The following is a 115,343-nucleotide window of genomic DNA, read 5'->3' as shown; positions in this document are numbered from 1 at the left end:
GACAGTGCCTGGCTGGTGCTGGAGGATCAGACGCTGTCGCTGGAAGGGGAGTGTGAATATGTCAAAGGCTTCGGCCATCACTACCTGGCCGCACCCGCCGTCCGCATTCCTGCCGACCAGCCCCGGCTGACGATCGAGATGACAGTTACTAATCTGGCTGGCGCGCCGATGCCGCTGCAGTATATGTGTCACCTCAACAGTGCGTGGATCGATCAGGGCCGCTTCCGGCAGTCGATCCCCGAACAGGCATTCCAGCTGCGTCGTTCGATCCCGGCGCATCTGCGACCGACGCCCGCCTGGCGGGATTACACCGATCGGCTGGCGCGCGATCCGCAGGCGTTACAGCAGCTCGATCAGCCGCAGCTCTGCGATCCGGAGATCGTCTTTTTCGCGGACGATCTGCCGCAGTATGGCGATGAGGTGCAGTTTGAGCTGCATGCGCCGCAGGGCTATGCGCTGATGACGCGCTTCTCTACCGCGCAGTTCCCGCACGCCACTCGCTGGCTGCTGCATAACCACGATCAGCAGGTGGCGGCCTATATTCTACCCGCCACCTGTCGGCCAGAGGGCTTTCTTGCCGCGCAGCAGGCTGGCACGCTGATCACCCTGGCGCACGGTGAACAGCGCCACTTTTCTGTCGAGACCGGCTTACTCTGAGCCGGGTTTAAATCGCCACCAGGCCGCGCACACCCTCTGCTTCCATGGTGTCGCCGCGGCCACGCTGCACAATTTCTCCACGCGACATCACCAGATAGCTGTCCGCCAGCTCCGCCGCGAAGTCATAAAACTGCTCTACCAGCAGGATCGCCATATCTCCCCGCTGTGCCAGCTGGCGTATAACCGCGCCGATCTCTTTGATCACCGAAGGCTGGATCCCTTCGGTCGGCTCATCAAGGATCAACAGCTGTGGCCGACAGGCCAGCGCCCGGCCAATCGCCAGCTGCTGCTGCTGACCGCCAGAGAGGTCGCCGCCCCGGCGTGACTTCATCGCCAGCAGCACCGGAAAGAGCTGGTAGATCTCCTCCGGCACTTCACGTGCCTGGGCAGCCGGAAAGCGTGACAGCCCCATCAGCAGATTCTCTTCCACCGTCAGACGCGGAAAGATTTCCCGCCCCTGGGGCACCCAGGCGATGCCAGCCTGCACCCGCTGGTGCGGCTTGCGGCCATTCATGCGCTGCTGCTGCCAGTGAATCTCGCCCGATTTCGCCGGGATCAGCCCCATCAGGCATTTCAGTAGCGTGGTCTTCCCAACGCCATTGCGCCCCAGCAGACAGGTGATTTCGCCAATCTTTACCTCAAACGACAGGCCGCGCAGAATATGACTGCCGCCATAATATTGATTCAGTTCAGTAACCTGTAACATTTCAGCGCCCCAGATAAACGTCGATAACCTGCTCATTGGCCTGCACGTCGCGCAGCGAACCCTCGGCCAGCACCTGACCCTGATGCAGCACCGTCACGTGGTCGGCAATGGTTTCGACAAAGCCCATGTCATGCTCTACCACCATCAGCGAATGCTTGCCCGCCAGGCTGCGGAACAGCTCGGCGGTGTAGTCCGTTTCGGCATCAGTCATGCCCGCGGCCGGTTCATCCAGCAGCAGCAGATGCGGCTCCTGCACCAGCAGCATGCCGATCTCCAGAAACTGCTTCTGGCCATGCGACAGCAGGCCCGCGCGACGCTGGCGTTCGCCGCCCAGCCGCAGCAGTTTCAGCACCTCATCAATGCGATCACGCTGTTCACCGCTGAGGCGGGCGCGCAGGCTGGCCCAGACCGATTTATCGGCTTTGAGCGCGATCTCCAGATTTTCGAACACGGTTAACGCCTCAAACACCGTGGGCTTCTGGAACTTGCGGCCGATCCCGGCGCGGGCGATCTCCACCGGTGAGAGACGGGTCAGATCGCTGTCCTGGTCGTAGATCACCCGGCCGGTATCGGGCCGGGTTTTGCCGGTGATCACATCCATCAGCGTGGTTTTGCCCGCGCCGTTGGGGCCGATCACGCAGCGCAGTTCCCCGACGCCAATCTGCAGCGAAAGATCGGTCAGCGCCCGGAAGCCTTCAAACGACACGCTGATCTTCTCCAGTTGCAGCACCGGATCGCGCTGCACCCGATGGCGATCCGCCAGCTGAGTTTGGGTAAACAGGACATCACTCATTTTTTCCTCCGGCGCAACAGGCCAATCACGCCGTGCGGCAGAAACAGCGTGACCAGGATAAACATCAGCCCCAGGAAAAAGAGCCAGTATTCGGGAAAGGCGACGGTGAAGAAGCTGCGTGCGCCGTTAACAATCGCCGCGCCCAGCAGCGGGCCAATCAGCGTGCCGCGTCCGCCCAGCGCCACCCAGATCGCCGCTTCAATCGAGTTGGCCGGTGACATCTCACCCGGATTGATAATGCCGACCTGCGGCACATAGAGCGCCCCGGCCAGGCCGCACAGCACGGCGGAGAGCGTCCAGACAAACAGCTTGAAACCGCGCGGGTCGTAACCACAGAACATCAGGCGGTTCTCCGCATCCCGCACCGCAGTCAGCACACGGCCAAATTTGCTGCGCGCCAGGGCGAAGCCGATCGCCAGGCTCAGCAGCAGCAGCAGCACCGTGGCGATAAACAGCCCGATACGGGTGGTGGTTGCCGTCACCGAAAAGCCGAGCAGGGTGGTAAAGCCGGTAAAGCCATTGTTGCCGCCAAAACCGGTTTCGTTACGGAAGAACAGCAGCATCCCGGCGTAGGTCAGCGCCTGGGTCATGATGGAGAAGTAGACGCCTTTGATCTTCGAGCGAAAGGCAAAAAAGCCAAAAATCAGCGCCAGCAGGCCCGGCACCAGCATGCTCAGGCAGAGCGCCCAGACGAAATAGTCGGTGCCGGTCCAGAACCAGGGCAGTTCACGCCAGGAGAGAAAGGACATAAAGGCGGGTAAACCCTCGCCTGCGGCCTGGCGCATCAGATACATGCCCATGGCATATCCACCCAGGGCGAAAAAGAGGCCGTGGCCCAGCGACAGCAGTCCGGCGTAGCCCCACACCAGATCCAGCGCCACCGCGACCACCGCGTAGCAGAGGATTTTGCCGACCAGCGTCAGGGTATAGGTGGAGATCGCCAGCGGATGCGTGGCGGGCAGCAGCGCCAGAAACGGCATCACCAGGAGCGCCACGGTAATTGCCAGGCCAATGCTGATGGTCAGGCGCGGCGCGGTGCGCGCCACGCGAAGCGTGATGGGTTGCGTCATCAGTCAGTCACCCTTCCTTTTACCGCAAACAGCCCCTGCGGACGTTTCTGAATAAACAGTACGATAATCACCAGAATCAGGATCTTGCCCAGCACGGCGCCAATCTGCGGCTCCAGCACTTTGTTGAGAATGCCCAGGCTGAACGCGGCAACCACGGTGCCCGCCAGCTGACCGACGCCACCCAGCACCACTACCAGGAACGAGTCGATAATGTAGCCCTGGCCCAGCTCCGGTCCGACGTTACCGAGCTGCGACAGCGCCACGCCGCCCAGCCCGGCAATGCCCGAGCCGAGTCCAAACGCCAGCATATCGACGCGGCCGGTCGGTACGCCGCAGCAATCCGCCATGGCGCGGTTCTGGGTCACGGCGCGCACGTTCATGCCAAGGCGGGTCCGGTTAAGCAGCAGCCAGGTGAGCGCCAGCACAAACACCACAAACAGGATCACCGCAATGCGGTTCCACGGCAGCACCAGATTGGGCAGCAGCTGCAAGCCACCCGAAAGCCACGCCGGATTCGCCACCTCCAGGTTTTGCGCCCCGAACAGCACCCGCACCAGCTGGATCAACATCAGGCTGATCCCCCAGGTGGCGAGCAGCGTCTCCAGCGGACGGCCATAGAGATGGCGGATCACCGTGCGTTCCAGCGCCATGCCGATGGCGGCGGTAACCAGAAAGGCGACCGGCAGTGCCAGCAGCGGATACCAGGCTAAATAGTGCGGCGCAAACTGCTGAAACAGGCTCTGTACCCACCAGGTGGCGTAAGCGCCGAGCATCAGCATTTCACCGTGCGCCATGTTGATCACCCCAAGCAGGCCATAGGTGATCGCCAGGCCCAGCGCGGCCAGCAGCAGGATGGAACCCAGCGACAGGCCGCTGAAGGCCTGCCCCAGCAGATCGCCCCACATCAGCCGTTTCTGAATCTGTTGCAGACTTTCCGCCGCGGCGGCCCGCACCGTGGCGTCCGGTTCATTCGCGGGCTGAGTCAGGCGTTGCAGGCTGGCCTGCGTATTGGGATCGCTGGACTCACCCAGCAGTTTCACCGCCCGCAGACGCACCATCGGCTCGCCATCTGCCAGTTGCAGGTTCGCCAGCGCCAGCGCCAGTGCGGCATGGACCCGGCTGTCCTGCTCGGCGGCAAAACGCTGCTCCAGCAGCGGCAGCTGGTCGGCAACGCCCTCACTTTGCAGCTGCTGCGCTGCGCGCAGACGCAGGGTCGTATCAGTGCTGACAAGCTGGTGGGCGGCCAGCGCATTGTTAACCAGCACGCGCAGGCGATTGTTCATAAACAGCTTTTTCAGGTTTCCCGTGGGCTGCGCCACCGCATCCAGCGGCTGCAGCGTGGATCCCTGCTGGCTGAACGGCTGTTTATTCTGGTCGATGACCACCGTTTCGGCATGCAGCGCTTCCAGCAGCGGCAGGCGATGGCTGTCCGGTGCGGCGGCCCACTGTTGCAGCAGCGTGGCCTGCTGACTGCGGCTGGCGGCGGCAAAGTCAGCCGCCGGTCCGGCACTGGCCAACAGCGGCATCAGCAGCAGCAGGCTGAAAAAGCAGCGACATAGATTCATAAAAGGAGCCTCGTCAGGGGAGGGCAGCACGGCCGGGTGCCGTGCTGCCGCTTCACAGCGGGTGACGCTGCGTATCTATCAGCAACCCGCGATTACTGCGCGGTTTTCACCGGGTGATCGGGTTTTTTGTCGTTACCGGCAATGTACGGGCTCCACGGCTGCGCACGTACCGGCTGATCGGTCTGCCACACCACGCTGAACTGGCCGTTCTCTTCCACTTCGCCAATCATGACCGGCTTATGCAGATGATGGTTGGTCTGATCCATGGTCAGGGTAAAGCCGTCCGGCGCTTTAAAGGTCTGACCGGCCATCGCCGCCCGCACTTTGTCCACATCCGTGGTGCCCGCTTTTTCCACCGCCTGCGCCCACATATGAATGCCAACATAGGTCGCTTCCATCGGGTCATTGGTGACGACGGTGGCGGCGTTCGGCAGGTTATGTGCTTTGGCATATGCGCGGTAGTCGGCGACAAACTTCGCGTTGGTCGGATTATCGATCGACTCGAAATAGTTCCAGGCGGCTAACTGACCCACCAGCGGTTTAGTGTCGATGCCGCGCAGCTCCTCTTCGCCCACCGAGAAGGCGACCACCGGAATGTCAGTGGCTTTGATCCCCTGGTTCGCCAGCTCTTTGTAGAACGGCACGTTGGAGTCGCCGTTGATCGTGGAAACCACTGCCGTTTTGCCGCCAGCCGCAAACTTTTTGATGTTGGAGACAATGGTCTGGTAGTCGCTGTAACCAAACGGCGTGTAGACCTCTTCGATATCTTTATCCGCCACGCCTTTGCTGTGCAGGAAGGCGCGCAGGATCTTGTTAGTGGTGCGCGGATAGACATAGTCGGTGCCGAGCAGGAAGAAGCGTTTCGCGCTGCCGCCATCTTCGCTCATGAGATACTCCACGGCCGGAATCGCCTGCTGGTTAGGCGCAGCGCCGGTATAGAAGACGTTGGGGGACATCTCTTCCCCTTCATACTGCACCGGGTAGAACAGCAGGCCGTTCAGCTCTTCAAATACCGGCAGCACCGATTTGCGCGACACCGAGGTCCAGCAGCCAAACACCACCGCCGCCTTATCCTGAGTCAGCAGCTGCCGCGCCTTCTCGGCAAACAGCGGCCAGTTAGAGGCAGGATCGACCACCACCGGCTCCAGCTTTTTCCCCAGCACGCCCCCTTTGGCGTTGATCTCATCGATGGTCATCAGCGCCACATCCTTCAGCGGCGTTTCTGAAATCGCCATAGTGCCGGAGAGCGAATGCATGATCCCCACTTTGATGGTGTCAGCCGCCTGCGCACTCCAGGCGAACCCCATGCTGACAACGGTGGCGGAGAGGGCGAAAGCCTTGATCAACGAACGTCTTTTCATCATCTGAAACCCCTGAGTAGTTGTTGTGTTATTCGGTGAGCTGGAGCCGGGCCTGCTGAAGGCGGTGCAGCGTGATCTTTCTGACCTCCGCCTTACTCACGGCGATGTGATCGGTCAGGATGCGTTGCGCCTCGGCGGTCTGCTGCTGAAAAATCGCCTGTAAAATCTGTGCATGTTCCTGCCAGGTGGCAAAGATGCGATCGTCACGAGTGAAGTCGAGCCGGCGGATAATGCGGATCTTCTCGGTGAGTTCGGCGTGAATGCGTGCCATCTCCGGATTACCTGCTGCTGCCACCAGCGTCATGTGAAACGCTTCGTCATGCTGCGACACCACCAGCCCTTCGGTAAGCGGCTCCGCCTCGCACCAGAACTGGTTCAGTTCGTTTAACAGCGCGGCACACTGCGGCGCAGGCAGGGCGCAGAGGCGTTTGACCGCCTCGCACTCCAGCACGGTGCGCAGGTCATACAGCGATTCGAACCAGGCGAAATCGAAGTTCTTAATCTGCCAGCCGCTGCGAAACCAGACTTCGACAAAGCCTTCGCGTTCCAGCCGGAACAGCGCCTGACGGACCGGGGTGCGGCTGACCGCCATCCGTCCGGCGATTTCGCTTTCGCTGAAGCGATCGCCGGGCATCAGGCGAAAGGCGAAGATATCGTCCTTCAGTGCCTGATAAACCCGTTCCGCCAGCGCTTCCGGGCGGGCTTTAGGGGAGTGGGGTTGCGTTGTCATTACCGCTCCTTATTCCAGCCACAGCAGGTTATCGCCAGGACTGACCGGACGGCCCGCCTGGCAGGCAATCCGCGTCACACGACCGGCCTGCGGGGCTACTATCGCCAGCTCCATCTTCATCGCCTCTACGATAATCAGCGTCTGCCCGGCGCTGACCTCGTCGCCCGGCTGCACCAGCACTTTCCAGATGTTGCCATTGAGATCCGCCTGCACCGCCAGCCCGTTCTCCTCCTCTTCGCTGACGCTGGCGCGCGTTTCATCCTCCGGCGGCGCGTTCTGCTCCTCCTGCGCCCATAGCTGCACTTCCTGTTCAAAGGCGGCGGCCTGGCGCTGGCGGAACGCTGCAATTTCAGCGGCGTGGTCGGCGAGGAACTGCTGGTGGGCGGCAAAATCAAACTGCGTCTCTTCAATACGCAGGCTGGCGCGGCCTTCGCGGAAATCTTCGCGCAGCTGGGTCAGTTCGGTTTCACTCACCGGATAGAAGCGCACCTGATCGAAGAAGCGCAGCAGCCACGGCGCATCGGTAGCGAACTGCGGGTTTTTCAGGAAGGTATTCCAGATGGGCAGCGTGCGGCCCACCAGCTGATAGCCGCCGGGCGAATCCATGCCGTAGATGCACATGTACATGCCGCCGATCCCTACGGTGCCTTCGGCGGTGAAGGTGCGCGCCGGACTGTATTTGGAACTCAGCAGGCGATGACGTGGATCGATCGGAACGGCACAGGGTGCGCCAAGGTAGACGTCGCCCAGCCCCAGCACCAGATAGCTGGCGTTAAACAGAGTGTCGCGCACCTCATCGCGGCTGCTTAAGCCATTAATCCGCTGGATAAAGTCCACGTTGTCAGGCAGCCAGGGGGCGCTGGCACGCACCGTCTCCTGATAGCGGCTGACGGCACCCAGCGTGGCGCTGTCTTCAAATGCCATCGGCATCCACACCACGCGGGAGGGCACTTTCAGCGTGCTGACGTCGCCCAGCGTCGCTTCCAGCGCCAGCAGCAGCGACATCAGCCCGGACTGGTGAATGATACGGCTGTCGTAGCGCACCTGCAGCGAACGCACGCCAGGCGACAGCTCTTCTACGCCAGGCTCCGCCTGCGCCGTCAGCGCATTCATCAGCAGATGGACACGCAGACGCAGCGCCAGATCCAGTACGTTGTCGCCATACTCAATCAGCACATATTTGTCGCCCGCCTGGCGATAGACCACTTTCGGCGTGCTGGCGGTGGCCTCCAGAGCGGCCAGAATCGTGGCGGAGCCGTGGGCAGTTTCGGCCAGTGACGGCACGGCAAACGTGGGCGGATGCTCAGGCCGCAATGTCTCAATCAGATGCATCTGCGCTTTTTCCCGCGCCAGCGCATCGTCTGCGGTGATGGGGTGGAAGCGGATGGTGTCGCCAGGTTTAACCTGGCCCACTTTCCACAGCTCGGCTTTGGCGATAGTCACCGGACAGACAAAGCCGCCGAGGCTTGGGCCGTCGTGCGTCAGGATCACCGGGAAGTCGCCGGTAAAATTGACCGCGCCAATGGCATATTCACAGTCGTGAACGTTGGAGGGATGCAGGCCCGCTTCGCCGCCGTTGGCGCGGGTCCAGGTCGGTTTCGGGCCGACCAGCCGCACGCCGAGGCGGTTGGAGTTGTAGTGCACCTGCCAGTCACTGGCAAAAAACGCATCGATGGCGGCCTGGGTGAAGAAATCCGGTGCGCCGTGCGGGCCGTAAAGCACGCCGATGCGCCACTCGCTGCCGTAGTGCGGAATCAGCGCCGCATCGAGCGGCTGCGGATCGCTGACCGGGGCAGGCGTGGTGCAGGCTGCCCGCTCAGGCTGGGAGATCGCCAGCATATCGGCAACCCGCAGGGTGCGTCCGGCGTGACCGCCAAACTGGCCCAGCGAAAAGGTGCTGCGGCTGCCAAGATACTCCGGCACGTCGAAGCCGTTACGCACTGCCAGATAGCTGCGGCAGCCCGTCCGGGCGCGTCCCAGCGCCAGAGTCTGTCCCGCTTTCACCGCCAGCGGCTGCCAGTAGCTGACCGGTTCGCCCTCCAGCGTGGCATCGCAGTCAGCACCGGTCAGCGCCACGATGGCATCACAATGGAAACGCAGCGTCGGCCCCTGCAGGGTAAATTCCAGCCCCGCCGCCGCGTCATGATTACCGGCGATGCGGTTAGCCAGCCGGAAAGCGAAGTCATCCATCGGGCCGGAAGGCGGCACGCCGATATCCCAGTAGCCGAGGCGGCCAGGATAGTCCTGAACAGAACTGAAGGTACCGGGTTGCAACACTTCCACCACGGAGGAGGCAGGCACCACGCTGTCAAGGTAACGCGTCCAGACGTTGCCGCTGCGAAACGCGTCGCTGGCGGTAATCTGGCGCAGATAGTCGAGGTTGGTGGCGATACCGTGCAGCTGAGTGGCATCCAGCGCATGGTGAAGTTTTTCCAGAGCAGCATCGCGGGTGTCGGCATGCACGATCAGTTTGGCGATCATCGGATCGTAGAAGCTGGAGACCTCGCTGCCGGTTTCGATGCCGCTGTCGACCCGCACGCCGTCAGGGAAAGTTACGCCGGTTAGCAGGCCGGGGCTGGGCTGAAAGTTCTTCAGTGGATCTTCCGCATAGAGCCGCACTTCAATGGCTGCGCCCTGCGGCGACTGCTGCAGACGTGACCAGTCAACCGCATCGCCCGCAGCCACCTGCAACATGCACTCCACCAGATCGAGTCCGGTGACGCACTCAGTGACCGGATGCTCCACCTGCAGGCGGGTGTTCACTTCCAGAAAGTAAAAGGCCTGCTGGTCAACGTCGTAGATATACTCCACGGTGCCTGCGCTGCGGTAGTTCACCCGCTCGCCGAGCCGCACGGCCGAGGCGAGCAGGGCATCACGCGTCGCCGGAGACAGACCGGGCGCGGGCGTCTCTTCCACCACCTTTTGATTGCGGCGCTGCAGTGAGCAGTCGCGTTCACCCAGTGCGACCACAGTGCCGTTACCGTCACCAAAAATCTGCACTTCTACGTGGCGGGCGCGATCGATGCAGCGCTCCAGAAACACGCCCGCATCACTGAAGAACTGCTCGCCAAGACGGCGTACGCTCTCCCAGGCGCTGGCGAGCGCACCGGCGTCGGCGCAGCGCGTCAGGCCAATACCGCCGCCGCCCGCCGTGCTTTTCAGCATCACCGGATAGCCGATCTTATCGGCCGCCTGCATCGCCTCCTCCAGCGACGCAAGCAGCGGTGTACCTGGCGTCATCGGTACACCCGCACTGGCTGCCAGCTCACGGGCACGGTGTTTAAGGCCGAACTCACCAATCTGCTGCGCGGTGGGGCCGACAAAGGCGATGCCCGCCGCTTCGCAGGCTTCGGCAAACGGCTGGCTTTCTGAAAGAAAACCGTAGCCCGGCCAGATAGCCTGCGCGCCGCTCTGCTGAGCCGCCGCCAGAATTTTGTCGATGCGCAGATAGCTGTCGCTGGCCTTATCGCCGCCCAGCGCAATAGCGATATCCGCCTGCTTAACGTGCTGCGCGTTGCGGTCAGCATCTGAATAGACCGCGACACTTCTGACGCCCAGGCGCTTCAGGGTCCGAATGGCGCGACAGGCAATTTCGCCGCGGTTGGCAATCAGTAAGGTGGTGAACATAATCAGTGACTCCCCTGTGATGCCAGCCAGTTGCGCCAGCCGCCCGTCTCAGTAATCTCCAGCGCGTTGTTCAGCGCCGCACCTTCGCAGATAAAGCCTTTCACCACCCGGCCATCCGCCAGCGTCAGGCTGCCGATGCCCAGCGGTGCGGGAATCTCCGCCACAAACTCACCAAAGCGCGCCAGCGGGATATCCCACAGCTCCACGGTGATAGCGGCGCCCTGTTCGTCACGCATCAGGCCGGGTTTTTTGATCGCGCCCTCCAGCAGGGCAAACAGGCGATAGTGTGGCGCGGTCTTCGTCTCTTCCACCCAGACGGCATGGCGATCGGTGAGCTGGAAATTAAGCGGCATTCCGGTGAGATGCGCGCCCACTACCGCCAGCCGGACATGGTCGGCGGAGGCGGGCAGGCTGGTACGCCAGGCAGGGCAGGGCTGGCCGGTCGCGCCCAGCGGCAGGGCGAGCTGCTGCTGCCAGCGAATGCCAAATTCAGCCAGCGCCCGATCGTGCCAGGCGGGCGCAATCAGCGTGATGCCTGCCGGGAGATCGTCATTGCGAAACGGTGCGGGCAGCGCCAGCGCGGCGAGGTCGGCAAGGTTGGTAAAGTTGGTATAGGTGCCGAACTGCGAGTTGTAGTGAATCGGCTCCTGCTTCATCTCCTCCAGGGTATGAATCGTGGGCGAGGTCGGCACCACCAGCGCGTCAAACTGTGCCAGCGTCTGCTGAATCTGGCGCGTCAGTTCGGCTCGCAGATACTCCGCCTTATAGGCATCGACTGCGCTGTATTTCAGGCCGCTGGCGATAATCTCGTGTACCACCGGATCCATCTCCGCCGGGCGATCAAGCATCCCGCCCACCGCCGCCGTGCGTTCAGCGACCCAGGCACCGTAGTAAAGCTGTTCAGCCAGCTTCCGGAACGGGGTGAAGTCGATGGGGTGCAGCGTCACGCCACCCGCCTGCAACGCCTCCAGCGCCTGGTCCCAGGCGGCTTCGGCGGCGGCATCATCAAAAAACTCCGGGTTCAAAGGTACAGCAAAATGGGGATGGACGGGCAGGCTGGCCGGGGCGGTGCGCGGATTAATGCGCGAATAGGCGTCACCGGCATCATAGCCACCCATGACGCTGGCAACGCTAAAGGCATCTTCTGCCGTCAGCGCAAACACGGAAATCGTGTCGTTGAGGCGGCAGGCGGGCACCACGCCGCGTGCAGAGAACCAGCCCTTGGTCGGTTTCAGTCCGACAATATTGTTAAAGCCCGCCGGAACGCGGCCCGATCCCGCAGTATCGGTGCCCAGTGAAAAGGCGACCAGCCCGCGCGCCAGCACCGACGCGGAGCCGGAGCTGGAGCCGCCACTGACGTAATCGGCATCAAAGGTGTTACTGACCGCGCCAAACGGGGAGCGGGTGCCCACCAGGCCGGTAGCGAACTGATCGAGGTTAGTTTTGCCGATGACTATCGCGCCGGCGGCTTTTAGCCGGGCGACCGCTACCGCGTCTTCGCTGGCGGTATAGGTAAAGGCGGGGCAGGCGGCGCTGGTCGGCCAGCCCGCCACATCAATGTTGTCTTTGACGGCGAAGGGAACACCAAACAGCGGCAGCGAGCCGGGATCGCGCTGATAGTGCGCCAGCAGGGGCTCAATCTGTGCCGCTAACTGCTCCGGTGTCGCCAGATAAATCCAGGCATTATCCTGAGGATCGAGTGCCGCCAGGTGTGCGCTCAGCAGCGAAGTAATCTGTTGCGGCGCCTGCTGATAGCGCTGCTGCCAGGCGTGAAGCGTCAGGCCAAAGGTTGAAGTCATACGAAGAATTCCAGCTGGTATACAAGATGGAATTCAACAGAGCAAAGGCTGTGCCACTTTTTTAACGCAATGATTCAACAGTTTAATGCGTGCAGTGATAAGATTTTCTGATGATAATTTGCACAATTACGGCGCGCACGCTGAGCGATGACGGTGCGTTTACCTTTCGTGTGCGTAAATTTTGTGAAGAACATGGCAAGAGTACGGTGGCCTGGTTAGCATGAAGACTGTCTGGCAACTCGCCGGCCCCAGCAACAGAGGAGATTTACGTGGTGAAGTGGCGTAACTGGATAATAGGGATCTGCATGGCCGGCACGGCCAGCAGCGCATGGGCCGATTCGCTTGATCAACAACGGCAACGTTATCAACAAATTAAACAGGCCTGGGACAGCAATCAGATGGCCACCGTGGATCAGCTGTTGCCCACGCTACAGGATTATCCGCTCTATCCTTATCTGCAATATCGCCTGCTGGCACAGGATCTCGATCAGGAGACCACCCTGGCGGTACAGAACTTTATTCGCCAGTATCCAACGTTGCCACCCGCGCGTTCGCTCAGCACACGCTTTATTAATGTGCTGGCTTACCGACAGGACTGGCAGGGTGTGCTGAACTTCAGTCCGACCGAACCTAAGCCGGTGCAGGCACGCTGTAACTGGTATTACGCCAAATGGGCTACCGGTCAGCAGCAGGCCGCGTTTGACGGCGCGAAGCAGATCTGGCTGCGCGGCACGGCGCTGCCCGCGGACTGCGATAAGCTCTTTTCGGTCTGGCAGGCGTCCGGTCAGATTTCGCCGATTACGATCCTGGAGCGTATCCGGCTGGCGATGAAAGCAGGCAACGACAGCCTGGTGAGCTATCTGGCGAAAACGTTGCCTACTGACTATCAGACCATGTCTGACGCGATACAGGCTCTGCAGCAGGATCCGTTAACGGTCAGCACCTTCGCCAGCGCCGTCGGGCCAACCGACTTTACCCGCCAGGCGACGATTTACGCCTTTACGCGTGTGGCGCGGCAGGACATGGAAAATGCCCGCAGCCTGATTCCGATCCTGGTCCGGGCGCAGAAGATGGGACCGGAAGATGAGCAGGCGCTGAAAGAGATTGTGGTCTGGCGCATGATGGGCAGCGATCTCACGTCTGAGCAGGCACGCTGGCGCGATGCGGTGGTGATGAACAGCGAGTCCACCGCGCTGGTAGAACGCCGGGTACGACTGGCACTCTCTCAGCATGACCGACGCGGCCTCAACACCTGGATCGCCCGTCTGCCGCTGGAAGCCAAAGAGAAAGATGAGTGGCAGTACTGGCAGGCCGATCTGCTGTTTGAGAAAGATCGCAAAGAGGAAGCGGAAGAGATCCTGCGCAAACTGATGCAGGCGCGTGGCTTCTATCCAATGGTGGCCGCGCAGCGGCTGGGCGTTGACTACCCGTTGCAGGTGGATGAAGCGCCGAAGCCTGACAGTGCCACGGTGCAGGGACCGGAGCTGGCCCGCGTTCGCGAGCTGATGTACTGGGGTCTGGATAACCTGGCGCGCAGCGAGTGGAGCAACCTGATCGGCAGCCGCACGCACACGCAGCAGCAGATGCTGGCGCGCTACGCCAATGAGCAGGACTGGTGGGATCTCAGCGTACAGGCGACCATCACTGCCAAAATGTGGGACAGCCTGAAAGAGCGTTTCCCGCTGGCGTGGCAGAGCGTCTATGAGCGCAACACCGCGGTGAAGCAGATCCCGCCGAGCTATGCGATGGCGATTTCGCGTCAGGAGAGCGCCTGGAATCCGAAAGCGCGTTCACCGGTCGGCGCCAGCGGTCTGATGCAGATTATGCCTGCCACGGCGGCGCATACCGTGAAGATGTACAACATCCCTGGCTACAGCAACACCAGCCAGCTGCTCGATCCGGAAACCAATATTCAGATCGGCACCCAGTATCTGGAATATGTCTATCAGCAGTTCAACCAGAACCGGATATTCGCCTCGGCGGCCTACAATGCCGGGCCGGGCCGGGTGCGAAGCTGGCAGAAAACCAGTGCAGGCAATCTTGATGCCGTCGCGTTTATCGAGACCATCCCGTTCTCTGAAACGCGTGGCTATGTGAAGAATGTGCTGGCGTACGACGCCTACTATCGTCACTTCATGGGCAAGCCTGACAAGATCCTGTCAGATGCTGAGTGGAATCGCCGTTACTAGCTGTGCTAAGCTTCCGTACTCTTTAGCGAGTACGGAAGCCTCTTCATGACCCATTCTGATTCCCCCTCTACCGATGCGCATCCGGCAGAAGATAGCTGGCAGCGCTTTGTTGTGCTGATGCAGCAGGCCTTTGCTGATGGTCATGCGCTGCCACTGATGCAACTGATGATGACGCCCGACGAGCGGGAAGCGTTCGGCACCCGTCTGCGGATTATCGAAGAGTTAATGAACGGCAAGATGAGCCAGCGCGAGCTGAAAAATGAGCTCGGCGTTGGCATCGCGACCATTACCCGTGGCTCGAACAGCCTGAAAGAGGCGCCGCCGGAGCTGAAACGCTGGCTGGAAGCGCGTCTGGGACGCGCCTGATCACTGCTGGTAAAGCGGATGGATGAACGGGCAGAGCGCCAGAATCAGTGCCTGATGATAGACACTGGAGCGGCTGAGCAGGCCGTTTGTGAACGCCCCGATAGCGCCACCCTGGTGTTTGATATTTTCGATGCCGGTTAACCGCGCCATCTCGTCGCCCAGCTCCCGCCCTTCACGCAGACCCGCCAGCACCACCGGCGGCAGGGTGAAACTGGCCGAGCGCGATTCGCCGCGCTGCTTCTGATTTTCTACCACCATCCAGGCAAACGCGCTGTCATCTTCGATACCCGCCTCAATCGCTACCCAGAACGCCGCTTCTGGCCGGACCTGCCGGGCATTCATTACGCGCTGACGTGCGCCAGTTCGCGTTTCGAGATGAGTTAACGGTTGTGCTGCTACGCCGCTATCGACCTCGACCCCTTCAATATGGCAGGATCCCTCGCCGAAAACGTCGTTGAATGCCTGAGCAATCGCATGAATTTTCGCTGGATTGGTGGTGGCTGCGACAACATGGTACATAATTGGTTGAACCCTCAGGTGATTAAGCGCCTGGCCTATCGGGCTGTTTGATTTGTCATTCTGAACCCGGGCAGTGCTCACAATCCTCACGTACTTCCTGTACGCGCCGGATGTTTCGCGCTCTCCGTGTGCAGACTGACTGCAACAATGACGCCTGATGGGGTAAGCTCTAAAGCGATTTTTGTCGCAGTATAACGGAAACTAACATGCTACAGGTCTATCTTGTTCGTCACGGTGAAACGGTATGGAATGCGGAGCGTCGCATTCAGGGTCAGTCCGACAGTCCGCTGACGGAAAAAGGTGAGCAGCAAGCCTGGCAGGTGGGTGAGCGCGTGAAACATCTGGGCATTACGCACATTATTGCCAGCGATCTGGGGCGTACGCGCCGCACTGCAGAGATTATTGCGGATGCCTGCGGCTGCTCAGTAACGCTTGATCCGCGGTTGCGTGAGCTGAATATGGGGGTGCTGGAGAAGCGTCCGCTGGATGGCTTAACCGCGGAAGAAGAGCAGTGGCGTGCCACGCTGGTCAACGGCACCGAAGGGGGCCGTATTCCTGAAGGGGAGTCGATGACTGAGATGGCGACGCGCATGCATGCCGCGCTGAATGCCTGTCTTGATCTTCCAGCCGGAAGCCGTCCACTGCTCGTCAGTCACGGTATGGCGCTGGGGGCGCTGGTCAGCACGATTCTCGGTCTGCCCGCCTATGCGGAACGTCGTCTGCGTCTGCGCAACTGCTCACTCTCACGTGTCGATTATCAGCAGAGCGCCTGGCTGGCAGAAGGCTGGATTGTCGAGACGGCGGGGGATATTTCCCATCTGGATGCGCCTGCACTCGACGAGCTTCAACGCTGATTTAACTGAGGCTGCCGTCGCGATGACGGCAGCCTTAACGTCAGCTGGCTACGGTCTGGCGGCGAATGGGAATCAGATATTCGCAACGGATCTCGGTCGGTGGCTCAGCGCGTTTTTTACCGCCATCGGTATAAAACCGTTCGATGTCCTGTCCCTGACGACGGGTCAGCCCCAGCGTTGGCATGCAGGTGCCATAGAGCAGCAGAATAAACTCCTGCAGATTAACGCGTGGGCCGGTATAGGTGAACTGCACGTAGTCGCCCGCTTCCAGAATCACGCTCTGGCCGGAGTGCAGATTGACCGCGCTGTCAGCAGGCACCGCCGTGGTGTAGAGGATCTCCTGCTCGTCATCTTTTTCCTGGCTGGCTCGCACCTGATGCAGGCCATACAGCACCGGCGGCACCGTGTCGGTTTCCAGCAGGAACTGCTTCCAGAAGTGCATACGCATCTCGTCGCGGTAGCTGGAAATCTGCTCCAGAATACAGGTATAACTTTGGGTTTGTCCCACCAGCACCGTTTCCGGCAGGGTGACGTAAGCCGGTTCCGGCTGCGTCTCATCGTCCAGTCGAATAGGGGGACGGATACCGAACGAGTTCCATTCGGAAGAGCGGCGATACCACGCTGGTGTCTGAGCAAACTGTTTTTTGAATGCGCGAGTAAAAGTCTGTTGTGAATCAAAACGATACTGCAGTGCGATGTCCAGAATCGGGCGGCTGGTCAGGCGCAGCGCCACGGCGGCTTTAGACAGACGACGCGCACGAATATAGGCACCTATTGCGTGTCCGGTTACGTCTTTAAACATCCTCTGTAAATGCCATTTAGAGTAACCGGCTTTCTGGGCAACATTGTCCAGTGAAAGGGGTTGATCCAGATGGCTCTCCAGCCAGACAAGCAAATCGCGAATGATACCGGCTTGGTCCATAAAACATCCTCATACTCTGGTGGTGCAGCTAAACGCATTCGAAGAATATTAGCACTCATTGCTCAAAAGACGTGGGCCGTTTTCCGGGGAAGGTTGTGCTAAATCAGTACGGGCTTCAACCCGTTTTGGTTTGGTCATTAACTCGATTAACAGTACATTACATTCTCATCTATTCCATTTGCAATGGTAACTCCATGACAATATTCCGACTTATGATCGCTGCGCTGACCACGCTGACCTTTTCCAGCCCGCTGTTTGCCGAACAGATTGGCTCTGTTGATACGGTATTCAAGATATTCGGGCCTGACCACAAGATTGTCGTTGAGGCTTTCGATGACCCGGACGTTAAAAATGTAACCTGTTATATCAGCCGGGCGAAAACCGGGGGTATTAAAGGCGGACTGGGTCTGGCAGAAGATACCTCTGATGCCGCGATTTCCTGTCAGCAGGTGGGTCCGGTCGAACTGAGTGATAAAATCGCGCAGGGCAAAGCAGAAGGTGAAGTGGTATTCCGCCAGCGCACCTCATTGATCTTCAAGAAGCTGCAGGTTGTACGCTTCTTCGACAAAAAGCGCAACGCCCTGGTCTATCTGACCTATTCCGATAAAGTGGTTGATGGCTCACCGAAAAATGCGATCAGCGCCGTGCCGATTATGCCGTGGCACTGATTATGCCGTCACACTAAGGACAAAAAAAACGCCCGCAGGGGCGTTTTTTATTTGCCGCGTCTGACAGGGGCTTAATCCTGCAGGTCACCGCAGAAGCGATAACCTTCACCATGAATGGTGGCGATGATCTCTGGCGTGTCCGGCGTTGATTCGAAATGCTTACGAATACGACGGATGGTGACATCGACGGTGCGATCGTGTGGCTTGAGGTCGCGGCCGGTCATTTTTTTCAGCAGATCGGCACGGGTCTGAATTTTGCCCGGGTTTTCGCAGAAGTGCAGCATGGCGCGGAACTCACTGCGTGGCAGTTTGTAGTGCTCGCCGTTCGGGTTGATCAGTGAACGGCTGTTGATATCCAGCTCCCAACCGTTGAACTTGTAGCTCTCCACCTGACGACGCTCTTCGCCTGGCATGGCCAGATTCATGGTGCGCGACAGCAGGTTGCGGGCACGAATAGTCAGCTCACGTGGATTAAACGGTTTGGTGATGTAGTCGTCAGCGCCAATTTCCAGACCAAGAATTTTATCGACTTCGTTGTCACGGCCGGTCAGGAACATCAGGGCGACATTGGCCTGCTCACGCAGTTCACGGGCCAGCAACAGGCCGTTTTTACCGGGCAGGTTGATGTCCATGATGACCAGGTTAACGTCATTGTCGGTCAGCACCTGATGCATTTCAGCACCATCAGTCGCCTCATACACCACATAACCTTCCGCCTCAAAAATACTCTTGAGGGTATTACGCGTGACCAGTTCGTCTTCAACGATAAGAATGTGCGGGGTCTGCATGTTTAGCTACCTAAAATTTGCCAACAAATTGAAAACAGGGCGTACAGCGGTATGGCGTTCTCCATCATCGAGAGCGGCGGGCCGCGCTGAACCGTTGTACGAAATCATATTTTGATAAGCCATCTATCAACGTCAACAACAGTATTAGCTCAGCCAGTCAGGATGAAAATTGCATGCCCCGGGCGTTAATGATAATGGCGCATATCCTAACTGTATTAACAGCAACCTAACAGCACCAACTACAACCGATAAGCATAAAAACAACGCTTCGTTGACTTATATCAAATGCAATTGTAGCACGTTAACACTTTTGTGAAAAACTTCTCGCAGATTGCCTGTTTAGCTCACAAAAAGCATCATTTTCGTTACATTTTTTACGCAGCAGGACCAAAATAAAACCCGCCGGAAATCACATTCTATCTCTTTGAAGTTAAATGGATTAATAATGTTTTCTTTAATAAGGCTGGTTTCAGTGATAAAAAGATTCAGGCCATCACTTTTAACCAGTTTTAACATGGTTAACACTGGATTTTCTTATTACCTTCTGGCGACTGAATCATTAACAGCCATGTTAATATGGCGTTATGTTAATGGACCAATGGAATAAATATGCTTTTTCCCCTGATTCTCGTCTCGCCCGCGCGGCCAGAAAATATCGGCGCTGCGGCGCGTGCCATGAAAACCATGGGATTCAGCCAGCTGCGCATCGTTGCCAGTGACGCCTGGCAGGATCCCGCCGCGCGCCGGGTGGCACATGGTGCCGGCGAAATTCTCGACAACGTTCAGACCTTTGCAACCCTGGCCGACGCGTTAGCGGACATCGATTTTTCGGTCGCGACCACCGCGCGCAGCCGGGCAAAGTTTCGTTATTACGCCACACCGGAGCAGGTTGAAACGCAGCTGCTGGAGAAACGCCAGTGGGTAAACAGTATGGCGCTGGTGTTTGGCCGCGAAGATAGCGGGCTGACCAACGAGGAGCTGGAGCAGGTAGACCTGCTGACCGGCATCCCGATGGCGAATGACTATCCTTCACTCAATCTCGGACAGGCGGTGATGGTCTACTGCTATCAGCTGTCGAAGCTGAATCAGGTTGAGGCACCAAAAGCCTCTGCGGCGGATGGGCAGCAGTTGCAGGCGCTGCGTCAGCGTTTCCATCAGCTGCTGGCGCAACTGGAGGTCAGTGATGATGAGAAGCTGTCAGACTGGATCGATCAGCGGGTGGGTCTGCTGGAACAGCGCGACAGTGCGATGCTGCATCGTCTGCTGCACGATATTGAAAAAAAACTCACAGATAAATCCTCGGCAAAAAGCTGATTTTACAGCAACAGATCGCAGAGAATTTCTGCATCGCAAACGATCGAACAGCGTTTTACGGTTTCACCGGTGGCTGTGCGCAGTGGTGGAAATCTGTCCGCCGGACAAATCGGGTTGACTTAATGTGCGCTTTGCTTTACTTCTGGAAGCAAGACGGACAGACAAAAACAGACAGAAAATAAATCTAAATGCGTAAAATCAGCCTGAACACCACAATTATTACCACCACCATTACCACAGGTAACGGTGCGGGCTGACGCATACAGGAAAAACAGAAAATAAGCCCGCACCTAAACAGTGCGGGCTTTTTTTTCGGCTTAAATTCAGGAGAGTTTATATTATGCGAGTGCTGAAATTCGGCGGGACCTCGGTAGCGAATGCGGAGCGGTTTCTTCGCGTCGCTGACATTCTGGAAAGTAATGCGCAACAAGGACAGGTTGCAACCGTGCTCTCTGCGCCAGCAAAGATCACTAACCATCTGGTGGCGATGATTGAAAAAACCATCAGTGGTCAGGATGCTTTGCCGAATATCAGCGACGCCGAACGCATCTTCAGCGAGCTGTTGCTGGGACTGGCTGACGCGCAGCCGGGCTTTGAGTACGATCGACTGAAAACCCGCGTTGACCTGGAGTTTGCGCAGCTGAAGCAGGTTCTGCACGGTATCAGCCTGCTGGGACAGTGCCCGGACAGCGTCAACGCGGCGATTATCTGCCGCGGTGAAAAACTCTCGATTGCGATCATGGAAGCGCTGCTGCAGGCGCGCGGCCATGAGGTCAGCGTGATCGATCCGGTAGAGAAATTGCTGGCGGTTGGCCACTACCTTGAATCTACTGTCGATATCGCTGAATCAACCCGCCGTATTGAAGCGAGTCAGATTCCGCCGCAGAACATGATCCTGATGGCGGGCTTCACGGCCGGTAACGAGCGAGGCGAGCTGGTCGTACTGGGCCGTAACGGTTCTGACTATTCAGCCGCTGTGCTGGCCGCCTGTCTGCGCGCCGACTGCTGTGAAATCTGGACTGATGTGGATGGCGTCTATACCTGCGATCCGCGTCAGGTGCCGGATGCGCGCCTGCTGAAGTCGATGTCCTATCAGGAGGCGATGGAGCTCTCCTATTTTGGCGCCAAAGTGCTGCATCCCCGCACCATCGCGCCCATTGCCCAGTTCCAGATCCCCTGTCTGATCAAAAACACGGCCAATCCGCAGGCACCCGGCACTCTGATTGGAGCAGAAGGCGAACAGGATGAGAACCCGGTAAAAGGCATCACCAACCTGAATAATATGGCGATGGTCAACGTCTCCGGTCCTGGCATGAAAGGGATGGTCGGGATGGCGGCCAGAGTCTTTGCGGCGATGTCGCGCACCGGCATCTCGGTAGTGCTGATTACCCAATCCTCTTCCGAATACAGCATCAGTTTCTGCGTGCCGCAGAGCGAGCTGGCGCGCGCGCGTCAGGTGCTGGAGGAGGAGTTCTATCTGGAGCTGAAAGATGGCCTGCTGGATCCGCTGGATATCATTGAAAACCTGGCGGTGATTTCGGTGGTGGGCGATGGCATGCGCACGCTGCGCGGCATTTCAGCCAAATTCTTCTCGGCGCTGGCGCGCGCCAATATCAATATTGTGGCGATTGCTCAGGGCTCCTCCGAGCGTTCAATCTCGGTGGTGGTGAACAATGATGAAGTGATCACCGGGGTTCGCGTGGTGCATCAGATGCTGTTCGCCACCGATCAGGTGATCGAAGTGTTTGTGGTTGGCGTTGGCGGCGTCGGCGGCGCGCTGCTGGATCAGTTACATCGCCAGCAGGCGTGGCTGAAGAAAAAGCATATCGACCTGCGCGTCTGCGGCATCGCTAACTCCCGTGCGCTGTTAACCCACGTCCACGGCATCGATTTAAGCAACTGGCAGGCGGCATTAGGCGAAGCGAAAGAGCCGTTCAATCTAGGTCGTCTGACCCGTCTGGTGAAAGAGTATCACCTGCTCAATCCGGTGATTGTGGATTGTACTTCCAGCCAGGCGGTCGCCGATCAGTATGCTGATTTTCTCAGCGAAGGTTTCCATGTGGTGACGCCAAACAAAAAGGCCAACACCTCATCCTGGAATTACTATCAGCAGATGCGTGCCGCCGCTGCCAAATCGCGGCGTAAATTCCTTTATGATACCAACGTCGGCGCCGGACTGCCGGTGATCGAAAACCTGCAGAACCTGATGAACGCCGGTGATGAGCTGCTGCGCTTCTCCGGCATCCTCTCTGGCTCGCTGTCCTACATCTTCGGCCAGCTGGATGACGGAATGTCACTGTCGCAGGCGACAACCATGGCGCGTGAAATGGGCTTTACCGAGCCTGATCCGCGTGACGATCTCTCCGGCACCGATGTGGCGCGTAAACTGCTGATCCTGGCCCGTGAAGCGGGTCATCAGCTGGAGCTGAGCGACATTGAGATTGAGCCGCTGCTGCCCGCCAGCCTGACTGAAATCCAGGACATTGAGCAGTTTATGCAGCGTCTGCCTGAGCTGGATAACTCCTTTGCCGCCCGGGTTGCGCAGGCGCAGGATGAAGGCAAAGTATTGCGCTACGTTGGCGTAATTGAAGAGGGTGGCATCTGCAAAGTGAAGATCGACGCCGTCGACGGCAACGATCCACTCTTTAAGGTGAAAAACGGCGAGAATGCGCTGGCGTTTTACAGCCGCTACTATCAACCGATTCCGCTGGTGCTGCGCGGATACGGTGCAGGAAATGATGTCACAGCGGCTGGTGTTTTTGCCGACCTGCTGCGGACGCTGTCATGGAAGTTGGGAGTTTAATCATGGTAAAAATTTACGCACCGGCCTCGATTGGTAACGTCAGCGTCGGCTTCGATGTGCTGGGCGCGGCGGTTTCGCCGGTAGATGGCTCTCTGCTGGGTGACTGCGTCTCCGTGGAAGCGGCAGAGCAGTTTTCACTGACCAACGCCGGACGTTTTGTCAGTAAGCTGCCCGCCGATCCAAAAGAGAATATTGTTTACCAGTGCTGGCAGCGTTTCTGCGAGGAACTGGGCAAAGAGATCCCGGTGGCGATGACGCTGGAGAAGAACATGCCCATCGGCTCCGGGCTGGGTTCCAGCGCCTGCTCGGTGGTGGCCGGTTTAATGGCGATGAACGAGTTTTGCGGCAAGCCACTCAGCGACAGCACGTTACTGACCCTGATGGGCGAGCTGGAAGGGCGAATCTCCGGCAGCGTGCACTATGATAATGTCGCCCCTTGCTTCCTCGGCGGCATTCAGCTGATGCTGCAGGAGAATGACATTATCAGCCAGGCGGTGCCGGGCTTTGATGACTGGCTGTGGGTAATGGCCTATCCGGGCATTAAAGTCTCAACCGCAGAAGCGCGCGCCATTTTACCGGCACAGTACCGCAAAGAGGACTGCATCAGGCATGGCCGTTTGCTGGCCGGTTTCATTCACGCCTGCCATACGCGTCAGCCGCAGCTGGCAGCTAAACTTATGCAGGATGTGATTGCCGAACCTTACCGGACCCGGCTGCTGCCAGGCTTCACCGAGGCGCGGCAGGCCGCGAAAGATATTGGCGCACTGGCGTGCGGTATCTCAGGCTCTGGTCCGACACTTTTCGCCGTTTGCAATCAGATGGAAACGGCACAGCGGATGGCTGACTGGCTGAGCCAGCACTATCTGCAGAATGATGAAGGCTTCGTCCATATCTGCCGTCTCGACACGGCTGGCGCACGACAATTGGGATAACGCATGAAACTCTATAATCTTAAGGATCACAACGAGCAGGTCAGCTTCGCCCAGGCGGTGAAACAGGGTCTGGGTTCGCAGCAGGGTCTGTTCTTTCCGCTGGAACTGCCGGAGTTTGAACTGACCGACATCGATGCGATGCTGGAGATGGATTTTGTCAGCCGCAGCAGCAAAATTCTCTCGGCTTTCATTGGTGACGAGATTCCGGCCCAGCAGCTGCATGAGCGTGTTAAAGCCGCTTTTGCTTTTCCGGCCCCGGTGAAAGCCGTCAGCGAAGATATCGCCTGTCTGGAGCTGTTCCACGGCCCGACGCTGGCGTTTAAAGATTTCGGCGGCCGTTTTATGGCGCAGATGCTGTCGTATGTCTCAGGCTCAGATGAGCAGATCACGATCCTCACCGCCACCTCCGGTGATACCGGTGCGGCCGTGGCGCATGCCTTTTACGGCATGAAGAACGTGCGCGTGGTGATCCTCTATCCGCAGGGCAAAATCAGTCCGCTGCAGGAGAAACTCTTCTGTACCCTGGGCGGCAACATCGAAACCATCGCTATCGACGGCGATTTCGATGCCTGCCAGTCGCTGGTGAAACAGGCGTTTGATGATGAAGAGCTGAAGCGGGCGATTGGCCTGAACTCGGCTAACTCCATCAACATCAGCCGCCTGCTGGCGCAGATCTGCTACTACTTTGAAGCAGTCGCACAGTTGCCACAGGAAAAACGTAATCAGCTGGTGGTGTCAGTGCCGAGCGGCAACTTTGGTGATTTGACCGCCGGTCTGCTGGCGAAATCGCTGGGCCTGCCGATCAAACGCTTTATCGCCGCCACCAACGCCAACGACACGGTGCCGCGCTTCCTGGGCAACGGCGAGTGGCAGCCCAACCAGACGGTCTCTACGCTGTCGAATGCCATGGATGTCAGCCAGCCTAATAACTGGCCGCGTGTGGAAGAGCTGTTCCGCCGTAAAACCTGGCGCTTAACCGATCTGGCCTGTGGTGCGGTCTCGGATGAGACCACGCGCGCCGCCATGCGTGAACTGGCTGAGATGGGCTATATTTCCGAGCCGCATGCCGCCATCGCCTGGCGTCTGCTGCGCGATCAGCTGCAGGAAGGGGAGTATGGTGTGTTCCTGGGAACCGCGCATCCGGCGAAATTCCGCGAAAGCGTGGAAGCGATCCTTGAGCAGACCCTGACGCTGCCGCCGGAGTTAGCGGAGCGCGCCGACCTGCCGCTGCTGTCGCATCAGATGAAGGGTGATTTCGCCTCGCTGCGGGCGTTCCTGCTGAAGTAAAGCTGTGAAAGGCTTCCCGGTTGCGGGAAGCCTGTTTGTGGAAAGCAGAGGGCGCGGGGTGTTACTGCTCCGCGCGCTTAAAGACCAGCTCGCTCTCGCTGCTGCTGGCTGCATCAAAACGATAGCCATCCAGATCAAACGCCTTAAGCTGTTCCGGCTTTGTCAGGCGCTGCTGAATCACATAGCGACTCATTAATCCACGCGCCTTTTTGGCATAGAAGCTAATCACTTTGTAACTGCCATTCTTCTCATCGAGGAACACCGGCTTAATCATCTGTGCCTGCAGCGTCTTCGGCTTAACCGCCCGGAAATATTCGTCCGAGGCGAGATTGATCAGCACCTCATCACCCTGTTCCGCCAGCGCAGCATTCAGCGTTTCAGTGATGAGATCGCCCCAGAAGGTGTAGAGATCTTTGCCCGCCGGATTCGCCAGGCGAATGCCCATCTCCAGACGGTAAGGCTGCATTAAATCGAGTGGACGCAGCACGCCATACAGGCCCGATAACATACGCAGATGCTGCTGAGCAAAATCGAAATCCTGATCGCTGAAGGTCTCTGCCTGTAAACCGGTGTAGACATCACCTTTGAACGCCAGAATTGCCTGACGGGCATTCTGAGGGGAAAAATCGGGCTGCCAGCTGTTAAAACGCTCGGCATTCAGGTGCGCCAGTTTGTCGCTGATGCCCATTAACGAGGCGATGCTGGCGGGTGACAGCTCGCGCGCAATTTCAATCAGCTGTTGTGACTTTTCTAACAGCGCAGGCTGGGTGAAACGCGATGTCGCCAGCGGGCTTTCATAATCCAGCGTCTTGGCGGGAGAGATCACCATCAACATAGTTGCTTCCTCGGTTAATGCCTGGTTTAACAGGGCATTGGCTGCTTATCAGGCTTCGCAGTGTATCAAAAAAGCCGCAAAGAATGACGAATCACACCTATTTGTTCGCGCTATCGTAAACGGCATTCCCTGACCTTGCGCCACCGTTGCCGCGTGATATTATCGCAACAGCCTTTTTTCACACTGACAGTTAACTAAGAGAAAAGAACATGACGGACAAACTTACCTCCCTGCGTCAGCTCACCACCGTAGTAGCCGACACCGGTGATATTGCAGCCATGAAGCTGTATCAGCCACAAGACGCCACCACCAACCCTTCTCTGATTCTCAACGCCGCGCAAATTCCTGAATACCGTAAACTGATCGATGAAGCGATCGGCTGGGCGCGTGAGCAGAGCAGCAACAAAGAAGAGCAGCTGCAGCTGGTTTCTGACAAGCTGGCCGTGAACATTGGTCTGGAAATTCTCAAACTGATCCCAGGCCGCATCTCGACGGAAGTGGATGCGCGTCTCTCTTACGACACTGAAGGCAGCATCGCCAAAGCCCGCAGCCTGATCAAACTCTACAATGATGCCGGTATCAGCAACGACCGCATCCTGATCAAACTGGCCTCTACCTGGCAGGGCATCCGTGCTGCAGAGCAGCTGGAAAAAGAGGGTATCAACTGTAACCTGACGCTGCTGTTCTCCTTTGCTCAGGCGCGTGCCTGTGCTGAAGCGGGCGTGTTCCTGATCTCTCCGTTTGTTGGCCGTATCCTCGACTGGTACAAAGCCAACACCGACAAGAAAGAGTATGCCGCGCACGAAGATCCAGGCGTGGTTTCAGTTTCTGAAATCTACAACTACTACAAGCAGCACGGCTATGAAACCGTGGTGATGGGCGCCAGCTTCCGTAACGTCGGCGAAATCATCGAGCTGGCTGGCTGTGACCGTCTGACCATTTCTCCTGCGCTGCTGAAAGAGCTGGCGGAGAGCGAAGGCACCCTGGAGCGTAAACTGAGCTACAGCGGCGAAGTGAAAGCGCGTCCGGCCCGCATGACCGAGTCTGAGTTCCTGTGGCAGCACAACCAGGATCCGATGGCGGTTGCGAAGCTGGCAGAAGGTATCCGCAATTTTGCCGTTGATCAGGGCAAACTTGAGAAGATGCTGGCAGAACTGCTGTAATCCGTTGACCGTGGCGGCGCAGGCTGCCACGGTTTTCCCTTTTCCGACCCTTTCACTTTATATTATCCTCTCGGCTATTCCTCTTTTACTCCAACCGCACCGCGGTAAATCACAGCGAAGCTAATCATGAATACATTACGCATTGGCCTGCTCTCGGTCTCCGATCGCGCCGCGAACGGCATTTATCAGGATCAGGGTATTCCCGCGCTGGAGAGCTGGCTCGGCAGCGCAATCAGCAGCCCGTTTGAGATTGAGTCCCGACTGGTGCCCGACGAGCAGCCGATGATTGAGCAGGCGATTTGCGAACTGGTCGATGAACGTTTTTGCCATCTGGTGTTAACCACCGGCGGCACCGGTCCGGCCCGACGGGATGTCACGCCCGATGCCACCTTAGCCGTTGCCGATCGTGAAATGCCTGGTTTTGGTGAGCAGATGCGCCAGATCAGCCTGCAGTTCGTACCGACCGCGATTCTGTCGCGTCAGGTCGGGGTGATCCGCAAGCAGTCGCTGATCCTCAATCTGCCTGGTCAGCCGAAGTCGATCAAAGAGACGCTGGAAGGGCTGAAGGATGCGCAGGGCACCGTAAAAGTTCACGGCATCTTCGCGTCTGTACCTTATTGTTTACAGTTGCTGGAAGGGCCTTACGTCGAAACGCATTCCGGCGTAGTAGCAGCATTTCGCCCTAAAAGCGCGATACGTGAGATAAATAACTAAATATTCCCCATTTCAGGCATAAGCTATAGCCTTTCTGGTGTGGCAAAAGATTGACGGTATAGTAATAAGATCTTTACAACTTTATCTCTTTTGCCTCTGGAATATTATGAATCCGACTCACACTCAGCGTCTGACCGGTAAGTATTACAAGACCCTGGCGCTGGCCGCGCTGGGCGGCGCGCTGGAATTCTACGACTTCATCATCTTCGTTTTCTTCGCCACCGTGATTGGCGAACTCTTTTTCCCTTCGGATATCCCGGAATGGCTGCGTCAGTTGCAGACGTTTGCCATTTTTGCCGCAGGCTATCTGGCTCGTCCGCTGGGCGGCATCGTGATGGCGCATTTTGGCGATAAGCTCGGGCGCAAAAAGATGTTCAGCCTGAGCATTCTGCTGATGGCGCTGCCGACCCTGATGATGGGCGCTTTACCCACCTGGCAGACGATTGGCATTGCTGCGCCACTGCTGATGCTGCTGATGCGGATGTTACAGGGCGCGGCGATTGGCGGTGAAGTGCCGGGCGCCTGGGTGTTTGTCGCGGAACACGTGCCCTATAAACGTATCGGTATCGCCTGCGGCACGCTGACGGCCGGGCTGACCATTGGCATTTTACTGGGTTCGCTGGTAGCCACGCTGATCAATACCTCAATGTCGCAGCAGGCGATCCATGATGGCGGCTGGCGCATCCCGTTCTTCCTCGGCGGCGTGTTCGGGCTGGTCGCCATGTACCTGCGTCGCTGGCTGCATGAGACGCCGGTGTTTATTGAGATGCAGCAGCGTAAAGCGCTGGCTGAAACTCTGCCGCTGAAGACCGTGCTGGCAGAGCATAAAAAGTCGATTGTCATCTCTATGCTGCTGACCTGGCTGCTCTCCGCCTGCATCGTGGTGGTGATCCTGATGTCGCCGGTCTGGCTGCAAAAACAGCAGGGCATCGCGCCCGCGCTGACCCTGCAGGCCAACAGCATCGCCACCGTAATGCTCTGCATTGGCTGCATTATTGCCGGACTCGCTGCCGATCGCTTTGGTGCCAGTCGTACGCTGTGTGTCGGCAGCCTGCTGCTGGCGATCTGTAGCTGGCAGTTTTATCACCTTACCGCCCTCTATCCACAGCAGCTCTTCCTGCTTTATGGCGTGGCGGGACTCAGCGTCGGTATCGTCGGTGTCGTGCCCTTTGTGATGGTGCGCGCCTTTCCGGCAGAAGTGCGTTTTACCGGACTCTCATTTTCCTACAACCTCTCCTATGCGATCTTCGGCGGTCTGACACCCATCTTTGTGTCGCTGCTGATGAACGTCTCAGTGATGGCACCGTGCTGGTATGTGATGGCGCTGGCGGTGGTGGGATTGCTGACGGGGATCTGGCTGCGGCGTGATGTCAGCTACGAGCCTGGCCTGCAGCAGGGGATTAACTCTTTGTAATGCGGGGACGCGGAGCCAGGCTCCGCGTCTTTTTTTATGCGTAAAGGCAGGCTTAAAGCGATTTCGCGCCAATCGGCAGAATGGTGCGGCCAAAGGTTTCGTTCAGCACTTCACCCATCGCCAGATAGCAGGCGCTGGCACCACAGAGTATCCCGACCCAGCCCGCGGACACCACCAGCGCTGGCAGGTGCATAAGATGGGCCACGGCCAGCAGCAGAAACAGCAGCGTGAGCGAGCCGAAAACAAACTGCAGCATCCGCGAACCTTTCAGCGTACCGACGAACATAAACAGCGTGAAGATGCCCCACAGTGCCAGCCAGGCCCCCAGGAAACGTTCGTCAGGCGCTTTCGCCAGTCCCATTTCAGGTAACAGCAGGATCGCCACAAAGCTTAACCAGAACATGCCGTAAGAGGTAAAAGCGGTCAGCCCGAAAGTGTTGTTCTTTTTAAACTCCAGCAGACCGGCCAGCACCTGCGCGATCCCGCCATAAAAAATGCCCATGGCTAAAATCGCCACGTCCATGGCAAACAGGCCCGTGTTATGAAGGTTCAGCAAAATGGTCGTCATGCCAAATCCCATTAATCCCAGCGGAGCAGGGTTAGCCAGCGTTGAATTTGCCATAGTTCCTCGGCAGTAAGATGATCGTTGATGTAATAAACGGATTCCGTCCTGCTCCCTGAGGGGAACAAGGCGACGCATCATATTCAGCGCTGTGGCAGCGTTCTTTGATCCCGACAGGGCCAAAGGTAAAAATTTTTTTTGGTTTAGCCCTTGATGCGCATCGAAGCGGCCCCATTTACTTGTCATCGAGCGTTGTGAACGTTGGAAAAAAAGCATGTGCTGGCAGTTGAATGCAAACAACCCGCCCACATAAAAGGTTCACAACCCAAATTGGCAACGAATTTAAGTGGGAGATGTTTAGATGGGTAAGATTATTGGTATTGACCTGGGTACAACCAACTCTTGTGTTGCGATCATGGATGGCACTAAAGCACGCGTGCTGGAAAATGCCGAGGGCGATCGCACCACGCCTTCAATTATTGCGTATACACAGGATGGCGAAATTCTGGTCGGTCAACCGGCTAAACGTCAGGCAGTGACCAACCCGCAGAATACCCTGTTCGCAATTAAGCGTCTGATCGGTCGTCGCTTCCAGGACGAAGAAGTGCAGCGTGATATTAAAATCATGCCGTACAAAATCACCGGCGCTGACAACGGCGACGCATGGCTGGAAGTGAAAGGTCAGAGAATGGCACCACCGCAGATCTCTGCTGAAGTGCTGAAGAAAATGAAAAAGACCGCCGAAGATTACCTCGGTGAGCCAGTGACTGAAGCCGTGATCACCGTACCGGCTTACTTCAACGATGCGCAGCGTCAGGCGACCAAAGACGCCGGCCGTATCGCGGGTCTGGAAGTCAAACGTATCATTAACGAACCGACTGCTGCTGCACTGGCATACGGTCTGGATAAAGGTCAGGGCAACCGCACCATCGCGGTTTATGACCTAGGTGGCGGTACCTTCGATATCTCAATCATTGAGATCGACGAAGTTGACGGCGAAAAAACCTTTGAAGTTCTGGCGACCAACGGTGACACCCACCTGGGTGGTGAAGACTTCGATAGCCGCCTGATTAACTATCTGGTTGCTGAATTCAAGAAAGACCAGGGCATCGATCTGCACAACGATCCACTGGCGATGCAGCGTCTGAAAGAAGCGGCAGAGAAAGCGAAAATCGAACTTTCTTCTGCACAGCAGACCGACGTTAACCTGCCATACATCACGGCAGATGCGACCGGTCCTAAACACCTGAACATCAAAGTGACCCGCTCTAAACTGGAGTCACTGGTTGAAGATCTGGTTGCTCGCTCAATCGCGCCACTGAAAGTTGCGCTGCAGGATGCCGGACTGTCTGTTTCAGACATCAACGACGTTATCCTGGTGGGTGGTCAGACTCGTATGCCACTGGTTCAGGCCAAAGTGACTGAGTTCTTCGGTAAAGAGCCACGTAAAGACGTGAACCCGGACGAAGCGGTCGCGGTCGGTGCTGCGGTTCAGGGTGGTGTACTGGGTGGCGACGTGAAAGACGTGCTGCTGCTGGACGTTACCCCGCTGTCACTGGGTATCGAAACCATGGGTGGTGTGATGACTTCGCTGATCAGCAAGAACACCACTATCCCAACCAAGCACAGCCAGGTCTTCTCGACTGCTGAAGATAACCAGTCAGCCGTGACCATTCACGTGCTGCAGGGTGAGCGTAAGCGCGCCAATGACAACAAGTCACTGGGCCAGTTCAACCTCGATGGTATCCAGAACGCGCCACGCGGTCTGCCGCAGATCGAAGTGACCTTCGACATCGATGCGGATGGTATCCTGCACGTGTCGGCGAAAGATAAGAACAGCGGTAAAGAGCAGAAAATCACCATCAAAGCCTCTTCAGGTCTGAGCGATGAAGAGATCCAGAAAATGGTGCGTGATGCGGAAGCGAATGCTGAATCTGACCGCAAGTTCGAAGAGCTGGTACAGACGCGTAACCAGGGCGATCAGATTGCCCACAGCACGCGTAAGCAGCTGGACGAAGCGGGCGACAAACTGTCTGCTGATGACAAAGCGCCAATCGAAGCCGCTCTGGCCGCGCTGGAAACTGCGCTGAGAGGCGAAGACAAAGCGGAAATCGACGCCAAAATGCAGGCGCTGATGGAAGTGTCCGGCAAACTGATGGAAGCAGCACAGCAGTCTCAGGCGGGTGCAGCGGATGCCGGTGACGCGTCAGCGAAGAAAGATGACGACGTTGTCGATGCTGAATTCGAAGAAGTAAAAGACAACAAGAAATAATTGCCCCTGACCGGGCGCGACGGTTGGCCTGACAGCCGTTGAAACCAGCACGGGCGTAGGAGATCTCTCCACGCCCGTGCGATCATGTTAAGGGCTAAATAAACATGGCGAAGAGTGATTACTACGAGATTTTAGGTGTCGCCAAATCCGCGGACGAGCGTGAAATCAAAAAGGCTTACAAACGCCTGGCAATGAAATTTCACCCGGACCGTAATCCCGGTGACAAAGAAGCCGAAGCCAAATTCAAAGAGGTCAAGGAAGCGTACGAAATCCTGACCGATGCGCAGAAGCGTGCGGCCTACGATCAATATGGTCATGCAGCCTTTGAACAGGGCGGTATGGGTGGCGGTGGATACGGCGGCGGCGGCTTTGGTGGCGGCGGCGCAGACTTCAGCGATATCTTTGGCGACGTGTTCGGTGACATCTTTGGTGGTGGACGCCGTCAGCGCGCATCCCGTGGCGCCGATTTACGCTACAACATGGAGCTGTCGCTGGAAGAAGCGGTACGCGGCGTGACCAAAGAGATCCGCATTCCAACGCTGGAAGAGTGTGACGTCTGCCACGGCAGCGGCGCGAAAGCGGGAACGCAGCCACAAACCTGTTCAACCTGTCACGGTGCAGGCCAGGTGCAGATGCGCCAGGGCTTCTTCACCGTTCAGCAGGCCTGTCCGACCTGTCATGGTCGCGGCTCGGTGATTAAAGATCCGTGCAACGCCTGTCATGGTCATGGCCGCGTTGAGAAGTCGAAAACGCTGTCAGTGAAAATCCCGGCAGGGGTCGACACCGGCGATCGCATTCGTCTGAGCGGCGAAGGCGAAGCGGGCGAGCAGGGCGCACCAGCAGGCGATCTCTACGTTCAGGTCTCGGTGAAGAAACACCCGATCTTCGAACGTGAAGAGAACAATCTCTACTGTGAAGTGCCGATCAACTTTGCGATGGCAGCGCTGGGCGGTGAGATTGAAGTACCGACCCTGGATGGTCGCGTGAAGCTGAAAGTGCCGTCAGAAACTCAGACCGGCAAGCTGTTCCGCATGCGCGGACGTGGCGTGAAATCTGTGCGTGGCGGCGCGGTCGGCGATCTGCTGTGTCGTGTCGTGGTGGAAACACCGGTCAGCCTGAATGAGAAACAGAAAGCGCTGTTGCGTGAACTGGAAGAGAGTTTTGGCGGTCCGAGCGGCGAGCATAACAGCCCACGCTCCAAGAGCTTTTTCGACGGCGTGAAAAAATTCTTTGATGATCTGACTCGTTAAGTCTGCCTGATAAAAAGCGGAGCCCCGGCTCTGATGCTGATCAGTTAAGATTAGATTTGTAAAGGCTGTCACGGTCAAACGTGGCAGCTTTTTTTGGGCGAGCGAGCCGCATTGCAGGCCAGCGCACCTCTGCTGCTGCCGGGCCGTCCTCGCGCCGCTCACGCGGTACCTTCGGCTTTGACGTCGTGCCGACGAACCGTTCGGGGATCGGCCCTCCCTGGCCGGCCCCGAACTGTCCACGCTTCCCGGCGTGGACTTCTGGCCCACCGTCACGCCTCAGCGCTGCGGATAGCCCTTTCAGCAGCAGAGGCGCTCAGGCCTCCACTCTCGTGCCCTTTTTGACAATACACACTGAAGTTTCAGAGCAGCCCGGCACCAGACTGCGTTATCACCTGTCACTTAACTGACCAGCATTAGAGTCCCGGCTCCGCTTTTTTTACTTTAAATCACCTGCCTGTGATGGCTGCATTATCTCTCCCTCACCGCAGCACTCATAAAAAAGCCGACGTTTACTGCTGCTACCGCTCGGCTAAACCGAGCATATAGCGCGGTATAAGCTGCTTTTAACGAACTATATGAATCGTTACACTGTTTAATATTCTGTCTCTGCTCAGGAAGATGAACGTTGAACAAGCCGCGCAAATTAAAGAATCTGCTAAAAAGTTTTATTGAAAGTGATGCCAGCAATGGCGTGATGTTGATCGTGGCGGCGGTCGCGGCGATGATCCTCGCCAATACGGCCGCTACCGCCCAGGGTTACCAGGCGTTGCTGAATGAACCGGTACAAATCCGCTTCGGGGCGCTGGATATCAGCAAAAACTTGCTGTTGTGGATCAACGATGCACTGATGGCGCTTTTCTTTCTGGTTATTGGCCTGGAAGTAAAGCGGGAGTTGATGGTCGGCGAACTTGCCAGCCGTGACAAGGCGATCTTCCCGGTCATCGCGGCAATAGGCGGCATGGCGTTACCCGCTCTGATCTTCCTGTTTTTCAACCATGGTGATGAGATTGCACGCAACGGCTGGGCCATTCCCACCGCAACCGATATCGCTTTTGCGCTGGGTGTGCTGGCCCTTCTGGGCAGCCGTGTTCCCGTTGCGCTGAAAGTCTTTCTGATGGCACTGGCGATTATTGATGACCTGGGTGCCATTGTGATTATCGCTTTGTTCTATACCAGTGACCTCTCAGTGCTCTCCCTGTGCGTGGCTGCTGGCGCCATTGTCGTGCTGGCACTCCTGAACCGCTTTAACGTCCGTAAAATCTCAATTTATATACTGGTGGGTATCGTGCTCTGGACCGCCGTGCTGAAGTCGGGCGTCCACGCAACCCTGGCTGGCGTCATTGTGGGCTTCTTCGTGCCTCTGGAGAAGAAAGAGGGGCACTCTCCAGCAGAACATCTGGCGCATGGTCTGATGCCGTGGGTGAACTGGATGATTCTGCCGCTGTTTGCCTTTGCTAATGCCGGTATCTCACTTGCTGGCATTACGCTGAGTGATGTCCTCTCGCCTGAACCGTCAGGCATCATCCTCGGCCTGCTAATCGGTAAGCCACTAGGCATTACCCTGTTCTGCTGGCTGGCGGTAAAATTGCGGCTGGCGGTATTACCCAACGGCACAACCATACGCGATATTATGGCGATTGGCGTGCTGTGCGGCATTGGCTTCACTATGTCAATTTTTATCAGTTCGCTGGCCTTTGATGCCGCGCATGAACAGCTGGTGACCTTTTCAAAACTGGGCATTCTGACCGGCTCTCTGCTTTCAGCTGTCATCGGCTATACGCTGCTGCGAATTAAACTGCGTTAATGGAGAGGAGGCGAAAGCCTCCTTTTTGCTATGAATCAGCTCAATTTCAATCATCTCTACTACTTCTGGCACGCCTGCCGTGCGGGATCGATAGCTGGCGCAGCAGAGGCACTCTCCCTGACGCCACAGACCATTACCGGGCAGATTAAGGCACTGGAGGAGCGCCTGCAGGGCAAACTGTTCCGGCGTCAGGGACGGGGCCTGGTACCGACTGAACTGGGACAGCTGGTTTTTCGCTATGCTGACCGCATGTTTATGCTGGGTCAGGAGATGCTGGATATTGTGAATTACCGCAAAGAGTCCCATCTGCTGCTGGATGTAGGCGTAGCAGATGCGCTCTCAAAGCAGCTGGTCAGCAAGGTGCTGGAGACGGCGGTGGTCGCAGAGGAGAAAATTCATCTGCGCTGTTTTGAATCGACCCACGAAATGCTGCTGGAGCAGCTCAGTCAGCATAAGCTGGATATGATTATCTCTGACTGCTCCATCGACCCCACCCAACAGGAAGGACTGTTTTCGGTGAAGCTGGGGGAATGTGCGATCAGTTTCTGGTCAACCCAGCCGCTCAGCGATATCTCTTTTCCGGCCTGCCTTGAGACGCGTCCCCTGCTGATTCCGGGTCGCCGCTCCATGCTGGGGCGAAAAATCCTCAACTGGATCAGCACCCAGGGGCTGCAGGTGGAGATTCTGGGTGAGTTCGATGATGCGGCACTGATGACGGCGTTTGGTGCGCGACAGAATGCGATTTTTGTCGCGCCTTTGCTGGAGATGGGGCAGCGGGAGGGAATATATGAAGCCGGGCGGCTCGACGCGGTATCAGAGGAGTATCACATACTGTTTGCGGAGCGGATGATTCAGCATCCGGCGGTGCAGCGACTGTGTCACGCAGACTTCAGCGGACTCTTTCCCCGCCAGGGTACAGACGAAAAAAAACCGGCGTAAGCGCCGGCTTTTTTAACAAAGCGATTAACAACAGGCGATTAAGCCAGTTTGTTGATCTGTGCAGTCAGGTTAGACTTATAACGTGCAGCTTTGTTCTTGTGGATCAGACCTTTAGCAGCCTGACGGTCCACGAGTGGTTGCATTTCATTGAATGCGTTCTGCGCAGCAGCTTTGTCGCCTGAAGCGATCGCCGCGTATACTTTCTTAACGAAGGTACGCATCATAGAGCGGCGGCTAGCGTTATGCTTACGGCGTTTCTCAGATGTTACGGCGCGTTTCTTAGCTGATTTGATATTAGCCAAGGTACAACTCCCAAATGTGTTCTATAGAGACAAATCAAAGGCCGAGGACTATGCCCTTCTAACCTGATTTTGTCAATGGATTTGTGCAAATAAGCGTCGCCCTGAGAGCGGCACTCGGTTACGTATTTGATGGCGCAGGATTCTACCAGCTTCCCCTCGCTGAATACAGTATTTCGCGACAAAATTCTTAACATGCGCTTCAGCAACAGGAAATGCAGCGCCTAAAGCATGAAAGGCGTGCTGACGGGTTAACCTGAGTCGCTTTCAAGGGTATAATCCGCCGATTTCCACCGGTTTGGGCCAGCCATGAAGTTTATCCGCGGTATTCATAATCTTAACGAGCAGCATCGCGGCTGCGTTCTGACCATTGGTAATTTCGATGGCGTACACCGTGGGCATCAGGCGCTGATGTCGCGGCTGTGTGAAGAGGGACGTAAGCGTAATCTGCCGGTGGTGGTCATGGTTTTTGAGCCACAGCCGCTGGAGCTGTTTGCCGGTGACAAAGCGCCGGCTCGTCTGACGCGTCTGCGTGAAAAATTGCGTTATATGGCGGAAGCCGGCGTCGATAAAGTGTTGTGCGTGCGGTTTGACCGTCGCTTTGCGGCCTTGTCCGCCCAGCGTTTTATCAGTGACCTGTTAGTCGAAAAGCTGGACGTAAAGTACCTTGCAGTAGGCGATGATTTCCGCTTCGGCGCTGGTCGCCAGGGTGATTTCCTGTTATTACAGAAAGCCGGTGCAGAGTACGGCTTTGAGGTCGTCAGCACCGAAACCTTCTGTGATGGCGGTAAGCGAATCAGCAGTACTGCCGTGCGTCAGGCGCTGGCCGTGGATGATTTAGCGCTGGCGCAATCGCTGCTTGGTCACCCTTTCACTATTTCCGGCCGCGTTGTGCACGGTGATGCACTGGGACGCACGCTGGGTTTCCCCACGGCGAACCTCCCTTTACGCCGTAGCGTCTCGCCGGTGAAAGGGGTTTATGCAGTGGAGGTACGGGGTCTGACGCCCGAGCCACTGCCAGGTGTCGCCAATATCGGCACCCGTCCGACCGTAAAAGGTTTACGCCAGCAGCTTGAAGTTCACCTGCTCGACATCAATATGGATCTCTATGGTCGTCACATTGATGTGGTGCTGAAACAGAAAATACGAAACGAGCAGCGCTTTGCCTCACTGGAGGCGTTGAAAGAACAAATTGCGAACGATGTGGTAACGGCCCGGCAGTTCTTTGGGCTGCTTTAACCTGAGCGAAAAACGGAATCGAGAATCTGATGAGTGACTATAAATCTACCCTGAATTTGCCGGAAACGGGATTCCCGATGCGTGGCGATCTGGCCAAACGCGAACCGGGAATGTTGCAACGCTGGTATGCCGACAATCTGTACGGCATCATCCGCGAAGCCAAAAAAGGGAAAAAAACCTTTATCCTGCATGATGGCCCTCCGTATGCGAACGGCAGCATTCATATTGGTCACTCCGTTAACAAGATTCTGAAAGACATTATCGTTAAGTCGAAAGGCATGGCGGGTTATGACTCGCCGTATGTGCCGGGCTGGGACTGTCACGGTCTGCCAATCGAACACAAAGTTGAGCAGATGATCGGCAAGCCAGGCGAGAAAGTCACCGCTGCTGAATTCCGCGAAGCGTGCCGCAAATACGCCGCGGAACAGGTTGAAGGCCAGAAGGCGGACTTTATCCGTCTGGGCGTGCTGGGCGACTGGGATCGCCCTTACCTGACCATGGATTTCGGTACCGAAGCCAACATCATTCGTGCGCTGAGTAAAATCATCGGCAACGGCCACCTGCACAAAGGCGCGAAGCCCGTGCACTGGTGTCTGGATTGCCGTTCTGCCTTAGCAGAAGCGGAAGTGGAGTATTACGACAAGACTTCGCCTTCAATCGACGTGATGTTCAACGCTATCGATGCCGACGCGGTGCGTCAGGCGTTTGGTGTGGCACAGGTTAATGGCCCGATTTCAATGGTGATCTGGACGACGACACCGTGGACGCTGCCGGCTAACCGTGCCATCTCGTTAAACGCGGAATTTGAGTATCAGCTGCTGCAGATCGACGGTCGCGCGCTGATCCTGGCAAAAGATCTGGTCGAGAGCGTAATGAAGCGCGCGGGCGTCAGCGAATGGCAGGTACTGGGCGAATGCAAAGGCGCGGCGCTGGAGCTGCAAAAATTCCAGCATCCGTTCCTGGCGCTTGAGTCGCTGGTAGTGCTGGGCGATCACGTCACCCTGGAAGCGGGTACCGGAGCAGTCCACACGGCACCTGGCCACGGCCCGGATGACTATGTTATCGGTCAGAAATATGGCATCGAAACCGCTAATCCGGTCGGACCGGATGGCCGCTATCTGCCAGGCACCTATCCGACGCTGGATGGGGTCAACGTCTTTAAAGCCAACGACATGATCGTTGAGCTGCTGAAAGAGAAGGGCGCGCTGCTGCACGTTGAGAAACTGCTGCACAGCTACCCGCACTGCTGGCGCCATAAAACGCCGATCATCTTCCGCGCCACGCCGCAATGGTTCATCAGCATGGATCAGAAAGGATTGCGTGCGCAGTCGCTGAAGGAGATCAAAGGCGTGCAGTGGATCCCGGACTGGGGCCAGGCGCGTATCGAATCGATGGTGGCGAACCGTCCTGACTGGTGTATCTCTCGTCAGCGTACCTGGGGCGTACCGATGGCGCTGTTCGTTCATAAAGAGAGCGAAGAGCTGCATCCGGACACGCTGGCGCTGATGGAGAAAGTTGCGCAGCGCGTTGAGCAGGAGGGGATTCAGGCCTGGTGGGATCTCGATCCGCGCGAACTGATGGGCGACGATGCCGATCATTACGTAAAAGTGCCGGATACGCTGGATGTCTGGTTTGACTCCGGTTCAACCAGCTATTCCGTGGTTGATGCGCGTCCGGAATTTGGCGGACATGCGCCTGACCTCTATCTGGAAGGGTCCGATCAGCATCGCGGCTGGTTTATGTCCTCGCTGATGATCTCCACGGCGATGAAGGGCAAAGCGCCTTATCGTCAGGTACTGACGCACGGTTTCACCGTGGATGGTCAGGGCCGCAAGATGTCGAAATCGATCGGTAACACGGTTGCGCCGCAGGATGTGATGAACAAACTGGGCGCCGATATTCTGCGCCTGTGGGTGGCATCAACCGACTACTCGGGCGAAATGGCGGTCTCCGATGAGATCCTCAAGCGCTCTGCCGATGCCTATCGCCGCATCCGTAACACCGCGCGTTTCCTGCTGGCTAACCTCAGCGGCTTTAACCCGGCTACCGATCTGGTGAAACCGGAAGAGATGGTGGTGATGGATCGCTGGGCCGTCGGTCGCGCTCAGGCGGCACAGGCCGATATCGTTGCCTCTTACGAGAACTACGATTTCCACGAAGTGATCCAGCGTCTGATGCAGTTCTGCTCAATTGAGATGGGCAGTTTCTATCTCGACATCATCAAGGATCGTCAGTACACCGCGAAAGGCGATGGCCTGGCGCGTCGCAGTTGCCAGACCGCACTGTGGCATATCGTCGAAGCGCTGGTACGCTGGATGGCACCGATCATGTCCTTTACGGCAGATGAGATCTGGGGCTACCTGCCAGGCGAACGTGCGCAGTATGTCTTCACCGAAGAGTGGTATCAGGGGCTGTTTGGCCTGGCTGAAGATGAAGCACTGAATGACGCCTACTGGGCTGAGCTGCTGAAAGTGCGTGGCGAAGTGAATAAGGTGATCGAGCAGGCGCGTGCGGATAAACGTATCGGTGGCGCACTGGAAGCAACGGTCACGCTCTATGCCGATCCGGAGCTGGCGGCTAAACTTCAGGCGCTGGGTAATGAGCTGCGCTTTGTGCTGCTGACTTCTGGCGCACAGGTGGCTGATTACGCCCTGGCGAACGACGAAGCGCAGCAGAGTGAACTGCTGAAAGGTCTGAAAATCGCGCTGCACAAGGCGGAAGGCGAGAAATGTCAGCGCTGCTGGCATTACACTACCGACGTCGGACAGAATCCTGAGCATGCTGAGGTCTGTGGTCGTTGTTACACTAACGTAGCCGGTGACGGCGAACAGCGTGAATTCGCCTGATGCGTAAACCTATTTTATCAACCGGATTGCGCTGGCTGTGGCTGGTGCTGGTGGTGATTGTTGTCGACTTCGCCAGTAAGCAGTGGGTGATGAACAACATGATGCTGCATGAAACCCAGCCACTGATGCCCTACCTGAACCTGTTCTACGCCCACAACTACGGCGCGGCGTTCAGTTTCCTGGCGGACAAAGGCGGCTGGCAGCGCTGGTTCTTTGCCGGTATTGCGCTGGCTATCGTGATCTCACTGGTAGTGATGATGTATCGTAATCATGCCAGTCAGAAGATCGCTAACATCGCGTATGCCCTGATCATCGGCGGCGCGATAGGCAATCTGTTTGATCGCTCATACCATGGCTTTGTGGTCGATTTTATCGATTTCTATGTCGGTAACTGGCACTTCGCTACATTTAATATCGCTGACTGCGGCATCTGTATTGGTGCTGCATTGGTGGTGCTGGAGGGCTTTTTCAGCCCGAACGGCAAACAGGCTAAACAGAAAGGGTAAGTGATGACTGAGTCCGTACAGCGCGAAAGCGCGGTGTTGGTGCATTTTACGCTGAAGCTGGAAGATGGCTCGACGGCGGAATCGACCCGTGCAAACGGCAAGCCCGCGCTGTTCCGTCTCGGTGATGGCAGCCTCTCTGCGGCACTTGAGCAGGCACTGCTGGGGCTGAAAGCGGGTGAAACTAAACAGTTTACCCTGGAACCGGACGACGCCTTTGGCGGCGTCAGCCCTGACCTCATCCAGTATTTCTCGCGTCGGGACTTTATCGATGCGGGTGAGCCGGAAGTGGGAGCCATCATGCTGTTCAGCGGCATGGGCGGCAGTGAAATGCCTGGCGTGATCCGTGAAATTTCCGGTGACTCTATCACCGTGGATTTCAACCATCCGCTGGCAGGTCGTCGTATTCAGTTTGATGTAGAGGTGCTGGAAATCGATCCCGCACTGGAGGCCAACGATGCAAATCCTGTTAGCTAATCCGCGCGGCTTCTGCGCTGGCGTTGATCGTGCCATCAGTATTGTTGAGCGCGCGCTGGAGATGTATGGCGCGCCAATCTATGTCCGTCACGAAGTGGTGCATAACCGTTACGTGGTAAACAGCCTGCGTGAGCGCGGTGCCATCTTCATTGAAGAGATCAGTGAAGTGCCGGATAACGCGATTCTGATCTTCTCCGCGCACGGTGTTTCTCAGGCGGTGCGTGCCGAAGCGAAAGCGCGCAATCTGACCATGCTGTTTGACGCCACCTGTCCGCTGGTGACCAAAGTGCATATGGAAGTGGCACGCGCCAGCCGTAAAGGCGTTGAAGCGATACTGATTGGTCATGCGGGTCATCCGGAAGTCGAAGGCACCATGGGGCAGTACAACAACCCTAATGGCGGCATGTATCTGGTGGAGTCACCGGAAGATGTCTTCAGGCTGACAGTAAAAGACGAAAACAATCTGAGCTTCATGACGCAGACCACGCTGTCGGTGGATGACACCTCTGACATCATTGATGCCCTGCGTCAGCGTTTCCCGGCGATCATCGGGCCGCGTAAAGATGATATCTGCTACGCCACCACCAACCGTCAGGAAGCGGTTCGTACCCTGGCGAAAGATGCGGAAGTGGTGCTGGTGGTGGGGTCGAAGAACTCCTCCAACTCTAACCGTCTGGCTGAGCTGGCTCAGCGTGCCGGTAAGCTGGCGAAGCTGATCGACTCTGCGGATGATATTCAGGAAGAGTGGGTTAAAGGCGTGGCCTGCATCGGCGTCACGGCAGGCGCGTCAGCGCCCGATATTCTGGTGCAGCAGGTGATCCAGCGGCTGCGTGAACTGGGCGGCGAAGCGGCAATTGAGCTGATTGGCCGTGAAGAGAATATTGTCTTCGAAGTGCCCAAAGAGCTGCGTGTCGAAGTGCGTAACGTGCAGTAACTCATCGATATTACTGATAAAAAGGCCGACTCTGTTCGGCCTTTTTTGTTTTTTGAATCTGACAAAAAAAGCCGTTATTTGCTGCGGTGATTGCTTTTACTGATAATCGCGGGCGGCTGGCATAAAATTCTTATTATCACGGATTAATAGTGGCGTGACTGTTAACTCATCGTTAACCTGATGACGCTTTGGATGCATAGTTTTGTTTTAGGAATGAATAAATATGAATACAATCCGCATTGCTATTGTGGGTGCGCCGGGCCGTATGGGCCGTAATCTGATTCAGGCGACGCAGCAGGCAGAAGGCGCAGAACTGGGTGCGGCACTGGCTCGCCCAGGCTCATCGCTGACCGGCAGCGACGCTGGTGAATTAGCGGGCATCGGCAAAAATGGCATCATCATCGCTGACGATTTACGCGCGGTGATTAACGATTTTGATGTGCTGGTCGACTTCACCCGCCCGGAAGGCACGCTGGAGTATATGGCGATCTGCCGTGAGCAGGGCAAAGCGATGGTGATCGGCACCACCGGTTTTGATGAAGCAGGCAAAGCGGCCATTCGCGCCGCGGCGGAAGATATCCCCATTGTGTTCGCCGCTAACTTCAGCGTGGGGGTTAACCTGGTGCTGAAGCTGCTGGAGAAGGCTGCCAAAGTGATGGGGGAGTACGCGGATATTGAGATCGTTGAAGCGCATCACCGCCATAAAGTCGATGCGCCCTCCGGGACCGCGCTGGCGATGGGTGAGGCAATTGCCGATGCGATGCAGTGGAAACTGGATGAGCATGCGGTCTATACGCGTGAGGGCCACACCGGCGAACGCCAGCCGCAGAGCATCGGTTTTGCGACAGTACGCGCGGGTGATATCGTCGGTGAGCATACTGCAATGTTTGCAGATATCGGCGAGCGCGTAGAGATAACCCACAAGGCTTCAAGCCGTATGACCTTTGCAAATGGCGCCGTTAAGTCCGCTTTGTGGTTGAAAGACAAAAAATCTGGCCTGTTTGATATGCGTGATGTGCTGGATTTGTCGATGTTGTGAGTGTTATGAACCATCGTGATGTGGTTGTTTCAATCGATAATCGCTTGATTGAAAAGGGGCAATGTTTTCATTGCCCTTAATTTTATCTGAAATATGCCTTCACGGCATAAAATCCAGCTCTGGCTCCTTTTTTCTCCTGTTTTCTTCATTTATTTTCTCTGCTGAATGCTATTTTTGACCATTTGGTCAAAAATAAAGGCCGCGCTGCATCTGTTTTGCTTTTACGCTGCCTGGCAAACGATTATTCCGCCGAGTTTTCCTCTCTTTTTGCTGCTTATGCCCGTTATTTTCCTCAGAAGGCAGATAATGGTGAAAAAATCCCGCCGCAGGGTAGACAATGGCCAGGGCGATCATTAGAATGCGCGCAATTTGCCAAAAATCGACAATTCAGGCGGTTTTTGCATTGATTCAGGCGGCTATTTTGAATTAATATGCAGATATTGTGACTGTTTATTCCCTGGAGGATGTTTTGATTAAGTCAGCGCTCTTGGTTCTGGAAGACGGAACCCAATTCCACGGTCGGGCCATCGGGGCAACAGGGTCGGCAGTGGGAGAAGTCGTTTTCAATACCTCAATGACCGGTTATCAAGAAATCCTCACTGATCCTTCCTATTCCCGCCAAATCGTTACTCTCACTTATCCCCATATCGGTAATGTCGGAACCAATGCCGCCGACGAAGAATCCAGCCAGATTCATGCGCAGGGCCTGGTTATCCGTGACCTGCCGCTGATTGCCAGCAACTTCCGTAGTGAAGAGGGCTTATCCGCCTACCTGCAGCGCAATAACATTGTGGCGATTGCCGATATTGATACTCGCAAGCTGACGCGCTTGCTGCGTGAGAAAGGTGCGCAAAACGGCTGCATCATTGCGGGCGATAATCCGGATGCCGCGCTGGCGCTGCAAAAAGCTCAGGCGTTCCCGGGACTGAAAGGGATGGATTTGGCGAAAGAGGTCTGCACCACTGAGACCTACAGCTGGCAGCAGGGCAGCTGGACGCTGGAGGGAGGGCTGCCAGAGCAGGCCGACGCTGAATCATTGCCTTACCATGTGGTGGCTTACGATTACGGTGCCAAGCGCAACATTCTGCGGATGCTTGTCGATCGCGGCTGTCGTCTGACCGTCGTTCCGGCACAGACGTCTGCCGAAGAAGTACTGAAGCTTAATCCGGATGGCATCTTCCTCTCTAACGGTCCTGGCGACCCGGAGCCGTGCGACTACGCCATCAGCGCGATTCAGGCCTTCCTGAAAACAGAGATCCCGGTGTTCGGAATCTGTCTGGGTCATCAGCTGCTGGCGCTGGCCAGTGGGGCTAAGACCGTGAAGATGAAGCTGGGTCACCACGGTGGCAACCATCCGGTGAAAGATCTCGATAACAATCGCGTGATGATCACCGCGCAGAACCACGGTTTTGCGGTCGATGAGAACAATCTTCCCGCTAACCTGCGTGTTACTCACATTTCGTTGTTCGATAAAACTGTGCAGGGCATTCATCGCACTGACAAGCCCGCATTCAGCTTCCAGGGACACCCGGAAGCCAGTCCTGGCCCAGGCGATGCTGCGCCGCTGTTTGACCACTTTATTGAATTGATTGACGCATTCCGTCTGCAAGCGAAGTAATCAGGAGCTAATTCATGCCAAAACGTACAGACCTAAAATCCATCCTGATTCTTGGTGCCGGTCCGATTGTGATCGGCCAGGCCTGCGAATTTGACTATTCCGGTGCGCAGGCGTGTAAAGCGCTGCGTGAAGAGGGTTACCGCGTCATTCTGGTGAACTCCAACCCGGCGACGATCATGACCGACCCGGAAATGGCTGATGCGACTTACATTGAGCCGATTCACTGGGAAGTGGTGCGCAAAATCATCGAAAAAGAGCGCCCGGACGCGGTACTGCCGACCATGGGCGGTCAGACAGCGCTGAACTGTGCGCTGGAGCTGGAACGTCATGGCGTGCTGGAAGAGTTTGGCGTCACCATGATCGGCGCAACGGCTGACGCAATCGACAAAGCGGAAGATCGTCGTCGTTTCGACGTGGCGATGAAAAGCATCGGTCTGGATACCGCGCGCTCCGGCATTGCGCACACCATGGAAGAAGCGCTGGCCGTGGCTGAAGATGTCGGTTTCCCCTGCATTATCCGTCCCTCATTTACTATGGGCGGAACCGGTGGCGGCATCGCCTACAACCGCGAAGAGTTTGAAGAGATTTGCGAACGCGGTCTCGACCTCTCACCGACCAATGAGCTGCTGATTGATGAGTCGCTGATTGGCTGGAAAGAGTATGAGATGGAAGTGGTGCGCGATAAAAACGACAACTGCATCATCGTCTGCTCAATTGAAAACTTCGATGCGATGGGGATCCACACCGGTGACTCCATCACGGTGGCACCTGCCCAGACGCTGACCGACAAAGAGTATCAGATCATGCGTAACGCCTCGCTGGCGGTACTGCGTGAGATCGGTGTTGAGACCGGTGGCTCCAACGTGCAGTTCTCGGTTAACCCGAAAGATGGCCGCCTGATTGTCATTGAGATGAACCCGCGCGTGTCACGCTCCTCGGCGCTGGCCTCCAAAGCGACCGGTTTCCCGATTGCTAAAGTGGCGGCCAAACTGGCGATCGGCTATACCCTCGACGAGCTGATGAATGATATTACCGGCGGTTTAACGCCTGCCTCGTTCGAGCCGTCAATCGACTACGTTGTCACCAAGATCCCGCGTTTCAACTTCGAAAAATTTGCCGGTGCCAACGATCGCCTGACCACCCAGATGAAGTCGGTCGGTGAAGTGATGGCGATTGGCCGCACTTTCCAGGAATCCATGCAGAAAGCGCTGCGCGGCCTGGAAGTGGGCGCTAACGGCTTCGACCCGAAAGTCCACCTCGACGATCCGGAAGCATTAACCCGCATCCGCCGTGAGCTGAAAGATGCCGGTTCAGACCGCATCTGGTACATCGCGGACGCCTTCCGTGCCGGCATGTCAGTGGATGGCGTGTTCAACCTGACCAATGTAGACCGCTGGTTCCTGGTGCAGATTGAAGAGCTGGTGCGGCTGGAAGAGCAGGTTGCCCGTGAAGGGGTTAATAGCCTGGATGAGACGTTCCTGCGCGCGCTGAAGCGTAAAGGCTTTGCTGATGCGCGGCTGGCGACACTGGCGGGCGTGGCCGAGAGCGAAATCCGCAAGCTGCGTCAGCAGTTTAACCTGCACCCGGTTTACAAGCGCGTAGATACCTGCGCCGCAGAGTTCGCGACAGACACCGCCTACATGTACTCCACCTATGAGGAGGAGTGCGAAGCCAATCCAAGTCCGGATCGCGAAAAAATCATGATTCTGGGCGGTGGGCCAAACCGTATCGGTCAGGGTATCGAATTCGACTACTGCTGCGTTCACGCCGCCCTGGCGCTGCGTGAAGATGGTTACCAGACCATTATGGTCAACTGTAACCCGGAAACCGTCTCGACCGATTACGACACCTCTGATCGCCTCTACTTCGAGCCGGTCACGCTGGAAGATGTGCTGGAGATCGTGCGCATTGAGCAGCCAAAAGGCGTGATTGTGCAGTATGGCGGTCAGACGCCACTGAAACTGGCGCGTGCACTGGAAGCCTCAGGCGTACCAGTTATCGGCACCAGCCCGGATTCCATCGACCGTGCTGAAGACCGTGAACGTTTCCAGCAGGCGGTTGATCGCCTGAACCTGAAGCAACCCGCCAACGCCACGGTGGCCACACTGGAGCAGGCGGTTGAGAAAGCCGCGGGCCTGGGTTATCCGCTGGTGGTGCGTCCTTCTTATGTGCTGGGTGGCCGTGCCATGGAGATCGTCTACGACGAGATCGATCTCAAGCGCTACTTCCAGACGGCGGTCTCGGTTTCCAACGATGCACCGGTGCTGCTGGATCGCTTCCTGGATGATGCGGTCGAAGTGGATGTTGATGCGATTTGCGACGGCGAGCGGGTGCTGATTGGCGGCATCATGGAACATATCGAGCAGGCTGGCGTTCACTCCGGTGACTCCGCCTGTTCACTGCCGGCCTACACCCTGAGTCAGGAGATTCAGAATGTGATGCGCCAGCAGGTTGAGAAGCTGGCGTTTGAGCTGAACGTTCGTGGCCTGATGAACGTCCAGTTCGCGGTGAAAGATAACGAAGTCTACCTGATCGAAGTTAACCCTCGCGCGGCGCGTACCGTGCCGTTCGTCTCTAAAGCGACCGGTGTCCCGCTGGCGAAAGTCGCCGCGCGCGTGATGGCAGGTAAAACGCTGGCAGAGCAGGGCGTCACTGAAGAGGTGATTCCGCCTTACTACTCTGTCAAAGAAGTGGTGCTGCCGTTTAACAAGTTCCAGGGCGTTGACCCGATTCTGGGGCCAGAAATGCGCTCTACCGGTGAAGTCATGGGCGTGGGCCGCACCTTCGCTGAGGCGTTTTCCAAAGCGATGCTGGGCGCACAGAGCAACATGAAGAAGTCGGGCCGTGCGCTGCTGTCGGTGCGTGAAGGCGACAAGAAACGTATTGTCGACCTGGCCGCTAAGCTGCAGAAGTTTGGTTTCGAACTGGATGCGACTCACGGCACGGCGGTCGTGCTGGGCGAAGCGGGCATCAATCCGCGCCTAGTGAACAAGGTGCACGAAGGGCGTCCGCACATTCAGGACCGTCTGAAGAACGGCGAGTATAGCTACATCGTCAATACCACGGCGGGTCGTCAGGCGATTGAAGATTCGAAACTGATTCGCCGCAGTGCCCTGCAGTATAAAGTGCACTACGACACCACGCTGAACGGCGGCTTCGCCACCGCGATGGCGCTGAATGCTGACCCGACGGAACAGGTTATCTCCGTTCAGGAGATGCATGCCCAGATCAAGGCGATGTAAGGCGATGTAATGTGAAAAACGGCTCCTGCGGGAGCCGTTTTTTTTGACCATCTTATTGGCGATAATCCGAAAAAAGGGTCCAGGGAAAGCAAAGAGTTTGCGTTAAAGTGACTGATTTGGCTTAATTTTTTAGCTATAGGTGCGAATAAGGCCGGTTCGCACAAATTTATAATATAAACACTTCCTGTGCGGATTTTTCGTCAGTACTATGCCTGCCGCTCATCACTGGAGCGTATCAGGACATAAATAAAAAATGAAAATGCGTACTTTTTCTCTGAGTGCAGTGGCTGCACTGATGGCAATTCTTCCTTTCGCCAGCCAGGCGGAAATTACCCTGTTAAAACAGGATCCGCAGGCAGGCGATCCGCTTAGCCGTCTTAACTTTACTTTTGGCGGCAGCATTCGTGCTCAGTTCAATCATCAGACCGGCGTGGATGATAAATCCTACAAGCGCGACGGTTTTGATGGCGGCACCCGTTTCCGTTTCGGTGCTGACTACTACCTGTTTGATGACGTCAGCTGGATCAGCTACTACGAGCTGGGCGTTAACGTCCCGGCGGTCTTCAGCTGGGATCGTCACTATGCGGATGGTGCCAATAACACCACGCGTCGTCAGCTCTACACCGGTCTGAAAAGCAAAACCTGGGGCCAGCTTACCTTTGGTCAGCAGAACAGCGTCTATTACGATACCGTGGGCGCCAAGACCGATATCTGGGATTACGACATGGTCGGCCAGGCACCGGGTAACGGGATCAACGGCGACTACGATGGATCTTACCGCTCACGCAAACAGCTGAAATATAAAAACAGCTTCGGCGATGCGGATCTCTACGCCTCTTATCTGTTCGAAGATAACGAGTATCTGCCAGGCAACGGCCTGCGCTATAAGCGCAAAGGCGGCGGCTCGCTGGGTGTGGACTACCACATTACGGACGATCTGAGCTGGGGCACGGCGTGGAACTACACCCGCGCGGCGATGCGTAACCCGAACAACGGCGACAGCCGCGATTACGATCAGAACATTTACGGCACCGCGCTGAGCTGGACCCCAGGCAACTGGACGTTATCAGCCGGCGGCGGCTGGTATGAGAACTTCATGACCACCAAACGCAAAGATGTGCATGACTACTTTGCCGGCGACGCATGGGGCATTGAATATTTCGCCGGTTACAAGATTCCGGTGGGGCAGTATGGTCTGAAAGCAGTACAGCCATATGTCATGGGCGATCGCATTGAGTATGCGACAGGCCGTGATTATCAGCGCATCGATAACGGTCTGGGTGTGGTGCTGTTCCTCGACTACGGTTTCCGTGTCGATTACGAACATGTGTTTACCTCCAGCACCGATAACCTGGGTGATATGAATCTGGTGCGTCTGCGCTACGACTTCTGATAACCCTGACGGCTCCTGCGGGAGCCGTTTTCTTTTGCGCACGACTTTTGTGCCAGCCTGAGGCCGATCGCTGGCGAGCTGCGGCAAACTGACGCGATTAGGCGGTGAAAAACGCTGCACAGGCCGTGAAAAACGACGTCATGAAAAGCTTTACGCAATTAGACCTTTCCCCCTATCGACGAAAGTTTCACCTTTACGTATCATGGCGCCAATTTTTTTCAGTGAGTGGTTAACATGATTAGTCTTATCGCGGCATTAGCAGCAGATCGCATTATTGGAATGGAGAACGCCATGCCGTGGGACCTGCCTGCAGATCTGGCGTGGTTCAAGCGCCATACGCTGAAGAAACCGGTGATTATGGGCCGACTGACCTTTGAATCTATTGGCCGTCCGTTACCTGGCCGACTGAATATCGTGGTCAGCAGCCAGCCGGGCACCACCGAAGGCGTTACCTGGGTCACTTCGCTGGATGAGGCGTTACAGGCAGCCGGTGATGCTGAAGAGATCATGGTGATTGGCGGCGGCCGCGTCTATGAGCAGATGCTGAAGCGTGCCGATCGTCTTTATCTGACGCACATTGATGCGGAAGTCGAAGGTGATACGCAGTTCCCGGATTACGAGCCGGATGAGTGGCAGTCAACGTTCAGCGAATTCCACGACGCTGACGAGCAAAATTCCCACAGCTACTGCTTTGAGATCCTTGACCGTCGTCGCTAATCCCACCCCTGCCGGGCTGTAACCTGGCTGTCATCTTTATTCATTAGCATTGCTTCTTTTCTGGGATCGACACAAAGGAAGCAATCACTAATGAAAATCGAACTCTCCGCATTAAGCACTGACCGCCTGCCTGATCCACTGCGTCGTAAATTCCTTGCCGGTTCCGGTGCTATTGGCCTGACCGGCTTTCTCAGCGGCGGCCTGACGCTCCCGGGCAGTGCACTGGCGCAGGAGAAGCCTGCGGGCAGCCCACTACTGGGCTTTCAGGCTATTGCCGCGTCCACGGCCGATGAGATTGTGGTGGCCCCTGGCTATCGCGCTGACGTGTTGATCTCCTGGGGTGATCCGCTGGTGAATGGCGCAGCCGCGTTTGATCCGCAGGGCAACAACAGCGCAGAAGATCAGGAAAAGCAGTTCGGTGACAACAACGACGGTATGAGCTTCTTCGCGATTAATGACCATCGCGGCGTGATGGCGATTAACAATGAATATGTGAATGAGCCAACGCTGTTCGCCCACGGCGGCAGTAAAGCGACCAGCCTGGAAGATGTCAAAAAGTCGCAGGCGGCGCACGGTATCTCCATCGTTGAAGTCAAACGGGGTGAGGACAATCGCTGGCAGGTGGTACGTCCTTCTGACTATAACCGCCGCATTACCGCCAATACTCCGATGCGCTTCTCCGGTCCGGCTGCTGGGGATAAAGCGCTGCAGACTGCCGCCGATCCGCAGGGAATGAATGTCCTGGGCACCTTTGGTAACTGCGCCAACGGCAAAACGCCGTGGGGCACCTATCTCACCTGTGAAGAAAACTACGACACCTACTTTGGCACCCATCAGGCGGATTTTACGCCGACCCCACAGCAGAAGCGCTATACCCTGAATGCCGCTGAGCCGGAGCGCAACTGGGCCGACTTTGATCCCCGCTTCGATATCGCTAAGAATCCCAACGAATTTAACCGTCACGGCTGGATTGTCGAAATCGATCCTTTCGATCCTCACTCCGTGCCGGTAAAGCGGACCGCCCTGGGCCGCTTCAAGCACGAGAATGCCGCCGTGACGGTCGCGAAAACCGGCCAGCTGGTGGTTTATATGGGCGACGACGAGCGCGGCGAATATATCTATAAATTTGTCTCAGATGACAAGGTCACTCCGGATGATGCTAAAGCCAATCACGGACTGCTTGATAAGGGCACGCTCTATGTGGCGCAGTTCAACGGCGATGCGCAGGGCACGCCGCTTAAAGGCACCGGGCGCTGGCTGGCGCTGAAGTGGGGCGAAAATGGACTCACCGCTGAAAAGGGATTCAATAGCCAGGCCGATGTTTTGATCAATGCGCGTGCCGCAGCAGATGTGGTCAACGCAACGCGAATGGACCGGCCGGAGTGGATTGCGGTTAACCCGCATGACGGCCGTGCCTACTGCACCCTGACCAACAACAACAAGCGCGGAAATGAAGGCATGCCGGTCAATGCAGCGAATCCACGGCCAAAAAATATCTACGGTCAGATTATTCGCTGGGATGAGAAGGGCGATGCAACCGCGCAGACGTTTGAGTGGGATATCTATGCGTTGTGTGGCAACCCGATAGCGCATCCTGAGGGGATCTATCGCGGCACACCTAACATCACCGCGGAGAACACCTTTAACAGTCCGGATGGGCTGGGGTTTGATGCGCAGGGGCGGTTATGGATCCTGACCGATGGCAAGTACAGCAACAAAGAGGATTATCAGGGGCAGGGGAATAATCAGATGCTGGTGGGTGATCCTGATAGTGGCGAGATCCGCCGGTTTATGGTCGGTCCAAAATCGTGCGAGCTGACCGGTATTACCTTCACGCCCGATTACAAAACGCTGTTCGTGAATGTGCAGCATCCCGGCGAAGAGGGTGACTCGCACTTCCCAGACAACAGTCCGCGTCCGCGGTCGTCGGTGATTATGATCACCCGCGAAGATGGCGGCATTATCGGCGCATAAAACAGGATGCTGGCCTGATGGCCAGCATCGCCGTTATAGCGCGGGCGGTGCCAGACTGTCGCTGGAGGCCAGGGCTTTTTCGCGATTAGAGGGCTGCACCACATAGCGTTGTGTCTCCCAGTGCAACAGGGTCAGCGTTCCGCCCCAGCAGCAGCCGGTATCCAGCCCGATAATGCCCTCTGGCGTGCCTTTGCCTTCCAGCGAGGCCCAGTGACCAAAGACGATGGTGTAGTCACGTGCGACCGGCCCCTCAATGTTAAACCAGGGTTTCAGCGGCGGAAGCGCCGATTCCGGGGCATCTTTGCAGATCATGTCCAGCTGGCCGTTGGGGAAACAGTAGCGCATACGGGTGAGGGCGTTGGTGCTGAAGCGCAGACGCGCCAGGCCGGTCAGATCCTCACTCCAGTTGTTCGGCATGTCGCCATACATGGCATCCAGGAACAGCGGATAACTGTCGCTGGCGAGAACCGCTTCAACTTCACGCGCGCACTTTTTCGCGGTCTCAATATCCCACTGCGGCGTGATACCGGCGTGTCCCATCACCAGCTTTTTCTCTTCATCAACCTGTAACAGCGGCTGACGACGCAGCCAGTTGATCAGCTCATCCGCATCATCCGCTTCCAGCAGCGGGGTCAGGCGATCTTTAGGCTTGTTACGGCTGATGCCGGCGTAGACCGCCAGCAGATGCAAATCGTGATTGCCCAGCACCAGACGCACCGCATCGCCCAGCGATTTAACGTAGCGTAAGACTTCCAGTGAGCCAGGACCGCGCGCCACCAGGTCGCCGGTCAGCCACAGGGTATCCTGCTCAGGGTTGAAGTCGACCTGTTGCAGCAATGCACGTAATTCATCGTAGCAACCGTGAACGTCGCCAATCAGGTATGTGCTCATAACGTTTTATCCATCAGGAAGGTGCCCGACTTAACGGGCAAAAAGCGTGTGAATCAATGAATGTGGGTCTGAATGGCGAGGCGGAACACCGGGATCTCTACGTGAAAAGTGTCGCCCTGTTCGTCGACCATCACATAGTGCCCCTGCATGGTGCCCATCGGTGTTTCGATCACGGCACCGCTGGTGTACTGAAATTCATTGCCTGGCGCGATAAGCGGCTGTTCACCGACCACGCCTTCACCCTGAACTTCCGTTTCGCGGCCGTTACCGTTGGTAATCAACCAGTAGCGTCCCAGCAGTTGCACTGAGGAACGGCCCAGATTGCGTATCGTAATGGTATAGGCGAAGACGTAGCGTTCATCATCCGGTGAGGATTGTGAGGCGACGTACTGGCTTTGCACATGGACGGAGACGCGGGCCGTTTCACTCATGACTTACTCCTGCGATTTTCCCTGATGATTCGCCAGCCAGTTCGCCAGCTGACAATATTGCGCCACCGAGACGTTTTCGGCACGCAGGGTTGGATCTATGGATAACTCTTCCAGCGCACCGGCGGCCACCATGTGGCTCAGGCTGTTGCGCAGCGTTTTACGACGCTGGCCAAACGCTTCAGTGGTAATACGGCTCAGGATACGCACATCGCTGACCGGATACGGTGGCTCGGCATAGGGCACCAGACGCACCACGGCAGAGTCCACTTTCGGTGGTGGCGTGAAAGAGTGCGGAGGGACTTCCAGCACCGGAATGATCTGGCAGTAGTATTGCGCCATCACCGTCAGACGACCGTAGGTTTTGTTACCCGGACCGGCAACCAGACGATTAACCACCTCTTTCTGCAGCATGAAGTGCATATCTTTGATCGAACCAGTATAGCTGAAAAGGTGGAACATCAGCGGGGTCGAAATATTGTACGGCAGGTTACCAAATACCCGCAGCGGCTGGCCTCTCTCCTGCGCCAGTGCGGCGAAGTCGAAGGTCATGGCATCCTGCTGGAAGATAGTCAGTTTCGGGCCAAGGAACGGATGCGTTTCCAGACGCGCAGCGAGATCGCGGTCCAGCTCTATCACCGTTAATTTATCGAGGCGTTCGCCTACCGGCTCGGTTAAGGCACCCAGGCCTGGGCCGATCTCCACCAGCGCTTCGTCGCGCTGAGGATGGATGGCGGAGACAATGCTGTCGATAATGTACTGATCGTTCAGGAAGTTCTGCCCGAAACGTTTACGGGCGTAGTGCCCCTGATGGACGCGATTATTCATTACTGCTCTTGATCATAGTGATGGCGAGGTTAAGCGCCGTGATGAAGCTGCCCGGTTCAGCCTGACCCAGGCCAGCGAGTTCAAGCGCGGTGCCGTGGTCAACTGAAGTCCGGATAAAGGGCAGGCCCAGGGTGATATTTACCGCCCGGCCAAACCCCTGAAATTTGAGTACCGGCAGGCCCTGGTCGTGATACATCGCCAGCACCGCATCGGCGTATTGCAGATATTTGGGCTGGAAAAGGGTATCCGCAGGCAGCGGGCCGGTCAGATTAATGCCCTGCTTACGCAGTTCATTGAGTGCCGGCGTGATGGTCTCGATCTCTTCCCGACCCATGTGACCACTTTCGCCGGCATGAGGGTTAAGACCACAGACGTAAATATGCGGCTCGGCAATCGCAAACTTCTGCTGCAGATCACGATGCAGAATCGTAATCACTTCATGCAGACATTCACGGGTTACTGCAGCGGGCACATCTTTCAGCGGCAGATGGGTGGTGGCCAGTGCGACTCGTAGTTCTTCTGTCGCCAGCATCATGACCACCCGATGGCCGCCTGCGCGATCGGCGAAGAATTCGGTATGGCCGGTAAAGGCGATGCCGGCATCGTTAATCACGCCTTTATGCACCGGGCCGGTAATCAGGGCAGCGAATTCACCGTCGAGACAACCGTCGCAGGCGCGCGTCAGCGTATCCAGCACATAGTTGCTGTTGGCGACACAAAGCTCGCCGGGTGTGACCGGCGCTGCCGTTTCAATTGGCAGGATAGTCAGTGTACCCGCCTGCTGTGGCTCGGCTGCTACACCAGGCTGGTAGGGCCGCAGCGTCAGCGGCAGACCGAGTTGCGCCGCACGCTGCTGCAACAGGGCAGGCGAGGCGCAGACCACCAGTTCAACCGGCCACGACTGCTGGGCCAGCTGAACGGTAAGATCGGAACCAATCCCGGCAGGTTCGCCGGGCGTGATCACCACACGGGCATTACTGCGCATTGCCATCCAGAATCTTCACGTAGGCACTGGCACGTTGTTCCTGCATCCAGGTCTGCGCTTCTTCCGCGAACTTACGGTTAAACAGCATACGGTAAGCACGCTCTTTCTGGGCCGCATCGGTTTTATCCACCTGACGGGTATCCAGCAACTGAATCAGATGCCAGCCGAAAGAGGAGTGAACCGGCTGGCTGGTCTGGCCTTTCTGCAGGCGCAGCAGCGCGTCACGGAACGCCGGGTCAAAGACTTCCGGAGAGGTCCAGCCGAGGTCGCCGCCCTGGTTCGCCGAACCTGGATCGTCAGAGTACTGTTTAGCCGCCGCCGCAAAGGTGGTTTTGCCACTGCGGATATCGTTAGCAATCTGCTCCAGCTGCGCGCGTGCCTGATCGTCTGTCAGGATCGGCGATGGCTTCAGCAGAATGTGACGCGAATGGACTTCGGTGACCGAGACATTTTTGCTCTCGCCACGCAGGTCGTTCACTTTCAGGATGTGGAAGCCCACACCAGAGCGCACCGGCCCGACGATATCGCCTTTTTTGGCGCTTGAGAGTGCCTGAGCAAACAGGGTCGGTAACTCTTCGATTTTACCCCAGCCCATGTTGCCGCCTTTCAGCGCCTGGGAGTCGGCAGAGTAGGTCACGGCCATCTTGCCAAAGTCAGCGCCATTTTTCAGTTCGCCAACCAGCTGTTTCGCCAGCGTTTCCTGCTCATCAACCTGCTGTTGCGTCGGGTTTTCCGGCAGCGGCAGCAGAATATGACTGACGTTCAGTTCGGTACCCTGGCTGTTCTGAGAGCCGATCTGGGTAGCAAGCGTATCCACTTCCTGCGGCAGAATCGTGACACGACGACGCACTTCGTTGTTGCGCACTTCGGCGATAGTCATCTCTTTACGGATCTGAGAACGATACACGCTGTAGTTCATGCCGTCATAAGCCAGACGGCTACGCAGCTGATCAAGGCTCATCTTGTTCTGCGCAGCGATGTTCTGAATAGCCTGGTCCAGCTGCTCGTCGCTGATCTGAATTCCCGCTTTATCACCCATCTGCAGAATGATGTTGTCCATGATCTGACGTTCCAGAATCTGATGGCGCAACGTTTTATCATCCGGCAACTGCTGACCAGCCTGCTGGGCCTGAGATTTAACGGTGCTCATCATGCCATCCACGTCACTCTCAAGAACCACGCCGTTATTGACCACGGCTGCAACTTTATCAACGACTTGTGGTGCTGCGAACGCGGTGTTGGCACTGATTGCCACACCAAGAATCAGCATTCTCCAGTTCTTCATACTTTATCCATTGTTGGTTCCGCACTGCGGGATTGCCTGTCAAACATCACAACATCAGAAAGCAGGCTGGTAAGGGATAATGCCCTGACGCAGCATATCGTTGGTGCCTAAGCCATAGTTCGGACTCAGACCACGCAGCTCAATGTTGAATGAGATTTGGTTGTCGTACTTACTGTCGTTGTTTTCCCAACCGTTAATTTTGCGTTCATAACCGACCCGGATAGCGTAACAGCATGAGCTGTATTGCAGGCCAACCAGTTGTGAAGCCGGACGCGTGTTGCGGGTATCGTAGTAGTAAGCGCCTACCACAGACCATGCGTCGGCAATCGGCCAGCTGGCCGTGGTACCTACCTGTGAAATCCCATTTTTGTAGATAGGATTCGTAACCAGGCTGCTATCGTTCAGCGCGGTCGCAACATACTCCGGGCTGCTGTAACGGTAGCTCAGCTGCACCATGCGGTCGGCATCACGACGATATTCCAGTACGGTATTGCCCTGGGAGACGTTGTCGAGTTTGGTGTCATATTGCAGCCCACCACGGACGCCCCAGCGATCGCTGATTTTCCAGTATGTATCGCCAGCCCAGATCAGGCTGCCGGTATCATCTTCTTTACTGGTTTGATTCACACCAGTACGAGAAGGGGTAAACGAGTAGATTTGACCTACAGAAACGTTAAAACGTTCAACCAGATCGTTATCATAAATACGCGAAGTGACGCCGGTAGAGACTTCATTGGCGGAAGCGATGCGATCCAGGCCGCTATAAGTACGATCGCGGAACAGACCGGTGTAGTCGGTTTGCAGCAGCGTTGAGTCGTACGGATAGATATTGCTCTGATTACGATACGGGATATAAAGGTACTGCACGCGCGGTTCCAGCGTCTGGGTATAACCCACCGCCGAGTTCATATCGCGGTCAAACACCAGACGACCATCAACTTTAAATTGCGGCAGGGTGCGGTTGACAGACTCATCCAGTTCGCCGCTCTTATCACCCCTGAGACCATTGGCAGCGTTGTTATAGAAATCAACGTCAGTCTGCTGATAGTGGGTCGCCAGGAACTTCGCTTCGGTATCCAGGCTGGCCCAGCCGTTTGACAGCGGCAGGTTCAGCGTTGGCTCAACATGTAAACGGGTCGCTTCAGGATAGCGGCTGCTGACGTTGGTGAACTTCACCGCCTGGGCATAAACCCGGCCATCAAACGGGCCGATATCGTTCTGATAGAGATTGACGTCCAGCTGCGGCATGGCGCGGTAGACGTTATTGCTGGAGGTATCGCCGAACACCTGGAAATCTTTGGTGGAGAGCGTGGCATCCCAGTTGGTGTCCGCATAGCCGATGCTGAATTTCTGCGTGGCGTAGTTGTCGGTCGAACTGTAGTACTTCGAGTCGAGATCGTTGAAGTAGTACTTATCGCTGACCTTGGTGTAGTCCGCGTTGAAACGCCAGTTCTGGTCATAGACACCGGCATGACGCCAGTAGAACAGCCAGCGATCGGAGCTGTCATTTTCGGCGATGCCGCGCACCGCTTTGTCATTATCGTACTGTTTGTCCGAGCCGAGGTAGTCGAATTCAACCAGACCTGCACCCAGCGTGGTCAGATAACGGAATTCGTTTTCAAACTGCATACCGCGCTTACTCATGTAGTGCGGCGTGATGGTCGCATCGGCCTGCGGCGCGATGTTCCAGTAATAGGGCAGCGTGAACTCAAAGCCGTTGTTGCTGCCATATTTTGCATTTGGGATCAGGAAACCGGAGCGGCGACGATCGCCAATCGGTAACTGCAGATAGGGGCTGTAGAACACCGGAACGGAACCGATTTTAAAGCGGGCATTCCAGATCTCCGCCACTTCCTCTTCACGATCCTGGATCACCTCTGAACCCACCACGCTCCAGCTGTTGGAGCCGGGCAGACAGGAGGTAAAGGTACCGTTTTCCAGAATGGTGTAGCGGTTATCGCCGCGCAGCTTCATCTGATCTGCGACGCCGCGTCCCTGACGATCTACCATCTGGTACTGACCATTCCAGACGTTGGTATCTTTGCTGTTGAGGTTTGACCAGGCTTTCGGACCTTTCAGGATGACCTGATTGTCATCGTAGTGCACATTACCCAGCGCATCGACGGTACGAACGGGCGCGGTCTGGCCTTCCTGCTGACGCTGATGAAGCTGGACTTCATCGGCCTGCATACGGCTGTTGCCCTGCTCAATATTCACATTACCGGTGAATACCGCATCATTGGGATAGTTCCCTTTGGCGGCGTCGGAGTGAATGGTGACAGGCATCTGATTCGTATCGCCATTCACCAGCGGGCGGTTATAACTCGGCACGCCTAACATACACTGCGACATCAAATCGTCGGCAAAGGCTTGCTGGCTAATGGCTGCGCCGATCAGTGTGGCCAGCAGGGTAGGTATATGTTTTTTCATACGCGGTATCGAGAATTCCATGAAAACTGGCATCATGCCGACAATCGGGTCAGAGACTAACTTACTGCCCGGCGTTGCGCCAGTGTTAATCCTGGTCAGTCAGCGTTGCCGTTAGGCGCTGAGATAAATGACAGGTATGATAATGCAATTTTCAGCCGCAAGCATGGCGAATTGAGGAGTTTATGCGCTACTGGGGAAAAGTTGTGGGTCTGGCGGTGGGATTACTTTCCGGCGCAGGCTTTTGGGGTATTGTGATCGGTTTGATCATTGGCCATATGATTGACAAAGTACGCGGCGCGCAAGGCAAGGCTTACTTCTCAAATAATCAGACCCGACAGACGCTGTTTTTCAGCACCACCTTTCAGGTGATGGGCCATCTGACTAAGTCAAAAGGGCGCGTCACGGAAGCGGATATTCAGATTGCTTCGCTGTTAATGGAGCGGATGCAGCTGCACGGTGACTCTCGCACGGCTGCCCAGCGCGCGTTCCGCGAAGGCAAGCAGGCGGATTACCCGTTACGCAGCAAACTGCGTGAACTGCGCAGCGCCTGTTTTGGCCGGTTTGATCTGATTCGGATGTTCCTGGAGATCCAGATTCAGGCCGCCTTTGCCGACGGTTCACTGCATCCCAATGAGCGCCAGGTGCTCTATGTGATTGCCGAAGAGCTGGGCATTTCACGCGGTCAGTTCGATCAGTTCCTGCGCATGATGGAAGGTGGCCAGCAGTTTGGCGGTGGTCAGCGCAGTTCAGGCGGTTTTCAGCAGGCGCAACGCGGGCCAACGCTGGAAGATGCCTGTAGCGTGCTGGGTGTGAAGAGCAGCGATGACGCCACCACTATCAAACGCGCCTACCGCAAACTCATGAGCGAACATCATCCTGACAAGCTGGTAGCGAAAGGGTTACCGCCAGAGATGATGGAGATGGCGAAGCAGAAAGCCCAGGAAATTCAGGCGGCGTACGATCTGATTCGCAAAGAGAAAGGCTTTAAGTAAACACCCTGTTCCGTGGCCGCTTCTGCAACAGAGGAGGCCACGGTGACTGGCGAGCAGTAAACTTTAAAAATCGGCGGGCTGACGAAACGTCATGGCATTACCAAATGCCGGATGGGTAATGGTCAGTGACTCCGCATGCAGCAGTAAACGGGGTGCCATCGCTTTGGCCTCCGGATGCGCATAGAAGTTATCCCCCAGAATCGGATGGCCCAGCGCCAGCATATGCACCCGCAGCTGGTGTGAGCGGCCGGTAATCGGTTTCAGCGAAACACGCGCGCTGTTATCCGCACGATATTCCAGCACCTGATATTCCGTCTGCGCGGCTTTGCCGGTCTCGAAGCAGACCATCTGCTTCGGACGATTTGGCCAGTCGCAAATCAGCGGCAGATCAACCAGTCCCTCTTCCTTCTCGGGATGACCCCAGATGCAGGCCACGTAAGTCTTGGAAGGCTCCCGCTCACGGAACTGTCGTTTCAGCTCGCGCTCAGCAGCCTTAGTCAGCGCCACGACCATCACGCCGCTGGTCGCCATATCCAGTCGGTGGACAGATTCAGCCTGCGGAAAATCACGCTGAACCCGCGTCATCACGCTATCTTTATGTTCGTCCAGCCGACCGGGTACCGAGAGCAGACCGCTGGGTTTGTTCACCACCATGATGTGCGCATCCTGATAAAGGATGTGCAGCCAGGGTTCACGCGGTGGATTGTAAGGTTCCATGGGGCTTTCCAAAAATAAGGGGCCATGCGGCTGAGATTGTAGACAAATTCTGGCCCGCTTAGCTGTGATAGCGTGCCAGCGCAGGAAACACGGTCAGATCGGAAAGACGCAAAAGCTGTCATCCCTGACAAGCTCGGCCCGCGCGATTACGCACCTCATCCCTGAGGTGCGCCCGTTGCCGGGCCAACGCGTTGCGTTGTTCAAAAACGCTCCTGGCGTTTTTGTCCATGGCGCGGGACGCTTTCCTCTTCTGCCCCTGCTCCCTGCGTGTTGAGTTTCTCAGTTGCGGCCAGATTCATCCAGGCCCCTGAGCTTACTGGTGTGTCACCACAATCAGGCGCAGCGCGTCGAGACGCCAGTTGGCCTGATCGAGACTTTCCAGCACCTGTTCACGGTTGCTTTCCAGCGCCTCGACTTCATCGTCACGGATGTTCGGGTTGACCGCCTTCAGGGCGTTGAGACGGGAGAGTTCTGCGCCCAGCTTCTCGTTCGCTTCGGCACGCGCAGCATCAATCACCGCACGCGCTTCGCTGACCACGCTCTCTTCGCCCTGGGTCAGAATCGCATGCACATCCTGCTGCACCGCATTCACCAGTTTACTGGCGGTATGACGGTTAACCGCATTCAGCTGACGGTTAAAGCTTTCGAACTCAACTTTGCCCGCCAGGTTAGTGCCTTTGGTATCCATCAGCAGACGGATTGGCGTCGGCGGCAGGAAGCGAGTCAGTTGCAGATGCTTCGGTGCCTGTGCTTCAACCACATAGATCAGCTCGACCAGCAGCGTCCCCACCGGCAGCGCCTTGTTCTTCAGCAGTGACAGTGCGCTGCTGCCGGTATCGCCCGACAGAATCAGATCCAGACCGTTGCGGATCAGCGGATGTTCCCAGGTAATGAACTGGGTATCTTCGCGCGATAGCGCCTGATCGCGGTTGAAGGTAATGGTGCAGCCATCTTCCGGCAGGCCAGGGAAATCGGGCACCAGCATGTGGTCGGAAGGGGTCAGCACAATCAGGTTATCGCTGCGATCTTCCTGATTAATACCGACGATATCGAACAGGTTGAGCGCGAAGTTCACCAGACCGGTATCGTTATCCTGCTCGCTGATGGCATTGGCCAGTAGCTGAGCCGATTCGCCGCCGTTGGAGTTCAGCTCCAGCAGGCGATCGCGACCCTGTTCCAGCTGCAGTTTCAGCGCGTCATGCTGTTTACGGCAGTCGGTGATAAACGCATCAAAACCTTCGCTGTTTTCCGGCGCGGCCAGATAGCCGATCAGTTGCGAATGGACGCTGTCATAGATTGTCCGGCCGGTCGGGCAGGTGTGTTCAAACGCGTCCAGCCCTTCGTGATACCAGCGCAGCAGCACCGCCTGTGCGGTCTGCTCCAGCCACGGCACCAGAATCTGAATATCGTGCGCCTGACCGATACGATCCAGACGACCGATACGCTGCTCCAGCAGGTCCGGGTTAAACGGCAGGTCGAACATCACCAGACGGCTGGCAAACTGGAAGTTACGGCCTTCAGAACCGATCTCGGAGCACAACAGCACCTGCGCGCCATTCTCTTCTGAGGCGAACCAGGCTGCGGCACGGTCACGTTCAATGATCGACAGACCTTCGTGGAACACCGCTGCACGGATACCTTCGCGTTCACGCAGTACCTGCTCCAGCTGCAGCGCGGTGGCCGCTTTGGCGCAGATCACCAGCACTTTCTCTTTACGGTTGGTGGTGAGATAGCCCATCAGCCATTCCACGCGCGGATCGAAGTTCCACCAGGTGCCGCTGTCGCCTTCAAATTCCTGATAGATCTGCTCCGGATAGAGCAGGTCACGCGCCCGCTCTTCTGCACTTTTGCGCGCGCCCATAATGCCGGAGACTTTAATCGCCGTCTGATACTGCGCAGGCAGCGGCAGGCGGATCTGGTGCAGCTCGCGTTTCGGGAATCCTTTAACCCCATTACGGGTGTTACGGAACAGCACGCGGCTGGTGCCGTGGCGGTCCATCAGCATGGAGATCAGCTCCTGACGCGCCTCCAGCTTGCCGTCACGGTCGCTGTTGGCGACCTGCAGCAGTGGCTCAATATCCTGCTCGCCGACCAGATCGTTGATCCGGTTCATCTCCTCCTGGGAGATCGCTTTATCCGCCAGCAGCGCCGTGACCGCATCGGCAATCGGACGGAAATGCTGCTGCTCTTCAACAAAGGCGGCAAAGTCATGGAAACGATTAGGGTCGAGCAGGCGCAGACGGGCGAAGTGACTCTCCATGCCCAACTGCTCAGGTGTTGCAGTCAGCAACAGAACCCCGGCGGTTTTCTCAGCCAGCTGTTCGATAACCTGATATTCACGGCTAGGCTCGCCTTCTGACCAGGCCAGATGGTGCGCTTCATCGACCACCAGCAGATCCCATTCGGCATCGGCCAGCATCTCAAGACGCTGCTTGTTACGGCGCACGAAGTCCAGTGAGCAGATAATCAGCTGCTCTGTTTCAAACGGGTTATCGCTGTCGTGCTGCGCTTCGGTATAGCGGTCGTCATCAAACAGCGCAAAGCGCAGGTTAAAGCGGCGCAGCATCTCGACCAGCCACTGGTGCTGTAAAGTTTCAGGCACCACAATCAGGACGCGATCGGCACGGCCAGCCAGCAACTGCTGCTGGATGATCATCCCGGCTTCAATAGTTTTACCCAGGCCAACTTCATCGGCCAGCAGGACGCGCGGCGCATGGCGGCGGCCGACATCGTGGGCGATATGCAGCTGGTGAGGGATCAGGTTGGTGCGCATGCCGCGTAAGCCGCTGATTGGCAGACGATATTGCTCACTCTGGTATTTACGGGCGCGGAAGCGCAGGGCAAAACGATCCATCCGGTCGAGCTGGCCGGCAAACAGGCGATCCTGCGGCTTACTGAACACCAGCTTGCTGTCGAGCATGACTTCGCGCAGCATCACTTCGCTCTCTTCGGTATCCAGACGGGTACCGATATAGGTCATCAGGTCATTTTCGTTGCGTACTTCATCGACGCGCATCTGCCAGCCTTCGTGGCTGGTGATGGTATCACCCGGATTAAAGATGACGCGGGTAACCGGCGAATCGTTGCGGGCGTAGAGGCGGTTTTCCCCCGTGGCCGGAAACAGCAGGGTGATCATGCGGGTATCGATCGCCACCACGGTGCCCAGTCCCAGTTCACTTTCCGTATCACTAATCCAGCGCTGACCTAATGTAAAAACCATATATTTTTTGCTCGAATTTTAACGTTTTTAGAGGTGTTCCCAAAGCTCAGGCAATAGCGTTACCGCCAGACAACAAGGCCTGGAGCGTACTTAAGAGCGGTGAGTTTCAGGAAGGGCGCTATGGTACTGGATGGCAGGACGTTCGTCACCTGTCAAAAAAGCCCCAGCTGTCCGGTAATAAGTGTAGCAAAGTCCCCTTCGACAAAAGGCAGAATCCCCTCTGCGACCGGCTGAAGTTGCTTCGTCACGTAGTGGTCATAGTCCAGCGGCGTGCTGCGCGCCTCCAGTGGCTCGGGGCCTGCGGTGGCGATGACATAACGGATCCGGCCACCATTCTGGTACTGCAAGGGCCGGTTTAATTTACGATTGTGCTCATCGGCCAGCCTGGCGGCGCGCACGTGCGGGGGCACGTTTCGTTCATATTCTTTCAGCGGACGCCGCAGCCGCTTTTTGTAGATCAGCTGATCGTCGAGTTCACCCGCCAGCAGCTGAGCCACGGTTGTACGGATATAATCCTGCCACGGCTGACGGTGGAAGATACGGTGGTAGAGCTGCTGCTGGAACGCTTTTGCCAGCGGCGTCCAGTCTGTCCGCACCGACTCCAGCCCCTTAAAGACCATGCGCTCACCGGCGGCGTCACGAATCAGTCCGGCGTAGCGTTTCTTGCTGCCCTGTTCCGCACCACGAATGGTCGGCATTAGAAAACGGCAGAAGTGGTTTTCATACTCCAGTTCCAGTGTGCTGGTCAGCCCCTGCGTCTGCTGCAGATGGTCGCGCCACCAGGCGTTCACTTTCTGCACCAGCTGCTGACCAATCGCGGCGGCATCTTCTTCACTGTGCGCCGACTTCAGCCAGACAAAGGTAGAGTCGGTGTCGCCATAGATGACGTCGTAGCCTTCCGCCTCAATCAGCGTACGGGTCTGCTGCATGATGGCGTGACCGCGCAGCGTAATAGAGGAGGCGAGCCGCGGATCAAAGAAGCGGCAGGCGCTGGTGCCCAGCACACCGTAAAAGGCGTTCATGATGATTTTCAGCGCCTGGGACAGCGGCTGATTATTCTGCTTTTTCGCCGCTTCGCGACCCAGCCAGATCTGTTCAACAATCGCAGGCAGGCAGTGGGTATGCCGCGAAAAACGCGCTTCCCGGAAACCCTCAATCGAATCGGCATCATCAGGGTGGGCCAGCCCTTCCACCAGACCCACCGGGTCGATCAGGAAGGTGCGGATAATCGACGGGTAGAGGCTTTTGTAATCCAGCACCAGCACTGAGTCATACAGGCCGGGGCGCGAATCCATCACATAACCGCCAGGACTGGCTTCCGGGGCCACATCACCCATGTTCGGGGCGACAAACCCGGCGCGATGCATCCGCGGAATATAGAGATGACCAAAGGCCGCTACCGAACCGCCATGGCGATCCACCGCCAGTCCATTGACCGCCGCGCGTTCCAGCAGAAACGGCATAATCGCCGTTTTGTGAAAAATGCGCGTCACCAGTGCGCAGTCTTTCAGGTTGTAGCGCGCCAGCGCCGGTTTATCGTTTGCAAAGCGCCAGTTGATCTCCTCCATGCGCTGCCAGGGATTATCAATCGCTTTTCCTTCTCCCAGCAGTTGCTGCGACACCGACTCCAGGCTGAATGAGGGAAAATCCCAGAACGCCGATTTCAGCGCGTCAATGCCATCGATAATCAACCGGCCACTGGCCTGAGCGAAAAATACGCCGGGTTTGAAGCCATGTTCACGCCACTCCAGCGCGGCCTGCTGGCGTCCCAGGCGCAGCGGAATGCCGTAACGATCGGCATGCTTTTGCAGCACCCGCAGGTCAAACTGCACGACGTTCCAGCCAATTAAGACATCCGGATCATGCTCTGCAAACCACTGGTTCAGCGCTTCAAGTAACTGCGGCCGGCTGTCGAGATAGATCAGCTCGAAATCCAGCGTGCTGGCATCACCGTTGGCCGGGCCGAGCATAAAGACCTGGCGCTGACCGCATCCCTCCAGCCCGATGCAATAAAGCTCGCCATGCTGTGTGGTTTCAATGTCCAGCGAGACCCATTTCAGCGGCGGGCGATAGTCGGGATGGGGTTTGAGCCGCGCATTGACGACGCTGTCACCGCGCTGCTCGCCGTCAAACCAGACCGGCGCGGTAATAAAACGCTCCATCAGGTAGCGCTCCGGCGGACGGATATCGGCTTCATAGACCGGAATACCCTCTTCGCGCAGCCGTTTTTCGATGCGCTGTAGCTGGCGGTTCTGCTGGCAGTAGAGGCCAAAAACCGGGCGACGCCGAAAATCTTTCAGCGCCAGCGACTGGATCCGAAACTGACGTTCATCTTTCAGTAATTCGCTGACCTGCGCCTGAAATTCCTCAGGAATAAACGCGACGGACTCCTGCACCGGCAGCACCACGCGCTGCGCGCCCGCATCGGTCGCGAGCCAGAGGATAATTTCGGTGCCATGCGGGCTGTCGCGCCAGTGGCGGGTGAGCAGAAAACCTGCGCGGGGCATATTCAGATGTTCTCCGGACTCAGCATTTCAGGATGAGAAAACCGCTTCAGTATAACATGGATATTTATACAGTTCCCGCCACCCGGTTTTGTCAACATTGTCCTACAATTCTTGCCTTGACGCTGTGTGGCTGGCTCAGGACAATCCAGCCTTCTGCTTTTACTTAGGATGATTATGGAAGCCTGGATTCAACAACTGATTACGCAGTCCCTGGAGTGGGCGCTGTTTGCCGTTGCGCTGGTGACGTTTCTGGAGTCGCTGGCGCTGGTCGGGCTGTTGCTGCCAGGTACGGTGATGATGGCCAGTCTGGGCGCGCTGGTCGGCAGTGGCGAGCTTGGCCTTTACCCTGCCTGGGCGGCGGGCTTTGCGGGCTGCCTGGTTGGTGACTGGGTTTCCTACGGCATCGGCTGGAAATTTCAGGGGCCGCTGCATCGCTGGAAGTATCTGCAAAAGTATAAAGGCCTGCTGGATAAAACCGAGCACGCCCTGCATCAGCACAGCATGTTTACGATTCTGGTCGGACGCTTTGTTGGCCCCACGCGTCCGCTGATCCCGCTGGCGGCTGGTATGCTGGAGCTGCCGGTGCGTAAATTCCTGCCGCCGAACATTATCGGCTGCATTCTCTGGCCGCCGCTCTATCTGCTGCCCGGTATTCTGGCGGGTGTGGCGATCGATGTGCCCAAAGCCGCGCAGGGCGGCAGCTTTAAATGGCTGTTACTCGGCGCAGCACTGCTGATCTGGCTGGGTGTCTGGTTATGCTGGCGCTGGTGGCGCAGCGGCAAGAGTCGCGACTGGGCATCGGCCTGGCTGCCGCCTGAGCGCCTGCGCTGGGCAGGGCCGCTGGGGCTGGTGATTGCCGTCGCGGCTTTCGTCGGTATTCAGTTCCATCCGATGATGCCCATTTTCCGTCATCTGCTGTGGCAGGTTTTCTTCGCCTGAATCGCTTAACGACGCGGGATGCCGAGCACGTCGGCCTCCCGCGTGTTGCCCGACAGTAACTGTCGGGTCTCACCATCCCAGTAAACCCGGCCATCCACAATCACCACACTGCGCGGCGCAATCTGCTGGGCATCTTCCAGACTGTGCGACACCATCAGCAGCGTGATGCTGCGCGCTTCACACACCGAACGCACCAGCTGCAGCATCTCTCCACGCAGCGCGGGATCCAGTGCAGAAAAAGGCTCATCCAGCAGCAGCACCGGACGGTCACGCAGCAGACAGCGTGCCAGCGCCACGCGCTGTCGCTGTCCACCGGACAGCTCGCCCGGCAGGCGCGTCAGCAGATCGCCTAATCCTACCTGATCGGCCAGCGCAGCAAGCTGCTGGCGCTGCCCGGCGCTCAGCTTCAGTCCGGGGTGCAATCCCAGCGCCATGTTCTGCTGCACGCTGAGGTGCGGAAACAGGTTGTTCTCCTGAAACAGCATCGACACGGGCCGTCTGGCCGGCACGCTGTGGGTGTGCTCCTGGCCGTCAATCATCAGGGTGCCCTGTTTCACTGGCAGGAAACCGGCAATCAGGCTCAGCAGAGTGCTTTTACCGGCCCCGCTGGGGCCGAGGATCGCGATGCGCTCGCCGCGGGTGGCGTTGAGACTAAAGCGCATCGGCAGATGCTGATAAAGGTACGTGAGGTTATTCAGTGTCAGCATGGCGGCCTGGTAATTTTTCCATCAGTGTGAACAGCAACAAACAGAGCAGTAGCAGCAGCAGCGCGGTCACTGCACCGTCAGCACCACGATATGCACCGATCTGTTGATAGAGGTAGAACGGCAGGGTGCGGAAATCGGCAGTACCAAACAGCGCCACCACACCAAAATCACCGATCGACAGCACGCAGGCAAAGGCCAGCGCCTGGGCCAGCGGACGTTTCAGCGCCCGCAGTTCAATCAGCCGCAGCCGGTTCCAGCCGTGGATATTCAGCGACTCACAGAGTCTGCCGTAACGCTCCGCGACGTCACGCATCGGGTTCTCCAGCACTTTCAGCGCATAGGGAATGGCGATCAGCGCATTGGTGAAGATCACCAGCCCGTCCGCCGACGCCGGCAGGCCAATAGTGGCGTTAAACAACAGGAAAAAGCCGGTGGCGAGCACGATGCCTGGCATCGCCAGAATCAGCATGCCGCTGGTGTCGATAAGGGTTGCCGCCGCCGGGCGCTGACGCAGGCGCAGCTCGCGACTGCTCCACAGCAGCATCATGGTCAGCACCACACAGAGCAGACCGGCGCCGGTGGCGATGCGCAGTGAGGTAAACGTCGCCTGCCAGAGTGCAGGCTGCGCCAGCGCGCCGCGCAGTCCGCCGTGCAGACCATCGATGATGACCGCCGCCAGCGGGGGCAGCAGCAGGATCAGCGCCAGCAGGATCAGCAGCGCATCAACCAGCTGCGCCCCGCGCGAATCCTGCGGATCGCGCCAGCCGTTCAGCTGGCTGGTTCCGGCGGGAATCGCCTTGCTGAAGCGCTGGCTGAGCAGCACCAGCGTCACGCAGCAGCCAAGCTGGATCAGCGCCAGCAGTGCTGCGCGTCCGGGATCGTAGTCATAACTCAGTGCCTGGAAAATCGCCAGCTCGATGGTCGTCGCCTGCGGGCCGCCGCCCAGCGAGAGCACGGTAGCAAAGCTGGCGAAACAGAGCATGAAGATCAGCGCGCCGGTCGGCAGCAACTGACGCCGCAGCCATGGCCACTCCAGCAGACGAAAATGGTGCCAGCCGCGCAGGTCGAGCTGTGCCGCCAGCTGACGCTGTTCCGCCGGAATGCTTTCCAGCGCCTGCAGCATCAGGCGGGTCGCCAGCGGCAGGTTAAAGAAGACGTGCGCCAGCAAAATGCCCGGCAGACCGTAGGGAGAGAAGTGGTAATCAATTCCTGCCAGCTGGCACAACTGCGCCAGCCAGCCGACACGACCATAGACGGTGAGCAGACCAAATACCGCCACCAGCACCGGCAGCACCAGGGTCATGGCGCACAGACGCAGCAGCAGCTGACGGCCAGGGAAACGGCGTCGATAGAGCGCGCGCGCCAGCGGCATCGCCGGCAGCAGCGACAACAGCGCGGAGAGCAGCGCCTGACCAAAAGAGAAGGCGATAACGTGATGCAGGTAATCATCCTGCAGCAAGCTGCGCCAGTCATTCTCTGGCGCGGCGCTCCAGAGTGCACCGAAGGCCAGCAGCGCCACGCTGATTAACAGCAGCGTGGCGAGCGAACCGGGGATAAGCCAGCGCGGCATCAGCGGCTGACGGCGCGTTGCCACTGGCTGATCCAGCCTGAACGCTGGCTGGCAACCTCTTCCGGCGAGAACTGCAGGGCGGTGGAGGGCACAGTGAGCGCGCTAAAACCGGCAGGCAGCGGCGTGTCGATTACCGGGTACATCCAGTTACCGGTCGGGATAGTGCGCTGGAAGTCGGGTGACACCATAAACTTCATAAACTGCTGTGCCAGCGCTGGCTGTTTGCTGCTGGCTAACTGCGCGGCAACTTCAACCTGCAGATAGTGGCCCTCTGCAAACGGCGCGGCGGCATAGTTCTCCTTTTTCTCTTCGATGATGTGGTAAGCCGGTGAGGTGGTGTAGCTCAGCACCAGATCGCCTTCGCCCTTGAGGAACAGGCCATAGGCTTCACTCCAGCCTTTGGTCACCGTCACGGTTTTCTGCGCCAGCTTTTGCCACGCCTGCGGTGCCTGATCGCCATAGACTTTCTGCATCCACAACAGCAGACCTAAGCCGGGGGTGCTGGTACGGGGATCTTCGTAGATCACCCGCCACTTCTCCGGGCTGTCGACCAGCTCTTTCAGGCTTTTTGGCGGATTCTTCAGCCGGGTTTTGTCATAGACAAACGCGAAGTAGCCATAATCAAACGGCACGAAGGTGGTGTTGTGCCAGCCGCCGGGCAGTTTTAATTTCGAGGCATCGACCTGACTTTCGGCAAACAGACCGGTTTTCTGTGCCGCCTGTACCAGATTGTTATCCAGCCCCAGAACCAGATCGGCTTTGCTGTTTTTCCCTTCCATGCGCACGCGGTTCAGCAGCGACACGCCATCTTCCAGCGTGACGAATTTCAGTTCGCAGTTGCACTGCGCCTCGAAGGCTTTTTTAACCGCCGGGCCAGGGCCCCAGTCAGCGGAGAAGGAGTCGTAGGTGTAGACCGTGAGAACCGGCTTAGCCGCCAGAACGGGGGCGGAGAGTAACAGCAGCACCGGCAGAACTTTGTTTAACACTTTGCGCTCCTTCAGGAGAATAGGGGATGAGTCGCAAAGGATCTGAGCACAGAGGCCTCCCAAATCCCTACGTCGGTATTAACCGAATCAGGTTCGACGGGTATCTCTCAGCTGCTTGCTGGTGGCAGGCGGCACCCCGTTGAGAACGTCACATTCTAGTCATTTCAGCGCCGGGGCGAAAGCCTCACAGCGCGGGTGGCGCGAACCAGGCGGATTTAAAATCAAACCAGCCCAGCGTATTCATCCGAACGCCGCGCATGCTGCGCTGACCTTCAAGCAGCAGCCAGTGGTGAAACAGCGGATGAAGACCCGCTTCTTCGACTAACTGTTTACTCCATTCAGCCAGCGGCAGCGTTTTCTCGCGCCAGCGAGCCGCATCGCTGTGCCAGTCGATCGGCAGACAGTGATGCAGCAACGGGATCTCATAAAGCTGCGCAAACAGAGAGTAATTCAGCGGCAGGGTAAAGTTCACGCTGCCAAGCCAGATGTCACTTTCCGCTTCGCCCTGGTACCAGCTTTCGTAGCTGATTTCGCGGGTTTCCAGCGTGACGCCATGCTCTGCCAGCAGCGGACGCAGCGCGTTAGCGATGCCTTCATGCTCAACGTGCTGGCTGTACCAGGTCAGCGTCAGGTGGGTTAAGCCGGCCGGCTTTTCCACTGGCGTCAGGTCGCGCCGGTGATGCCAGCGTGGCAGCAGGCCATACGCCGGAAACCAGTAGCGCTGGTAGCCGACACCGGCGTGATTGAGCAGGGCGATAGGATTAAACAGGTAGCTGACCCAGCGCCGGACTGCCTCGTTGCGTCCCTGCTCTGAACGCTGGTCGAACAGCAGATAGTAGCATCCCTCTTCAAGACGGCTCTCCTCCTGAATCTCATCGGCTCCGTCGCCCTGCAGGCGGACACCGGCATAGACCAGCTCATCGCTGATGTCGGGCAATACCCAGATAGAGACATCATCAATCAGGGCGCGAAAACCAAAATAGTCATCAAACGCCTCGATCTTCAGCTGACTCTCCTGATTGCGGATCACCCGGTAAGGACCGGTGCCAACCGGCTGGCGGGCAAAATCGTGCAGCGTCGGCCATTCGCGCGGCAGGATCATCGCACTGACGCTGCCCAGCAGCCAGGGCAACCCTTCATCGGGCTGGCTTAAGCGGATATCCAGCGTCCAGGGCGCGGGCGAGTCGATCTGCTCGATATGGGAAAAGAGCGGATGGGGGCGCTGACGCTCGAGCGTGGCCAGCACATCCTCCATCTCCAGTTCTCTGCCGTGATGGAAGCGAATCGCCGGACGCAGAAAAAAGCGCCAGTGAAGCGGAGAACTCTGCTGCCAGTGGTGCGCAATATCGGGCTCGATTTCCCCGTTTTCCTCATTTATCCGCGTCAGACCGTTGAAAATCTGTCGCGCAATGTGGGTTTCGGAGCGCCGCAGCGGCGAACCGGGCAGCAGATTGAGCAGCGGACGATAGTAGAGCACCCGCAGGATATGCTTGCCCTGACGGAAACTGCGCCCCAGGTGCGCGGCGATCATCTGTCGCACCTGATTTTTATCGCCCACCAGCTGGACCAGCTGATCGATGCGATCCTGCTCCAGCAAATCCTCGGCACGCTGCTGCTGCAAAGCCAGTCCGGTATAGCAGAAGGTAAGCTGTGAACGCTTGCCGCGCCCGGCTTCCGCCTGCCAGATCAGCCAGCCCGCGGCCTGCATCCGGTTGAGCAGATTGCGCATATGGCGGCGCGAGCAGTGCAGCAGGTCAGCCAGTTCGCTAAGGGTAATCTCCTGCGTTTGCCCCTGACAGCTCTGCCACAGGCGAATGAACTGCTGCTTCAGACGTGATGAGGACATAAAAGGGGAACTCCCGGTCAAAAGCGCTCTGTTTTTCTTGCCCTATTTTAAGAGCAAACTTTGCGTTATGGGAAGAGCGGGAGGCATTCAGCACTGAATGGCGTTCGACCCTGACTTCGCTGTTCAGCGGAGTGCTTTTCTGAGTAGGGTGCATTTACACCGCCAGCAGATGATCTCTGCTGGCTTTTTTCATATTGCGCGGTATCGTCTACCCTTCTTTTCCCCTCTGTTTGTTCTGTAAGGGATTTCGGTATGAAATCGCTGTTAACGCGGCAGCGCCGCATCAATCCGGTTTACCTCGCATTTATGGTCGCTTCGTTCATGCTGGGCATTGCGGGCGCACTGCAGGCGCCGACGCTCAGCCTGTTTTTGACGCGCGAGGTGCAGGCGCGGCCCTTCTGGGTCGGACTGTTTTTCACCATCAATGCGGTGGCCGGTATCGTGGTGAGCATGCTGGTGGCAAAGCGCTCTGACAGCGTCGGCGATCGTCGTCATATTATTCTCTTCTGCTGCCTGATGGCCCTGGTCAACGCGCTGCTGTTTGCCTTTACCCGCCACTATCTGACCTTGCTGACGCTGGGCGTGCTGCTGTCGGCGCTGGCCAGCGTCTCGATGCCTCAGCTGTTTGCGCTGGCGCGGGAATATGCCGATCAGTCGGCGCGTGAAGCGGTGATGTTCAGTTCGGTGATGCGTGCGCAGCTGTCGCTGGCGTGGGTGATTGGGCCGCCGCTCTCCTTCGCGCTGGCGCTGAACTACGGCTTTGTGACGCTATTTATGGTGGCCGCCGCGCTGTTTCTGATCTGTATCCTGCTGGTCTGGTTCACCGTGCCGTCGGTGCCACGTTCGCAGCCCCTGATGCAAAGCGGTGGGCTGCCGTTAAGTGGCTGGCGCGATCGCGATGTGCGTTTGCTGTTCCTCGCCTCAGTCGCGATGTGGACCTGCAACACTATGTATATCATCGATATGCCGCTCTATATCAGCACCACGCTGGGGCTGCCTGAGAAGCTGGCCGGTCTGCTGATGGGGACGGCGGCGGGGCTGGAGATCCCGGTGATGCTGCTGGCCGGACATTACGCACGGCGTATCGGCAAGCGCCGGTTAATGCTGATCGCGGTGGCGGCTGGCGTACTGTTTTATCTGGGGCTGGTGCTGTTCAATTCCCGCACGTCGCTGATGGTGTTGCAGCTGTTTAACGCGGTGTTTGTCGGGATTATTGCTGGCATAGGGATGCTGTGGTTTCAGGATCTGATGCCAGGACGGCCTGGTGCAGCGACCACCATGTTCACCAACTCGATCTCGACCGGCATGATTCTGGCTGGCGTTATTCAGGGCACGCTCAGTGAGCGGCTGGGACATGAGGCGGTTTACTGGCTGGCATTCGGGCTGGCGATTGTGGCGCTGGTGATGTCGGCGCGGGTGCGCGACGTATAAAGAAGAAGGGCGACCCGATGTCGTAATGCCAGTCAGTTAAGCGACAGGGGATAACGCAGTCTGGTGCCGGGCAGGGGCTGGCGGTCCTCGCGCCGCTGCGCGGTTCCTTCACTTCATTCCTCTGCCTGACGGACCGCCGGGGATGGCACATCCTGTGCCGCCCCGCCTTTCGCCCGCGTCCTGCGGGCTCTCCTGGCAGACTCATTCTGTTCAGCGCTGCGGATTGCCTGCCCCTGATCGCCACCGGCCTGCTCTTAAGCTTCTGGTGCGTGCTGTTAAAAAGGGCACGAGAGTGGAGGCCTGAGCGCCTCTGCTGCTGAAAGGGCTATCCGCAGCGCTGAGGCGTGACGGCGGGCCAGAAGTCCACGCCGGGAAGCGTGGACAGTTCGGGCCGGCCAGGGAGGGCCGATCCCCGAACGGTTCGCCGGCACGCCGTCAAAGCCGAAGGCACCGCGTGAGCGGCGCGAGGACGGCCCGGCAGCAGCAGCGGTGCGCTGGCCCGCACTGCGGCTCGCTCGCCCATGAAAAAAGCTGCCACGTTTGACCGTGACAGCCTTTACCAATCTAATCTTAACTGATCAGCATTACGACCGGATGTCGCCCTGCTTTAACTCAATCAGCGCAGGAAGGCGGGCTGATTCTGCTCATACTGCGAAATGGAGGCTTCGTGCTGCAGCGTCAGACCGATGCTGTCGAGGCCGTTAATCATGCAGTGGCGGCGGAAGCTGTCGAGCTCGAACGAATAGACTTTATCGCCAGCGGTGACCGTCTGCGCTTCCAGGTCTACCGTGAAGCTGATGCCGGGCTGGTCCGCAACCAGTCTGAACAGCTCATCCACTTCCTCTTCGCTTAACTTCACTGGCAGCAGCTGGTTGTTGAAGCTGTTGCCATAAAAGATATCCGCGAAGCTCGGCGCAATCACCACGTGAAAACCAAAATCGGTCAGTGCCCAGGGCGCATGCTCACGTGAAGAGCCGCAGCCAAAGTTTTCACGCGCCAGCAGGATGCTGGTGCCTTTGAACTCAGGCTTGTTCAGCACAAAGCCGGGCGTTGGCACGGTGCCCGCGTCATCTTCAAAGCGCCAGTCGTGGAACAGATGCTGTCCAAAACCGGTACGTGTGACCTTCTGCAAAAACTGCTTGGGAATGATCGCGTCCGTATCAACGTTCGCGGCATCCAGCGGCGCAACAATGCCGGTGTGCTGAGTAAATTTATTCGCCATGACTTAAGCTCCTGTCGTCAGTTCACGGATGTCGGCAAAGTGGCCGGTTACGGCAGCCGCCGCGGCCATCGCCGGGCTGACCAGATGAGTACGTCCACCACGGCCCTGACGGCCTTCAAAGTTACGGTTGCTGGTTGACGCGCAACGCTCGCCCGGATTCAGGCGGTCATTGTTCATCGCCAGACACATAGAGCAGCCTGGCAGACGCCATTCAAAGCCCGCTTCCAGGAAGATTTTGTCCAGACCTTCCGCTTCGGCCTGCGCTTTCACCGGACCGGAACCCGGTACCACCATGGCGACCACACCAGGCGCGACTTTGCGGCCTTTGGCGATGGCGGCGGCGGCACGCAGATCTTCAATACGTGAGTTGGTGCAGGAGCCGATAAACACTTTATCAATCGCTACATCGGTCAGTCTGATGCCTGGCTGCAGGTTCATGTAGGCCAGGGCTTTTTCGGCTGAGGCGCGCTCAACCGGATCGGCGAACGAGGCCGGATTCGGGATCACCTGATCAACGGCAATGACCTGACCCGGATTGGTGCCCCAGGTGACCTGCGGTGCAATCTCTTCAGCATGCAGCGTTACCACCGCATCATATTTCGCGCCTTCGTCAGACTTCAGGGTGCGCCAGTAATCAACGGCCTGCTCCCATTTCTCACCCTGCGGCGAGAACTGACGACCTTTCAGATAGTTGAAGGTGGTCTCATCCGGTGCCACCAGGCCCGCTTTCGCACCCATCTCAATCGCCATGTTGCACAGGGTCATACGACCTTCCATGCTCAGCGCCTGAATCGCCGGACCGCAGAATTCGACCACATAGCCGGTTCCGCCTGCGCTGCCGGTTTTGCCGATGATCGCCAGCACGATATCTTTAGCCGTAATGCCGGTTGACGCCTGGCCCAGCACTTCAATCTTCATGGTTTTTGCGCGACCCTGTTTCAGGGTCTGCGTCGCAAACACATGTTCAACTTCAGAGGTGCCGATACCAAAGGCCAGCGAGCCAAACGCACCGTGCGTGGCGGTGTGCGAGTCACCGCACACAATCGTCATACCCGGCAGCGTCATGCCCTGCTCAGGACCGATAACGTGGACGATGCCCTGGAACGGATGATTCAGGTCATACAGCTGTACGCCAAACTCAGCGCAGTTCTTCATCAGCTCCTGCATCTGAATACGCGCCATCTCGCCCGATGCATTGATATCTTTGGTCTGCGTAGAAACGTTGTGATCCATAGTGGCAAAGGTTTTGCCCGGCTGACGGACTTTACGTCCGTGGGCGCGCAGACCATCAAAGGCCTGGGGCGAGGTCACCTCATGGATCAGATGGCGATCAATGTAGAGTAACGGCGTTTCTTCTGGCGTTTCGTGGACGACATGTGCATCAAATAACTTCTGGTATAAGGTTTTCATTTTTTTATTTTTCCTCGGCGATAAAGCGAGCAATGATGCTGCCCATCTCATCTGTGCTGACCGCTGGACCATCACCGGCTAAATCTTTGGTGCGGTAGCCCTGTTCCAGCGCACGGCTGATGGCGCGTTCGATACTGTCGGCAGCCTCATCAGCATTCAGGCTGTAACGCAGCAGCAGCGACAGCGACAGGATCTGGGCGACCGGGTTGGCAATATTCTGACCGGCGATATCCGGCGCCGAGCCACCCGCGGGTTCGAACAGGCCAAAGCCCGCTTCATTCAGGCTGGCGGAAGGCAGCATCCCCATCGAGCCGGTAATCATGGCGCACTCATCAGAGAGAATATCGCCGAACAGGTTGGAGCAGAGCAGCACGTCAAACTGCGACGGGTCTTTGATCAACTGCATAGTGGCGTTGTCGATATAGATGTGGCTCATCTGCACGTCCGGGTACTCTTTGGCCACTTCGTTGACGATTTCACGCCACATCACGGAGGTCTGCAGCACGTTGGCTTTATCAACCGAGGTGACTTTATTGCGACGTTTGCGCGCCGATTCAAACGCGATGCGGGCGATGCGCTCAATTTCGAAACGGTGATAAACCTCGGTATCAAATGCACGCTCTTCCGGGCCGCTGCCTTCACGTCCTTTCGGCTGACCAAAATAGATGCCGCCGGTCAGTTCACGCACGCACAGAATGTCGAAGCCTTTGGCAGCAATGTCGGCGCGCAGCGGGCAAAACGCCTCCAGTCCGCTGTAGAGCGCAGCCGGACGCAGGTTACTGAACAGCTTAAAATGTTTGCGCAGCGGCAGCAGCGCACCGCGCTCCGGCTGTGATGCCGGCGGTAAGTGCTCCCATTTCGGGCCGCCAACGGAACCAAACAGAATCGCGTCGGCCTGCTCGCAGCCTGCAACCGTTGCGGGTGGCAGGGGTTCGCCATGCAGATCGATAGCAATGCCGCCGACCGCATACTCCTGGGTGGTGATCTGCATATCAAAGCGCTGACGAATGGCATCCAGCACTTTCATAGCCTGCGCCATCACTTCCGGGCCGATACCATCACCGGGTAAAACTGCGATATGAGATGAGCTGGACATGGTTATACGGTTTCCTTCTGATCTTTAAATTTGCGCTGCAATTCTTGTTCAACCTGACGGGCACGCCAGATATTGTTCAGAGCATTGACCATCGCTTTGGCGGAGGACTCCACAATATCGGTCGCCAGACCAATGCCGTGGAACTTGCGGCCGTTGTAGCTCACGACGATATCGACCTGACCCAGCGCATTCTCGCCGTGGCCTTTCGCGGTCAGCTTGTAGTTAACCAGCTCAGCGTCGAACTGGGTGATACGGTTAATCGCCTGGTAGACCGCGTCAACCGGGCCATTACCGGTGGCTGCATCCGATTTAGCGACATCGCCGCAGCCCAGATTGACAGAGGCGGTGGCGGTGATGCTGGAACCGGTCTGGACGTTAAATTCGTGCAGCTGGAAATGTTCCGGCTCTTCATTCTGCTTGTTGATGAAGGCCAGCGCTTCCAGGTCGTAATCGAAAACCTGACCTTTTTTGTCGGCCAGCTTCAGGAAGGCGTCATACAGCGTATCCAAATTATAATCCTGCTCGGCATAGCCCATCTCTTCCATGCGATGTTTTACCGCCGCGCGGCCAGAACGTGAGGTCAGGTTCAGCTGGATTTTGTGTAAGCCGATCGATTCCGGCGTCAGGATTTCATAGTTCTCGCGGTTCTTCAGCACGCCATCCTGATGAATACCCGAGGAGTGAGCGAAGGCGTTAGAGCCGACCACGGCCTTGTTCGCCGGGATCGGCATATTGCAGATCTGGCTGACCATCTGGCTGGTGCGGTAGATTTCCTGATGATTGATATTGGTATGCACGTTCATGATCTGCTGGCGGGTTTTAATCGCCATGATCACCTCTTCCAGTGCACAGTTACCGGCACGTTCACCCAGGCCATTCATCGTTCCTTCAACCTGACGCGCACCCGCCTGTACGGCAGCCAGGGCGTTGCCCGTTGCCATACCCAGGTCATCGTGGGTGTGAACAGAGATAATCGCTTTGTCGATGTTAGGAACGCGATTCATCAGCTCACTGATTATGTGGGCATACTCGCCTGGCAGGGTGTAGCCAACGGTATCCGGGATGTTAATGGTGGTGGCACCGGCGTTAATCGTGGCTTCCACCATCCGGCACAGGTCATCAATCGGGGTGCGGCCGCCATCTTCGCAGGAGAACTCAACGTCGCTGGTGTAGTTACGCGCACGCTTCACCATATGCACCGCACGCTCAATCACTTCCGGCAGCGTGCTGCGCAGTTTGGTGGCGATGTGCATCGGCGAGGTGGCGATAAAGGTATGAATACGGAAGGCTTCAGCAACGCGCAGTGATTCGTACGCCGCATCAATATCTTTTTCCACACAGCGTGCCAGACCGCAAACCCGACTGTTTTTAATGGTGCGTGCAATGGTCTGCACAGACTCAAAGTCGCCCGGTGAGGAGACCGGGAAACCGACCTCCATCACATCCACGCCCATGCGCTCCAGCGCTAAAGCAATCTGCAATTTTTCTTTCACACTCAGGCTGGCCTGTAATGCCTGCTCACCGTCGCGCAGAGTGGTATCGAAAATAATGACTTGCTGGCTCATCGTAATCATCCTTATGCTTTTTCTGGCCTGGCAACGAGCATAAAAAAACCCGCGACAGGCGCGGGTTTTTAACTTTCAGCAGGTTTGAATCAGTGTTTGATTCCGCCCACAAGTCTACCGCGCAAGCTGAGTGCGTTTAGTAGTAGACCGAGAAGGCGAACAGAACGAAACATGGATTCAAACCTTATAAAATGTTGTGCTGTACATATTGGTACTGGAATCACTCAGGGATGTCAACCTTCAATGCAGGGGTATTCTTAGTGGTGCCAGAGGAAGATATTCTGTTATTTAACGGTCAGGCAGCGTAATGAACAGCGCCGTAGTGGCTGCGGAGGCCTTCGACCCGGGAATGAGCACTGATTCTGCGGGTCTTTGATTTTATTATGTTGAAAATTAAAGACTTTATCGGGAGGGTGTCTCACGAGGATACAGGATATATCACCTGCTCTTTAGCATAATCGAATGCGCTTCAACGATTTACTGGTTAATTACGCCAGAAAAGAAAAGTGTCAGGCGATTGTGGGCCAGAGCAGCCTGGTAATAAGTTTTCGTTATTTCTTAGATCACGCTGAAAATAATTTCTTAATCAGCATTTTCCTCTGCGGTTCTGCCGCGTAATTAGTTTAATCCGCGCAGCCAATTCTTATCGGGCAGAGCCTTTACGCCCCTGCCTTTTAATTTACGTGGGTTTGCGGTTTGCCTGCCCGGTTAACTGCGGTTATGGTAATCGACCTACTCTCAGAAAAATAAACTCAACAGATTTCTCTGTAACCGGACAGCGGCAGTTGTTTCCGCTGTCATGCATAAACATAAGATTTTGATTGGCAAAGCAGGCACCGGGGCTTTGTGGTACGCGCTAACGGGCGTATTAACAGAGCCGGGTCCGCAAGCCTGGAGGCAGAAGATGGAGATGTTGTCAGGAGCCGAAATGGTCGTCCGTTCGTTAATCGATCAGGGCGTTAAGCAGGTATTCGGTTATCCGGGTGGCGCAGTGTTGGATATCTATGATGCGCTGCAAACCGTCGGGGGTATCGATCACATTCTGGTGCGTCATGAGCAGGGTGCGGTGCATATGGCTGACGGCCTGGCGCGCGCCACCGGTGAAGTCGGCGTGGTGCTGGTCACCTCCGGACCCGGCGCAACCAATGCGATTACCGGTATCGCCACCGCCTATATGGACTCGATTCCGCTGGTGATCCTCTCGGGTCAGGTTCCCTCGTCGCTGATTGGCTATGACGCCTTTCAGGAGTGCGACATGGTCGGCATCTCTCGTCCGGTAGTGAAGCACAGCTTCCTGGTGAAAAGTACCGAAGAGATCCCAACCGTGTTGAAAAAGGCGTTCTGGCTGGCTTCCACCGGTCGTCCGGGGCCGGTGGTAATCGATCTGCCAAAAGATATTCTGAATCCGGCCAACAAGTTGCCTTATCACTGGCCGGATACGGTGAGCATGCGCTCCTACAATCCGACTATTCAGGGCCATAAAGGTCAGATTAAGCGTGCGCTGACCACATTGCTGGCCGCGAAGAAGCCGGTGATCTACGCCGGTGGTGGTGCCATTACCGCAGGCTGCGAAGCAGAACTGTTAAAGCTGGCCGAAAGCCTGAATATTCCGGTGACGACCTCGCTGATGGGCCTGGGCGCGTTTCCTGGTACTCATCGTCAGTGCGTTGGCATGCTTGGTATGCACGGCACGTACGAAGCCAACATGACGATGCACAATACCGACCTGATTTTTGGTATTGGTGTTCGCTTTGATGACCGCACCACCAACAACCTGGCAAAATATTGTCCCAACGCCACGGTGATGCATATTGATATCGACCCGACCTCTATCTCCAAGACGGTGGCGGCGGATATTCCGATTGTGGGTGATGCGAAGCAGGTGCTGCAGCAGATGCTGGAGTTACTGGCGCAAAGCGAAAGCCAGCGCGCTGAGAGCCTGCACGACTGGTGGCAGGAGATTGAGGGCTGGCGCAGTCGTCACTGCCTGGAATTTGATCGCACCAGCGACAAAATCAAGCCGCAGGCGGTGATTGAAACCATCAGCCGTCTGACCAAAGGCGATGCGTATGTGACCTCGGATGTGGGCCAGCACCAGATGTTTGCTGCGCTCTATTATCCCTTCGACAAACCGCGTCGCTGGATCAACTCCGGCGGTCTGGGCACCATGGGCTTTGGCCTGCCTGCTGCGCTGGGCGTGAAGATGGCGCTGCCGGATGAAACAGTCATCTGCGTTACCGGCGATGGCAGTATCCAGATGAACATTCAGGAGCTTTCCACCGCGCTGCAGTACGATCTGCCGGTGCTGGTGCTGAACCTGAATAACCGGGTGCTGGGTATGGTGAAACAGTGGCAGGATATGATCTACTCCGGCCGTCACTCACAGTCTTACATGGAGTCGCTGCCTGACTTCGTGCGTCTGGCGGAAGCCTACGGCCACGTCGGGATCGCGATTGAGCATCCGGCTGAGCTGGAAGAGAAGCTGACGCTGGCGCTGGAAACCCTGGCGAAGGGACGTCTGGTATTTGTGGATGTCACCGTTGACGGTAGCGAGCATGTTTACCCGATGCAGATTCGCGGTGGCAGCATGGATGAGATGTGGTTGAGCAAAACGGAGAGGACATAATTATGCGTCGTATTTTATCAGTTCTGCTGGAGAACGAATCCGGCGCATTATCCCGTGTCGTCGGCCTGTTCTCGCAGCGCGGCTATAACATTGAGAGCCTGACCGTGGCACCAACGGATGATCCTACGCTGTCGCGGATGACCATTCAGACGGTGGGCGATCAGAAGGTGCTGGAGCAGATTGAAAAGCAGCTGCACAAGCTGGTGGATGTGCTCCGCGTCACCGAGCTGGGGCAGGGCGCCTATGTTGAGCGCGAAATCATGCTGGTGAAGATTCAGGCGAGCGGTTATGGCCGCGAAGAGGTGAAGCGTAACGCCGAGATCTTCCGCGGTCAGATCATCGACGTGACGCCGACGCTGTACACGGTTCAGCTAGCCGGCACCAGTGACAAACTGGATGCCTTCCTGAGTACCGTCCGCGATGTTGCCGAAATTGTTGAAGTGGCACGCTCCGGTATCGTCGGCGTTTCACGCGGCGATCGCATCATGCGTTAATCACGCTGCGTCATCATCAATCCTCACCTAACCCGGCGAAATGCCGGGTTTTTTTATTTTTTATGCGCCAGGCGAGTTACATTCAGAAAAGCGGTTGCTCCGCGCACTTTTCTGCTGTTAGATGATAGCCATGAGTTATCCATAGCTTAACTGCGGCTATTTCTGCCGTAAAAGCGGATTTGATGGTGGGGTTATCGTGAAACTGGATGAAATTGCGCGTTTGGCAGGCGTGTCGCGCACCACGGCCAGTTATGTGATCAACGGCAAAGCGCGGCAGTATCGTGTCAGTGACAAAACCGTTGAGAAAGTCATGGCGGTGGTACGTGAGCATAATTATCACCCCAATGCGGTGGCTGCCGGGCTGCGCGCCGGGCGTACGCGCTCAATTGGGTTAGTGATCCCCGATCTGGAAAATACCAGTTATACCCGTATTGCGAACTATCTTGAGCGGCAGGCCCGTCAGCGCGGCTATCAACTGCTAATCGCCTGTTCTGAAGATCAGCCCGATAATGAGATGCGCTGCATTGAGCATCTGTTACAGCGCCAGGTCGATGCGATCATCGTCTCCACCTCGTTACCGCCAGAGCATCCCTTTTATCAGCGCTGGATCAACGATCCCCTGCCGATTATTGCGTTAGATCGCGCCCTGGATCGTGAACATTTCACCAGCGTAGTGGGTGCCGATCAGGATGATGCCCACATGCTGGCGGCTGAACTGCGTCAGCTTGAGGTCAAAAATGTGCTGTTCCTCGGTGCGTTACCCGAGCTGTCAGTGAGTTTCCTGCGCGAGCAGGGGTTCCGCGATGCATGGAAAGACGATCCCCGGCCGATTGACTACATCTACTGCAATAGCTTCGAACGCACAGCCGCCGCGGCACTGTTTGAACAATACCTTGAAGATCACCCGATGCCGGAGGCGCTTTTTACCACCTCATTTGGTCTGTTGCAGGGTGTGATGGATGTGACGCTGAAACGAGACGGACGGCTTCCGACCGAGCTGGCCATCGCCACCTTTGGCGACCACGAATTACTGGACTTTCTTGAGTGTCCGGTGCTGGCGGTAGGTCAGCGTCATCGCGACGTGGCAGAGCGCGTGCTGGAATTAGTTTTAGCCTCGCTGGATGAACCCAGAAAACCAAAACCTGGCTTAACCCGCATTCGCCGTAATTTATACCGTCGCGGACAATTAAGCCGAAAAGTTAAATGAGTCACGGGCAGTATTACGCTGCCCGCCCATTTTATTTAACGATTTAACTGATTAAATAAACAGGTCGACGTAAAAAAGCGTAAATTCTGCTCATCAAATCTAACAAAGCAGAAAGGGTTATTTTTATTATCTGCTTACAACTTCAACAAACTTACTTTCCCGTCTGGCCTGAAGCCGCTGGGCTTCCTTTCGGAAATCCCCTAAAATGCCGCCGCTGTCTCAGAAACCACGATTAATATTTAGCCCTTTACATTGTTTCATTTTTAGTCGTTTTTTCCCGGGCAGTTTTTTTTATTCAGGTATTCATCGGCTTATTTTTTACTTCCCCCTTTTATTCGTTTATATCGTCGCCAGAGATTAATTCTTCACTCTGTAAATAGTGATATTCACCTGCCGCTCCGGCTTGACAAGGATTTCATGGGATCCTTAAACTCGTTTCGTGGTAAAAAGTGGGATAAAGTGGCGTAAATGGGTGATGAGGAGAAGAGACTGGCATGTTCCGCGGAGCAACGTTAGTCAATCTCGACAGCAAAGGGCGGCTCGCCGTACCCACGCGATATCGCGATTTGCTGATTGGGGAGTCTCAGGGGCAGATGGTCTGTACCATCGACCTCCACCAGCCATGCCTGTTGCTTTATACCCTGCCCGAATGGGAAATCATTGAAAAAAAGCTGGCACGCCTTTCCAGTATGAATCCACTTGAGCGCCGCGTGCAGCGTTTGCTGCTGGGGCATGCCAGTGAATGTCAGATGGATAATGCAGGCCGCCTGCTGCTGGCGAATACGCTTCGACAGCACGCAAAATTAACCAAAGAAGTGATGCTGGTTGGACAGTTCAATAAATTTGAGCTGTGGGATGAACAGACCTGGTATCAACAAGTCAGGGACGATATTGACGCAGAACAGTCGGCTCAGGAGCCTTTATCTGAGCGGTTGCAGGACTTGTCGCTATAGCTATGCAGGAAAATTTCAAACATACCACCGTGCTGTTGGATGAGGCGGTTAACGGCCTCAATATCAGGGAAGACGGTATTTACATCGACGGCACTTTTGGTCGTGGTGGCCATTCACGCCTGATTCTTTCGCAGCTGGGAGAGAAGGGAAAGCTGATCGCCATCGATCGTGATCCGCAAGCTATCGCCGCTGCAGCAGAGATCACCGACCCGCGTTTTTCAATTATTCATGGCCCTTTTTCCGCGCTGGCAGAGTATGTCTCTGAACGGGATCTGGTCGGAAAGATTGACGGCATTTTGCTGGACCTGGGGGTTTCATCACCGCAGCTGGATGACGCCGAACGTGGCTTCTCCTTTATGCGTGATGGACCGCTGGATATGCGAATGGACCCGTCGCGCGGGCACTCCGCCGCAGAATGGTTGCTGCACGCAGAAGAGGCGGATATCGCTTTTGTCCTGAAGACCTACGGTGAAGAGCGATTCGCCAAACGCATCGCCCGGGCCATTGTCGAGCGTAATCGCGAACAGCCGATGACCCGGACCCGTGAACTGGCTGAGGTGATCTCAATCGCCATGCCGGTAAAAGATAAGTTTAAGCATCCGGCTACGCGCAGCTTCCAGGCGATTCGTATCTGGATTAACAGCGAACTGGAAGAGATCGATATTGCTCTGAAAGGCGCTGTTGAAGTGCTGGCTCCGCAGGGCCGCCTCTCTGTTATCAGCTTCCATTCACTGGAAGATCGGCTGGTGAAGCGCTTTATGCGCGATCAGAGTCGCGGGCCGCAGGTGCCGCCTGGGATTCCTATGACTGAACATCAGCTGCGTGCCCTGGGTGGGCGTGAACTGAAGTTGCTCGGCAAAATGTCGCCGGGTGAAGCTGAAGTCTCTGAGAACCCACGCGCGCGCAGCTCGGTATTACGTATCGCGGAGAAAACCGACGCATGATCGGTAATGAGCGTCACAGTCTGCCTGCCGTTATCGGCGGGGATCTGCTGCGAAAGGGCAAGATTCCGGTGCTGTTGCTGATCGCTGTGGTGGTTTCTGCCGTGCTGGTGGTGACCACCACCCATAAAACACGACTGTTAACCGCGCAGCGCGAACAGCTGGTGCTGGAGCGTGACGCACTCGATATTGAGTGGCGCAACCTGATCCTGGAAGAGAATGCACTGGGCGATCACAGCCGTGTTGAACGCATCGCCACCGAGAAGCTGCAGTTGCAGCACGTTGATCCTTCACAAGAAAATATCGTGGTGCAGAAATAAGGACCTCAGATAGCGAATGAGCGGCACAGGCAGAACGCTGAAATTGAAGAAACCGGAAGATAAAGCCAGCTTTGTAAGCTGGCGTTTTGCGTTGCTGTGCGGCTGTATTTTACTGGCGCTGGGTGGATTGCTGTCACGTGTGGCCTGGCTGCAGGTGATCAATCCTGGCAAGCTGGTAAAAGAGGGCGATCTGCGCTCGCTGCGTGTTCAGGCGGTGCCCACCTCACGCGGCATGATCAGCGATCGCGCCGGACGTCCGCTGGCAGTCAGCGTGCCGGTCAACGCTATCTGGGCCGATCCCAAAGAGTTGCACGCCGGTGGCGGCGTGACGCTGGACAGCCGCTGGAAGGCGCTTTCCGATGCGCTCTCTATTCCCCTTGATCAGCTGGCCGCCCGCGTGAATGCCAATCCCAAAGGCCGTTTTGTCTATCTGGCGCGCCAGGTCAATCCGGCCATCGGCGACTACGTCAAAAAACTCAAACTTCCCGGTATTCATCTGCGCGAAGAGTCACGCCGTTACTACCCTGCCGGGCAGGTCACCTCCCATCTGATTGGCTTTACCAACATCGACGGGCAGGGCATTGAAGGCATCGAGAAGAGCTTTGATAAGTGGCTGACCGGTGCACCCGGCGAGCGGACGGTGCGTAAAGATCGGTACGGTCGGGTCATCGAGGATATCTCTTCGGTGGACAGCCGGGCCGCTCATAACCTGACGCTGAGCATTGATGAGCGGTTACAGGCGCTGGTTTATCGTGAACTGAATAACGCCGTCGCCTTCAACAAAGCGGAATCGGGTACGGCGGTGCTGGTGGATGTCAATACCGGTGAAGTGCTGGCGATGGCCAACAGCCCGGCTTACAACCCGAACAATCTCGGCAACACGCCAAAAGATCTGATGCGTAACCGCGCCATTACCGACATTTTCGAACCTGGCTCTACCGTGAAGCCGATGGTGGTGATGACGGCGCTGCAGCGTGGTGTGGTGAGAGAGAACAGCGTCCTGAATACCGTGCCGTACCGCGTCAATGGTCATGAGATCAAAGATGTGGCGCGCTACAACGAATTGACCCTGACAGGGGTTTTACAGAAGTCGAGTAACGTCGGTGTTTCACGTCTGGCGTTAGCGATGCCTTCCTCAGCGCTGGTAGAAACTTACGCGCGCTTTGGACTGGGCAAACCGACCAATTTGGGGCTGGTCGGGGAAAGCAGTGGCTTATACCCTAAAAAACAACGGTGGTCTGACATAGAGAGGGCCACCTTCTCTTTCGGCTACGGGCTAATGGTAACGCCGTTACAGTTAGCGCGAGTCTACGCAACGATTGGCAGCTATGGCATTAATCGCCCGCTGTCGATCACCAAAGTGGATCCGCCCGTCGCGGGACAACGCGTTTTCGATGAGTCACTGGTGAAAACCGTGATGCACATGATGGAAAGCGTGGCGCTGCCCGGTGGCGGGGGCGTCAAAGCGGCAATCAAGGGTTATCGCATTGCGATAAAAACCGGTACGGCGAAAAAGGTCGGGCCGGACGGACGCTACGTTAATAAATACATTGCCTACACCGCAGGCGTCGCGCCTGCCAGTCATCCCCGATTCGCGCTGGTGGTGGTGATCAACGATCCCCAGGCCGGCAAGTATTACGGCGGTGCGGTCTCTGCACCGGTATTTGGAGCCATCATGGGTGGCGTACTGCGTACCATGAACATCGAGCCGGACGCGTTACCGACCAATGACAAGAATGAGCTGGTGACTAACAGAAGTGAGGAATCAAGTGACAGATCGTAACCTGCGCGATTTACTCGGCCCCTGGGTGCCAGGCGCGCCGGCGCGCCCACTGCGTGACATGACCCTGGATAGCCGCATTGCGGCTTCTGGCGATCTGTTTGTCGCTGTTGCAGGCCATCAGGTTGATGGACGCCGTTTCATTCCGCAGGCAATTGCGCAGGGCGTTGCTGCTGTGGTGGCGGAAGCTGAGGGTGAAGCGTCCGACGGCGAAATCCGTGAAATGCACGGCGTACCGGTTATCTATCTGGCGCAGCTGCATCAGCGCCTTTCGGCCCTGGCAGGCCGTTTTTATCAGCAGCCGGGCGAAAAACAGAAGCTGATTGGCGTCACCGGCACCAACGGTAAAACTACCACCACCCAGTTGCTGGCGCAGTGGGCGACGCTACTGGGTGAGACCAGCGCGGTGATGGGCACCGTCGGCAATGGGCTGGTAGGTCACTTAGCGGCGGCAGAAAATACCACGGGTTCAGCGGTTGATGTTCAGCATCTGCTGCACGATCTGGCTGAAAAAGGGGCGACCCTGACCGCAATGGAAATCTCGTCACACGGACTGGTTCAGCATCGCGTCGCTGCGCTGCCGTTTGCCGCGGCGGTCTTCACCAATCTCAGTCGCGATCACCTCGATTACCACGGTGATATGCAGAGCTATGAGTCAGCTAAATGGCTGCTCTTTTCTGAGCATCAGGTCGGGCAGGCGATTCTTAATGCGGATGACGAAGTCGGCCGTCGCTGGCTGGCACGCTTACCTGATGCCGTTGCGGTCACCATGGAGGATAACCTCCAGCCGGGCTGTCACGGGCGCTGGCTTAAAGCCGATGCGGTGGATTACCACGATAACGGCGCACATATTCGTTTCAGCTCCAGCTGGGGCAACGGCGAAATCGACAGTCCGCTGATGGGTGCCTTCAACGTCAGCAATCTGATGCTGGCACTGGCAACGCTGCTGTCACTGGATTATCCGCTGGCGGCGCTAATCAGCGTTGCACCGCAGTTGCAGCCGGTCAACGGTCGTATGGAAGTGTTCAGCGCCGCAGGAAAACCGACGGTCGTCGTGGATTATGCCCACACCCCGGATGCGCTGGAAAAAGCGCTGGAAGCGGCACGTCTGCACTGCAAAGGAAAACTGTGGTGCCTGTTTGGCTGCGGCGGCGACCGTGACAAAGGCAAACGCCCGTTAATGGGCGCGATTGCTGAGCAATATGCGGATGTGGTGGTGATTACGGATGACAATCCGCGCAGCGAAGATCCGCAGGCGATTGTAAAAGATATTCTGACCGGTTTGCTGGACCCAGGCCGCGCCCGCGTGGTCTCTGGTCGTGCACAGGCGGTTACTAACGCCGTTATGCAGGCGCAGCCCGACGATATCGTGCTGGTGGCTGGCAAAGGCCACGAAGATTATCAGATCATTGGCAACAGCCGTCTCGACTACTCCGATCGTGCCACCGTTGCGGCACTGCTGGGAGGCGTTGCATGATTCCGGTTTCATTAAAAACCCTGGCGGAAATCGCCGGCGGCACGCTGCACGGCAGCGATTTAACGCTGAGTGACGTAACCACCGATACCCGCAAAGTGACGGCGGGCAGCCTGTTTGTTGCGCTGGTGGGCGAACGTTTCGATGCGCACGACTTCGCCGACGATGCCATTGCGAATGGCGCGCAGGCGCTGCTGGTAAGTAAGCATTTACCTGTCGCTGTGCCACAGGTGTTGGTTGAAGATACCCGGCTCGCCTTTGGCAGGCTGGGCGCATGGGTGCGTCAGCAGTCGACCGCCCGTGTAGTGGCGCTGACCGGCTCCTCCGGCAAAACCTCGGTTAAAGAGATGACGGCGGCGATTCTGCGTCAGTGCGGCGAGACGCTCTACACCGCAGGTAATCTCAACAACGATTATGGCGTACCGATGACGCTGCTGCGGCTGACTGCAGAACATCAGTATGCGGTCATCGAACTCGGTGCTAATCATCAGGGCGAAATCGCTTACACCACCGATCTGGTTCAACCGGAAAGCGCGCTGGTGAATAACCTGGCCGCGGCGCATCTGGAAGGCTTTGGTTCGCTGGCCGGTGTCGCTAAGGCCAAGGGCGAGATCTTCCAGGGCTTACCGGCTCACGGCATTGCGATTCTGAACGCAGAGAGCAATGACTGGCCCAACTGGCAGAGCACGCTGCAGGATAAAACCGTGTGGCGTTTCTCACCGCAGGCGGCAGAGTGTGAATTCTCCGCCCGTGATATCCGCATTGCTCAGGACGGCACCCATTTTGTGATGAAAACGCCGTGTGGCGAAGCTGAGATCGTGCTGCCATTGCCGGGTCGGCATAACATCGCCAACGCCCTGGCGGCGGCGGCACTGGCCCTGTCAGTGGATGCACCGCTTAGCGCCGTTCAGCAGGGGCTGAAAAAACTGCAGTCGGTGCCAGGTCGCTTGTTCCCGGTTCGCCTCTCTGCGCATCAGCTTCTGCTGGATGACAGCTACAACGCTAACGTCGGTTCGATGACTGCGGCCGTTCAGGTCCTGTCAGAAATGCCGGGTTACCGTGTGCTGGTCACGGGGGATATGGCGGAACTGGGTGAAGAGACAGAAAATTGTCACCGCGAAGTCGGCCAGGCGGCACGTGACGCAGGCATTGATCGCGTGCTGAGCACCGGAAAATTCAGCCATTTCATCAGTGAAAGCAGTGAAGTTGGCGAACATTTCAGCGATAAGACGGCGCTGACTGAACGTTTGCGTCAATTGTTGTCCGAACACTCAGAAATTACCGTCCTGATAAAAGGTTCACGTAGTGCCGCCATGGAGCAGGTAGTACAGAACTTAAAGGAGAAAGGAACATGTTAGTTTGGCTGGCCGAGCATCTGGTCGCTTTTTATTCGGGATTTAACGTCTTTTCCTATCTGACGTTTCGCGCCATTGTCAGCCTGCTGACCGCGTTATTCATCTCTCTCTGGATGGGGCCGCGCCTGATCGCCTGGCTGCAGAAATTACAGATTGGCCAGGTCGTCCGTAACGATGGCCCGGAATCGCATTTCAGTAAGCGCGGCACGCCGACCATGGGCGGCATCATGATTCTCACCTCCATCACCATTTCGGTGCTGATGTGGGCATATCCGTCGAATCCCTATGTCTGGTGCGTGCTGTTCGTGTTAATCGGCTTTGGCATCATCGGCTTTGTCGATGACTACCGCAAAGTGGTACGCAAAGACACTAAAGGCCTGATCGCCCGCTGGAAATATTTCTGGATGTCGGTGATTTCGCTGGGCGTCGCGTTCGGGCTCTATGCGGCGGGCAAAGATACTCCCGCGACCCAACTGGTCGTGCCCTTTTTCAAAGATATCATGCCGCAGTTAGGTCTGTTTTATGTGCTGCTGGCCTACTTTGTGATTGTCGGAACGGGTAACGCGGTCAATCTGACCGATGGCCTGGATGGGCTGGCAATTATGCCAACCGTCTTTGTCGCCGCGGGCTTTGCGCTGGTTGCCTGGGCCACCGGTAACGTGAAGTTTGCTGAATATCTGCACATTCCCTATCTACGTCACGCCGGTGAGCTGGTGATTGTCTGTACCGCCATCGTCGGGGCAGGGCTGGGCTTCCTGTGGTTCAATACCTATCCGGCTCAGGTCTTTATGGGCGACGTGGGTTCGCTGGCGCTGGGCGGCGCGCTGGGCACCATTGCGGTGTTGCTGCGTCAGGAATTTTTACTGGTGATTATGGGCGGCGTGTTTGTGGTTGAAACGCTGTCGGTCATCCTGCAGGTGGGATCGTTTAAGTTGCGCGGCCAGCGTATTTTCCGCATGGCGCCGATCCATCACCACTATGAACTTAAGGGCTGGCCGGAACCGCGCGTCATTGTGCGCTTCTGGATTATTTCGCTAATGCTGGTGCTGATTGGCCTGGCCACGCTGAAGGTGCGTTAATCATGGCTGACTATCGGGGTAGAAAAGTCGTCATCATCGGGCTGGGCCTCACCGGGCTCTCCTGTGTTGATTTCTTTTTAGCGCAGGGCGTGACGCCTCGCGTGATGGACACCCGTGTCTCGCCGCCGGGGCTGGATAAATTGCCCGGGCAGGTTGAACGCCATCTGGGCGGTATCAACGGTGAATGGCTGCTGGCGGCCGATCTGATTGTTGCCAGCCCTGGCGTCGCGCTGGCGCATCCGATTCTCAGCGAAGCCGTCGAAGCCGGCATCGAAATTGTCGGTGACATTGAGCTCTTTTGCCGCGAGGCGCAGGCGCCGATCGTGGCGATCACCGGCTCCAACGGTAAAAGCACGGTCACGACGCTGGTGGGTGAAATGGCGAAAGCCGCAGGCTGGCAGGTGGGCGTCGGTGGCAATATTGGTCTGCCCGCGCTGAGCCTGCTGCAGTCACCGGCGCAACTCTATGTACTGGAACTCTCCAGTTTCCAGCTGGAGACCACGCACAGTCTGAAAGCCGCGGCGGCAACCATACTTAACGTCAGCGAAGATCATATGGATCGCTATCCGCTGGGTATGCAGCAGTATCGCGCCGCTAAGCTGCGGGTTTATGAGAATGCACAGGTCTGCATCGTTAACGCCGATGATGCCCTGACGATGCCGGTACGCGGCGCGGACACCCGCTGCGTCAGCTTTGGTGTCGATTTCGGGGACTACCACCTTAACAAGCAGCAGGGCAGTATCTGGCTGCGGGTGAAAGGCGAGAAAGTCCTGAACACGGCCGAAATGAAGATGGTGGGACAGCACAACTACACCAATGCGCTGGCTGCGCTGGCGCTGGCAGATGCGGTGGGTCTGCCACGTGCCTCCAGTCTGGCCGCCTTAACGCACTTTAACGGTCTGGCGCATCGCTTCCAGCTGGTCCATGAGCATCAGGGCGTGCGCTGGATCAATGACTCCAAAGCCACCAATGTCGGCAGCACCGAAGCAGCGCTGAATGGCCTGCAGGTGAAGGGAACGCTGTGGCTGCTGATGGGCGGTGATGGCAAGTCGGCCGATTTTACGCCGCTGATCCCCTGGCTGCAGGGCGACAATGTACGCCTTTACTGCTTTGGTCGCGATGGCGATGCGCTGGCGGCGCTGCGTCCGGAAATCGCCGTGCGCACTGAAACCATGCGCCAGGCGATGGAGCAGATTGCGCCGCAGGTTAAAGCAGGCGATATGGTTCTGCTGTCGCCAGCCTGCGCCAGCCTTGACCAGTTCCGTAACTTTGAGCAGCGCGGTGAGCAGTTCGCGCAACTGGCGAAGGAGCTGAGCTGATGCGTATTCCTGGCGCCGGACTGGCGGGATATTTCTCAGGACGCCTGAAAGACTGGGTCATGGGCGCACGCGAAAGTGATGACTCTTCGCTGGTGCTCTATGACCGCACACTGCTATGGCTGACGCTGGGCCTGGCGGTGATTGGTTTCGTGATGGTGACGTCAGCTTCAATGCCGGTGGGTCAGCGTCTGAATGACGATCTTTTTTATTTTGCCAAGCGCGATGCTTTCTACATCGTGCTGGCTGTATGTATGGCGCTGGTCACGCTGCGGGTGCCGATGGATTTCTGGCAGCGCTACAGCAACGTGATGCTGATGGTCACGGTCGCGATGCTGCTGATTGTTCTGGTAGTCGGTAGCTCGGTTAACGGTGCATCGCGCTGGATCGCGCTGGGTCCGCTGCGTATTCAGCCTGCAGAGCTGTCGAAGCTCTCTCTGTTCTGCTATCTCGCCAGTTATCTGGTGCGCAAAGTGGAAGAGGTGCGTAACAACTTCTGGGGCTTCTGTAAGCCGATGGGCGTGATGGTGGTGCTGGCCGTGTTACTGCTGGCGCAGCCGGATCTCGGTACGGTGGTTGTGCTGTTTGTGACGACCCTGGCGATGCTGTTCCTGGCGGGGGCCAAACTGTGGCAGTTCCTGGCAATCATCGGTTCCGGCATCTTTGCGGTGATCCTGCTGATCATTGCAGAACCCTACCGTATGCGCCGTGTGACCTCGTTCTGGAACCCGTGGGAAGATCCCTTTGGTAGCGGCTACCAGCTGACCCAGTCACTGATGGCATTTGGTCGCGGGGAATTCTGGGGCCAGGGGCTCGGTAACTCCGTGCAAAAGCTGGAATATCTGCCCGAAGCGCATACCGACTTTATTTTCGCCATCATCGGGGAAGAACTCGGCTACGTCGGTGTGGTAATGGCACTTTTAATGGTATTCTTCGTCGCTTTTCGTGCGATGTCGATTGGCCGTCGTGCTCTGGAACTGGATCAGCGTTTTTCCGGCTTTTTAGCCTGTTCAATCGGAGTCTGGTTTAGCTTCCAGGCGCTGGTTAACGTCGGTGCGGCAGCCGGTATGTTACCGACCAAAGGTCTGACCTTACCGCTGATCAGTTACGGTGGGTCAAGTCTGATCATTATGTCGACTGCCATCGTCTTTTTATTACGCATAGATTATGAAACGCGCCTGGCGAAAGCGCAGGCGTTTACCCGAGGTGGTCGATGAGCGGTAAGCGATTGATGGTGATGGCAGGCGGAACCGGCGGACATGTCTTTCCCGGTCTGGCTGTCGCCCATCATCTGATGGAACAGGGCTGGCAGGTCCGCTGGTTAGGCACTGCCGACCGTATGGAAGCCGATCTGGTGCCAAAGCACGGCATCGACATCGACTTCATCCGCATCAGCGGATTACGTGGTAAAGGCATGAAGGCGTTGCTGCTGTCACCGCTGCGCATCTTTAATGCATGGCGTCAGGCCCGTCGCATCATGAAGGCCTGGCAGCCGGATGTCGTGCTGGGCATGGGTGGCTACGTTTCCGGTCCTGGCGGCTTAGCGGCCTGGAGCTGCGGTATTCCGGTGGTACTGCATGAGCAGAACGGCATCGCCGGGCTGACTAACAAATGGCTGGCGAAAATCGCCACTAAAGTCTTGCAGGCGTTTCCGGGCGCGTTTCCCGCCGCCGATGTGGTGGGAAACCCGGTTCGCACTGATGTACTGGCACTGCCTTTACCCGCGCAGCGTCTGGCGGATCGTCATGGCCCGATACGGGTGCTGGTGATCGGTGGCAGTCAGGGTGCGCGGATACTGAACCAGACGCTGCCGCAGGTTGCCGCGCTGGTGGGTGATGAGATCACTCTGTGGCATCAGACTGGTAAAGGGTCGTTGCCCGAAACAGAGAAAGCTTATCAGCAGGTCGGGCAGACGCAGCACAAGGTGACCGAGTTTATTGATGACATGGCTGCCGCCTACGCCTGGGCTGATGTGGTGGTGTGCCGCTCCGGCGCGTTAACCGTGAGCGAAGTCGCTGCCGCTGGTTTACCGGCGATTTTCGTGCCATTTCAGCACAAAGATCGCCAGCAGTACTGGAACGCGCTGCCGCTGGAGAAAGCGGGCGCCGCCAGAATTTTTGAGCAGCCGCAATTTACTGCGGAGGCTGTAGCGGATCAGCTACGCCACTGGGATCGCGCAACACTGCTGACGATGGCTGAGCAGGCCCGTCAGGTGGCGATCCCCGATGCGACTGAGCGGGTCGCTCAGGAAGTGGCTCGCGCCGCAAAGTAATCATTCCAGTCAGCGCGTCTGACCTGTACCCGGACTGGGTACAAACTGAAATAGCAGGTAACTGAGAGCGATGAATACACAACAATTGGCAAAACTGCGTTCTATCGTGCCCGAGATGCGTCGCGTCCGGCACATCCACTTTGTCGGCATCGGCGGTGCTGGCATGGGCGGTATTGCCGAAGTGTTAGCAAATGAAGGCTACCATATCAGCGGTTCAGATCTGGCCCCTAACCCGGTGACGCAGAACCTGATTGCGCTGGGTGCCACCATTTATTTTAACCATCGCCCCGAAAACGTGACCGATGCCAGCGTTGTGGTGGTTTCCAGCGCCGTTTCGCAGGATAACCCCGAACTGATAGCGGCACGTGAACAGCGTATCCCGGTTATCCGTCGCGCGGAGATGCTGGCTGAGCTGATGCGTTTTCGTCACGGCATCGCCGTTGCGGGTACCCATGGCAAAACGACCACCACGGCGATGGTGTCGAGTATTTATGCGGAAGCGGGTCTCGATCCGACCTTTGTTAACGGCGGACTGGTCAAAGCAGCAGGCACCCATGCCCGTCTGGGCCACAGCCGGTATCTGATTGCTGAAGCGGATGAGAGCGATGCGTCGTTCCTGCATCTGCAGCCGATGGTGGCGATTGTGACCAACATCGAAGCTGACCATATGGACACCTATCAGGGCGATTTTGAGAACCTGAAGCAGACGTTTATTAACTTCCTGCACAACCTGCCGTTTTACGGTCGTGCGGTGATGTGTGTGGATGATGCGGTTATTCGTGACCTGATCCCACGCGTGGGACGCCATATCACCACGTACGGTTTCAGTGATGATGCTGACCTGCGCATTGAAAATTATGAACAGAGTGGCGCGCAGGGGCATTTCACCCTGATCCGTCAGGATAAAGCACCGCTGCAGATTACGCTGAACGCGCCGGGTCGCCACAATGCCCTGAATGCGGCAGCCGCCGTCGCCGTCGCCAGTGAAGAGGGCATTGAAGACAATGCTATCCTGGCTGCGCTGGAGAGTTTCCAGGGCACGGGCCGTCGCTTTGATCTGCTGGGTGAATTCCCGACAGAGCCGGTCAATGGACAGCCGGGCACCGCGATGCTGGTTGATGATTACGGTCATCATCCCACCGAAGTGGACGCGACAATTAAAGCCGCGCGCGCAGGCTGGCCGGATAAAAAACTGGTGATGGTGTTTCAGCCGCACCGTTACAGCCGAACCCGCGATCTGTTTGATGATTTCGCCAACGTACTGTCGCATGTAGATGTGTTGCTGATGCTGGATGTTTACCCGGCCGGTGAAACCGCCATTCCGGGTGCTGACAGTCGTTCGCTGTGCCGTGCGATTCGTAATCGCGGCAAGGTGGATCCGATTCTGGTGCCGGAACATGACGCGCTGCCAGAGATGCTGGCACCGCTGCTGTCAGGCAATGACCTGATTCTGGTGCAGGGAGCCGGTAACGTCGGCAAGGTTGCCCGCAAGCTGGCTGACACTAAGCTCCAGCCGGAACGCAAAGCGGAGGATCGTCATGGCGGATAAAGTTGCAGTATTAATGGGTGGCACCTCGGCAGAGCGCGAGGTTTCGCTGAACTCGGGTCAGGCCGTCCTCGCCGGATTACGGGAAATGGGCATTGATGCACATGGCATCGATACCCGTGATGTCTCTGTGCTGACGCTGAAAGAGCAGGGCTTTACCAAAGCCTTTATCGCGCTGCATGGCCGGGGCGGAGAAGATGGCACGCTGCAGGCGGTGCTGGAGTTCCTGCAACTGCCGTACACCGGCAGCGGCGTGATGGCATCGGCCGTGACCATGGATAAGCTGCGCACCAAGCTGCTGTGGCAGGGACGTGGTTTACCGTCAGGAAAGTTTGTCTGGCTGACACGCCAGCAGTTTGATGCCGGTCTGGACGCAGAAAACAACGCGGCAATTGCGGCGCTTGGCCTGCCACTATTTGTGAAGCCAGCCTGTGAAGGCTCCAGCGTGGGCATCAGTCGGGTTAACGATCTGAGCGCGCTGCCGGCGGCACTGGACATGGCGTTTAAGCACGACAATGACGTGCTGGTCGAGGCGTTTCTTAGCGGCGCGGAGTATACCGTCGCGATTGTGGGCGATCGTATTCTGCCCTCGATTGAAATAAAGAGCGCCAGCGAGTTCTATGACTATGAAGCTAAATACATTTCTGACGATACTCAGTACGTCTGTCCGGCCGATTTAAGCGCTGAACGTGAAGCGGAATTACAGCAGCTGGTACTGGCGGCCTGGCGTGCGCTGGGATGTCGCGGCTGGGGACGGGTTGATGTAATGACCGATGGGGAAGGGCGCTTTCAGTTACTGGAAGCCAATACCTCACCGGGCATGACCAGCCACAGTCTGGTGCCAATGGCAGCGAAACAGGCGGGCATGAGCTTCCCGCAGCTGGTTGCCCATATTCTGGAGCTGGCCGACTGATATGTCACAGGCGGCGATGAGAGTTCGAAACCGTGAACCGCAGGAGCGTATTCGCACCGGGCGCAGTAACGGTGCCCGACTGTTCGGCATTGTTTTTCTGCTGATCGTCATCGGGATTATGGTTGCCGGCGGGCTGGTGGTACTGAAGTGGATGAACGATGCGTCCCGGCTGCCATTGTCAAAACTGGTGGTGACAGGACAGACGCACTACACCACACACGATGATATTCGTCAGGCGATTTTGTCGCTGGGTCCGCCTGGTACGTTTATGTCTCAGGATGTGGACATCCTGCAGCAGCAGATTGAGCGGCTGCCCTGGATTAAGCAGGTCAGCGTGCGTAAGCAGTGGCCGGACGAACTGAAGATCCACCTTGTGGAGTACACACCGGTGGCGCGCTGGAACGATTTGCATATGGTGGATGCTGAGGGTGTCTCCTTCAGCGTACCCGCCAGTCATGTCGGCAAAGAGACAATGCCGATGTTGTACGGGCCGGAAGGGAGTGAGAAAGAGGTCCTGGCGGGCTATCACAGCATGGATGATGTGCTGAAAGCCCGAAAGTTTACTCTGAAGGTGGCGTCGATGACGGCGCGGCGTTCATGGCAGCTGGTCACCAGCGATGATGTTCGTATCGAACTGGGCCGCAGCGACACCATGAAACGACTGAATCGCTTTATTGAGCTCTACCCGGTGCTGCAACAGCAAGGTCAGAACGAGAGCAAACGTATCAGCTACGTGGATTTACGATACGACTCTGGCGCTTCTGTTGGCTGGACACCGATCGTGATGGAGCCACAGGACAGTAATCAGCAACAGAACCAGGCACAGGCTAAACAACAATGATCAAGGCAACGGACAGAAAACTGGTAGTTGGACTCGAAATCGGCACTGCGAAGGTTGCCGCCCTGGTTGGGGAAGTTCTGCCCGATGGTATGGTCAACATTATTGGGGTGGGCAGCTGCCCTTCCCGCGGTATGGATAAAGGTGGCGTAAACGACCTTGAGTCGGTGGTGAAATGCGTTCAGCGCGCCATCGATCAGGCTGAGCTGATGGCAGATTGCCAGATCTCCTCCGTCTACCTTGCTTTATCGGGCAAACATATTAGTTGTCAGAACGAAATCGGGATGGTTCCGATTTCCGAAGAGGAAGTGACTCAGGATGATGTAGAGAACGTCGTACACACCGCCAAATCGGTGAGAGTACGTGACGAGCATCGCATCCTGCACGTCATTCCTCAGGAGTACGCCATTGACTATCAGGAAGGGATTAAAAATCCGGTCGGGCTTTCTGGCGTGCGTATGCAGGCGAAAGTGCATCTGATCACCTGCCACAACGACATGGCGAAGAACATCGTTAAAGCCGTTGAACGTTGCGGGCTGAAAGTGGATCAGCTGATTTTTGCCGGTCTCGCCTCCAGTTTTGCCGTTCTGACTGAAGACGAACGTGAGCTGGGCGTGTGTGTTGTCGATATTGGTGGCGGTACAATGGACATAGCCGTATATACCGGCGGCGCTTTACGGCACACTAAGGTTATTCCGTATGCAGGCAACGTCGTTACCAGCGACATCGCTTATGCGTTTGGTACACCACCAACGGATGCTGAGGCGATCAAAGTGCGCCATGGTTGCGCGCTGGGCTCGATTGTCGGCAAAGATGAGAACGTTGAGGTGCCGAGTGTGGGCGGACGTCCACCACGTAGCCTGCAACGTCAGACGCTGGCTGAAGTGATTGAGCCGCGTTACACCGAACTTTTGAATCTGGTCAATGACGAGATTCTGCAGTTACAGGAACAACTGCGTCAGCAGGGCGTGAAGCATCACTTAGCCGCAGGCATTGTCCTGACCGGTGGTGCAGCGCAAATCGAAGGACTGGCGGCCTGTGCGCAACGCGTATTCCATACGCAGGTGCGTATCGGACAGCCGCTGAATATTACCGGCCTGACTGACTATGCGCAGGAATCGTACTACTCCACTGCCGTGGGACTGTTGCATTACGGCAAAGAGTCGCACATGAACGGTGATGCAGAGACCGAAAAACGGGTCTCAGTAGGTAACTGGTTCAAGCGTATTAACAGTTGGTTAAAAAAAGAGTTTTAATTTTTGTGAAAGGGGATCATGCTGTTTTCTTTAGTGATCTCCAGGCGACAGGCACATAACGGAGAGAAATCATGTTTGAACCTATGGAATTAACCAACGACGCGGTGATTAAAGTCATCGGCGTCGGTGGCGGCGGCGGTAACGCCGTAGAGCACATGGTACGCGAGCGTATCGAAGGTGTGGAATTCTTTGCTGTGAATACCGACGCGCAAGCGCTGCGTAAAACAGCTGTCGGCCAGACCATTCAGATCGGTAATAACATTACCAAAGGTCTGGGTGCGGGTGCGAACCCGGAAGTAGGCCGTAACTCTGCAGAAGAAGATCGCGAAGCACTGCGTTCTGCGCTGGAAGGGGCAGACATGGTCTTCATCGCAGCAGGTATGGGCGGCGGTACCGGTACCGGTGCAGCGCCTGTCGTGGCTGAAGTGGCTAAGGAGCTGGGTATCCTGACGGTGGCGGTTGTCACCAAGCCGTTCAACTTCGAAGGCAAAAAGCGCATGGCGTTTGCCGAGCAGGGGATCGCCGAACTCTCTAAGCATGTCGATTCACTGATCACCATTCCAAACGACAAGCTGCTGAAAGTGCTGGGCCGTGGTATCTCTCTGCTGGATGCGTTTGGTGCAGCGAATGACGTGCTGAAAGGCGCCGTTCAGGGTATCGCTGAGCTGATCACCCGTCCAGGCCTGATGAACGTCGACTTTGCTGACGTGCGTACCGTCATGTCCGAAATGGGCTATGCGATGATGGGTTCAGGCGTCGCGTGCGGTGAAGATCGTGCTGAAGAAGCGGCTGAAATGGCGATCTCCAGCCCACTGCTGGAAGATATCGACCTTTCTGGTGCGCGTGGCGTGCTGGTCAACATTACGGCGGGCTTCGACCTGCGTCTGGATGAGTTCGAGACCGTGGGTAACACTATCCGCGCCTTCGCCTCTGACAACGCGACCGTCGTGATCGGTACCTCACTGGATCCGGAGATGAACGACGAACTGCGCGTCACCGTGGTGGCAACCGGTATCGGCATGGACAAGCGTCCTGAAATCACCCTGGTAACCAACAAGCCAGCCAGTCAGCCAGTGATGGATCATCGCTATCAGCAGCACGGTATGTCACCGCTGCCGCAGGAGCAGAAACCTGCTGCCAAAGTCGTTAACGACCAGGCTGCGCAGTCGAACAAAGAGCCCGATTATCTTGATATTCCGGCCTTTTTACGTAAGCAGGCCGATTAGGATTAACCCTATAATTGGGATTCTCCGCTCTTTGTGCTAAAGTCTCTGTCCGCTGGTAAAGTATACTGGCGGTCGGACAGGTGATATTGCGAGATAATACGATGATCAAACAAAGGACATTAAAACGTATTGTTCAGGCGACTGGTGTCGGTTTACATACCGGCAAAAAAGTCACCCTGACATTACGCCCTGCGTCGGCTAATACCGGGGTCATCTATCGTCGCACCGACTTGAATCCACCGGTAGATTTTCCGGCTGATGCAAAATACGTGCGCGACACCATGCTGAGTACCTGCCTGGTGAATGATGAAGGCGTGCGTATTTCCACGGTTGAACACCTCAATGCCGCCCTGGCGGGGCTGGGTATCGACAACATTATTGTTGAAGTCGATGCGCCAGAAATCCCGATCATGGATGGCAGCGCAGCACCGTTTATCTATCTGCTGATGGATGCGGGCATCGAGCAGCTCAACAGCGCGAAGAAATTTGTGCGTGTTAAGCAGACCGTGCGTGTGGAAGAGGGTGACAAATGGGCCGAGATCAAACCGTTTAACGGCTTCTCGCTCGATTTCACTATCGACTTCAAACACCCGGCCATCGATTCCAGCTCACAGCGTTATGCGATGAACTTCTCTGCTGACGCCTTTGTTCGCCAAATCAGCCGGGCGCGTACATTTGGCTTTATGCGTGAAATCGAATATCTGCAGTCTAAAGGCCTGTGCCTGGGCGGTAGCTTAGATTGTGCGATAGGTCTGGATGATTTCCGCGTACTGAATGAAGAAGGCCTGCGTTTTGAGGACGAGTTTGTCCGTCACAAAATGCTGGACGCGATTGGCGACTTGTTTATGTGTGGTCACAACATCATTGGCGCATTCACTGCGTTTAAATCGGGCCACGCGCTGAACAACAAGCTGCTGCAAGCGGTTCTGGCTAAGCAGGAAGCCTGGGAATGGGCAACCTTCGAAGACGAAGCTGAACTGCCGCTGGCATTCAAAGCACCGAATCTGGTTCTGGCTTAATTACCCCGGAACGTGAAACGGCTGGTTATGCTGACACCCTCTCCGGTCAGCGGCGCCAGCCGTTTTTTATTGCCTCTTATCACACGCCTGATGACTGCGACCTCGCTCGCAAAGCGTTGTCTGTTCTGCTGATTTGCTGAACAATCACACGCGTTTTCTCTCGCCATCACTTTAATCCCAGGTGTGGATGCCCCACATTAATGATACTATCTGTGGCGCTTTTACAGGCCGAAATCCGTTGCGGCTCGCGGCGGGTACCAGAAAACAAGAGCGCAACAGAACATGCGCGATGGAAAGGTTGTGATCGGGATTCTTCTGCGCTGGCGACAATTAGGTAGACGCTATTTCTGGCCTCATCTCCTGTTAGGGATGGTAGCGGCCAGCTTTGGCCTGCCAGCCTGTGCGCAAAGCTCCGAACTCAACGCGTCGTCTGAATCTCCGGCCAGCAGTCTCTTTCTTGGCAATGCCACACGCTTTGATCACCTGATCCGGCTGCAGGAAGCATCCCGACGCCCGAGCTTCAGCGTGGATTACTGGCATCAGCACGCCATCCGCACCGTTATTCGTCATCTCTCTTTCACGCTGGCGCCCCAGGCGCAGGCGGAGCAACAGGCATTACCGCTGGCGGCACAAAAGCTGGCGCTGATCGACTCACTGCATAGTTTACTGACATCACATTCTGCGCTGCACACTGCACCGCAGCAGATCTCTACGCCGCCTCTTTTCATGGCCGTTACCCGCTCATGGGTAGAATGGCATGCCAGCGTGCATGGCATACGCGCCGGACCTGCCCGATTGTTCTGCTAATATTTTTGGTTTTATTCACTCTGTTTAGATTTCGCAGTCCGGAATGCTCCGGCTGAATTGAGAATATATTTATTATGTTAAGCAAAATATTAACCAAGGTTTTTGGTAGCAGTAACGATCGTACGCTGCGTCGTATGCGTAAAGTGGTGGACGTCATCAATAAGATGGAGCCCGATTTTGAGAAGCTCTCTGATGATGAACTGAAAGCGAAAACGGATCTGTTCCGCGAACGCCTGAAAAAAGGTGAATCGCTGGAAAGCCTGATCCCGGAAGCGTTCGCAACCGTGCGTGAAGCGAGTAAACGCGTATTCGGGATGCGTCACTTCGACGTGCAGCTGATCGGCGGCATGGTGCTGAACGATCGCTGCATTGCTGAGATGCGAACCGGTGAAGGTAAAACGCTGACCGCAACGCTGCCGGCCTACCTGAATGCGCTGTCCGGCAAAGGCGTTCACGTGGTTACCGTCAACGACTATCTGGCACAGCGTGATGCGGAAAACAACCGTCCGCTGTTTGAGTTCCTGGGTTTAACCATTGGTATCAACATGTCGGGCCTGCCGGCGGTGGCAAAGCGTGAAGCTTACGCAGCAGACATCACCTACGGCACCAACAACGAATATGGCTTTGACTACCTGCGCGACAACATGGCTTTCAGCCCGGAAGAGCGTGTACAGCGTAAACTGCACTATGCGCTGGTGGATGAGGTCGACTCCATCCTGATCGATGAAGCGCGTACCCCGCTGATCATCTCTGGTCCGGCGGAAGACAGTTCTGAGCTTTACACCAAAGTGAACAAGATCATCCCTCATCTGGTTCGCCAGGATAAAGAAGATACCGAAACCCATCAGGGTGAAGGCGACTTCTGGGTCGATGAAAAAGCGCGTCAGGCTCACATGTCTGAGCGCGGTCTGGTCAAAGTGGAAGAGCTGCTGGTCAGCCAGGGCATCATGGAAGCGGGCGAGTCACTCTACTCTCCGACCAACATCATGCTGATGCACCACGTCACCGCGGCGCTGCGTGCGCACGCACTCTTTACCCGTGATGTGGATTACATCGTAAAAGATGGTGAAGTGGTGATTGTTGATGAACACACCGGCCGTACCATGCAGGGTCGTCGCTGGTCTGATGGTCTGCATCAGGCGATTGAAGCGAAAGAAGGCGTTGAGATCCAGAACGAGAACCAGACGCTGGCCTCTATCACCTTCCAGAACTACTTCCGTATTTACGAGAAGCTGGCCGGTATGACCGGTACCGCTGATACCGAAGCATTTGAATTCAGCTCCATTTATAAGCTCGACACCATTGTCGTGCCGACCAACCGTCCGATGGTGCGTAAAGATCTGGCTGACCTGGTCTACATGACCGAGAAAGAGAAGATCGATGCCATTATCGAAGATATCCGTGAGCGTACTGCAAATGGTCAGCCGGTACTGGTGGGGACCATCTCGATTGAGAAATCAGAAGTGGTCTCTAACGAACTGACCCGTGCCGGTATCAAACATAACGTACTGAACGCCAAATTCCACGCCCGCGAAGCGGATATCGTGGCGCAGGCCGGTCAGCCAGGTGCGGTCACTATCGCCACCAACATGGCCGGACGTGGTACGGATATAATGCTGGGCGGCAGCTGGCACGCTGAAGTGGCCGAACTGGAAGAGCCAACTGAAGCGCAAATCGAAGAGATTAAAGCGGCATGGCAGATTCGTCATGATGCGGTACTGGCGTCAGGTGGCTTGCACATCGTCGGTACTGAGCGTCACGAATCGCGTCGTATTGACAATCAGCTGCGTGGTCGTGCAGGCCGTCAGGGTGACGCCGGTTCTTCTCGCTTCTACCTCTCAATGGAAGATGCGCTGATGCGTATTTTTGCCTCAGACCGCGTCTCGAATATGATGCGTAAACTGGGCATGAAGCCAGGCGAAGCGATTGAGCATCCGTGGGTCACCAAAGCGATTGCCAATGCCCAGCGCAAAGTTGAAAGCCGTAACTTCGATATTCGTAAGCAGCTGCTGGAATATGATGATGTGGCTAATGACCAGCGTCGCGCCATCTACAGTCAGCGTAATGAACTGCTGGATGTGTCTGACGTTAGCGAAACCATCAACAGCATTCGCCACGACGTCTACAAAGTCACCATCGATACTTACATTCCGCCGCAGTCACTGGAGGAGATGTGGGATGTGCCAGGCCTGGAAGAGCGTCTGCGTACTGACTTCGATCTGAACCTGCCGATTGCAGAGTGGCTGGATAAAGAACCTGACCTGCATGAAGAAGTGCTGCGTGAGCGCATCATGACCCATGCCATGGAAAGCTACGCTGAGAAAGAAGAGATCGTTGGCGCAGAGATGATGCGCAACTTCGAAAAAGGCGTGATGCTTCAGACGCTGGATTCGCTGTGGAAAGAGCATCTGGCCGCGATGGACTATCTGCGTCAGGGCATCCATCTGCGCGGCTATGCGCAGAAAGATCCGAAGCAGGAGTACAAGCGTGAATCCTTCGCCATGTTTGCCGCGATGCTTGAATCACTGAAATATGAAGTGATCAGTACGCTGAGCAAAGTCCAGGTGCGCATGCCAGAAGAAGTTGAAGCGATGGAGCAACAACGTCGCGAAGAAGCTGAACGTCTTGCACAGCAACAGCAGCTGAGCCATGTTGAAGAGGATCTGCTGGCAGCAGCAGAGCCTGTAGCGGAGCAGAGTGGTGAACGCAAAGTCGGCCGCAACGATCCCTGCCCATGTGGTTCCGGTAAAAAGTACAAGCAGTGTCATGGCCGTATCGCCTGAGACTGAATGCTAATAAAAAAGGAGCCGCTGGCTCCTTTTTTTATGGTCTCTGCCACCCAGGCAACTGCGACTCCGCTGAGCTAAAGCGGTTAACATCCGCTACGGCATGCTCTAAAATCAGGCTTCATTCACCCATTACTACCGGATAGTCTCCATGAAGCACCTGCAGGTTGCAGTTGGCATCATTCGCAATGCCAGTAAACAAATTTTCCTTGCCCAGCGCGCGGCGACCTCTTACATGGCGAACAAGTGGGAGTTTCCTGGCGGTAAAATTGAAGCGGGCGAAAGCGCCGAACAGGGATTGATAAGGGAACTTCAGGAAGAGACGGGGATTGAAGTCACCCAGGCACGCCCGATCGGTCATGCAGACCATAGCTATGACGATCTGCGGGTGACGCTGCATTTCTTTCTGGTTGAAGGGTGGAAAGGAGAGCCCTGGGGCAAAGAGGGCCAGCCGCAGCGTTGGGTGGATCAGCATGCGCTGGTCGCGGAGGAGTTTCCGCCCGCGAATCATCAGCTGATTGCGCGTCTGATTGCTGGCGAACTCTGATCGGATGGGGCTGCGCGCCCCATCCGGTTCGGCTATCAGCGATCCTCTTCACTCCAGTTGTCACTGTCGTTCATATCGTCGCGGCTGGGAATACGTTTCTCTTCTGCGGCCCACTCACCTAAATCGATGAGCTGGCAGCGCTTACTGCAAAAGGGGCGCCACGGGCTGAGCTCATCCCAGATCACATCTTTGCCGCACTGCGGACAGGCAACGGTCATCACTTCTTGCTGCATTTTTTACCTCTAACAACAGGCCAGTTGAAAATTAAGGCGAGCCGGAACTTCACCGCGCTCGCTATCAAGCGGCATAAAACGAATGGCGTAGCGGCTTTTATGTCCGGACACCTGTGGATAGAGCGCATCCTCCAGCGACAACTGCAGTCGCAGCAGATCGGCGCCTTCGGCATTATCCTGATAAAAACCATTAAGGCTGGTCTGTACATGAAACGCGCCGGACTGGCGGATCAGGTCCAGTATCATCGCCAGCGCATGATGCAGTGGCTCCAGCGTCTGCATCCAGGCTTCGACCTGCGCATCGCGTGCTTCCTGCGGCAGATGGAGCCAGATGTGCAGGCCCGGCAAATCAAAGCTGCAGCATCCACCAGGGATGCTCAGGCGCTGCCGCACCAGGGCAATCAGACGGTCCTCGCGGAGTTGCTGGCCCATACGTGGGGCATTCATTAACTGCGTCGACTGAATTTTGAGTTTATCGCGCAGGGCATTAACCAGCGTCATATCAACACCTGGCACATCAGCCCATGCACGTAACTTTTGCTGCTGACGCTCCAGCTCTTTTAACAATTCAGTACGCATATCGCCCCGCTCAAAAATATCGAGCAACTCGCTAATCAGGCGAAAAAAGGTTAGCGCATTAACGGTTTTATCCAGTGGGACAATTTCATCTAACTGATTGATCAAAAACTCAACCCGTAACCAGGTTCGCATTTTTTCATTCAGTGGGTGTTCAAACAGAACGGGTGTGCTCATGGTATTAATCCTGTTTCGTTGCCGCCAGCCTGAGATAGCGCTGATGGAGTTCGGCAACCTGCGGCAAGGCGTCGTCGGGCTCGCCACTGTTATCAATAATGTCATCGGCACAGGCGAGGCGCTGCTGGCGCGTCGCCTGTGCGGCAAGAATGCGTTTTGCCTGGGCGACGGAAAGATGATCACGCTGCCGGGTGCGCGCTAACTGCGTTGCCTCATCAACATCCACCACCAGTACCCGATCAGCCTGGTGCTGTAACTGATTTTCCACCAGTAGCGGCACCACCCAGAGCACATAAGGTGTGGTGGCTTCGGCGATCAATTGATGCGTCCGGGCATTAATCAGTGGATGCAGCAGCGCGTTTAACCAGCTTTTCTCTTCCGGCTGCTGAAAAATAATGTCGCGAAGTCGGCTACGATCAAGCTTCCCCTCATCAGTCAATATCGACGTGCCATAGCGCGCCTGAATGGCCTGCAAAGCGGGTGTGCCGGGTTCGACAACTTCACGTGCTATCAGGTCAGCATCAATAATTTCCACGCCAGACGCTGCGAATGCCTGGGCAATCGTACTTTTACCACTGCCGATCCCCCCTGTAAGCGCGACGATATAGGGCATGTTTCTCACCTGACTTCTCTGTTCGACAGGGCTTCAGGGTAATGATCTGAATAAAAAACGCAAAAATGCGCGTCAGATCACACCGATAAAGCACAATTAAATTTAACGGATTGTAGCGTAAATAAAGTGAAATTCGCAGTCTTGTCGCGCAGCGAGAGGCGCGTATCATAACGTCACTGGAGCTGTGCTTACTTCGTGAACGACGATTCATTGCCACTTACCAGGACACTGTTTATGCGTATTGAAGAAGATTTAAAACTGGGCTTTAAAGATGTCTTAATCCGCCCCAAACGCTCCACGCTGCAAAGTCGCTCACAGGTTGAGCTGGAACGCAGCTTTACCTTCAGACATTCGGGCCTGAGCTGGAGCGGCGTACCGATTATCGCCGCCAACATGGATACCGTTGGCACATTTTCAATGGCTGAGGCGCTGGCCAGCTTCAATATCCTTACAGCAGTCCATAAGCATTACAGCGTAGATGAGTGGCGCGCGTTTATTCAGCGCGTCCCCGCGACGGTATTGAAACATGTGATGGTTTCAACCGGCACCTCGGAGGCCGATCTCAATAAACTGGTCGCGATTATGGCGCTGTCAGACGATCTGCAGTTTATCTGCATCGACGTGGCCAACGGCTACTCTCAGCATTTTGTTGATTTTCTGCAGCGCGCCCGTGAAAACTTCCCGGCTAAAACCATCTGTGCCGGTAACGTGGTAACGGGCGAAATGGTGGAGGAGCTGATTCTCTCTGGCGCGGATATCGTCAAAGTCGGCATTGGTCCGGGTTCGGTCTGTACAACCCGGGTGAAAACCGGCGTGGGTTATCCGCAGCTTTCCGCTGTCATTGAATGTGCCGATGCGGCGCATGGCTTAAGCGGACAGATTGTCAGTGATGGCGGCTGCTCAGTGCCTGGCGATATTGCGAAAGCGTTTGGCGGCGGTGCCGACTTCGTGATGCTGGGTGGCATGCTGGCGGCACATGATGAGTGTGAAGGGCAGGTGGTCGAAGAGAATGGCGAAAGCTTTATGCTGTTTTACGGCATGAGTTCCGAATCGGCGATGAAGCGTCACGTTGGCGGTGTGGCGCAATATCGCGCAGCAGAAGGTAAAACGGTGAAGCTGCCATTGCGTGGCCCGGTTGCTGACACCGCGCGCGATATCCTGGGTGGACTGCGTTCCGCCTGCACTTACGTGGGTGCGGAGCGGCTGAAAGAGCTGACCAAGCGCACCACCTTTATCCGGGTTAATGAGCAGGAAAACCGGGTTTTCAACCGATAGTTATCCGGGGCGCAGCCTGCGCCCCTTAATGCATTGCATCACCCAGCCCGAACACCGGCAGATACATCGCAATCACCAGCGTGCCGACAATGCCGCCAATCACCACCATCATCATCGGTTCCAGCGAAGCAGCCAGTGTGTCAGCGCGCTCACGGGTTTCTGCCTCATGCCATTCCGCCAGACGAGCCAGCATTAAATCCAGCGCGCCCGCCTCTTCGCCGACGCGAACCAGCTGACCGCATAATGGTGTGAACAGCGGATGATGCATCAGCGCCTGATGCAGAGGATTCCCCTGGGCAATGTGCTGCTGCAGTCCGGCCATTGCTTCCCGCCATAGCAATGATGAGAGCGTGACTTCAACGGCTGCCAGTCCCTGTAGCAGAGTTAACCCGGCGCGCTGTGTCAGATTCAGAATGGTGTAGATCTGCGTCAGCTGCGTGCCACGCCATAACCCGGAAAGCAGCGGGATGCGCAGGAAAATCGCCTGCTCACGGCGTTGCCAGCCCGCAGAGCGTCGTCGTAACTGATGCCAGGCTGCCAGCATCAGCGATACGCCGATGGCTAACACCGCTCCCCACTCCTGAAGCGCGGCAGATAACTGCATTACCGCTGCCGTAAAGGCGGGCAGGGGGGCATCAAAGGAGTCATAGACGGCAACGAACTCTGGCAGAACGAACAGCAGCATGCCGCAGGTGACCGCAATCGCCACCAGCAGAATGAACAGAGGATAGCGCAGCGCCTTCGCCACCTGATGCCATAACTGCTGCTGCCGGATCTGCTGCCGGGCCAGCTCACTGCAACAGGTATCCAGCTGACCGGTCAGTTCGCCCACCTCCATCAGGGCCGGATAGAGCGCCGGAAAAATCTGCGGCCATTCACGTAAAGCCTGAGAAAAAGGGGCGCCGCTGAGTACCCGATGATGCAGGACAAGCATCAGAGCCCGCCAGCCTGCATGCGGATGGCCCTCAGCCAGCAAAGCCAGACTCTCTGCCAGCGGCAGTCCCGCTTTGAGCAGGGTTGCCAGCTGACGAATCAGATCGGTTTTGTGCTGCCACTTCCACTCCCTCTGACGCCACACTTTTTCTCGTTTCCAGCTCACCGGCAGAAGGTCGCGCTGCGCCAGCATCAGCAGCAGGTTATCACTGTCGATAGCCAGTAGCTGGCCACTGACTAACTGGCCCTGGCTATCGACCGCCTGCCAGCGAAATAAAGGCGCATCAGCCATCGTCCAGCCCAATCACTCGTTGCATCTCTTCCAGCGAGGTATCGCCCCGGCTTACTGCTTCCAGGCCAGACACCAGCAGAGTGCGTAATCCCTGCTGTTTCGCCAGGCTGAGCAGATTCTCCAGCGGCATTTCGGCGGCGATCGCATTTTGCAGCCTGGCATTGATCGGCAGCAGTTCAAACAGTGCCAGACGGCCAAAATAGCCGGAAAAACAGTGGTCGCAGCCGGGAGCTCGCCAGGTTTGCAAGGTACCGGGCCAGAGTTCCGCAGGATAGTGCGCCACCGCCTGAGCGGGCTGACGGCAATGGGGACAAAGGCGTCGAACCAGACGCTGAGCAATAATCAGTTTCAGTGCCGAGCCCAGAAGATAACCGGGAATGCCCATCTGTCGTAGCCGGGTCAGGGTCTCGGCGGTGGAGTTGGTGTGCAGAGTCGAAAGCACCAGATGTCCGGTCTGTGCCGCTTTAACCGCAATCTCCGCCGTTTCAGCATCGCGGATCTCCCCGACCATGATCACATCCGGATCCTGTCTCAGCAGCGCCCGCAGCACGCGGTTAAAATCGAGGCCGTTTTTAGCATGGATCTGCGTCTGGTTAATGCCGGGCAGGGGGATCTCAATCGGATCTTCAACGCTGCACAGATTTTTTTCCGGCGTATTCAGGGCACTGAGTCCGCTATAGAGCGTAAACGTCTTGCCGCTGCCGGTTGGCCCGGTGACCAGAATCAGCCCTTGCGGCTGCGCCAGCGCGGCGCAGAACAGGCGCAACTGCGCGGCGGGTAAGCCGAGCTTATCCAGCGACAGCGCCGCGCTTTCACTCTGCAACAGCCGGACCACCGCTTTCTCACCACCGTAGATGGGTAAGGTCGCCAGGCGAAAAGAGGCGGGTTTACCAGCGATCTCCAGACTGAACTGACCATCCTGCGGTAACCGGCGTTCGGCGATATCCAGTCCGCCGAGGATTTTTAGTCGCGCCAGCAGCGCAGCAGGCTGGGTGGCGGGCAGGGAAGATAGAGGGTGCAATACACCATCGATACGCAGACGCACACGCAGGCCATCACGGCCGGGTTCGATATGTACATCAGAGGCGCGACGCTCCAGCGCCTGACGCAGGATCAGCTGTGTCGCTTCGATCGCTGATTCTGTGGGCGCCTCTTCGCGCGCCACCAGCGGTGTGTCAGCGTGCTGAAGCTGGTCGAGCCGGGCCTGCGGCCAGCACTCGATTTCAATCTGACACTGGCTGGCAAAATGGAGGGCTTCAGCCAGCCCTGGCGGCACGCTTTCCGCGACGGCAACACGCAGCTGGCTGGCATCATGGTGCAAAACCAGGGCACGATAGCGCTGACATAATGCCGCGATCGCCTCATCAGGCTTGCTCATCGCTGGCTCCTTTATCCGCAAAGCGGAACTGCTGCAGGCAATTGTCGCGCAGGCTATTGTTGCTGCTGGTGCAGCTGCGTTGCCAGCTGATGCCGCCCTCGGTGCTGTCCCAGAGCGGCAGCATTTCAACGCTCAGCCCATTCAGGCTCTCCTGGCCGGTCAGCGTAATGACCCCGTTGGTCACGCTCAGTGCTGAGACATAGCGCGATCCCCTGGCAGCAGGAATACCCGCTTCTCCGGCCTGGCACTGCGTCGGGCCGCCGCGCTCCATGGCGCAAAGCTCAACAGCGGTTTTATAGGGCACCATGGTTTGCAGCATGTCAGTAAGGGCAGCACGCTGCAGATAATTTTGATAAGCGGGCAGGCCGATAGCACTTAAGATTGCCACAATACCCACCACAATCATCAGTTCAACCAGCGTAAATCCACGTTGATAATTCATCACATCGTCTCCGTATTAAGAAGGCGACAGGTTAAAAATCGGGAGCAGTGAAAGACAGGCAGAGATGGGCAAACTGGAAAGTATGATGTGAACAGATTTCAGACTTACAGCGCAGTCGAAACTGCGCCGGAAGCAGGGTCGCAAAATCGCCGTGTTGAGTGACGGCGAGGCAGGCTATTTTTGTTTAAAGCGCATCGAGAGATCCAGCGCCCGCACATGCTTGGTCAGCGCGCCAACCGAAACATAGTCCACGCCGGTCAGGGCGATCTGTGGCAGGGTGGTTTCGGTGACGTTACCGGAGACCTCCAGCAACGCCTGACCCTGATTAAGTTCGACGGCGGCACGCATCGCTTCCAGGCTGAAGTTATCCAGCATCACGATATCGGCTTCCGCTTCCAGCGCCTGACGTAACTCCTCCAGCGATTCCACCTCAACTTCAACCGGCACATCGGGCTGCAGCCATTGCGCTCTTTCCACTGCCTGCCGAATCGAGCCGCTGGCAATAATATGGTTCTCTTTGATGAGATAAGCGTCAGAGAGGCCCAGCCGATGGTTGCTGCCACCGCCGCACAACACGGCATATTTCAGCGCAGTCCGCAGTCCGGGCAGGGTTTTACGCGTGTCCAGCAGTTGCGTCTGGCTTCCCGCCAGCAGCGCGACATAGCGGCTGACTTCGGTAGCAACGCCTGAGAGCGTCTGCACAAAATTAAGCGCCGTTCGCTCGGCGGTCAGCAGCAGCCGGGCAGGCCCCTCGATTTCAAACAGCAGCTGGTCGGCCTCGATCTGATCACCATCTTCGACATGCCAGATCAGGGTTGCATGCGAACCGAGCTGAATGAACACCTCTTCAACCCAGCGTTTACCACAGAAAACACCGGCTTCGCGGGTGATGACCTGCGCATCGGCCTGGGTATCGGCGGGTAACAGCTGCGCGGTGATATCGCGGTCAGCGTCGATCTCGCCTCCGAGATCCTCTTTTAACGCCAGCGCAACGCTATCCGGAATGTCACTTTCAATGCGTTTAATCAGCGCCTGACGACGGCTGTCGGGATCATAACCACGGGATGACATAGGCGTTTTACTCCAGAAAGGGAAATGACAGAGGCGGTCACAATAGCCTGAACCGCCATTCGGTTCCAGCAACTGGTCGCATTTTGTTTAGTATCCTTAACACGCGGTGCGTGAATGTCATCAGACCGGCACACTAAGAAACAAGAATCCTTTATTATTCATGCTATTCTCAGCCGGGTGAAATAAGGAAAACCGCTATGAAAATCAAACAGGGCTGGCTGACCCGCGTGCGTCATGTGCCGTCGCCGCATTGCAACGAACGCCCTGATAATGAGGCACCTTCACTGCTGGTTATCCACAATATCAGCCTGCCACCCGGTGAATTTGGCGGGCCATGGATCGATAAACTATTCACCGGCACCTTACCGCCCGATGCCCATCCCTATTTTGCGGATATCGCCGCGCTGAAAGTGGCGGCACACTGCCTGATTCGCCGTGACGGGGAGATCGTGCAGTATGTCCCCTTTGATAAACGCGCCTGGCATGCAGGCATTTCGCAGTTCGAAGGACGTGAAAACTGCAACGACTTCTCCATAGGCATCGAACTGGAAGGGACAGACAGTGAGCCTTATAGCGAGGCGCAATATCGGGCCTTGCAGCAGGTGACGCAATTACTGCTGCAACACTACCCGTTAACGCCTGCACGTATCACGGGGCACAGTGACATCGCACCGGTACGCAAAACCGATCCCGGACCTGCTTTTGACTGGGACTACTACAAACAGCTGTTAACGCAGCAAAAATCCTGATTTTTGCGGAGTCAGTATGACGTTGTTTACCTTGTTGTTGGTTTTAGGCTGGGAGCGCCTGTTTAAACTGGGCGAGCACTGGCAGCTCGAACACCGGCTGGAGCCGATCTTTCGCCAGCGCCACCATTTCTCAATGATGCGCACCCTGCTGATGACCGTGCTGGCGATGGCGCTGACCGCACTGGTGATCTGGAGTCTGAAAGGGCTGCTGTTTGGCGTGCTGCAACTGCTCTTCTGGATTGTTGCCGGACTGCTCTGTATCGGTGCCGGGTCGGTGCGGCAGCACTACCACAGCTACCTGAAAGCGGCCAGTCATGACGACGACGCTGCGCATCAGGCGATGGCGGCTGAACTGACGCTGATCCATGGCGTGCCGGTGGAATGCAGCGAGCGCGAGTTCCTGCGTGAACTGCAGAATGCCCTGATCTGGATAAACTTCCGTTTCTACCTTGCGCCAATGTTCTGGCTGGTGGTAGGCGGTCCGTGGGGGCCGGTGCTGCTGGTGGGTTACGCTTTTCTGCGGGCCTGGCAAGGCTGGCTGGCAAAGCACGGAACACCGATGGCGCGTTCACAATCTGGCGTGGATGCCATTCTGCATCTTCTCGACTGGATCCCGGTGCGGCTGGCGGGTGTGGCTTACGCCTTGCTGGGTCATGGCGAAAAAGCGCTGCCCGCCTGGTTTGCTTCGCTGACCGATCGGCATCGTTCTCAGTATCAGGTGCTGACGACCCTGGCGCAGTTCTCACTGTCACGCGATCCGCACACCGATAAAGTCGAAACGCCACGGGTTGCCGTGGCGTTAGCGAAACGTACCTCACTGGTACTGGTGGTCGCTGTCGCGTTGCTGACGATTTACGGCACGCTGGTGTAATCAGCAGGTGGCACGCCGAAATCAGGCGTGCCATCTTCCCGCCAGCTGAAATATTTCAGTCGTGTATGGCGGTTCGGATCCCATAACGGATCGCCTTCAATTTCAGTGTAGTTACGTGCGTGGTACACCAGCACGTCGCGACCCGCCTCATCCTGGGTAAAACTGTTGTGACCCGGCCCATACTGATGGTTGTCCCAGCTGGAGACAAATACCGGCCGTGCAGACTTTTGCCATGCGGCGACATCAAGCGGATCGGCATCAGCAGCAATCGACAGTATTCCCAGACAGTAATTCTCATCGGTGGCGCTGGCAGAGTAGGTCACAAACAGCCGATCCCCGTGACGGATAACCGCCGGTCCTTCATTAACACTAAAGCCTGCGCACTCCCACTCATATTCTGGCCGGCTCAGCATCACCGGCGTGCCTTTCAGCGTCCAGGGATTAAGCAGCTCAGCCAGATAGAGGTTAGAGTTGCCGGGAATCAATGGATCTTTCTGCGCCCAGAGATACCAGTTTTTACCCTGATGCACGAAGTGGGTGGCATCCAGTGAGAAGCTGTCGAACTGGCTGAAGACCCGACGGCAGGGCTGCCATTCCCCCTGCAGCGGATCTTCCGCCTCACACACCAGCGCATACATCCGGTGCTGAAACAGTCCCTCTTTGATTTCACGCGTCGGTGCTGCGGCGAAATAGATGACCCACTGTCCGTCAATGTAGTGCAGCTCAGGTGCCCAGATTA

Annotated in this window: 97 protein-coding genes, 1 riboswitch and 1 other annotated feature (2 of these 99 only partly in view); of the genes, 56 read left to right on the top strand and 41 right to left on the bottom strand. The window is 56.8% G+C overall.

The window, feature by feature from the left end; translation table 11 throughout:
* Positions 1-657, top strand: the 3' portion of a protein-coding gene (locus tag ACR8BN_RS16255) for an aldose 1-epimerase family protein (protein ID WP_031593295.1). Its footprint begins 357 nt before the window's first position; only the last 657 of its 1,014 coding nucleotides appear in the window; the start codon falls outside the window, past its left edge; it ends in the stop codon at positions 655-657.
* A gap of 7 nt (positions 658-664) precedes the next feature.
* Here the strand turns inward: ACR8BN_RS16255 and urtE are convergent, their stop codons facing one another.
* From urtE to atzF, 8 genes are all read right to left on the bottom strand, one after another.
* Entirely contained in the window at positions 665-1,363 is a 699-nt protein-coding gene (urtE, locus tag ACR8BN_RS16250; protein ID WP_010253632.1) for an urea ABC transporter ATP-binding subunit UrtE, read from the bottom strand.
* Between the two features lies 1 nt (position 1,364).
* Positions 1,365-2,156 (bottom strand): urea ABC transporter ATP-binding protein UrtD, encoded by a 792-nt coding sequence (gene urtD, locus ACR8BN_RS16245; RefSeq protein WP_163638379.1) that lies wholly within the window; start codon positions 2,154-2,156, stop codon positions 1,365-1,367.
* Complete coding sequence (gene urtC, locus ACR8BN_RS16240; RefSeq protein WP_109652432.1) at positions 2,153-3,226, bottom strand: urea ABC transporter permease subunit UrtC; 1,074 nt, start codon at positions 3,224-3,226, stop codon at positions 2,153-2,155. The genes urtD and urtC overlap by 4 nt, the downstream gene beginning before the upstream one ends.
* Entirely contained in the window at positions 3,226-4,791 is a 1,566-nt protein-coding gene (gene urtB, locus ACR8BN_RS16235) for an urea ABC transporter permease subunit UrtB (RefSeq protein WP_039386423.1), read from the bottom strand. The genes urtC and urtB overlap by 1 nt, the downstream gene beginning before the upstream one ends.
* 92 nt (positions 4,792-4,883) lie before the next feature.
* Positions 4,884-6,152, bottom strand: a complete 1,269-nt coding sequence (gene urtA / locus ACR8BN_RS16230; RefSeq protein WP_031292851.1) for an urea ABC transporter substrate-binding protein — start codon at positions 6,150-6,152, stop codon at positions 4,884-4,886.
* Between the two features lie 28 nt (positions 6,153-6,180).
* Positions 6,181-6,882 (bottom strand): GntR family transcriptional regulator, encoded by a 702-nt coding sequence (locus tag ACR8BN_RS16225; RefSeq protein WP_031593301.1) that lies wholly within the window; start codon positions 6,880-6,882, stop codon positions 6,181-6,183.
* Positions 6,883-6,891: 9 nt separating this feature from the next.
* Positions 6,892-10,509, bottom strand: a complete 3,618-nt coding sequence (uca, locus tag ACR8BN_RS16220; protein WP_434747109.1) for an urea carboxylase — start codon at positions 10,507-10,509, stop codon at positions 6,892-6,894.
* A 2-nt stretch (positions 10,510-10,511) separates the two neighbouring features.
* Positions 10,512-12,308 carry an allophanate hydrolase gene (atzF, locus tag ACR8BN_RS16215; protein ID WP_031594481.1) on the bottom strand — a complete coding sequence of 599 codons (1,797 nt, stop codon included), beginning with the start codon at positions 12,306-12,308 and terminating at the stop codon, positions 10,512-10,514.
* A 269-nt stretch (positions 12,309-12,577) separates the two neighbouring features.
* On the opposite strand from atzF, the gene sltY reads away from it, so the two are divergent.
* Together sltY and trpR are read left to right on the top strand one after the other, a co-directional pair.
* On the top strand, positions 12,578-14,497 hold the full coding sequence (gene sltY / locus ACR8BN_RS16210; RefSeq protein ID WP_033756501.1) for a murein transglycosylase: 1,920 nt from the start codon (positions 12,578-12,580) through the stop codon (positions 14,495-14,497).
* Positions 14,498-14,542: 45 nt separating this feature from the next.
* Positions 14,543-14,863, top strand: a complete 321-nt coding sequence (gene trpR, locus ACR8BN_RS16205) for a trp operon repressor (protein WP_031594483.1) — start codon at positions 14,543-14,545, stop codon at positions 14,861-14,863.
* On the opposite strand, the gene yjjX is transcribed toward trpR, so the two are convergent.
* The gene (yjjX, locus tag ACR8BN_RS16200) at positions 14,864-15,382 is read right to left on the bottom strand and encodes an inosine/xanthosine triphosphatase (protein WP_010671697.1); all 519 of its coding nucleotides are present in this window, start codon (positions 15,380-15,382) and stop codon (positions 14,864-14,866) included.
* 206 nt (positions 15,383-15,588) lie between these two features.
* On the opposite strand from yjjX, the gene gpmB reads away from it, so the two are divergent.
* Positions 15,589-16,236 (top strand): 2,3-diphosphoglycerate-dependent phosphoglycerate mutase GpmB, encoded by a 648-nt coding sequence (gpmB, locus tag ACR8BN_RS16195; protein ID WP_010253664.1) that lies wholly within the window; start codon positions 15,589-15,591, stop codon positions 16,234-16,236.
* Between the two features lie 40 nt (positions 16,237-16,276).
* Here the strand turns inward: gpmB and robA are convergent, their stop codons facing one another.
* Positions 16,277-17,158 (bottom strand): MDR efflux pump AcrAB transcriptional activator RobA, encoded by an 882-nt coding sequence (gene robA, locus ACR8BN_RS16190; RefSeq protein ID WP_031594485.1) that lies wholly within the window; start codon positions 17,156-17,158, stop codon positions 16,277-16,279.
* Positions 17,159-17,352: 194 nt separating this feature from the next.
* On the opposite strand from robA, the gene creA reads away from it, so the two are divergent.
* Entirely contained in the window at positions 17,353-17,826 is a 474-nt protein-coding gene (creA, locus tag ACR8BN_RS16185) for a protein CreA (RefSeq protein WP_010253671.1), read from the top strand.
* A 71-nt stretch (positions 17,827-17,897) separates the two neighbouring features.
* Here creA and arcA read toward each other — a convergent pair whose 3' ends face one another.
* Positions 17,898-18,614 carry a two-component system response regulator ArcA gene (arcA, locus tag ACR8BN_RS16180; protein WP_010253677.1) on the bottom strand — a complete coding sequence of 239 codons (717 nt, stop codon included), beginning with the start codon at positions 18,612-18,614 and terminating at the stop codon, positions 17,898-17,900.
* Between the two features lie 609 nt (positions 18,615-19,223).
* Between arcA and ACR8BN_RS16175 the strand changes: the two genes are divergently transcribed.
* From ACR8BN_RS16175 to thrC, 5 genes are all read left to right on the top strand, one after another.
* Positions 19,224-19,928 carry a tRNA/rRNA methyltransferase gene (locus ACR8BN_RS16175; RefSeq protein ID WP_069025805.1) on the top strand — a complete coding sequence of 235 codons (705 nt, stop codon included), beginning with the start codon at positions 19,224-19,226 and terminating at the stop codon, positions 19,926-19,928.
* A 188-nt stretch (positions 19,929-20,116) separates the two neighbouring features.
* A complete protein-coding gene (gene thrL / locus ACR8BN_RS16170; protein WP_071591720.1) occupies positions 20,117-20,185 on the top strand; it encodes a thr operon leader peptide in 69 nt (22 codons plus the stop codon).
* Positions 20,124-20,242, top strand: a sequence feature (Thr leader region). It overlaps the preceding gene by 62 nt.
* Positions 20,243-20,268: 26 nt before the next feature.
* Positions 20,269-22,731, top strand: coding sequence for a bifunctional aspartate kinase/homoserine dehydrogenase I (gene thrA, locus ACR8BN_RS16165; RefSeq protein WP_434747108.1), 2,463 nt, complete (start codon positions 20,269-20,271; stop codon positions 22,729-22,731).
* 2 nt (positions 22,732-22,733) lie between these two features.
* Positions 22,734-23,663: a homoserine kinase gene (gene thrB / locus ACR8BN_RS16160; RefSeq protein ID WP_031593945.1), complete on the top strand. Its 930-nt coding sequence runs from the start codon at positions 22,734-22,736 to the stop codon at positions 23,661-23,663.
* A gap of 3 nt (positions 23,664-23,666) precedes the next feature.
* Positions 23,667-24,950: a threonine synthase gene (gene thrC / locus ACR8BN_RS16155; RefSeq protein WP_069025808.1), complete on the top strand. Its 1,284-nt coding sequence runs from the start codon at positions 23,667-23,669 to the stop codon at positions 24,948-24,950.
* Between the two features lie 61 nt (positions 24,951-25,011).
* Here thrC and yaaA read toward each other — a convergent pair whose 3' ends face one another.
* On the bottom strand, positions 25,012-25,785 hold the full coding sequence (gene yaaA, locus ACR8BN_RS16150; RefSeq protein WP_039386446.1) for a peroxide stress protein YaaA: 774 nt from the start codon (positions 25,783-25,785) through the stop codon (positions 25,012-25,014).
* A 209-nt stretch (positions 25,786-25,994) separates the two neighbouring features.
* Here yaaA and tal point away from each other — a divergent pair, with 209 nt between their 5' ends.
* The 3 genes from tal (at position 25,995) to ACR8BN_RS16135 (ending at position 29,076) form a co-directional block, all read left to right on the top strand.
* Positions 25,995-26,948 (top strand): transaldolase, encoded by a 954-nt coding sequence (gene tal, locus ACR8BN_RS16145; RefSeq protein ID WP_013356716.1) that lies wholly within the window; start codon positions 25,995-25,997, stop codon positions 26,946-26,948.
* A gap of 126 nt (positions 26,949-27,074) precedes the next feature.
* Positions 27,075-27,662 carry a molybdopterin adenylyltransferase gene (gene mog, locus ACR8BN_RS16140; RefSeq protein ID WP_434747107.1) on the top strand — a complete coding sequence of 196 codons (588 nt, stop codon included), beginning with the start codon at positions 27,075-27,077 and terminating at the stop codon, positions 27,660-27,662.
* 106 nt (positions 27,663-27,768) lie between these two features.
* On the top strand, positions 27,769-29,076 hold the full coding sequence (locus tag ACR8BN_RS16135) for an MFS transporter (protein WP_434747106.1): 1,308 nt from the start codon (positions 27,769-27,771) through the stop codon (positions 29,074-29,076).
* A gap of 52 nt (positions 29,077-29,128) precedes the next feature.
* On the opposite strand, the gene satP is transcribed toward ACR8BN_RS16135, so the two are convergent.
* Positions 29,129-29,698 carry an acetate uptake transporter gene (gene satP, locus ACR8BN_RS16130; RefSeq protein ID WP_031593940.1) on the bottom strand — a complete coding sequence of 190 codons (570 nt, stop codon included), beginning with the start codon at positions 29,696-29,698 and terminating at the stop codon, positions 29,129-29,131.
* A 301-nt stretch (positions 29,699-29,999) separates the two neighbouring features.
* Between satP and dnaK the strand changes: the two genes are divergently transcribed.
* The 4 genes from dnaK (at position 30,000) to nhaR (ending at position 35,903) form a co-directional block, all read left to right on the top strand.
* Positions 30,000-31,910: a molecular chaperone DnaK gene (dnaK, locus tag ACR8BN_RS16125; protein ID WP_031593939.1), complete on the top strand. Its 1,911-nt coding sequence runs from the start codon at positions 30,000-30,002 to the stop codon at positions 31,908-31,910.
* A gap of 104 nt (positions 31,911-32,014) precedes the next feature.
* A complete protein-coding gene (gene dnaJ, locus ACR8BN_RS16120; protein ID WP_010253699.1) occupies positions 32,015-33,160 on the top strand; it encodes a molecular chaperone DnaJ in 1,146 nt (381 codons plus the stop codon).
* A gap of 625 nt (positions 33,161-33,785) precedes the next feature.
* The gene (gene nhaA, locus ACR8BN_RS16115; protein WP_031593937.1) at positions 33,786-34,964 is read left to right on the top strand and encodes a Na+/H+ antiporter NhaA; all 1,179 of its coding nucleotides are present in this window, start codon (positions 33,786-33,788) and stop codon (positions 34,962-34,964) included.
* 30 nt (positions 34,965-34,994) lie between these two features.
* On the top strand, positions 34,995-35,903 hold the full coding sequence (gene nhaR, locus ACR8BN_RS16110) for a transcriptional activator NhaR (RefSeq protein ID WP_039386454.1): 909 nt from the start codon (positions 34,995-34,997) through the stop codon (positions 35,901-35,903).
* 38 nt (positions 35,904-35,941) lie between these two features.
* Here nhaR and rpsT read toward each other — a convergent pair whose 3' ends face one another.
* Complete coding sequence (rpsT, locus tag ACR8BN_RS16105) at positions 35,942-36,205, bottom strand: 30S ribosomal protein S20 (RefSeq protein ID WP_008925553.1); 264 nt, start codon at positions 36,203-36,205, stop codon at positions 35,942-35,944.
* 306 nt (positions 36,206-36,511) lie between these two features.
* On the opposite strand from rpsT, the gene ribF reads away from it, so the two are divergent.
* The 6 genes from ribF (at position 36,512) to dapB (ending at position 43,240) form a co-directional block, all read left to right on the top strand.
* Complete coding sequence (gene ribF, locus ACR8BN_RS16100; RefSeq protein WP_010253714.1) at positions 36,512-37,441, top strand: bifunctional riboflavin kinase/FAD synthetase; 930 nt, start codon at positions 36,512-36,514, stop codon at positions 37,439-37,441.
* 29 nt (positions 37,442-37,470) lie between these two features.
* Positions 37,471-40,287 carry an isoleucine--tRNA ligase gene (ileS, locus tag ACR8BN_RS16095; protein WP_434747105.1) on the top strand — a complete coding sequence of 939 codons (2,817 nt, stop codon included), beginning with the start codon at positions 37,471-37,473 and terminating at the stop codon, positions 40,285-40,287.
* Positions 40,287-40,793 carry a signal peptidase II gene (lspA, locus tag ACR8BN_RS16090; RefSeq protein ID WP_010253719.1) on the top strand — a complete coding sequence of 169 codons (507 nt, stop codon included), beginning with the start codon at positions 40,287-40,289 and terminating at the stop codon, positions 40,791-40,793. Before ileS ends, lspA begins: the two co-directional genes overlap by 1 nt.
* Positions 40,794-40,796: 3 nt before the next feature.
* Positions 40,797-41,267: an FKBP-type peptidyl-prolyl cis-trans isomerase gene (gene fkpB, locus ACR8BN_RS16085; RefSeq protein WP_010253720.1), complete on the top strand. Its 471-nt coding sequence runs from the start codon at positions 40,797-40,799 to the stop codon at positions 41,265-41,267.
* Positions 41,248-42,201: a 4-hydroxy-3-methylbut-2-enyl diphosphate reductase gene (gene ispH, locus ACR8BN_RS16080; protein WP_010253724.1), complete on the top strand. Its 954-nt coding sequence runs from the start codon at positions 41,248-41,250 to the stop codon at positions 42,199-42,201. The genes fkpB and ispH overlap by 20 nt, the downstream gene beginning before the upstream one ends.
* 223 nt (positions 42,202-42,424) lie before the next feature.
* Positions 42,425-43,240 carry a 4-hydroxy-tetrahydrodipicolinate reductase gene (gene dapB / locus ACR8BN_RS16075; RefSeq protein ID WP_010253726.1) on the top strand — a complete coding sequence of 272 codons (816 nt, stop codon included), beginning with the start codon at positions 42,425-42,427 and terminating at the stop codon, positions 43,238-43,240.
* 186 nt (positions 43,241-43,426) lie between these two features.
* Here the strand turns inward: dapB and ACR8BN_RS16070 are convergent, their stop codons facing one another.
* Entirely contained in the window at positions 43,427-43,594 is a 168-nt protein-coding gene (locus ACR8BN_RS16070; RefSeq protein WP_161569770.1) for a hypothetical protein, read from the bottom strand.
* Positions 43,595-43,709: 115 nt separating this feature from the next.
* Here ACR8BN_RS16070 and carA point away from each other — a divergent pair, with 115 nt between their 5' ends.
* The 5 genes from carA to ACR8BN_RS16045 all read left to right on the top strand — a co-directional run bounded on the left by carA (position 43,710) and on the right by ACR8BN_RS16045 (position 52,184).
* Positions 43,710-44,858, top strand: coding sequence for a glutamine-hydrolyzing carbamoyl-phosphate synthase small subunit (gene carA, locus ACR8BN_RS16065; protein ID WP_033764458.1), 1,149 nt, complete (start codon positions 43,710-43,712; stop codon positions 44,856-44,858).
* A gap of 14 nt (positions 44,859-44,872) precedes the next feature.
* Positions 44,873-48,100 (top strand): carbamoyl-phosphate synthase large subunit, encoded by a 3,228-nt coding sequence (carB, locus tag ACR8BN_RS16060; protein ID WP_191939386.1) that lies wholly within the window; start codon positions 44,873-44,875, stop codon positions 48,098-48,100.
* A 253-nt stretch (positions 48,101-48,353) separates the two neighbouring features.
* Complete coding sequence (locus ACR8BN_RS16055; protein WP_010253747.1) at positions 48,354-49,493, top strand: porin; 1,140 nt, start codon at positions 48,354-48,356, stop codon at positions 49,491-49,493.
* A 234-nt stretch (positions 49,494-49,727) separates the two neighbouring features.
* Positions 49,728-50,210, top strand: a complete 483-nt coding sequence (folA, locus tag ACR8BN_RS16050; protein WP_010253752.1) for a type 3 dihydrofolate reductase — start codon at positions 49,728-49,730, stop codon at positions 50,208-50,210.
* Between the two features lie 90 nt (positions 50,211-50,300).
* Positions 50,301-52,184, top strand: coding sequence for a PhoX family protein (locus ACR8BN_RS16045; RefSeq protein WP_083070565.1), 1,884 nt, complete (start codon positions 50,301-50,303; stop codon positions 52,182-52,184).
* A 33-nt stretch (positions 52,185-52,217) separates the two neighbouring features.
* Here ACR8BN_RS16045 and apaH read toward each other — a convergent pair whose 3' ends face one another.
* From apaH to lptD, 6 genes are read right to left on the bottom strand one after another with little or no spacing between them, the layout of a single operon-like run.
* The gene (gene apaH / locus ACR8BN_RS16040; protein ID WP_033770951.1) at positions 52,218-53,075 is read right to left on the bottom strand and encodes a bis(5'-nucleosyl)-tetraphosphatase (symmetrical) ApaH; all 858 of its coding nucleotides are present in this window, start codon (positions 53,073-53,075) and stop codon (positions 52,218-52,220) included.
* Between the two features lie 53 nt (positions 53,076-53,128).
* On the bottom strand, positions 53,129-53,506 hold the full coding sequence (gene apaG, locus ACR8BN_RS16035; protein ID WP_031594014.1) for a Co2+/Mg2+ efflux protein ApaG: 378 nt from the start codon (positions 53,504-53,506) through the stop codon (positions 53,129-53,131).
* Between the two features lie 3 nt (positions 53,507-53,509).
* A complete protein-coding gene (gene rsmA / locus ACR8BN_RS16030; RefSeq protein ID WP_003854805.1) occupies positions 53,510-54,331 on the bottom strand; it encodes a 16S rRNA (adenine(1518)-N(6)/adenine(1519)-N(6))-dimethyltransferase RsmA in 822 nt (273 codons plus the stop codon).
* Positions 54,324-55,316 carry a 4-hydroxythreonine-4-phosphate dehydrogenase PdxA gene (gene pdxA, locus ACR8BN_RS16025; RefSeq protein WP_191939385.1) on the bottom strand — a complete coding sequence of 331 codons (993 nt, stop codon included), beginning with the start codon at positions 55,314-55,316 and terminating at the stop codon, positions 54,324-54,326. Before pdxA ends, rsmA begins: the two co-directional genes overlap by 8 nt.
* Complete coding sequence (surA, locus tag ACR8BN_RS16020) at positions 55,306-56,601, bottom strand: peptidylprolyl isomerase SurA (RefSeq protein WP_010253800.1); 1,296 nt, start codon at positions 56,599-56,601, stop codon at positions 55,306-55,308. The genes pdxA and surA overlap by 11 nt, the downstream gene beginning before the upstream one ends.
* A 54-nt stretch (positions 56,602-56,655) precedes the next feature.
* On the bottom strand, positions 56,656-59,031 hold the full coding sequence (gene lptD, locus ACR8BN_RS16015; protein WP_050491381.1) for an LPS assembly protein LptD: 2,376 nt from the start codon (positions 59,029-59,031) through the stop codon (positions 56,656-56,658).
* Positions 59,032-59,213: 182 nt separating this feature from the next.
* Between lptD and djlA the strand changes: the two genes are divergently transcribed.
* Positions 59,214-60,023, top strand: coding sequence for a co-chaperone DjlA (gene djlA / locus ACR8BN_RS16010; RefSeq protein ID WP_010253811.1), 810 nt, complete (start codon positions 59,214-59,216; stop codon positions 60,021-60,023).
* A gap of 63 nt (positions 60,024-60,086) precedes the next feature.
* On the opposite strand, the gene rluA is transcribed toward djlA, so the two are convergent.
* The 3 genes from rluA to polB form a co-directional block, all read right to left on the bottom strand.
* Entirely contained in the window at positions 60,087-60,740 is a 654-nt protein-coding gene (rluA, locus tag ACR8BN_RS16005) for a bifunctional tRNA pseudouridine(32) synthase/23S rRNA pseudouridine(746) synthase RluA (RefSeq protein WP_031594017.1), read from the bottom strand.
* Between the two features lie 313 nt (positions 60,741-61,053).
* Positions 61,054-63,960 (bottom strand): RNA polymerase-associated protein RapA, encoded by a 2,907-nt coding sequence (rapA, locus tag ACR8BN_RS16000; protein ID WP_031594018.1) that lies wholly within the window; start codon positions 63,958-63,960, stop codon positions 61,054-61,056.
* A gap of 152 nt (positions 63,961-64,112) precedes the next feature.
* Positions 64,113-66,473, bottom strand: coding sequence for a DNA polymerase II (polB, locus tag ACR8BN_RS15995; RefSeq protein ID WP_191939410.1), 2,361 nt, complete (start codon positions 66,471-66,473; stop codon positions 64,113-64,115).
* 168 nt (positions 66,474-66,641) lie between these two features.
* On the opposite strand from polB, the gene ACR8BN_RS15990 reads away from it, so the two are divergent.
* Positions 66,642-67,406 (top strand): DedA family protein, encoded by a 765-nt coding sequence (locus ACR8BN_RS15990; protein ID WP_434747104.1) that lies wholly within the window; start codon positions 66,642-66,644, stop codon positions 67,404-67,406.
* A gap of 5 nt (positions 67,407-67,411) precedes the next feature.
* Here the strand turns inward: ACR8BN_RS15990 and thiQ are convergent, their stop codons facing one another.
* From thiQ to sgrR, 4 genes are all read right to left on the bottom strand, one after another.
* Positions 67,412-68,113, bottom strand: coding sequence for a thiamine ABC transporter ATP-binding protein ThiQ (gene thiQ, locus ACR8BN_RS15985; protein WP_039386476.1), 702 nt, complete (start codon positions 68,111-68,113; stop codon positions 67,412-67,414).
* Complete coding sequence (gene thiP, locus ACR8BN_RS15980; RefSeq protein ID WP_115757981.1) at positions 68,097-69,707, bottom strand: thiamine/thiamine pyrophosphate ABC transporter permease ThiP; 1,611 nt, start codon at positions 69,705-69,707, stop codon at positions 68,097-68,099. The genes thiQ and thiP overlap by 17 nt, the downstream gene beginning before the upstream one ends.
* The gene (thiB, locus tag ACR8BN_RS15975; protein WP_115757982.1) at positions 69,683-70,669 is read right to left on the bottom strand and encodes a thiamine ABC transporter substrate binding subunit; all 987 of its coding nucleotides are present in this window, start codon (positions 70,667-70,669) and stop codon (positions 69,683-69,685) included. Before thiB ends, thiP begins: the two co-directional genes overlap by 25 nt.
* A 46-nt stretch (positions 70,670-70,715) precedes the next feature.
* A riboswitch (TPP riboswitch) is annotated at positions 70,716-70,818 on the bottom strand.
* A gap of 35 nt (positions 70,819-70,853) precedes the next feature.
* Positions 70,854-72,515, bottom strand: a complete 1,662-nt coding sequence (sgrR, locus tag ACR8BN_RS15970) for an HTH-type transcriptional regulator SgrR (protein WP_064703472.1) — start codon at positions 72,513-72,515, stop codon at positions 70,854-70,856.
* Between the two features lie 252 nt (positions 72,516-72,767).
* On the opposite strand from sgrR, the gene ACR8BN_RS15965 reads away from it, so the two are divergent.
* Positions 72,768-73,946: an MFS transporter gene (locus tag ACR8BN_RS15965; RefSeq protein WP_010253833.1), complete on the top strand. Its 1,179-nt coding sequence runs from the start codon at positions 72,768-72,770 to the stop codon at positions 73,944-73,946.
* Between the two features lie 616 nt (positions 73,947-74,562).
* On the opposite strand, the gene leuD is transcribed toward ACR8BN_RS15965, so the two are convergent.
* The 5 genes from leuD to leuL all read right to left on the bottom strand — a co-directional run bounded on the left by leuD (position 74,563) and on the right by leuL (position 79,412).
* A complete protein-coding gene (gene leuD / locus ACR8BN_RS15960; RefSeq protein ID WP_010253835.1) occupies positions 74,563-75,168 on the bottom strand; it encodes a 3-isopropylmalate dehydratase small subunit in 606 nt (201 codons plus the stop codon).
* Positions 75,169-75,171: 3 nt separating this feature from the next.
* On the bottom strand, positions 75,172-76,578 hold the full coding sequence (gene leuC / locus ACR8BN_RS15955; RefSeq protein ID WP_022625402.1) for a 3-isopropylmalate dehydratase large subunit: 1,407 nt from the start codon (positions 76,576-76,578) through the stop codon (positions 75,172-75,174).
* Positions 76,579-76,582: 4 nt separating this feature from the next.
* Entirely contained in the window at positions 76,583-77,674 is a 1,092-nt protein-coding gene (leuB, locus tag ACR8BN_RS15950; protein ID WP_434747103.1) for a 3-isopropylmalate dehydrogenase, read from the bottom strand.
* A 2-nt stretch (positions 77,675-77,676) separates the two neighbouring features.
* A complete protein-coding gene (leuA, locus tag ACR8BN_RS15945; protein WP_031594411.1) occupies positions 77,677-79,239 on the bottom strand; it encodes a 2-isopropylmalate synthase in 1,563 nt (520 codons plus the stop codon).
* 89 nt (positions 79,240-79,328) lie between these two features.
* Positions 79,329-79,412, bottom strand: coding sequence for a leu operon leader peptide (gene leuL, locus ACR8BN_RS15940; protein ID WP_099257765.1), 84 nt, complete (start codon positions 79,410-79,412; stop codon positions 79,329-79,331).
* 731 nt (positions 79,413-80,143) lie between these two features.
* Here leuL and ilvI point away from each other — a divergent pair.
* The 22 genes from ilvI (at position 80,144) to mutT (ending at position 105,994) form a co-directional block, all read left to right on the top strand.
* On the top strand, positions 80,144-81,865 hold the full coding sequence (ilvI, locus tag ACR8BN_RS15935; protein WP_031594410.1) for an acetolactate synthase 3 large subunit: 1,722 nt from the start codon (positions 80,144-80,146) through the stop codon (positions 81,863-81,865).
* Positions 81,866-81,867: 2 nt separating this feature from the next.
* Positions 81,868-82,359 carry an acetolactate synthase small subunit gene (gene ilvN, locus ACR8BN_RS15930; protein WP_003854770.1) on the top strand — a complete coding sequence of 164 codons (492 nt, stop codon included), beginning with the start codon at positions 81,868-81,870 and terminating at the stop codon, positions 82,357-82,359.
* A gap of 196 nt (positions 82,360-82,555) precedes the next feature.
* Positions 82,556-83,566, top strand: coding sequence for a catabolite repressor/activator (gene cra / locus ACR8BN_RS15925; RefSeq protein WP_031594409.1), 1,011 nt, complete (start codon positions 82,556-82,558; stop codon positions 83,564-83,566).
* Positions 83,567-84,060: 494 nt separating this feature from the next.
* Positions 84,061-84,519 carry a division/cell wall cluster transcriptional repressor MraZ gene (gene mraZ, locus ACR8BN_RS15920; protein WP_009092149.1) on the top strand — a complete coding sequence of 153 codons (459 nt, stop codon included), beginning with the start codon at positions 84,061-84,063 and terminating at the stop codon, positions 84,517-84,519.
* A 2-nt stretch (positions 84,520-84,521) separates the two neighbouring features.
* Positions 84,522-85,463: a 16S rRNA (cytosine(1402)-N(4))-methyltransferase RsmH gene (rsmH, locus tag ACR8BN_RS15915; RefSeq protein ID WP_434747102.1), complete on the top strand. Its 942-nt coding sequence runs from the start codon at positions 84,522-84,524 to the stop codon at positions 85,461-85,463.
* Positions 85,460-85,780, top strand: coding sequence for a cell division protein FtsL (gene ftsL / locus ACR8BN_RS15910; RefSeq protein ID WP_003854764.1), 321 nt, complete (start codon positions 85,460-85,462; stop codon positions 85,778-85,780). The genes rsmH and ftsL overlap by 4 nt, the downstream gene beginning before the upstream one ends.
* A 16-nt stretch (positions 85,781-85,796) precedes the next feature.
* Positions 85,797-87,563, top strand: a complete 1,767-nt coding sequence (locus ACR8BN_RS15905; protein WP_010671821.1) for a peptidoglycan glycosyltransferase FtsI — start codon at positions 85,797-85,799, stop codon at positions 87,561-87,563.
* Positions 87,550-89,037: a UDP-N-acetylmuramoyl-L-alanyl-D-glutamate--2,6-diaminopimelate ligase gene (murE, locus tag ACR8BN_RS15900; RefSeq protein WP_434747101.1), complete on the top strand. Its 1,488-nt coding sequence runs from the start codon at positions 87,550-87,552 to the stop codon at positions 89,035-89,037. The genes ACR8BN_RS15905 and murE overlap by 14 nt, the downstream gene beginning before the upstream one ends.
* Positions 89,034-90,392, top strand: coding sequence for a UDP-N-acetylmuramoyl-tripeptide--D-alanyl-D-alanine ligase (gene murF, locus ACR8BN_RS15895; RefSeq protein ID WP_434747100.1), 1,359 nt, complete (start codon positions 89,034-89,036; stop codon positions 90,390-90,392). The genes murE and murF overlap by 4 nt, the downstream gene beginning before the upstream one ends.
* Entirely contained in the window at positions 90,386-91,468 is a 1,083-nt protein-coding gene (gene mraY, locus ACR8BN_RS15890; protein WP_003854755.1) for a phospho-N-acetylmuramoyl-pentapeptide-transferase, read from the top strand. Before murF ends, mraY begins: the two co-directional genes overlap by 7 nt.
* A gap of 2 nt (positions 91,469-91,470) precedes the next feature.
* A complete protein-coding gene (murD, locus tag ACR8BN_RS15885; RefSeq protein ID WP_039386495.1) occupies positions 91,471-92,787 on the top strand; it encodes a UDP-N-acetylmuramoyl-L-alanine--D-glutamate ligase in 1,317 nt (438 codons plus the stop codon).
* On the top strand, positions 92,787-94,001 hold the full coding sequence (ftsW, locus tag ACR8BN_RS15880) for a cell division protein FtsW (protein ID WP_010253879.1): 1,215 nt from the start codon (positions 92,787-92,789) through the stop codon (positions 93,999-94,001). Before murD ends, ftsW begins: the two co-directional genes overlap by 1 nt.
* Positions 93,998-95,056, top strand: a complete 1,059-nt coding sequence (gene murG / locus ACR8BN_RS15875; RefSeq protein ID WP_064703397.1) for an undecaprenyldiphospho-muramoylpentapeptide beta-N-acetylglucosaminyltransferase — start codon at positions 93,998-94,000, stop codon at positions 95,054-95,056. Before ftsW ends, murG begins: the two co-directional genes overlap by 4 nt.
* A gap of 70 nt (positions 95,057-95,126) precedes the next feature.
* The gene (gene murC, locus ACR8BN_RS15870) at positions 95,127-96,605 is read left to right on the top strand and encodes a UDP-N-acetylmuramate--L-alanine ligase (RefSeq protein WP_039386499.1); all 1,479 of its coding nucleotides are present in this window, start codon (positions 95,127-95,129) and stop codon (positions 96,603-96,605) included.
* The gene (locus ACR8BN_RS15865; RefSeq protein WP_010253885.1) at positions 96,595-97,515 is read left to right on the top strand and encodes a D-alanine--D-alanine ligase; all 921 of its coding nucleotides are present in this window, start codon (positions 96,595-96,597) and stop codon (positions 97,513-97,515) included. The genes murC and ACR8BN_RS15865 overlap by 11 nt, the downstream gene beginning before the upstream one ends.
* 1 nt (position 97,516) lies before the next feature.
* Positions 97,517-98,356: a cell division protein FtsQ gene (gene ftsQ / locus ACR8BN_RS15860; protein ID WP_039386502.1), complete on the top strand. Its 840-nt coding sequence runs from the start codon at positions 97,517-97,519 to the stop codon at positions 98,354-98,356.
* A complete protein-coding gene (ftsA, locus tag ACR8BN_RS15855; protein WP_010253890.1) occupies positions 98,353-99,609 on the top strand; it encodes a cell division protein FtsA in 1,257 nt (418 codons plus the stop codon). Before ftsQ ends, ftsA begins: the two co-directional genes overlap by 4 nt.
* A gap of 71 nt (positions 99,610-99,680) precedes the next feature.
* On the top strand, positions 99,681-100,835 hold the full coding sequence (gene ftsZ, locus ACR8BN_RS15850) for a cell division protein FtsZ (RefSeq protein WP_010253892.1): 1,155 nt from the start codon (positions 99,681-99,683) through the stop codon (positions 100,833-100,835).
* A 101-nt stretch (positions 100,836-100,936) separates the two neighbouring features.
* Positions 100,937-101,854 (top strand): UDP-3-O-acyl-N-acetylglucosamine deacetylase, encoded by a 918-nt coding sequence (lpxC, locus tag ACR8BN_RS15845; protein WP_010253894.1) that lies wholly within the window; start codon positions 100,937-100,939, stop codon positions 101,852-101,854.
* A gap of 300 nt (positions 101,855-102,154) precedes the next feature.
* The gene (gene secM / locus ACR8BN_RS15840; protein ID WP_434747099.1) at positions 102,155-102,661 is read left to right on the top strand and encodes a secA translation cis-regulator SecM; all 507 of its coding nucleotides are present in this window, start codon (positions 102,155-102,157) and stop codon (positions 102,659-102,661) included.
* Positions 102,662-102,735: 74 nt separating this feature from the next.
* Positions 102,736-105,444 (top strand): preprotein translocase subunit SecA, encoded by a 2,709-nt coding sequence (gene secA / locus ACR8BN_RS15835; RefSeq protein ID WP_022625411.1) that lies wholly within the window; start codon positions 102,736-102,738, stop codon positions 105,442-105,444.
* A 154-nt stretch (positions 105,445-105,598) separates the two neighbouring features.
* Positions 105,599-105,994: an 8-oxo-dGTP diphosphatase MutT gene (mutT, locus tag ACR8BN_RS15830; RefSeq protein WP_031594287.1), complete on the top strand. Its 396-nt coding sequence runs from the start codon at positions 105,599-105,601 to the stop codon at positions 105,992-105,994.
* Between the two features lie 35 nt (positions 105,995-106,029).
* Here mutT and yacG read toward each other — a convergent pair whose 3' ends face one another.
* The 3 genes from yacG to coaE are packed head-to-tail and all read right to left on the bottom strand — an operon-like array spanning position 106,030 to position 107,593.
* Positions 106,030-106,227, bottom strand: coding sequence for a DNA gyrase inhibitor YacG (gene yacG / locus ACR8BN_RS15825; protein ID WP_010253903.1), 198 nt, complete (start codon positions 106,225-106,227; stop codon positions 106,030-106,032).
* Positions 106,228-106,236: 9 nt separating this feature from the next.
* A complete protein-coding gene (gene zapD, locus ACR8BN_RS15820; protein WP_010671830.1) occupies positions 106,237-106,980 on the bottom strand; it encodes a cell division protein ZapD in 744 nt (247 codons plus the stop codon).
* Between the two features lie 4 nt (positions 106,981-106,984).
* The gene (gene coaE, locus ACR8BN_RS15815) at positions 106,985-107,593 is read right to left on the bottom strand and encodes a dephospho-CoA kinase (protein WP_109652384.1); all 609 of its coding nucleotides are present in this window, start codon (positions 107,591-107,593) and stop codon (positions 106,985-106,987) included.
* 234 nt (positions 107,594-107,827) lie between these two features.
* On the opposite strand from coaE, the gene ACR8BN_RS15810 reads away from it, so the two are divergent.
* Positions 107,828-108,868, top strand: coding sequence for a GMP reductase (locus ACR8BN_RS15810; protein WP_434747098.1), 1,041 nt, complete (start codon positions 107,828-107,830; stop codon positions 108,866-108,868).
* Positions 108,869-108,893: 25 nt separating this feature from the next.
* On the opposite strand, the gene hofC is transcribed toward ACR8BN_RS15810, so the two are convergent.
* The 4 genes from hofC to nadC form a co-directional block, all read right to left on the bottom strand.
* Positions 108,894-110,093 carry a protein transport protein HofC gene (gene hofC, locus ACR8BN_RS15805; RefSeq protein ID WP_434747097.1) on the bottom strand — a complete coding sequence of 400 codons (1,200 nt, stop codon included), beginning with the start codon at positions 110,091-110,093 and terminating at the stop codon, positions 108,894-108,896.
* Positions 110,086-111,471: a type II secretion system protein GspE gene (gspE, locus tag ACR8BN_RS15800; protein ID WP_434747096.1), complete on the bottom strand. Its 1,386-nt coding sequence runs from the start codon at positions 111,469-111,471 to the stop codon at positions 110,086-110,088. The genes hofC and gspE overlap by 8 nt, the downstream gene beginning before the upstream one ends.
* Positions 111,458-111,913, bottom strand: a complete 456-nt coding sequence (ppdD, locus tag ACR8BN_RS15795; protein ID WP_010253922.1) for a prepilin peptidase-dependent pilin — start codon at positions 111,911-111,913, stop codon at positions 111,458-111,460. Before ppdD ends, gspE begins: the two co-directional genes overlap by 14 nt.
* Before the next feature lie 174 nt (positions 111,914-112,087).
* Positions 112,088-112,984, bottom strand: coding sequence for a carboxylating nicotinate-nucleotide diphosphorylase (gene nadC / locus ACR8BN_RS15790; RefSeq protein ID WP_191939377.1), 897 nt, complete (start codon positions 112,982-112,984; stop codon positions 112,088-112,090).
* Positions 112,985-113,181: 197 nt separating this feature from the next.
* Here nadC and ampD point away from each other — a divergent pair, with 197 nt between their 5' ends.
* Together ampD and ampE are read left to right on the top strand one after the other, a co-directional pair.
* Positions 113,182-113,733 carry a 1,6-anhydro-N-acetylmuramyl-L-alanine amidase AmpD gene (ampD, locus tag ACR8BN_RS15785; RefSeq protein ID WP_010671836.1) on the top strand — a complete coding sequence of 184 codons (552 nt, stop codon included), beginning with the start codon at positions 113,182-113,184 and terminating at the stop codon, positions 113,731-113,733.
* Between the two features lie 16 nt (positions 113,734-113,749).
* Positions 113,750-114,604, top strand: a complete 855-nt coding sequence (ampE, locus tag ACR8BN_RS15780; RefSeq protein WP_031593556.1) for a beta-lactamase regulator AmpE — start codon at positions 113,750-113,752, stop codon at positions 114,602-114,604.
* Here the strand turns inward: ampE and ACR8BN_RS15775 are convergent.
* Positions 114,586-115,343: the 3' portion of a glycoside hydrolase family 43 protein gene (locus ACR8BN_RS15775; RefSeq protein WP_039386521.1), read on the bottom strand. It continues 202 nt past the right edge of the window; only the last 758 of its 960 coding nucleotides appear in the window; its start codon lies off the right edge, out of view — the gene reads right to left on this strand; the stop codon is at positions 114,586-114,588. The genes ampE and ACR8BN_RS15775 overlap by 19 nt on opposite strands.

Source organism: Pantoea sp. Lu_F5_004, assembly GCF_051136245.1.
Taxonomy (GTDB): Bacteria; Pseudomonadota; Gammaproteobacteria; order Enterobacterales; family Enterobacteriaceae; genus Pantoea; species Pantoea agglomerans.
The sequence above is the reverse complement of the archived record's forward strand: the minus strand, read 5'-3'. Positions and strand labels throughout refer to the sequence as shown.

Coding starts and splice junctions, on each gene's coding strand:
- ftsL (WP_003854764.1), top strand. CDS start 85,460: ATGATCGGTAATGAGCGTCACAGTCTGCCTGCCGTTATCGGCGGGGAT.
- tal (WP_013356716.1), top strand. CDS start 25,995: ATGACGGACAAACTTACCTCCCTGCGTCAGCTCACCACCGTAGTAGCC.
- arcA (WP_010253677.1), bottom strand. CDS start 18,614: ATGCAGACCCCGCACATTCTTATCGTTGAAGACGAACTGGTCACGCGT.
- rsmH (WP_434747102.1), top strand. CDS start 84,522: ATGCAGGAAAATTTCAAACATACCACCGTGCTGTTGGATGAGGCGGTT.
- ampD (WP_010671836.1), top strand. CDS start 113,182: ATGAAAATCAAACAGGGCTGGCTGACCCGCGTGCGTCATGTGCCGTCG.
- urtD (WP_163638379.1), bottom strand. CDS start 2,156: ATGAGTGATGTCCTGTTTACCCAAACTCAGCTGGCGGATCGCCATCGG.
- nadC (WP_191939377.1), bottom strand. CDS start 112,984: ATGTCATCCCGTGGTTATGATCCCGACAGCCGTCGTCAGGCGCTGATT.
- ACR8BN_RS16175 (WP_069025805.1), top strand. CDS start 19,224: ATGCTTTTTCCCCTGATTCTCGTCTCGCCCGCGCGGCCAGAAAATATC.
- leuC (WP_022625402.1), bottom strand. CDS start 76,578: ATGAAAACCTTATACCAGAAGTTATTTGATGCACATGTCGTCCACGAA.
- carB (WP_191939386.1), top strand. CDS start 44,873: ATGCCAAAACGTACAGACCTAAAATCCATCCTGATTCTTGGTGCCGGT.
- murG (WP_064703397.1), top strand. CDS start 93,998: ATGAGCGGTAAGCGATTGATGGTGATGGCAGGCGGAACCGGCGGACAT.
- rapA (WP_031594018.1), bottom strand. CDS start 63,960: ATGGTTTTTACATTAGGTCAGCGCTGGATTAGTGATACGGAAAGTGAA.
- ACR8BN_RS16070 (WP_161569770.1), bottom strand. CDS start 43,594: ATGATCGCCCTGGCCATTGTCTACCCTGCGGCGGGATTTTTTCACCAT.
- sgrR (WP_064703472.1), bottom strand. CDS start 72,515: ATGTCCTCATCACGTCTGAAGCAGCAGTTCATTCGCCTGTGGCAGAGC.
- ACR8BN_RS15990 (WP_434747104.1), top strand. CDS start 66,642: ATGGAAGCCTGGATTCAACAACTGATTACGCAGTCCCTGGAGTGGGCG.
- urtB (WP_039386423.1), bottom strand. CDS start 4,791: ATGAATCTATGTCGCTGCTTTTTCAGCCTGCTGCTGCTGATGCCGCTG.
- rluA (WP_031594017.1), bottom strand. CDS start 60,740: ATGGAACCTTACAATCCACCGCGTGAACCCTGGCTGCACATCCTTTAT.
- dnaK (WP_031593939.1), top strand. CDS start 30,000: ATGGGTAAGATTATTGGTATTGACCTGGGTACAACCAACTCTTGTGTT.
- murC (WP_039386499.1), top strand. CDS start 95,127: ATGAATACACAACAATTGGCAAAACTGCGTTCTATCGTGCCCGAGATG.
- apaH (WP_033770951.1), bottom strand. CDS start 53,075: ATGAGCACATACCTGATTGGCGACGTTCACGGTTGCTACGATGAATTA.
- ribF (WP_010253714.1), top strand. CDS start 36,512: ATGAAGTTTATCCGCGGTATTCATAATCTTAACGAGCAGCATCGCGGC.
- robA (WP_031594485.1), bottom strand. CDS start 17,158: ATGGACCAAGCCGGTATCATTCGCGATTTGCTTGTCTGGCTGGAGAGC.
- secA (WP_022625411.1), top strand. CDS start 102,736: ATGTTAAGCAAAATATTAACCAAGGTTTTTGGTAGCAGTAACGATCGT.
- satP (WP_031593940.1), bottom strand. CDS start 29,698: ATGGCAAATTCAACGCTGGCTAACCCTGCTCCGCTGGGATTAATGGGA.
- nhaR (WP_039386454.1), top strand. CDS start 34,995: ATGAATCAGCTCAATTTCAATCATCTCTACTACTTCTGGCACGCCTGC.
- trpR (WP_031594483.1), top strand. CDS start 14,543: ATGACCCATTCTGATTCCCCCTCTACCGATGCGCATCCGGCAGAAGAT.
- folA (WP_010253752.1), top strand. CDS start 49,728: ATGATTAGTCTTATCGCGGCATTAGCAGCAGATCGCATTATTGGAATG.
- leuB (WP_434747103.1), bottom strand. CDS start 77,674: ATGTCCAGCTCATCTCATATCGCAGTTTTACCCGGTGATGGTATCGGC.
- creA (WP_010253671.1), top strand. CDS start 17,353: ATGACAATATTCCGACTTATGATCGCTGCGCTGACCACGCTGACCTTT.
- ftsQ (WP_039386502.1), top strand. CDS start 97,517: ATGTCACAGGCGGCGATGAGAGTTCGAAACCGTGAACCGCAGGAGCGT.
- mraY (WP_003854755.1), top strand. CDS start 90,386: ATGTTAGTTTGGCTGGCCGAGCATCTGGTCGCTTTTTATTCGGGATTT.
- ACR8BN_RS16225 (WP_031593301.1), bottom strand. CDS start 6,882: ATGACAACGCAACCCCACTCCCCTAAAGCCCGCCCGGAAGCGCTGGCG.
- leuA (WP_031594411.1), bottom strand. CDS start 79,239: ATGAGCCAGCAAGTCATTATTTTCGATACCACTCTGCGCGACGGTGAG.
- lpxC (WP_010253894.1), top strand. CDS start 100,937: ATGATCAAACAAAGGACATTAAAACGTATTGTTCAGGCGACTGGTGTC.
- coaE (WP_109652384.1), bottom strand. CDS start 107,593: ATGCCCTATATCGTCGCGCTTACAGGGGGGATCGGCAGTGGTAAAAGT.
- ispH (WP_010253724.1), top strand. CDS start 41,248: ATGCAAATCCTGTTAGCTAATCCGCGCGGCTTCTGCGCTGGCGTTGAT.
- mutT (WP_031594287.1), top strand. CDS start 105,599: ATGAAGCACCTGCAGGTTGCAGTTGGCATCATTCGCAATGCCAGTAAA.
- thrC (WP_069025808.1), top strand. CDS start 23,667: ATGAAACTCTATAATCTTAAGGATCACAACGAGCAGGTCAGCTTCGCC.
- mog (WP_434747107.1), top strand. CDS start 27,075: ATGAATACATTACGCATTGGCCTGCTCTCGGTCTCCGATCGCGCCGCG.
- murD (WP_039386495.1), top strand. CDS start 91,471: ATGGCTGACTATCGGGGTAGAAAAGTCGTCATCATCGGGCTGGGCCTC.
- zapD (WP_010671830.1), bottom strand. CDS start 106,980: ATGAGCACACCCGTTCTGTTTGAACACCCACTGAATGAAAAAATGCGA.
- djlA (WP_010253811.1), top strand. CDS start 59,214: ATGCGCTACTGGGGAAAAGTTGTGGGTCTGGCGGTGGGATTACTTTCC.
- urtE (WP_010253632.1), bottom strand. CDS start 1,363: ATGTTACAGGTTACTGAACTGAATCAATATTATGGCGGCAGTCATATT.
- dapB (WP_010253726.1), top strand. CDS start 42,425: ATGAATACAATCCGCATTGCTATTGTGGGTGCGCCGGGCCGTATGGGC.
- murF (WP_434747100.1), top strand. CDS start 89,034: ATGATTCCGGTTTCATTAAAAACCCTGGCGGAAATCGCCGGCGGCACG.
- yjjX (WP_010671697.1), bottom strand. CDS start 15,382: ATGTACCATGTTGTCGCAGCCACCACCAATCCAGCGAAAATTCATGCG.
- ftsW (WP_010253879.1), top strand. CDS start 92,787: ATGCGTATTCCTGGCGCCGGACTGGCGGGATATTTCTCAGGACGCCTG.
- gspE (WP_434747096.1), bottom strand. CDS start 111,471: ATGAGCAAGCCTGATGAGGCGATCGCGGCATTATGTCAGCGCTATCGT.
- ileS (WP_434747105.1), top strand. CDS start 37,471: ATGAGTGACTATAAATCTACCCTGAATTTGCCGGAAACGGGATTCCCG.
- fkpB (WP_010253720.1), top strand. CDS start 40,797: ATGACTGAGTCCGTACAGCGCGAAAGCGCGGTGTTGGTGCATTTTACG.
- ppdD (WP_010253922.1), bottom strand. CDS start 111,913: ATGAATTATCAACGTGGATTTACGCTGGTTGAACTGATGATTGTGGTG.
- gpmB (WP_010253664.1), top strand. CDS start 15,589: ATGCTACAGGTCTATCTTGTTCGTCACGGTGAAACGGTATGGAATGCG.
- urtA (WP_031292851.1), bottom strand. CDS start 6,152: ATGAAAAGACGTTCGTTGATCAAGGCTTTCGCCCTCTCCGCCACCGTT.
- ftsZ (WP_010253892.1), top strand. CDS start 99,681: ATGTTTGAACCTATGGAATTAACCAACGACGCGGTGATTAAAGTCATC.
- urtC (WP_109652432.1), bottom strand. CDS start 3,226: ATGACGCAACCCATCACGCTTCGCGTGGCGCGCACCGCGCCGCGCCTG.
- uca (WP_434747109.1), bottom strand. CDS start 10,509: ATGTTCACCACCTTACTGATTGCCAACCGCGGCGAAATTGCCTGTCGC.
- ACR8BN_RS15965 (WP_010253833.1), top strand. CDS start 72,768: ATGAAATCGCTGTTAACGCGGCAGCGCCGCATCAATCCGGTTTACCTC.
- hofC (WP_434747097.1), bottom strand. CDS start 110,093: ATGGCTGATGCGCCTTTATTTCGCTGGCAGGCGGTCGATAGCCAGGGC.
- ACR8BN_RS16055 (WP_010253747.1), top strand. CDS start 48,354: ATGAAAATGCGTACTTTTTCTCTGAGTGCAGTGGCTGCACTGATGGCA.
- ilvN (WP_003854770.1), top strand. CDS start 81,868: ATGCGTCGTATTTTATCAGTTCTGCTGGAGAACGAATCCGGCGCATTA.
- ACR8BN_RS15905 (WP_010671821.1), top strand. CDS start 85,797: ATGAGCGGCACAGGCAGAACGCTGAAATTGAAGAAACCGGAAGATAAA.
- mraZ (WP_009092149.1), top strand. CDS start 84,061: ATGTTCCGCGGAGCAACGTTAGTCAATCTCGACAGCAAAGGGCGGCTC.
- ACR8BN_RS16135 (WP_434747106.1), top strand. CDS start 27,769: ATGAATCCGACTCACACTCAGCGTCTGACCGGTAAGTATTACAAGACC.
- ACR8BN_RS15810 (WP_434747098.1), top strand. CDS start 107,828: ATGCGTATTGAAGAAGATTTAAAACTGGGCTTTAAAGATGTCTTAATC.
- yacG (WP_010253903.1), bottom strand. CDS start 106,227: ATGCAGCAAGAAGTGATGACCGTTGCCTGTCCGCAGTGCGGCAAAGAT.
- lptD (WP_050491381.1), bottom strand. CDS start 59,031: ATGAAAAAACATATACCTACCCTGCTGGCCACACTGATCGGCGCAGCC.
- rsmA (WP_003854805.1), bottom strand. CDS start 54,331: ATGAATAATCGCGTCCATCAGGGGCACTACGCCCGTAAACGTTTCGGG.
- apaG (WP_031594014.1), bottom strand. CDS start 53,506: ATGAGTGAAACGGCCCGCGTCTCCGTCCATGTGCAAAGCCAGTACGTC.
- leuD (WP_010253835.1), bottom strand. CDS start 75,168: ATGGCGAATAAATTTACTCAGCACACCGGCATTGTTGCGCCGCTGGAT.
- pdxA (WP_191939385.1), bottom strand. CDS start 55,316: ATGCGCAGTAATGCCCGTGTGGTGATCACGCCCGGCGAACCTGCCGGG.
- thrB (WP_031593945.1), top strand. CDS start 22,734: ATGGTAAAAATTTACGCACCGGCCTCGATTGGTAACGTCAGCGTCGGC.
- leuL (WP_099257765.1), bottom strand. CDS start 79,412: ATGTTTCGTTCTGTTCGCCTTCTCGGTCTACTACTAAACGCACTCAGC.
- ftsA (WP_010253890.1), top strand. CDS start 98,353: ATGATCAAGGCAACGGACAGAAAACTGGTAGTTGGACTCGAAATCGGC.
- dnaJ (WP_010253699.1), top strand. CDS start 32,015: ATGGCGAAGAGTGATTACTACGAGATTTTAGGTGTCGCCAAATCCGCG.
- thrA (WP_434747108.1), top strand. CDS start 20,269: ATGCGAGTGCTGAAATTCGGCGGGACCTCGGTAGCGAATGCGGAGCGG.
- ACR8BN_RS16045 (WP_083070565.1), top strand. CDS start 50,301: ATGAAAATCGAACTCTCCGCATTAAGCACTGACCGCCTGCCTGATCCA.
- surA (WP_010253800.1), bottom strand. CDS start 56,601: ATGAAGAACTGGAGAATGCTGATTCTTGGTGTGGCAATCAGTGCCAAC.
- atzF (WP_031594481.1), bottom strand. CDS start 12,308: ATGACTTCAACCTTTGGCCTGACGCTTCACGCCTGGCAGCAGCGCTAT.
- ilvI (WP_031594410.1), top strand. CDS start 80,144: ATGGAGATGTTGTCAGGAGCCGAAATGGTCGTCCGTTCGTTAATCGAT.
- ACR8BN_RS15865 (WP_010253885.1), top strand. CDS start 96,595: ATGGCGGATAAAGTTGCAGTATTAATGGGTGGCACCTCGGCAGAGCGC.
- ampE (WP_031593556.1), top strand. CDS start 113,750: ATGACGTTGTTTACCTTGTTGTTGGTTTTAGGCTGGGAGCGCCTGTTT.
- yaaA (WP_039386446.1), bottom strand. CDS start 25,785: ATGTTGATGGTGATCTCTCCCGCCAAGACGCTGGATTATGAAAGCCCG.
- thiQ (WP_039386476.1), bottom strand. CDS start 68,113: ATGCTGACACTGAATAACCTCACGTACCTTTATCAGCATCTGCCGATG.
- lspA (WP_010253719.1), top strand. CDS start 40,287: ATGCGTAAACCTATTTTATCAACCGGATTGCGCTGGCTGTGGCTGGTG.